This is a genomic window from Acinetobacter sp. YH12063, assembly GCF_013419715.1.
Lineage (GTDB): Bacteria > Pseudomonadota > Gammaproteobacteria > Pseudomonadales > Moraxellaceae > Acinetobacter > Acinetobacter amyesii.
On the sequence record NZ_VOZO01000004.1, the window covers coordinates 57,672 to 173,014 of the forward strand.

103 protein-coding genes, 6 tRNA genes and 1 pseudogene (2 of these 110 cut by a window edge) are annotated in these 115,343 nt (G+C 39.7%); 63 read left to right on the forward strand and 47 right to left on the reverse strand.

Annotated elements, in window-relative coordinates:
* The 3 genes in view from FTU12_RS05605 to FTU12_RS05615 are tightly spaced (at most 21 nt apart) and all read right to left on the reverse strand, a layout consistent with a single transcriptional unit that may run on beyond the window.
* A protein-coding gene (locus tag FTU12_RS05605) for an ABC transporter permease (RefSeq protein ID WP_180113937.1) crosses the window boundary here: on the reverse strand, window positions 1–870 show its 5' portion. The gene continues 261 nt to the left of window position 1, outside the view; only the first 870 of its 1,131 coding nucleotides appear in the window; the start codon lies at window positions 868–870; its stop codon lies off the left edge, out of view.
* Entirely contained in the window at window positions 870–2,033 is a 1,164-nt protein-coding gene (locus FTU12_RS05610; protein WP_180113938.1) for an HlyD family secretion protein, read from the reverse strand. The genes FTU12_RS05605 and FTU12_RS05610 overlap by 1 nt, the downstream gene beginning before the upstream one ends.
* A gap of 21 nt (window positions 2,034–2,054) precedes the next feature.
* Window positions 2,055–3,539, reverse strand: a complete 1,485-nt coding sequence (locus FTU12_RS05615) for a TolC family protein (RefSeq protein WP_180113939.1) — start codon at window positions 3,537–3,539, stop codon at window positions 2,055–2,057.
* A 347-nt stretch (window positions 3,540–3,886) separates the two neighbouring features.
* Between FTU12_RS05615 and serC the strand changes: the two genes are divergently transcribed.
* Window positions 3,887–4,966 carry a 3-phosphoserine/phosphohydroxythreonine transaminase gene (serC, locus tag FTU12_RS05620; protein ID WP_180113940.1) on the forward strand — a complete coding sequence of 360 codons (1,080 nt, stop codon included), beginning with the start codon at window positions 3,887–3,889 and terminating at the stop codon, window positions 4,964–4,966.
* 605 nt (window positions 4,967–5,571) lie between these two features.
* Here the strand turns inward: serC and nudC are convergent.
* From nudC to dnaQ, 3 genes are all read right to left on the reverse strand, one after another.
* Entirely contained in the window at window positions 5,572–6,345 is a 774-nt protein-coding gene (gene nudC / locus FTU12_RS05625; RefSeq protein WP_180026822.1) for an NAD(+) diphosphatase, read from the reverse strand.
* On the reverse strand, window positions 6,345–7,991 hold the full coding sequence (locus FTU12_RS05630) for a chemotaxis protein (RefSeq protein ID WP_180108782.1): 1,647 nt from the start codon (window positions 7,989–7,991) through the stop codon (window positions 6,345–6,347). The genes nudC and FTU12_RS05630 overlap by 1 nt, the downstream gene beginning before the upstream one ends.
* Window positions 7,992–8,119: 128 nt before the next feature.
* Window positions 8,120–9,523, reverse strand: coding sequence for a DNA polymerase III subunit epsilon (dnaQ, locus tag FTU12_RS05635; protein ID WP_180113941.1), 1,404 nt, complete (start codon window positions 9,521–9,523; stop codon window positions 8,120–8,122).
* A 206-nt stretch (window positions 9,524–9,729) separates the two neighbouring features.
* Between dnaQ and FTU12_RS05640 the strand changes: the two genes are divergently transcribed.
* The 7 genes from FTU12_RS05640 (at window position 9,730) to FTU12_RS05670 (ending at window position 20,656) form a co-directional block, all read left to right on the forward strand.
* Window positions 9,730–13,056 carry a LysM peptidoglycan-binding domain-containing protein gene (locus FTU12_RS05640; protein WP_180113942.1) on the forward strand — a complete coding sequence of 1,109 codons (3,327 nt, stop codon included), beginning with the start codon at window positions 9,730–9,732 and terminating at the stop codon, window positions 13,054–13,056.
* Between the two features lie 26 nt (window positions 13,057–13,082).
* On the forward strand, window positions 13,083–14,921 hold the full coding sequence (locus tag FTU12_RS05645) for an extracellular solute-binding protein (RefSeq protein WP_180113943.1): 1,839 nt from the start codon (window positions 13,083–13,085) through the stop codon (window positions 14,919–14,921).
* Window positions 14,922–14,954: 33 nt separating this feature from the next.
* Window positions 14,955–16,022, forward strand: a complete 1,068-nt coding sequence (locus FTU12_RS05650; RefSeq protein ID WP_180020769.1) for a microcin C ABC transporter permease YejB — start codon at window positions 14,955–14,957, stop codon at window positions 16,020–16,022.
* The gene (locus tag FTU12_RS05655; protein WP_180113944.1) at window positions 16,022–17,035 is read left to right on the forward strand and encodes an ABC transporter permease; all 1,014 of its coding nucleotides are present in this window, start codon (window positions 16,022–16,024) and stop codon (window positions 17,033–17,035) included. The genes FTU12_RS05650 and FTU12_RS05655 overlap by 1 nt, the downstream gene beginning before the upstream one ends.
* The gene (locus FTU12_RS05660; protein ID WP_180113976.1) at window positions 17,010–18,611 is read left to right on the forward strand and encodes an ABC transporter ATP-binding protein; all 1,602 of its coding nucleotides are present in this window, start codon (window positions 17,010–17,012) and stop codon (window positions 18,609–18,611) included. Before FTU12_RS05655 ends, FTU12_RS05660 begins: the two co-directional genes overlap by 26 nt.
* A gap of 112 nt (window positions 18,612–18,723) precedes the next feature.
* Window positions 18,724–19,968, forward strand: coding sequence for an NADH:flavin oxidoreductase/NADH oxidase family protein (locus FTU12_RS05665; RefSeq protein WP_180113945.1), 1,245 nt, complete (start codon window positions 18,724–18,726; stop codon window positions 19,966–19,968).
* A gap of 88 nt (window positions 19,969–20,056) precedes the next feature.
* Window positions 20,057–20,656 carry a YiiX family permuted papain-like enzyme gene (locus FTU12_RS05670; protein ID WP_180113946.1) on the forward strand — a complete coding sequence of 200 codons (600 nt, stop codon included), beginning with the start codon at window positions 20,057–20,059 and terminating at the stop codon, window positions 20,654–20,656.
* Between the two features lie 66 nt (window positions 20,657–20,722).
* Here FTU12_RS05670 and FTU12_RS05675 read toward each other — a convergent pair.
* From FTU12_RS05675 to FTU12_RS05700, 6 genes are all read right to left on the reverse strand, one after another.
* Window positions 20,723–20,798, reverse strand: a tRNA-Glu gene (locus FTU12_RS05675).
* Between the two features lie 58 nt (window positions 20,799–20,856).
* Window positions 20,857–20,932, reverse strand: a tRNA-Glu gene (locus FTU12_RS05680).
* Between the two features lie 24 nt (window positions 20,933–20,956).
* Window positions 20,957–21,032: transfer RNA gene (locus FTU12_RS05685), tRNA-Glu, on the reverse strand.
* A 132-nt stretch (window positions 21,033–21,164) separates the two neighbouring features.
* The gene (locus tag FTU12_RS05690) at window positions 21,165–22,070 is read right to left on the reverse strand and encodes an alpha/beta fold hydrolase (protein WP_111885776.1); all 906 of its coding nucleotides are present in this window, start codon (window positions 22,068–22,070) and stop codon (window positions 21,165–21,167) included.
* Between the two features lie 109 nt (window positions 22,071–22,179).
* Complete coding sequence (locus tag FTU12_RS05695) at window positions 22,180–23,598, reverse strand: amino acid permease (RefSeq protein ID WP_078189154.1); 1,419 nt, start codon at window positions 23,596–23,598, stop codon at window positions 22,180–22,182.
* A gap of 123 nt (window positions 23,599–23,721) precedes the next feature.
* Window positions 23,722–23,797, reverse strand: a tRNA-Glu gene (locus FTU12_RS05700).
* 106 nt (window positions 23,798–23,903) lie between these two features.
* On the opposite strand from FTU12_RS05700, the gene FTU12_RS05705 reads away from it, so the two are divergent.
* On the forward strand, window positions 23,904–24,596 hold the full coding sequence (locus FTU12_RS05705) for a hypothetical protein (RefSeq protein ID WP_180113947.1): 693 nt from the start codon (window positions 23,904–23,906) through the stop codon (window positions 24,594–24,596).
* Between the two features lie 156 nt (window positions 24,597–24,752).
* Here the strand turns inward: FTU12_RS05705 and FTU12_RS05710 are convergent, their stop codons facing one another.
* The 8 genes from FTU12_RS05710 to pyrC form a co-directional block, all read right to left on the reverse strand.
* Complete coding sequence (locus tag FTU12_RS05710) at window positions 24,753–26,180, reverse strand: amino acid permease (RefSeq protein WP_078192919.1); 1,428 nt, start codon at window positions 26,178–26,180, stop codon at window positions 24,753–24,755.
* 128 nt (window positions 26,181–26,308) lie between these two features.
* On the reverse strand, window positions 26,309–26,461 hold the full coding sequence (locus FTU12_RS05715) for a hypothetical protein (RefSeq protein ID WP_180036011.1): 153 nt from the start codon (window positions 26,459–26,461) through the stop codon (window positions 26,309–26,311).
* A 65-nt stretch (window positions 26,462–26,526) separates the two neighbouring features.
* Window positions 26,527–27,294 (reverse strand): hypothetical protein, encoded by a 768-nt coding sequence (locus FTU12_RS05720; RefSeq protein ID WP_180113948.1) that lies wholly within the window; start codon window positions 27,292–27,294, stop codon window positions 26,527–26,529.
* Window positions 27,291–28,127 (reverse strand): hypothetical protein, encoded by an 837-nt coding sequence (locus tag FTU12_RS05725; RefSeq protein WP_180113949.1) that lies wholly within the window; start codon window positions 28,125–28,127, stop codon window positions 27,291–27,293. The genes FTU12_RS05720 and FTU12_RS05725 overlap by 4 nt, the downstream gene beginning before the upstream one ends.
* Before the next feature lie 56 nt (window positions 28,128–28,183).
* The gene (locus tag FTU12_RS05730; protein ID WP_180113950.1) at window positions 28,184–30,727 is read right to left on the reverse strand and encodes a TonB-dependent siderophore receptor; all 2,544 of its coding nucleotides are present in this window, start codon (window positions 30,725–30,727) and stop codon (window positions 28,184–28,186) included.
* A gap of 201 nt (window positions 30,728–30,928) precedes the next feature.
* Window positions 30,929–31,004: transfer RNA gene (locus tag FTU12_RS05735), tRNA-Glu, on the reverse strand.
* Window positions 31,005–31,024: 20 nt separating this feature from the next.
* Entirely contained in the window at window positions 31,025–31,684 is a 660-nt protein-coding gene (gene rnt, locus FTU12_RS05740; protein WP_078192915.1) for a ribonuclease T, read from the reverse strand.
* Window positions 31,669–32,703 carry a dihydroorotase gene (gene pyrC / locus FTU12_RS05745; protein WP_111885770.1) on the reverse strand — a complete coding sequence of 345 codons (1,035 nt, stop codon included), beginning with the start codon at window positions 32,701–32,703 and terminating at the stop codon, window positions 31,669–31,671. The genes rnt and pyrC overlap by 16 nt, the downstream gene beginning before the upstream one ends.
* Window positions 32,704–32,854: 151 nt before the next feature.
* Here pyrC and FTU12_RS05750 point away from each other — a divergent pair, with 151 nt between their 5' ends.
* Window positions 32,855–34,111: a diguanylate cyclase gene (locus FTU12_RS05750; protein WP_180113951.1), complete on the forward strand. Its 1,257-nt coding sequence runs from the start codon at window positions 32,855–32,857 to the stop codon at window positions 34,109–34,111.
* Between the two features lie 82 nt (window positions 34,112–34,193).
* Here FTU12_RS05750 and argG read toward each other — a convergent pair whose 3' ends face one another.
* Window positions 34,194–35,537, reverse strand: coding sequence for an argininosuccinate synthase (argG, locus tag FTU12_RS05755; protein ID WP_078192912.1), 1,344 nt, complete (start codon window positions 35,535–35,537; stop codon window positions 34,194–34,196).
* A gap of 618 nt (window positions 35,538–36,155) precedes the next feature.
* Between argG and lldP the strand changes: the two genes are divergently transcribed.
* The 7 genes from lldP (at window position 36,156) to FTU12_RS05790 (ending at window position 45,078) form a co-directional block, all read left to right on the forward strand.
* Window positions 36,156–37,823: an L-lactate permease gene (lldP, locus tag FTU12_RS05760; RefSeq protein WP_180059893.1), complete on the forward strand. Its 1,668-nt coding sequence runs from the start codon at window positions 36,156–36,158 to the stop codon at window positions 37,821–37,823.
* 32 nt (window positions 37,824–37,855) lie between these two features.
* Window positions 37,856–38,599, forward strand: coding sequence for a transcriptional regulator LldR (gene lldR / locus FTU12_RS05765; protein ID WP_180004196.1), 744 nt, complete (start codon window positions 37,856–37,858; stop codon window positions 38,597–38,599).
* Between the two features lie 2 nt (window positions 38,600–38,601).
* Complete coding sequence (gene lldD, locus FTU12_RS05770) at window positions 38,602–39,756, forward strand: FMN-dependent L-lactate dehydrogenase LldD (RefSeq protein WP_180113952.1); 1,155 nt, start codon at window positions 38,602–38,604, stop codon at window positions 39,754–39,756.
* 319 nt (window positions 39,757–40,075) lie between these two features.
* Window positions 40,076–41,767 carry a D-lactate dehydrogenase gene (gene dld, locus FTU12_RS05775; protein ID WP_180113977.1) on the forward strand — a complete coding sequence of 564 codons (1,692 nt, stop codon included), beginning with the start codon at window positions 40,076–40,078 and terminating at the stop codon, window positions 41,765–41,767.
* A gap of 182 nt (window positions 41,768–41,949) precedes the next feature.
* On the forward strand, window positions 41,950–43,986 hold the full coding sequence (locus tag FTU12_RS05780; protein WP_180113953.1) for an NADPH-dependent 2,4-dienoyl-CoA reductase: 2,037 nt from the start codon (window positions 41,950–41,952) through the stop codon (window positions 43,984–43,986).
* 87 nt (window positions 43,987–44,073) lie between these two features.
* A tRNA-Ser gene (locus tag FTU12_RS05785) sits at window positions 44,074–44,163 on the forward strand.
* A gap of 702 nt (window positions 44,164–44,865) precedes the next feature.
* On the forward strand, window positions 44,866–45,078 hold the full coding sequence (locus FTU12_RS05790) for a hypothetical protein (protein WP_111885766.1): 213 nt from the start codon (window positions 44,866–44,868) through the stop codon (window positions 45,076–45,078).
* A 60-nt stretch (window positions 45,079–45,138) separates the two neighbouring features.
* Here the strand turns inward: FTU12_RS05790 and FTU12_RS05795 are convergent, their stop codons facing one another.
* From FTU12_RS05795 to FTU12_RS05815, 5 genes are all read right to left on the reverse strand, one after another.
* The gene (locus FTU12_RS05795) at window positions 45,139–45,432 is read right to left on the reverse strand and encodes a hypothetical protein (RefSeq protein ID WP_078192906.1); all 294 of its coding nucleotides are present in this window, start codon (window positions 45,430–45,432) and stop codon (window positions 45,139–45,141) included.
* Window positions 45,433–45,598: 166 nt separating this feature from the next.
* A complete protein-coding gene (locus FTU12_RS05800; RefSeq protein ID WP_180113954.1) occupies window positions 45,599–45,955 on the reverse strand; it encodes a hypothetical protein in 357 nt (118 codons plus the stop codon).
* Window positions 45,956–46,172: 217 nt separating this feature from the next.
* On the reverse strand, window positions 46,173–46,919 hold the full coding sequence (locus tag FTU12_RS05805) for a hypothetical protein (protein ID WP_180113955.1): 747 nt from the start codon (window positions 46,917–46,919) through the stop codon (window positions 46,173–46,175).
* A gap of 88 nt (window positions 46,920–47,007) precedes the next feature.
* Window positions 47,008–47,706, reverse strand: a complete 699-nt coding sequence (locus FTU12_RS05810; RefSeq protein ID WP_180004204.1) for a 3'-5' exonuclease — start codon at window positions 47,704–47,706, stop codon at window positions 47,008–47,010.
* An 89-nt stretch (window positions 47,707–47,795) separates the two neighbouring features.
* Window positions 47,796–48,125, reverse strand: coding sequence for a hypothetical protein (locus FTU12_RS05815; protein WP_180113956.1), 330 nt, complete (start codon window positions 48,123–48,125; stop codon window positions 47,796–47,798).
* A 206-nt stretch (window positions 48,126–48,331) separates the two neighbouring features.
* On the opposite strand from FTU12_RS05815, the gene FTU12_RS05820 reads away from it, so the two are divergent.
* The 5 genes from FTU12_RS05820 to FTU12_RS05840 all read left to right on the forward strand — a co-directional run bounded on the left by FTU12_RS05820 (window position 48,332) and on the right by FTU12_RS05840 (window position 53,563).
* Entirely contained in the window at window positions 48,332–49,555 is a 1,224-nt protein-coding gene (locus tag FTU12_RS05820; protein ID WP_180063698.1) for an alpha/beta fold hydrolase, read from the forward strand.
* Between the two features lie 156 nt (window positions 49,556–49,711).
* Window positions 49,712–50,965 (forward strand): serine hydroxymethyltransferase, encoded by a 1,254-nt coding sequence (glyA, locus tag FTU12_RS05825; RefSeq protein WP_111885761.1) that lies wholly within the window; start codon window positions 49,712–49,714, stop codon window positions 50,963–50,965.
* Between the two features lie 161 nt (window positions 50,966–51,126).
* Complete coding sequence (rnk, locus tag FTU12_RS05830; RefSeq protein ID WP_078192900.1) at window positions 51,127–51,531, forward strand: nucleoside diphosphate kinase regulator; 405 nt, start codon at window positions 51,127–51,129, stop codon at window positions 51,529–51,531.
* Between the two features lie 247 nt (window positions 51,532–51,778).
* Window positions 51,779–52,741, forward strand: coding sequence for a TauD/TfdA family dioxygenase (locus FTU12_RS05835; protein WP_180009479.1), 963 nt, complete (start codon window positions 51,779–51,781; stop codon window positions 52,739–52,741).
* A gap of 117 nt (window positions 52,742–52,858) precedes the next feature.
* Window positions 52,859–53,563, forward strand: coding sequence for a Crp/Fnr family transcriptional regulator (locus tag FTU12_RS05840; protein WP_180113957.1), 705 nt, complete (start codon window positions 52,859–52,861; stop codon window positions 53,561–53,563).
* 60 nt (window positions 53,564–53,623) lie between these two features.
* On the opposite strand, the gene FTU12_RS05845 is transcribed toward FTU12_RS05840, so the two are convergent.
* Window positions 53,624–54,112, reverse strand: a complete 489-nt coding sequence (locus FTU12_RS05845; RefSeq protein ID WP_078189122.1) for a TIGR00645 family protein — start codon at window positions 54,110–54,112, stop codon at window positions 53,624–53,626.
* A 327-nt stretch (window positions 54,113–54,439) separates the two neighbouring features.
* Between FTU12_RS05845 and FTU12_RS05850 the strand changes: the two genes are divergently transcribed.
* From FTU12_RS05850 to FTU12_RS05860, 3 genes are read left to right on the forward strand one after another with little or no spacing between them, the layout of a single operon-like run.
* Complete coding sequence (locus FTU12_RS05850; RefSeq protein ID WP_078189121.1) at window positions 54,440–55,231, forward strand: tellurium resistance protein; 792 nt, start codon at window positions 54,440–54,442, stop codon at window positions 55,229–55,231.
* Between the two features lie 16 nt (window positions 55,232–55,247).
* On the forward strand, window positions 55,248–56,378 hold the full coding sequence (locus FTU12_RS05855; RefSeq protein WP_180009477.1) for a toxic anion resistance protein: 1,131 nt from the start codon (window positions 55,248–55,250) through the stop codon (window positions 56,376–56,378).
* A gap of 41 nt (window positions 56,379–56,419) precedes the next feature.
* Complete coding sequence (locus tag FTU12_RS05860) at window positions 56,420–57,340, forward strand: hypothetical protein (protein WP_180113978.1); 921 nt, start codon at window positions 56,420–56,422, stop codon at window positions 57,338–57,340.
* A gap of 85 nt (window positions 57,341–57,425) precedes the next feature.
* Here the strand turns inward: FTU12_RS05860 and FTU12_RS05865 are convergent, their stop codons facing one another.
* A complete protein-coding gene (locus FTU12_RS05865) occupies window positions 57,426–58,034 on the reverse strand; it encodes a DsbA family protein (RefSeq protein WP_180113958.1) in 609 nt (202 codons plus the stop codon).
* A 394-nt stretch (window positions 58,035–58,428) separates the two neighbouring features.
* Between FTU12_RS05865 and ahpF the strand changes: the two genes are divergently transcribed.
* Entirely contained in the window at window positions 58,429–59,994 is a 1,566-nt protein-coding gene (gene ahpF, locus FTU12_RS05870; RefSeq protein WP_180009476.1) for an alkyl hydroperoxide reductase subunit F, read from the forward strand.
* Window positions 59,995–60,280: 286 nt separating this feature from the next.
* Here ahpF and FTU12_RS05875 read toward each other — a convergent pair whose 3' ends face one another.
* The 3 genes from FTU12_RS05875 to FTU12_RS05885 form a co-directional block, all read right to left on the reverse strand.
* Window positions 60,281–60,535 (reverse strand): YfhL family 4Fe-4S dicluster ferredoxin, encoded by a 255-nt coding sequence (locus FTU12_RS05875; protein WP_180009475.1) that lies wholly within the window; start codon window positions 60,533–60,535, stop codon window positions 60,281–60,283.
* A gap of 9 nt (window positions 60,536–60,544) precedes the next feature.
* Window positions 60,545–61,939, reverse strand: a complete 1,395-nt coding sequence (gene yegQ / locus FTU12_RS05880; protein WP_180042289.1) for a tRNA 5-hydroxyuridine modification protein YegQ — start codon at window positions 61,937–61,939, stop codon at window positions 60,545–60,547.
* A gap of 80 nt (window positions 61,940–62,019) precedes the next feature.
* The gene (locus tag FTU12_RS05885; protein ID WP_168379319.1) at window positions 62,020–62,436 is read right to left on the reverse strand and encodes a Cd(II)/Pb(II)-responsive transcriptional regulator; all 417 of its coding nucleotides are present in this window, start codon (window positions 62,434–62,436) and stop codon (window positions 62,020–62,022) included.
* Between the two features lie 76 nt (window positions 62,437–62,512).
* Between FTU12_RS05885 and FTU12_RS05890 the strand changes: the two genes are divergently transcribed.
* The 7 genes from FTU12_RS05890 (at window position 62,513) to FTU12_RS05920 (ending at window position 69,483) form a co-directional block, all read left to right on the forward strand.
* On the forward strand, window positions 62,513–63,148 hold the full coding sequence (locus tag FTU12_RS05890) for a cation transporter (RefSeq protein WP_180009473.1): 636 nt from the start codon (window positions 62,513–62,515) through the stop codon (window positions 63,146–63,148).
* A gap of 302 nt (window positions 63,149–63,450) precedes the next feature.
* Entirely contained in the window at window positions 63,451–64,014 is a 564-nt protein-coding gene (locus FTU12_RS05895) for a TetR/AcrR family transcriptional regulator (protein WP_168379321.1), read from the forward strand.
* A 689-nt stretch (window positions 64,015–64,703) separates the two neighbouring features.
* Entirely contained in the window at window positions 64,704–67,325 is a 2,622-nt protein-coding gene (locus tag FTU12_RS05900; protein WP_180113959.1) for a type VI secretion system Vgr family protein, read from the forward strand.
* A 1-nt stretch (window position 67,326) separates the two neighbouring features.
* Window positions 67,327–67,833 carry a DUF4123 domain-containing protein gene (locus FTU12_RS05905; RefSeq protein ID WP_111885353.1) on the forward strand — a complete coding sequence of 169 codons (507 nt, stop codon included), beginning with the start codon at window positions 67,327–67,329 and terminating at the stop codon, window positions 67,831–67,833.
* Window position 67,834: 1 nt separating this feature from the next.
* Complete coding sequence (locus FTU12_RS05910; protein ID WP_111885352.1) at window positions 67,835–68,260, forward strand: hypothetical protein; 426 nt, start codon at window positions 67,835–67,837, stop codon at window positions 68,258–68,260.
* Window positions 68,251–68,973, forward strand: a complete 723-nt coding sequence (locus FTU12_RS05915) for a hypothetical protein (protein ID WP_180056089.1) — start codon at window positions 68,251–68,253, stop codon at window positions 68,971–68,973. The genes FTU12_RS05910 and FTU12_RS05915 overlap by 10 nt, the downstream gene beginning before the upstream one ends.
* 3 nt (window positions 68,974–68,976) lie before the next feature.
* Window positions 68,977–69,483, forward strand: a complete 507-nt coding sequence (locus tag FTU12_RS05920; RefSeq protein WP_111885350.1) for a hypothetical protein — start codon at window positions 68,977–68,979, stop codon at window positions 69,481–69,483.
* A 131-nt stretch (window positions 69,484–69,614) separates the two neighbouring features.
* On the opposite strand, the pseudogene FTU12_RS05925 reads toward FTU12_RS05920, so the two are convergent.
* Window positions 69,615–70,779, reverse strand: a pseudogene (locus FTU12_RS05925) (IS3 family transposase).
* A gap of 155 nt (window positions 70,780–70,934) precedes the next feature.
* Here FTU12_RS05925 and FTU12_RS05930 point away from each other — a divergent pair.
* From FTU12_RS05930 to FTU12_RS05955, 7 genes are all read left to right on the forward strand, one after another.
* The gene (locus tag FTU12_RS05930; RefSeq protein ID WP_180113960.1) at window positions 70,935–71,915 is read left to right on the forward strand and encodes a PoNe immunity protein domain-containing protein; all 981 of its coding nucleotides are present in this window, start codon (window positions 70,935–70,937) and stop codon (window positions 71,913–71,915) included.
* Window positions 71,916–71,953: 38 nt separating this feature from the next.
* The gene (locus tag FTU12_RS05935) at window positions 71,954–72,934 is read left to right on the forward strand and encodes a PoNe immunity protein domain-containing protein (protein WP_180010880.1); all 981 of its coding nucleotides are present in this window, start codon (window positions 71,954–71,956) and stop codon (window positions 72,932–72,934) included.
* A gap of 67 nt (window positions 72,935–73,001) precedes the next feature.
* Window positions 73,002–74,270 carry a type VI immunity family protein gene (locus tag FTU12_RS05940; protein WP_180113961.1) on the forward strand — a complete coding sequence of 423 codons (1,269 nt, stop codon included), beginning with the start codon at window positions 73,002–73,004 and terminating at the stop codon, window positions 74,268–74,270.
* Between the two features lie 4 nt (window positions 74,271–74,274).
* Window positions 74,275–74,517: a transposase family protein gene (locus tag FTU12_RS16645; protein ID WP_218952797.1), complete on the forward strand. Its 243-nt coding sequence runs from the start codon at window positions 74,275–74,277 to the stop codon at window positions 74,515–74,517.
* A 28-nt stretch (window positions 74,518–74,545) separates the two neighbouring features.
* Window positions 74,546–74,773: a transposase gene (locus tag FTU12_RS16350; RefSeq protein WP_257245643.1), complete on the forward strand. Its 228-nt coding sequence runs from the start codon at window positions 74,546–74,548 to the stop codon at window positions 74,771–74,773.
* 153 nt (window positions 74,774–74,926) lie between these two features.
* Entirely contained in the window at window positions 74,927–75,178 is a 252-nt protein-coding gene (locus FTU12_RS05950) for a hypothetical protein (protein ID WP_180010878.1), read from the forward strand.
* A 19-nt stretch (window positions 75,179–75,197) separates the two neighbouring features.
* The gene (locus tag FTU12_RS05955) at window positions 75,198–75,380 is read left to right on the forward strand and encodes a hypothetical protein (RefSeq protein ID WP_180005252.1); all 183 of its coding nucleotides are present in this window, start codon (window positions 75,198–75,200) and stop codon (window positions 75,378–75,380) included.
* Window positions 75,381–75,462: 82 nt separating this feature from the next.
* Here the strand turns inward: FTU12_RS05955 and FTU12_RS05960 are convergent, their stop codons facing one another.
* On the reverse strand, window positions 75,463–76,242 hold the full coding sequence (locus FTU12_RS05960; RefSeq protein ID WP_078189109.1) for a ferredoxin--NADP reductase: 780 nt from the start codon (window positions 76,240–76,242) through the stop codon (window positions 75,463–75,465).
* Between the two features lie 106 nt (window positions 76,243–76,348).
* On the opposite strand from FTU12_RS05960, the gene tsaA reads away from it, so the two are divergent.
* The gene (tsaA, locus tag FTU12_RS05965; RefSeq protein ID WP_180113962.1) at window positions 76,349–77,056 is read left to right on the forward strand and encodes a tRNA (N6-threonylcarbamoyladenosine(37)-N6)-methyltransferase TrmO; all 708 of its coding nucleotides are present in this window, start codon (window positions 76,349–76,351) and stop codon (window positions 77,054–77,056) included.
* 42 nt (window positions 77,057–77,098) lie between these two features.
* Here the strand turns inward: tsaA and FTU12_RS05970 are convergent, their stop codons facing one another.
* The gene (locus FTU12_RS05970) at window positions 77,099–78,070 is read right to left on the reverse strand and encodes a hypothetical protein (protein ID WP_180113963.1); all 972 of its coding nucleotides are present in this window, start codon (window positions 78,068–78,070) and stop codon (window positions 77,099–77,101) included.
* 186 nt (window positions 78,071–78,256) lie between these two features.
* On the opposite strand from FTU12_RS05970, the gene FTU12_RS05975 reads away from it, so the two are divergent.
* The 4 genes from FTU12_RS05975 to FTU12_RS05990 all read left to right on the forward strand — a co-directional run bounded on the left by FTU12_RS05975 (window position 78,257) and on the right by FTU12_RS05990 (window position 82,605).
* On the forward strand, window positions 78,257–80,014 hold the full coding sequence (locus FTU12_RS05975; protein ID WP_180027311.1) for a GspE/PulE family protein: 1,758 nt from the start codon (window positions 78,257–78,259) through the stop codon (window positions 80,012–80,014).
* Window positions 80,015–80,118: 104 nt separating this feature from the next.
* Complete coding sequence (locus FTU12_RS05980; protein WP_180009492.1) at window positions 80,119–80,481, forward strand: NirD/YgiW/YdeI family stress tolerance protein; 363 nt, start codon at window positions 80,119–80,121, stop codon at window positions 80,479–80,481.
* A 131-nt stretch (window positions 80,482–80,612) separates the two neighbouring features.
* The gene (locus tag FTU12_RS05985; RefSeq protein WP_180009491.1) at window positions 80,613–81,281 is read left to right on the forward strand and encodes a response regulator transcription factor; all 669 of its coding nucleotides are present in this window, start codon (window positions 80,613–80,615) and stop codon (window positions 81,279–81,281) included.
* A gap of 4 nt (window positions 81,282–81,285) precedes the next feature.
* The gene (locus FTU12_RS05990) at window positions 81,286–82,605 is read left to right on the forward strand and encodes a HAMP domain-containing sensor histidine kinase (protein WP_180009490.1); all 1,320 of its coding nucleotides are present in this window, start codon (window positions 81,286–81,288) and stop codon (window positions 82,603–82,605) included.
* 197 nt (window positions 82,606–82,802) lie between these two features.
* Here the strand turns inward: FTU12_RS05990 and hemP are convergent, their stop codons facing one another.
* On the reverse strand, window positions 82,803–82,973 hold the full coding sequence (gene hemP / locus FTU12_RS05995) for a hemin uptake protein HemP (protein ID WP_078189103.1): 171 nt from the start codon (window positions 82,971–82,973) through the stop codon (window positions 82,803–82,805).
* 147 nt (window positions 82,974–83,120) lie between these two features.
* Between hemP and FTU12_RS06000 the strand changes: the two genes are divergently transcribed.
* Window positions 83,121–84,020 carry an NUDIX domain-containing protein gene (locus FTU12_RS06000; protein ID WP_180009489.1) on the forward strand — a complete coding sequence of 300 codons (900 nt, stop codon included), beginning with the start codon at window positions 83,121–83,123 and terminating at the stop codon, window positions 84,018–84,020.
* 141 nt (window positions 84,021–84,161) lie between these two features.
* On the opposite strand, the gene FTU12_RS06005 is transcribed toward FTU12_RS06000, so the two are convergent.
* Window positions 84,162–84,779: a tetratricopeptide repeat protein gene (locus tag FTU12_RS06005; RefSeq protein WP_257220948.1), complete on the reverse strand. Its 618-nt coding sequence runs from the start codon at window positions 84,777–84,779 to the stop codon at window positions 84,162–84,164.
* Complete coding sequence (mrcB, locus tag FTU12_RS06010; RefSeq protein WP_168379334.1) at window positions 84,721–87,114, reverse strand: penicillin-binding protein 1B; 2,394 nt, start codon at window positions 87,112–87,114, stop codon at window positions 84,721–84,723. Before mrcB ends, FTU12_RS06005 begins: the two co-directional genes overlap by 59 nt.
* A gap of 152 nt (window positions 87,115–87,266) precedes the next feature.
* On the opposite strand from mrcB, the gene FTU12_RS06015 reads away from it, so the two are divergent.
* Window positions 87,267–88,205 (forward strand): NAD(+) kinase, encoded by a 939-nt coding sequence (locus FTU12_RS06015; protein WP_078189100.1) that lies wholly within the window; start codon window positions 87,267–87,269, stop codon window positions 88,203–88,205.
* A gap of 2 nt (window positions 88,206–88,207) precedes the next feature.
* The gene (locus tag FTU12_RS06020) at window positions 88,208–88,474 is read left to right on the forward strand and encodes a YeaC family protein (protein ID WP_078189099.1); all 267 of its coding nucleotides are present in this window, start codon (window positions 88,208–88,210) and stop codon (window positions 88,472–88,474) included.
* Between the two features lie 91 nt (window positions 88,475–88,565).
* Here FTU12_RS06020 and FTU12_RS06025 read toward each other — a convergent pair whose 3' ends face one another.
* Window positions 88,566–89,564, reverse strand: coding sequence for a glycosyl transferase family protein (locus FTU12_RS06025; RefSeq protein WP_180009488.1), 999 nt, complete (start codon window positions 89,562–89,564; stop codon window positions 88,566–88,568).
* Window positions 89,565–89,972: 408 nt separating this feature from the next.
* Between FTU12_RS06025 and FTU12_RS06030 the strand changes: the two genes are divergently transcribed.
* Complete coding sequence (locus FTU12_RS06030; protein WP_180005246.1) at window positions 89,973–91,319, forward strand: dicarboxylate/amino acid:cation symporter; 1,347 nt, start codon at window positions 89,973–89,975, stop codon at window positions 91,317–91,319.
* Between the two features lie 171 nt (window positions 91,320–91,490).
* Window positions 91,491–92,633, forward strand: a complete 1,143-nt coding sequence (locus tag FTU12_RS06035; RefSeq protein WP_180020843.1) for an acyl-CoA dehydrogenase family protein — start codon at window positions 91,491–91,493, stop codon at window positions 92,631–92,633.
* 145 nt (window positions 92,634–92,778) lie between these two features.
* Here the strand turns inward: FTU12_RS06035 and FTU12_RS06040 are convergent, their stop codons facing one another.
* Window positions 92,779–93,309 (reverse strand): DJ-1/PfpI family protein, encoded by a 531-nt coding sequence (locus FTU12_RS06040; protein WP_078189095.1) that lies wholly within the window; start codon window positions 93,307–93,309, stop codon window positions 92,779–92,781.
* Window positions 93,310–93,881: 572 nt separating this feature from the next.
* On the opposite strand from FTU12_RS06040, the gene pheA reads away from it, so the two are divergent.
* The 4 genes from pheA (at window position 93,882) to FTU12_RS06060 (ending at window position 98,889) form a co-directional block, all read left to right on the forward strand.
* Window positions 93,882–94,991, forward strand: a complete 1,110-nt coding sequence (pheA, locus tag FTU12_RS06045; protein ID WP_180027224.1) for a prephenate dehydratase — start codon at window positions 93,882–93,884, stop codon at window positions 94,989–94,991.
* 69 nt (window positions 94,992–95,060) lie between these two features.
* Window positions 95,061–96,152 (forward strand): histidinol-phosphate transaminase, encoded by a 1,092-nt coding sequence (gene hisC, locus FTU12_RS06050; RefSeq protein WP_180010858.1) that lies wholly within the window; start codon window positions 95,061–95,063, stop codon window positions 96,150–96,152.
* Window positions 96,153–96,155: 3 nt separating this feature from the next.
* Window positions 96,156–98,405, forward strand: coding sequence for a bifunctional prephenate dehydrogenase/3-phosphoshikimate 1-carboxyvinyltransferase (locus FTU12_RS06055; protein WP_180095076.1), 2,250 nt, complete (start codon window positions 96,156–96,158; stop codon window positions 98,403–98,405).
* 112 nt (window positions 98,406–98,517) lie between these two features.
* On the forward strand, window positions 98,518–98,889 hold the full coding sequence (locus tag FTU12_RS06060; RefSeq protein WP_180010854.1) for a hypothetical protein: 372 nt from the start codon (window positions 98,518–98,520) through the stop codon (window positions 98,887–98,889).
* An 84-nt stretch (window positions 98,890–98,973) separates the two neighbouring features.
* Here FTU12_RS06060 and FTU12_RS06065 read toward each other — a convergent pair whose 3' ends face one another.
* Together FTU12_RS06065 and FTU12_RS06070 are read right to left on the reverse strand one after the other, a co-directional pair.
* Entirely contained in the window at window positions 98,974–99,498 is a 525-nt protein-coding gene (locus FTU12_RS06065) for a hypothetical protein (RefSeq protein ID WP_180027222.1), read from the reverse strand.
* A gap of 282 nt (window positions 99,499–99,780) precedes the next feature.
* Window positions 99,781–100,407 (reverse strand): alpha/beta hydrolase, encoded by a 627-nt coding sequence (locus tag FTU12_RS06070; RefSeq protein WP_180113964.1) that lies wholly within the window; start codon window positions 100,405–100,407, stop codon window positions 99,781–99,783.
* 125 nt (window positions 100,408–100,532) lie between these two features.
* Here FTU12_RS06070 and yaaA point away from each other — a divergent pair, with 125 nt between their 5' ends.
* The 4 genes from yaaA (at window position 100,533) to FTU12_RS06090 (ending at window position 105,094) form a co-directional block, all read left to right on the forward strand.
* Entirely contained in the window at window positions 100,533–101,315 is a 783-nt protein-coding gene (yaaA, locus tag FTU12_RS06075) for a peroxide stress protein YaaA (protein ID WP_180113965.1), read from the forward strand.
* Between the two features lie 957 nt (window positions 101,316–102,272).
* Complete coding sequence (locus FTU12_RS06080) at window positions 102,273–103,595, forward strand: NCS2 family permease (protein WP_180113966.1); 1,323 nt, start codon at window positions 102,273–102,275, stop codon at window positions 103,593–103,595.
* A gap of 66 nt (window positions 103,596–103,661) precedes the next feature.
* Window positions 103,662–104,663, forward strand: a complete 1,002-nt coding sequence (locus tag FTU12_RS06085; RefSeq protein ID WP_180113967.1) for an adenosine deaminase — start codon at window positions 103,662–103,664, stop codon at window positions 104,661–104,663.
* A gap of 56 nt (window positions 104,664–104,719) precedes the next feature.
* Window positions 104,720–105,094 carry a hypothetical protein gene (locus FTU12_RS06090; RefSeq protein WP_180074068.1) on the forward strand — a complete coding sequence of 125 codons (375 nt, stop codon included), beginning with the start codon at window positions 104,720–104,722 and terminating at the stop codon, window positions 105,092–105,094.
* A gap of 49 nt (window positions 105,095–105,143) precedes the next feature.
* On the opposite strand, the gene FTU12_RS06095 is transcribed toward FTU12_RS06090, so the two are convergent.
* Window positions 105,144–105,701: a cytochrome b gene (locus FTU12_RS06095; protein WP_180009411.1), complete on the reverse strand. Its 558-nt coding sequence runs from the start codon at window positions 105,699–105,701 to the stop codon at window positions 105,144–105,146.
* 212 nt (window positions 105,702–105,913) lie between these two features.
* On the opposite strand from FTU12_RS06095, the gene FTU12_RS06100 reads away from it, so the two are divergent.
* Together FTU12_RS06100 and rnhB are read left to right on the forward strand one after the other, a co-directional pair.
* Window positions 105,914–106,300, forward strand: a complete 387-nt coding sequence (locus FTU12_RS06100) for a hypothetical protein (protein ID WP_168379346.1) — start codon at window positions 105,914–105,916, stop codon at window positions 106,298–106,300.
* A gap of 93 nt (window positions 106,301–106,393) precedes the next feature.
* On the forward strand, window positions 106,394–106,963 hold the full coding sequence (gene rnhB / locus FTU12_RS06105; protein WP_180074067.1) for a ribonuclease HII: 570 nt from the start codon (window positions 106,394–106,396) through the stop codon (window positions 106,961–106,963).
* A 92-nt stretch (window positions 106,964–107,055) separates the two neighbouring features.
* Here rnhB and csrA read toward each other — a convergent pair whose 3' ends face one another.
* The 3 genes from csrA to alaS form a co-directional block, all read right to left on the reverse strand.
* Window positions 107,056–107,310 (reverse strand): carbon storage regulator CsrA, encoded by a 255-nt coding sequence (gene csrA / locus FTU12_RS06110; RefSeq protein WP_078189080.1) that lies wholly within the window; start codon window positions 107,308–107,310, stop codon window positions 107,056–107,058.
* Window positions 107,311–107,558: 248 nt separating this feature from the next.
* Entirely contained in the window at window positions 107,559–108,839 is a 1,281-nt protein-coding gene (locus tag FTU12_RS06115; RefSeq protein WP_078194395.1) for an aspartate kinase, read from the reverse strand.
* A gap of 346 nt (window positions 108,840–109,185) precedes the next feature.
* Window positions 109,186–111,879: an alanine--tRNA ligase gene (gene alaS / locus FTU12_RS06120; protein ID WP_180088504.1), complete on the reverse strand. Its 2,694-nt coding sequence runs from the start codon at window positions 111,877–111,879 to the stop codon at window positions 109,186–109,188.
* A 574-nt stretch (window positions 111,880–112,453) separates the two neighbouring features.
* Here alaS and FTU12_RS06125 point away from each other — a divergent pair.
* Window positions 112,454–113,482, forward strand: coding sequence for a type I glyceraldehyde-3-phosphate dehydrogenase (locus FTU12_RS06125; RefSeq protein ID WP_180009414.1), 1,029 nt, complete (start codon window positions 112,454–112,456; stop codon window positions 113,480–113,482).
* A gap of 200 nt (window positions 113,483–113,682) precedes the next feature.
* A complete protein-coding gene (locus tag FTU12_RS06130; protein WP_078189224.1) occupies window positions 113,683–113,985 on the forward strand; it encodes a hypothetical protein in 303 nt (100 codons plus the stop codon).
* 163 nt (window positions 113,986–114,148) lie between these two features.
* On the opposite strand, the gene FTU12_RS06135 is transcribed toward FTU12_RS06130, so the two are convergent.
* Together FTU12_RS06135 and FTU12_RS06140 are read right to left on the reverse strand one after the other, a co-directional pair.
* Entirely contained in the window at window positions 114,149–114,448 is a 300-nt protein-coding gene (locus FTU12_RS06135) for an AzlD family protein (protein ID WP_180012238.1), read from the reverse strand.
* A complete protein-coding gene (locus FTU12_RS06140; RefSeq protein ID WP_180113968.1) occupies window positions 114,445–115,191 on the reverse strand; it encodes an AzlC family ABC transporter permease in 747 nt (248 codons plus the stop codon). The genes FTU12_RS06135 and FTU12_RS06140 overlap by 4 nt, the downstream gene beginning before the upstream one ends.
* A gap of 142 nt (window positions 115,192–115,333) precedes the next feature.
* On the opposite strand from FTU12_RS06140, the gene FTU12_RS06145 reads away from it, so the two are divergent.
* Window positions 115,334–115,343 carry the 5' end (the start) of an Lrp/AsnC family transcriptional regulator gene (locus FTU12_RS06145; RefSeq protein WP_078189073.1) on the forward strand. The gene runs 446 nt beyond the window's last position, so only the first 10 of its 456 coding nucleotides appear in the window; the start codon lies at window positions 115,334–115,336; the stop codon falls past the right edge of the window.

Below are 115,343 nucleotides of genomic sequence, written 5' to 3' on the forward strand. Positions count from 1 at the left end.
ACCAAAGGACTTGGTGAGATCACGTGTCGCCAAAACTACGGTAGAGCTGATAAAGGCATAGGCTGTATAAAAAAACAATTGCCCGAGCAAAATGAGCAATAATGAACCCTGAACAAACCACCCTCGAAACACGATTAGCCACAACATCCACGCCCATGTCCAAGCGGTAAAAATGAAAACATAACTAAGATTTTTAGCGATTAAAGCTTGAAAGACAGAAGTCGGTTTCACCCATTGATTTACAGTGCCATATTTGATTTCTTGACCGACCGAAAATGCGACGCAGCAACACAGTAATAAATGCAGAATCGCAGGAATCATGTACGGCTCTAAATAGAACTCATAATTTAAACCTGGATTATATAAGGGCGAAATTTTGACATTGGGTGTCGGTGCATCGAGGTAGGGAATTGTATTTTCTAAATACTGATGACCACTAAAATCGGCCATGGCTTGCAATGTACTTAGCAGCATGGCTGATGAAATACTATTGCCGACACTAAAATAGCTTTGGTTATAGGCAATGCTGACTTCTGCATCTTTTGCTTGAACCAGTCGTTGCTCTGCACCAGCAGGAATATGAATATAGCCCCAAATTTGAGTCTGATTTAAAAGCTTTTCAGCATCATCCATACTGGGTGTAATGGTGGCTACTTTTAAGGTATGGTTCAGCTGCGCAAAATGAGTAATGTTACGGCTTAAACTGCTTTGATCTTGGTCTATGATCGCGATGGGTAAATGATCTGGTTTGCCTTGAGCAAACATATTGGTAAAGAGCAAAATCACAAGGGCAGGGGCAAGTGTGACCATACACAAGTCCCATTTATGCTGCATCAAATAGCGAAACTCACGCAGAATGCCCCTAAACATTATTTACGCTCTTCAATTTTAAACAAAACGCTCATACCCACTTTTAAGTCAGCAATCGGCTGAGCGGGTTTCAGTTGGACTTTAAAACTACGAATGTCATAGCCGCCCGTTTGCCGCGTGGTTTTAATCGTTGCAAATTCACCTTCGGCTTCGATGTGATCAATTTTAAACTCGGCAGATTTGTTTAGCGCCGGTATAAATCCTTGCATGGTCTTGAGTTGATACACTTGAGCATACTGGTCTTCACGGACATTTAAGCTAATCCATAAGCTATCATCTTGAATCAGGCTTACAACGGGCACACCCATCGCAACTAATTCTGAAACTTTGCCATAGGTTTTTGAAATGGTGCCATTGGACGGTGCAAACAATTTGGTTTCAGCCTCAAGTGCATTTGCTTCGGCCAACGCGGCTTGCGCAATCTTGACTTGGGCATCTGCCGAGCTTTGTTGTTGCGGTGTACTGCCACGTTTTGCACGCGCATATTGTTGATAAGACGCTTCTGTCATTTGCGCAGCAGACACTGCGGCAGCTTGCATTTCATCACGGCGTTGTCGTGAAATCACACCTTCTTTATAGAGGTTTTGACCACGTTGGTAGGTGGTTTGCGCCAATTGTTGCTGTGCTTTTAGACTTTGCCAATTGGCATATAAACTATCAATATTTTCTTGTTGAGAGCCACGTTCAGCTGTGGATTGCAGTGCTTGCGCAGATTGGAGAGCAGCTAAAGCCTGTTGTTTCTTTGCATCGACTTCGGGGCTGGTTAAACGAACCAGTGCTTGACCTGCTTGTACTTTTTCACCGTCATGCACATATATTTCTTCGATACGACTGGGTACTTTGGTACTAATGTGGATGGTTTCTGCCTCTACTCGACCTTGTAATTCAACCTGTTTAGGCTGATAACTTTTCCATAGACCAAATGCGATCAATGCCAGAAGCAGAACTAAGACAATGCCAATCACGAGCTTGATCAAAGCAGATTTATTGCGACTTTGCACTGAGCTTTTTTTCGTCTCTGCATCGGTATTAGTCGCCACTTTTTCTTGAGTATCGTCAGCAGTATTTGCTGTAGACGAAACGTTTGAACTCGAGACATTGGATTGGGATGTTTCAGCTTTCGCGGAGGCATCTTCTTGGTGATCAGTCGGTTCCTGATTCATATGGTTTCCCCTCGGCTAAGCTTAGCGAATATAGTCGGTGTGTGATTGATTGATATAGCTTTGGAACTGGTCAATGCTCCCGTGACTTTGTAGCAGTGTTGCGAGTGACATCACGTATTTATAAGCATTAAGCGCCATTTCACTTTGTAGCCCGTTCAATGCATTTTGTGCATCAATGACTTGTGTGGCCGTACCCATATCTTCCTTAAATGAAAGCTGTTGAATTCTTAAATTTTCTTGAGCAGCTTTTAGGTTTTGCTGTAACAACAGGTGACTTTGCTGAGCGCTGGTGACTTCATTAAATGAGCTATAAATCAGGCTTTCAATTTCTTGTTTGGTACGCTCAGTCATTAACTCAGATGCATAGCGTTGAAGTTCAGCAGCTTGTACGGATTTGTTTTTATCAATACCTGAAAATAAGTTGTAGCGAGCGGCAACACCAACGATCCAGTTTTGTTTATCGTCAAGACTATATTCACCAAAGGCAAAGACGTTGGGTTTTTTTGCTGCGCTTTGGGCTTTCACATTAGCACCAGCCAATTGACTGTCCAATTGCATTTTACGCACCAAACTAGACTGATCCTGATAACTTTTTAGTAAGGCGGTTATATTTTGATTGTGTTGCTGATTGATAAATAATGGCGTTGTAAGATCAGTAATTTGGCTGCTTTGCATTAAGTTGTTTAACTTAAATAAGCTAGAGCGGAGATTCGCTTCAGTATTTTGAAAAGTTCTGAGTGCATTATTCTTCGCCACTTCAAATTGCATACGCTGGCCTTTGCTAATAAAACCCTGTTGTTCCATTTTGAGCGCATTGGCATAGTGTTGTTGCATCGCATTTAAATTGAAGCGGCTGCTTTCGACTAATTTTTTTTGTAATTGAGCATTGAAGTAGGCTTGGATTAATTCAAAACGTTGCACATCTTGTTGTTGTTCACTGCTTATCGCGCTGCGTTTGGCTTGAATATTGGCAATTTCCTTGGCGCTAGACGTTAACCCACCGGTATACAGCGGCATCATTACGGAAACGGTAGGGCGGATCACTTGATCATCTAAGACCACTTGGGAAGAATCTGGAATTAATTCGACACCATCACGGATTGGCTGTTGCAGACTGTTTAATGGGTCTGCCAAATCACTCGGTAAGCTTTCATCAATTTTATTATTAATGCCATTACTCAGCGTTTGTTCTAAGTTGTTTTTTAAGGCGCCGAGAGGAATATCGAGTTCATTATGAAAGGCATAGGCACGGACGTTTAAATCCACACGAGGTAAACCAAGGCCTTTAATGGCCTGAGCTTGAAGTTCGGCAGATTGTTGTAGCGCTTGGTTGGCCTGAGTACTATACGAGCTGGTGAGTAGACTTTGTTCTGCTTGGCTATAACTGATACTTTGCGCAAGTACGGTGGGGCTAAAAAAGCCACTGAAACAACCAAGGCCAAGCAGCAATCCTGAACGAAATGTATGTTTAATTTTTATAGAATAATCTGTTCGAGGTAAAGGCATAAAAACACACTCACAGCTGGGATGGGTTCATTATAGTCATTGTGATGAAGTTGGGTAAATTCACTAAGTTGTTGTATTGTTTCATATACATATGTAAATAAATTTTATCTTTGCAGCGCACGTCATTTTCGCACATCAAGACCTTAAATTAGCATCAATTCAAGGGATAAAAAATATCAGTAAATCTAATAATTTGAATTAATAAGAATTAATTTTGATCTTTATTGAAAATTTGACTTCAAATGTCAGACAGCATTGGAATATTTTCAGCTTTAACTACTGCAAGCACGCGTCAGATATGGTTAAATGCCATCATTTTATTGTGTTTCACTTTGAAAGGAAAACTCATGCGCGCGTACAACTTCTGTGCTGGTCCTGCTGCATTACCCACTGCCGTTTTAGAAAAAGCTCAAGCTGAAATGCTTGACTGGCAAGGCAAAGGCCTTTCGATCATGGAAATGAGCCACCGTAGTAAAGACTATGTCGCTGTGGCAGAGAAAGCAGAAGCTGATCTTCGTAAGCTGATGAATATTCCAGACAACTATAAAGTGTTATTCCTTCAAGGTGGCGCATCACTTCAATTCTCTGCGATCCCATTAAACCTATTGGGTAAAAAAAGCAAAGCAGACTATATCCACACTGGTATTTGGTCTGAAAAAGCGTTGAAAGAAGCACAGCGTTATGGCGACATTAATGTTGTTGAAGCGGGTACCACCATTGACGGTAAACTTGCGATTACTGATCAAAGCACTTGGAACTTATCTGATGATGCGGCTTATGTGCATTATGCAGATAATGAAACTATTGGTGGTCTTCAGTTTGCCAACATTCCTGAAACGGACAAACCATTGGTTGCCGATTTTTCATCGAGCATTTTATCTGCACCATTAGACGTATCTAAGTTCGGTTTAATCTATGCAGGTGCTCAGAAAAATATTGGTCCTGCTGGTTTAACTTTGGTGATTATTCGTGATGATTTATTGGATCAAGCGAAAGCAGATATTCCAAGTATCTTGAAATATTCAGCTCAAGCGAAAAATGGTTCAATGGTGAATACACCTTCAACTTATGCATGGTACTTATCTGGCCTCGTTTTTGAATGGTTACTTGAGCAGGGCGGTGTAGACGCAATTTATAAAGCGAATATGGCAAAAGCTGAATTACTTTATGGTTATATTGATTCAAGCGATTTCTATGCAAATCCAATTGCAAAAGAATTCCGTTCAATCATGAACGTACCATTTACTTTGGCGAATCCAGAATTGGAAAAACAATTCTTGAAAGAAGCTGAAGAAAACCACTTGCTGAATTTAGCTGGTCACCGTTCAGTGGGTGGTATGCGTGCAAGTATTTATAATGCTGTTCCGCTAGAAGGCGTTCAAGCACTGGTTAACTTTATGGATGACTTTGCAAAACGCAACGCATAATCCTAAAGGCATAAAAAAACCGGCAAATGCCGGTTTTTTTATTGAATAGATTAAAAAATAAAAGTATGTAACACGTATGCACAAATCAGCATACCTAACATAAAAAATAAGCAGGACATTGGCTCGATTTGATATCGAGATTCCATGTGATGGTCAACTTGCGATAAGTTTTCTTCTTGCACGACTTTCATAGATATTCTTTCCGATCTATTTATCGTTAATTACTATTTCTTAAACGCATTTTTAACATAATTATTTGATTAAATAAAGTACTATCTGCCATAAACTTACTAAACTATTTAGTTTATTTAAAAATAAGCAACCGAATTGCTAAATTTAGTTTCATAAATTTCCTATCTTATTTATTTATATTAGATTTTTATATTTTATCTTTTGCAGATGGATTTATTTAGCAGCATTATTTTGAATTTAATATTGTGGATAAGTTATTTTAATTTGAATTTAAAAATAGAATAAATCGACTGGCTTGTGGATAAAAAATATTCAATCATTTAAATATTCAGCGAATACACATGATTAGCGAGAAGTAAAAAAACCACACTGAGGCGGCTTTTTTTATTTCTAAGTTCCTCAAAAGCAGTAGCTTATAACCATGCCTGGGTATCATCTGCAACAGCAGAACCATGAATGACATGCATAATCATCGAATGGGCGATACTGCCTTTGAAAGGAATTTCAGGTAATGCATCAAATTTAAAGAAAGCTGCATCACTGATTTCTTCTTCTTGTAATTGAAGTTCACCAGCAGCATATTCTGCTTTAAAGGCGATCATTAAATTACTTGGGAAGGGCCAAGGTTGGCTGGCTAAGTATTGAATATTTTTGACCTTTAAACCCACTTCTTCTTCAGTTTCACGACGAACCGCTTCTTCTAAAGTTTCACCGACTTCAACAAAACCCGCGATCAGTCCATACATGGCACGGACATTTTTTGCATTTTTTGCCAATAAGATTTCATCTTCACCACGGGTAATGACGGTAATGACACAAGGATTGACACGAGGGTATTGGTGATAACCGCAAGTGGGACAAACCATGGCGTATTCTGTGGCATGGACTTGAGTTGCTGTGCCGCAGTGGCTACAAAATTTATGATTACGACGCCATTCTAAGAGTTGAATAGCACGGCTGGCTTGTTCAAATTGTTGAACATTCCACAATTGTAGAAGCTGGCGAATAGGGATGAGTTGTAAGCCATCAGGAATAGGCTCATTTTCAAGTAGGTCACGGGCAATCACTCGATCACCCGTGCCAATATTTAAATCACTTGCGAGTTGCTCAACTTCGGGAAGTTGAAAGTTTTCATCGACCAGCAATTGCTGTTGTTTAAAGATATAGGCAAGTGATAATTTAGACATTAGGCCGCTGCTGATTTCAGTTTTTCGCTACTGTCCAATGCTACCTTAAACATGCCCTGTAAAACAGGTTGTTTGTTCTTTAAATTGTCAATCAACATATCTGCGCTTGCCAATGAATCTAATGCTTGATTCACTTCATTTGCTTCAATGGCTGTTGACGATTCAACTCGTTTCAAAATGAATTGAGCTGTTGAGTTCAGTGCATTTTGAGCCGCATCTGCATTGAGGAACAACATTGCACCACCAATTTCGCGGAATTGAGTTGCAGTCGCTTCAAGTTGTGTCAAATCTTGGTTTTGTAAATACTGAACCAAAGATTGGCTAGCAGCATCAATTAAAACCTTGGTCTCATTTAACAGAGCAGCGTGTGCTTCATCTAAACGGTCGAGTGAAATATTCATATTATTCACACGAAGTTGTAAGCGGCTAGAAGTGTGATGACGCTCAAGCACACCAATCGAGTTCATGGCAGACAAGATATTGTTCATCAACTGCTGGGCAAAGCTTTCATCTTGTAAAATCTCAGCATTACCTAATGACGCAGCTTGACGCGACAGGTCGTTATACGCTTCATTTAGGTTCAAGACTTTGAAAATATTTGCCAATTCGTTCAATTTCGCTTGAAGTTCTTGGGTTTTTTCAGGCGTCATATTTTGATAGTTAAATTCAATATCATTACGAATTTGCGTCATTTCAGTCGTAACCAATTCACCAATGGTATGCATGGTTTCGAAGTCAGGACCATATAAATGACGACTGAAAACTTGCAATTGGGTGTCGGTAAGAAGGTCTTCACCGATATTTAACTTGCCACGAATATGATGAGAAATGTCATCTTCTTGGCTAATGCTTAGACTTAAGACATTGGCTAAATCAGAAATGGATGCTTTAAAGCGCTCAGTTCCTGCAAAATATTGAGCCATATTGCGTTCAATGCTTACCAAGGTACGTAAACGAGCATCGGTAATTAAGATTTGATCAATTTGATTAAATGCAACAAAAACCAAGTTCCAGTATTGTTTGCTTGGATGTTTATCTGAAAGACCTGCTAAATACGCACCGACCAATTTAATCGCTTGCAGATCCAGCTCAGTTTCTTCTTGTTTAATCAATTTATTCAACGCCAACTTATACAGACGGTGAACGTATTTTGATTTTTCAAGTGCAGGCGCTTGAGGTAGGTCAAAGTCAGGAGTAATACAATCGAGTAGGGACTCAATGTGTTGGCCTTCCGACGTTAAAGGTTTACCTAAAGACAGTTCTAGACGATTCAGACTGTCGAGTAGGAACTGTGGGATTTTAACTTCACGTAAGCAGATAAATTCAATATAGCGTTTCAGCATGGTTGTGCCTTCGCTCAGTGCGATGACATCTTGAGTGTTAATTTGCGCAGGATTCCCCATGATCTTGCGCATTAACTCTGCTGAATATTGAGCGATTTTTGCCAAACTTGGCATATCAACTAAAGCTAATACTTGAGCACATTGTTCAAATTGAATCAGTGCATCATCAATCCCGAAAGGTAAAGTTTGATCTTCAACTAAGGTGCTGACTGCTGATTCGACTAACTTGATTGAGTTATCAACCTCATTTTTTATTATCAGCAAAGCCGTTGGATCAAAATGGATAGAGGTTTGGTAAGACATGTATCTGCACCTTTCCTAGATGTTTTATCTTGTTTATTAACCGCCCCTTAAGGCGGTCCATGTTTATGGTTTTACTATAGCGTATGTAAGAATTGTTTATATACAAAAAGTAACACGAAATTTAGATTTTATTTCGCAAAAAGGCAAGGTGTACCATGTTTTTCTTCAAATTGTTTGACCCATGTCTCATGGGCTTCAAGTTCATCGGCTGAAGGTAAAATCACTGGTAATTCTATTTCAACAGCGGCGCGGGTTTGCGAACCATCTTCATTTTGCGAGTGGGTCAGGGCATCGATATCAAAGGATACCTGACCACCCGTCATTGCTAAGTATACGTCAGACAGAATTTCCGCATCGAGTAAGGCACCATGGAAGGTACGGTCACGTTGTGGAATTTCGTAACGACGCACTAATGCATCGAGTGAGTTTTTCTGGCCTGGATGCTTGGCTTTGGCCATAGCCAAGGTATCGGTGACTTCGCAAACTTCAGATAAGGCCACAAAACCGGCACGTTTGAACTCCATATCAAGGAAGTTCATATCGAAGGTTGCGTTATGCGCAATGATTTCTGCGCCTTTTAGATAGTCAAATAAGACATCAGCAATTTCAGCATACAGTGGTTTGTCTTTTAGAAAGTCATCACTGATTCCGTGAATATTTTCAGATTCACCGACAGGTTTTTGCGGGTTGATATAAATATGAATTGAGCTACCGGTCAGTTTGCGGTTAATCATTTCCACCGCACCGACTTCAATAATACGGTCGCCATCTTGGAAATAGAAACCTGTGGTTTCCGTATCTAAAATTAATTGTCGTGGGCCAGATACATCGACGGTTGCTGGTGTAATGACAATCATTGGATGGATTTCAGCAGCTTGCTTAGACTGTGTAGAAGCACCTGCACTCAACATTGAAGCAGTGTCAGTTGCTTGTTGTTCTATCGCAATGTCATCAATCTGCTCTGCGTCAATAGCTGTCTCAGCAGAGATTTCTTCTGCTTCATCCTCGCTATCAGCAAATTCAAGTCCAAACGGATCGTTTAATAGCCAATCGGGTTCAGCTTTTTTTTTAGGTGCTTCAGCTGTAGTTGATGCCGCTTGTTTGATGCGTTCGAGGGTTTTTTCTGCGCCTAGATTGGCCAATTGATCGGCCATCTCATTTCCGGGATGGCCTGCATGCCCTTTAATCCAGTTCCATTCAATTTCCCGACCCTGACAAGTTGCATCCAGTAATTTCCACAGATCTGGATTTTTAACATCTTTCCAGTTTTTCTTTTTCCAACCATGAATCCACTCGGTAATGCCTTGTTTGACATAGTTGGAGTCTGTCCAAATGATCAGTTTTGCATCGGACGGACAATGTTGAATGCCTTCAATTGCGGCAGTCAATTCCATACGGTTATTGGTGGTTTCAGCTTCGCCGCCGCAGAGTTTTTCTTCTCCAGTTTCACGGATGATATACGCCCCCCAACCCCCTAAGCCAGGGTTGCCTTTACATGCACCATCAACATAAAGCGTGATTGTTTGAGACATAAATCAAATCCGGAGAAAAACGAGCATTCAGAACCGTATATTGTATAACGCAAATGACAGGGAGAAATCCATTTCTGGCGATTTTTTTAATTTCTTGTAACATTTATACTGAAATAGCGTTAAATTAACGCCTTGTGTCTGTGTCCTGCTTCACTACAATGGCATATCTAAAAAATAAATTTTATATGAGTTGTCTGGATTTTTTTATGTATAAATCAACTGCGACTGTCTGGCAGCCTACGTTACCACAAATTTTTAAATTTACAGTCTTGGGTTCTGCGCTCGCAGCTCTTGGTCTGACGGGCTGTTCTTCATCGCAAACGACTAAGCAGAACTCAGCAAGTAAACAAGTTGGCTCAAACTTTCTCGATGCCAATAGTTTAGATTCACTCGAAGATTTACTTTCTGCAACAGACATGCGTGCCGTAGAAGGCGATCGCCTTTTAGTACTTAAGCATGGTGATGTATGGAAGCGTATGACTGTGGGTTTCAAAATGGATTTGAACCACTGGGATACGCGAATTGAAGCGCAGCGTGGTTGGTTTATTTCACGTCAACCATATATTGATCGTTTAAGTGCGCGCGCGTCCCGTTATTTATATCACACGGTTAAAGAAGCAGAACGTCGTGGTTTGCCGACGGAGTTGGCGTTATTACCAGTGATTGAAAGTTCTTATGACCCAGCAGCAACCTCAAGTGCAGCCGCAGCGGGCTTATGGCAATTTATTCCAAGTACTGGACGTATTTACGGCTTAAAACAAACCTCAATGTATGATGGTCGTCGTGACGTAGTGGAATCAACGCGTGCAGCTTATGAGTTTTTAGGTGCGCTACATAACCAGTTCGGTTCGTGGGAATTGGCTTTGGCTGCATATAATGCAGGGCCGGGCCGCATTCAACAGGCGATTAACCGTAACCGTGCGGCAGGTTTGCCAACGGATTATTGGTCACTAAAACTGCCCCAAGAAACCATGAACTATGTCCCACGTTTCTTGGCTGTTGCTCAAATTATTAAAAATCCAAGTGCTTATGGCGTAAGTTTACCGCCAATTGCCAACCGTCCACACTTTCGTGAAGTGGCTGTAGGGCCTGCAAATTTAAATGAAATTGCATCTATTACCGGTTTAAGCCGTGCAGAACTCTATGCACTAAACCCTGGTCATCGTGGCGATGTGATTGATAGCAGCAGCCCAATGCGGATTTTAATTCCTGCGGATGTGAGTCCATCAGTCGATGCACGTTTGAAAAAATTACAATCAGGTAGTTCATCAGGTTATTGGGCAAGTAATTCAACTTATAACTTACCGAAAAATAATGTTGAAATTACGCCGTCACGTGTCACTCCGCCAGATTTAAACAGTAAAACCATTCAGCCTGCAAAAGTGACACCGCCTACGCTGACCACTCAGCCGACAGTGACAGCTTCTGCCAAACCACCTGTAGTTGCTGCAACGGTAACGCCAAGTATTCCATCAGGAACGAAAGGCAAAACGCCAATGGGATCATCTGCTTTAGCTGCCTTTGCATCGAATAGTGATATTCCAAGTGCGCCGCGTATTCCAGTCGCTGTAACACCTTCGACTCCTGTGAAAACCGTGTCTGTCGAGCCACCACTCAGCGCAAATGAGCGTGAGCAAATCATGGCGGCTATTAAAGCTGAAGGTGAGACCAAAACAATAGATGAGGTATTAAAACCAGTAGCGACTAAAGCAGAACAAGAAGAAGTCGTTCAGGAAATTAAAGCTATTGCGCCGAAGGGCACTGAAATTGTCGATCCTTACGATGGTAAGATTAAGTTAACTGCGATTCAGACCAGTCAGTCGATTGCAGATCAACAAGGTAAAGAACTGACGAAAGGGTTCTCTTACCCGAAAAGCGTGGCTGAAAATACAGGTGCAGATTCCGAAGAAGCCAAACGCAACCAAGGTAAAAATGTCATTCGTACAGATTCTGAAATTGTAGTTGTACCACCTAAAGGTAAACGCAGTACTTATACAGTTTTGGCGGGCGACACATTAGCGTTGATCGCGATGAAAAATGGCGTGAATTGGCGTGATATTGCAGCTTGGAACCAAATTTCGCCAGATTCGACCTTGTATGTCGGTACGACCATCTATTTATATGATGCGAAACCGATTGTGCAAAATAATGAAGAATCGAAAGCTAAGCCTATTGCAGATAGCTATGTGGTGAAAGCAAATGACAGTCTTACAGCTGTTGCGAGTCAATTTGGTTTAAGTACGAAGCAACTCGCCGATTACAATGGTTTAACCACCACGAGTGGTTTATATGTTGGACAGAAATTATCCTTAAAAGAAACGCCAGCATCTAAAGCAAAATTGGAAGCTGACAAGAAAGCAGCTCAAGTTGTCGAAAAATCTGCAAAAGTTCAAACCAAATCCTACACGGTAAAACGTGGTGAATATCTAAAACTCATTGCAGATCGTTATGCGCTGTCAAATCAAGAGTTGGCAGATTTAACAACTGGTTTAACGGCTGGCAGTAGCTTGATGGTGGGACAAAAAATTAATGTGCCATTACAAGCTGTAGCAGAAGTTGAGAAGCTCGAAAGCAAAGTCGTGAATCGCATTGAAAATGTCAAAGTTGATCCTGCGTATAAAGTTGAAAGCTATAAAGTGCAGCGTGGTGATACCCTTTACAGTATTGCGACGCGGTCAAAAATCAGTTTGTCAGAATTGGCGAGTCTAAATGATATGTCGGTAAATAGTGGGCTGATGGCTGGGCAAAGCATTAAAGTTCCTGCAAGTTCAACTGTTCCGGATACATATGTGGTGCAGTCTGGCGATACACTGACAGGCATTGCTAGTCGCTATGATTTAGGCATGGACTATGTCGCAAATTTAAATGGTATAGAGCGTAGTTCTGGTCTACGCGTTGGGCAGAAATTAAAATTAACAGGTGATGTCGCACCGGTTAAAGTAGAAACTAAAGTTGAGCCGGCCAAAATTGAAAGCAAAACCAATACACGAACGAATTCCGTTGATGCGACCGATATTCATGTGGTGAAATCAGGTGAAACATTGGGTGTGATTGCGAAGAAATATCATCTTCAATTACGTTATTTAGCTGAATTAAATGGCCTAAATACCAATAGTGCGATTCGTGTAGGGCAGCGTTTAAAAGTAGATGGTGAACTACCTGCTGATGTAGCTAGTAAAGCAACTGAAACCAAAAAAACGGAAGCTAAATCCTCTACGAGCAATGTGAAACCAACAAATACTGAAAGCTATACTGTGAAATCAGGCGAGTCTTTAAATTCGATTGCTAGTCGGACAGGTTTAACTGTGGCAGCATTGGCTGAATTAAATAACTTGAATCCGCGTGCTGGGCTTCGTGTCGGTCAAAATTTACAAGTCCCTAAAACTATCAGTGAATACCGTATTAAACGCGGCGATACATTGATTGGTTTAGCAAGCCGTTATGGACTTGATACATCAAAACTTGCTGAAATGAATGATATACAACCGTCTGCTCAGTTACGTATTGGTGAAGTCATTAAAGTACCAAACTGAGTCCAAACATTAAGGAGTTAAGTTGAATGTATTCTGCTTCAACTTCGCGTTACGTGTTTGGTGTGACTTTGAGCATACTTTCAACAGGGGCGTGGGCTGCGTTGCAGACCACGCCTTTTCTTGCCATACATAGTAGCCCTCAATATCATCAATTACAGGCAATGCCCTATGCCAATCCTCTTGCCAATAAAGGGGGATATATCACGACCTCGAGTATTGGGAGTTTTGATAATTTAAACAGCATGAATGGAAAAGGGCGTTCTGTTGAAGGTATCAATTATCTTTTTGATAGCTTGATGAGTTCATCTTTAGATGAACCGGGTGTGATGTATCCATTGCTTGCCGAAAAGGTGACATTTGACCCGAAAAAAACTAATTTTGTTATTTTTCATTTAAACCCAAAAGCACGGTTTAGTGATGGTTCTGAACTCACTGCTGAAGACGTTAAATTTAGTTTTGATACCTTTCAAACTAAATCAAATCCCGGTCTACAAATGTACTTAGCGGATTTGGACAAAACAGATGTTTTATCTAAATATCAGGTGAGGATGAGTTTTAAATCTGGACACAACACTGATATGCCCATGATTTTGGCGCAAATGCCGATTTATTCCAAAAAAGATTGGGCAAAAAAAGATTTTACTCAAATTACATTGCAGCCCATATTAGGCTCAGGCCCTTACACAATTGAGACGATCGATGCAGGTAGGAGTATTCGCTACAAGCGCAATCCTGAGTATTGGGGGCAGAACTTAGCTGTTAATCGTGGTCGATATAATTTTAACCATCTGAAATATGTATATTATCGCAGCCCAGACATAGCCTTTGAAGGCTTTAAAGCAGGTCAATTTACGTTATATGAGGAAAAGACCGCACGTAATTGGGTGGGGGCTTACAATTTTCCTGCTTTTAAAGACGGTAAAATTGTCAAATATCGCTTTAAACATGAACGACCGATTCCCACAAAAAGTCTCGTATTTAATACCCGTCGTGCGCCATTTAGTGATATTCGTTTTCGACAAGCGTTAACCTATGCTTATGATTTTGAATGGCAAAATAAAGCATTATTTTATGGGCAGTATCAGCGTTTGCAGAGTTATTTTAGTAATAGTGTGCTAGAAGCGAAGGGGAAACCCTCTATCCAAGAGTTGGATATTTTAAAACCGATGTTATCGCAACTTGATCCTATTCAAAGACAGGGGGTCTTATCCAATTGGCAATATCCCGTTTCTGATGGCAGTGGATTTAATCGAAAAAATCTGCTGCATGCACGCCAACTGTTATTGAATGCGGGTTATCTTTATCAAGACGGCCGATTGGTGGATGCAAAATCTCGGCCTGTGAAATTCGAAATCTTGATTCAGCAACAAGATTTGCAGCGAACCTTAATGCCATTTATACGAAATTTGAAACGTTTAGGTATTCAGGTGCTATTGCGACAAGTAGATGGACCGCAATACACCGAGCGGATGCGAAATATTGACTTTGATATGATCGTGGATGAAATGCCTCAATCGCTCACTCCAGCGGGTGAGCAAGCTCAACTTTGGGGCAGTCAAGCAGCTGACCAAGTGGGTAATTATAATTACGCAGGGATTAAAAATCCTGTAATAGATCAGCTCATTCAACAGGTGATCAATGCTCCAAATCGGGAAGAATTGATTATTCGTACGCGTGTTTTAGACCGCCTGCTTAGAGCAGGTTATTATCAAATCCCAATGTTTGGGCAAAGTGAAAACTGGTTTGCCTATTGGCATATGTATAAGCAACCTTATGTCAAACCTAAACTTTCTGCAGGGATTGACTATTGGTGGAGTGATGCAGCTCAAGCCAAGCAAATAACACAATATCTACGGCAGCAATAAATACACCTGAATGACAAGGAATGTGAAAGCAACATGGGCACATATATTTTAAAAAGATTGCTCCTGATTATTCCAACATTGTTTTTCATTTTACTGATTAACTTTGTCGTGATTCAGATTGCGCCGGGAGGACCTGTTGAGCAAGCTATACAGCAAGCAGAATCCTTTCAAGGCATGGGAAACACGGGTGGTGGTGAAACTGCGACGACAGGCAGTAAATACCAAGGTGCTAAAGGCCTCAGTGAAGAAATGGTGGCAAAAATCGAAGCGCAATATGGTTTCGATAAGCCATTATTCGAACGCTTTTGGCTGATGTTAAAGGGCTATGTGACGCTAGATTTTGGTACCAGTTTTTTTAAAGATAAGCCTGTGACCGAGCTACTTTGGGAAAAGCTGCCTGTATCCTTATCCCTTGGTTTATGGAGTACCTTGCTGATCTATATGGTGTCTATTCCATTAGGTATTAAAAAAGCCCGTCAACATGGTTTGTTATTTGATAAAAGCACGTCTATTTTATTGGCTATAGGTTACGCCATTCCTGCTTTCGCCTTCGCCATTTTACTCATTGTCTTTTTTGCAGGTGGTTCATATTTTCAGTGGTTCCCTCTACAAGGTTTAGTTTCAGAGAATTTTACTGAGTTAAGTGTGTTTGGCAAAATTGCAGATTATTTTTGGCATATGGCGTTGCCTTTGTTTGCTATGGTAATTGGTGGTTTTGCAGGCTTAACTTATCTGACCAAATACTCTTTTATGGAAGAACTGAATAAGCAATATGTTCTTGCTGCTCGTTCTAAAGGTTTGACCGAATCACGTGTGCTGTATGGGCATGTATTTCGTAATGCAATGCTCATTGTCATTGCTGGTCTACCAGAAGCCTTGATTGGCATCTTCTTTGTGGGAAATCTATTTATTGAAATTATTTTCAATCTAGATGGGCTGGGGTTATTAGGATTTGAAGCCATCGTGCAGCGTGATTATCCAGTGATTTTTGGCACCTTGTTTATTTTTACCTTGATGGGGCTGATCTTAAGATTAATCAGTGATGTCATGTATCAAATGATTGATCCACGAATTAATTTTGATTCGCAGGGGGCAAAATAATGTCTCCGATCATGCAAGCGCGAATTCAACGTTTTAAAGAAAATAAATTAGGCTTTACATGCTTTATCAGCTTTGCCTTGATTTTTATGTTGTCACTAGCTGTCGAGTTTATTGCCAATGATAAACCGCTCTTGGTTAAATACGATGATTCTTTATATGTACCCGTACTAAAAAGTTATCCAGAAACCACTTTCGGTGGGGTGTTTGAAACTGAGGCAGATTATAAAGATCCAGTCGTTCAGCAACTGATTGAAGAGAAAGGCTGGGCTGTGTGGCCACTGATTAAATTTTCCTATCAAACACCGAATTTAGAGTTGGCTGTGCCCGTACCATCTGCACCGACTGCACAAAATTGGCTCGGTACAGATGACCAAGGGCGTGATGTGCTCGCGCGTATTTTATATGGATTACGTGTGTCGCTCCTGTTTGGTTTTGCATTAACCTTTGCTTCAGCCATATTGGGCATCATGGTTGGGGCGATACAGGGCTATTATGGTGGCTGGGTAGATCTGATTGGTCAACGGATTTTAGAAGTCTGGGGCGGACTCCCGATGCTATTCATGGTGATGATTTTGGTCAGCATGTTTACGCCGAGTGTGTATTGGCTCTTTGTTATTATGCTGTTGTTTGGCTGGCCCACTTTAGTCGGCTTGGTTCGTGCAGAGTTTTTAAGGGCTCGTAATTTTGATTATGTCCGTGCAGCACGGAGTCTTGGCGTTACAGATAGCACCATTATGTTTCGGCATATCTTACCAAATGCGATGAGTTCCAGTCTTTCACAGCTACCTTTCATGCTCACGGCAAATATTACAGCACTGACAGCCTTAGATTTCCTAGGTTATGGCTTACCGCCTGATGCCGCGTCCTTAGGTGAGTTATTGCTTCAAGGGAAAAACAATCTGAATGCACCATGGCTTGCCTTATCGGGGTTCTTTACATTAGCGATCGTGCTGTCTTTATTGATTTACATTGGGGAGGCGACACGTGATGCATTCGATCCTAGACGTCAATAATCATCAAGTTAATGTACCTCCCATCGTGTTAGCGGTGGAACATTTAAATATTTCACATGCAGCACAGGTCTTGGTTGAAGAGCTGAATTTTAAATTGCATGCAGGTGAAACGATAGCCATTGTTGGAGAAAGCGGCTCAGGTAAATCGATTAGCAGCCTAGCTATACTCGGTTTGTTGTCGAGTGATCTGCAGGTTACAGGCAGCGTCAGCCTGAATGGACAGAATATTCTTGGACTCAGCCCTGAACAGCATCGAAACATTCGTGGACAGAAAATTGCCATGATTTTTCAAGAGCCGATGACGGCCTTAAATCCCTTGCATCGGGTGGAAAAGATTGTTGGTGAGTCACTATTGTTACAAGGTTGGTCGAAGGCAAAAACTCGGCAGCGGGTTATAGAATTATTAAATGATGTGGGTATTCCAGATGCTGAAGATAAGTTAAGGCGCTATCCACATGAATTATCAGGCGGGCAGCGGCAACGTGTCATGATTGCCATGGCATTGGCCTTAGATCCTGATATTTTAATCGCTGATGAGCCAACCACGGCTTTAGATGTCACTTTGCAAGCGCAAATCTTAAATTTATTAAAGTCGCTACAACAGCAGCGTAATATGGCCATGATTTTAATTAGCCATGACCTGAATTTGGTCAAGCGCTATGCCGAACATGTGATTGTGATGAATCGTGGACAAGTGGTGGAACAAGGAGATGTTCAGGAAATTTTTGAGCAACCGAAGCAGGCGTATACCCAAAATCTGTTAGACCATGATTTTGGTGTAGCAATACAGGTTTCACAAACGCAGACACTTTTAAAATTACACAAATTAGGAGTGAAGTTCCCAGTCAAACAAGGCTTATTGAACCGCATCAAAGATTATGTCGTTGCGGTAGAGGCTTTGGATTTAACAGTGGCTGAAGGTGAGTCGATCGGTATTGTTGGAGAGAGTGGTTCTGGGAAAAGCTCCCTAGCATTGGCTATTGCTCGGCTCATAGAAAGTGATGGCGAAATTATGTTAAATCAACACGCCATCCATCAACTTTCAGAAAAACAGCTCAGACCTTTACGTCGTGAATTTCAAATTGTCTTTCAAGATCCATTCAGTAGTTTAAATCCACGGCTAAATGTAGAGCAAACCATTGGCGAAGGTTTGGCCTTACAGCATTTATCTGCAAATGAAATTGTACAGCGTATAGATGAAGCTTTGCAGAAAGTCGAATTAGCCAGCTCATTTAAGCAGCGTTATCCACATGAGTTATCCGGTGGGCAACGGCAGAGAGTCGCCTTAGCACGTGCGTTGGTATTACGTCCTAAATTATTGATACTCGATGAACCCACATCGGCACTAGATCGGACGACACAAAAAGCCATCGTGAAGCTACTACGGCGTTTGCAGCAAGAATTTAATATGAGTTATTTATTTATCAGTCATGATTTACACGTGGTCAAAGCCCTGTGTCAAAAAGTGTTGGTACTGCGACATGCCAAAGTCATGGAGTTTCAAGACACTGCAGATCTATTTGCACGACCACAAACGGACTATACCCGTAAATTAATTGCAGCCAGCCAATACTAAAATCAAAGCTATGGATATTTTGACATGTGTCATTGTCAAAATATCCTTGACCTTTAGAAAATAATAATTAGAGTAAATACTCAGGACTTATTATTTCATTTTGGACATTGCCATGAGCCATTTAGCTGAAAGCTTTAAAATTCGTAATACCACATTTAAAAATCGCATCATTAAAGGTGCAATGAGCGAAGCATTGGCCAATACCGCAGGCCAACCCAATCACTTACATTTTGGGTTATATGAAGCTTGGGCGAAGGGTGGTTTAGGCTGTGCCATTACGGGTAATGTCATGGTGGATTTTTGTGCTAAAAATGAGCCTGGGGTTGTTGTCGCTGAAACAGAGCGTGATTTAGCACAGTTAACACAGTGGGCTGAGCTAGGCAAGAAGCACGGCATGGTGCAATTGGTTCAACTTTCACATCCTGGCCGCCAATGTCCTAAAGGTTTAAATAAAGAAACGGTTGCACCATCTGCTGTGCCATTTAGTCCAATGTTAGCTACAACGTTTGGAACACCGCGCGAACTTCGTGAAGATGAAATTTTAGATATCATTCAGCGTTTTGCACGTGCCGCACACATTTGTGAAAAGGCAGGCTTCGAAGGCGTGCAATTGCATGGTGCGCATGGTTATTTAATTAGTCAGTTCTTGTCGCCACTGACCAATAAACGTCAAGATCAGTGGGGCGGTTCAAATGAAAACCGCATGCGCTTTTTGCTTGAAATCTATAAGGCAGTTCGTGCAGCGACGACAGATGATTTTATTATTTCGGTCAAACTCAACTCTGCTGATTTCCAACGTGGCGGAATTAGCGAAACAGATGTGATTGAGGTCTTTAAAGCTATAGATGCCGCAGGGATTGATATGATTGAAATCTCGGGCGGTTCCTATGAAGCGCCAGCGATGGCGGGTGCTAAAGAAGAAAAACGTAAAGCCAGTACCATTGCTCGTGAAGCTTATTTCCTCGATTTTGCGGACAATATCCGTAAAGAAGTGAAATGCGCGTTAATGGTTACCGGCGGGTTTAGAACCGTCCAAGGCATGAATGCTGCACTAGACAGTGGAGCTTGTGATTTTATTGGTATTGCACGTCCTTTCGCTGTTGAAGTCGATTTGGCTGATCGTTTATTGGCGGGTCAGGATGTTCGTTATGGTGTGGACAAAATTAAAACTGGCATACCGATGATTGATAAAATGGCGATTATGGAAATTATTTGGTATGCCGCTCAGTTTAAATCGATTGGTGAAGGAAAACAGCCAAATCCTAAACTTTCACCGTTAAAAGTGTTTTTTAAATATCTCAAAGGCAATTTAACCGCGGTCATTAAAGGGCAAGTCAATTCACGTAAGTCGGCTTAGTCAATCATTGAATTATTAGAATAAGGGCAATCGGCATACATCCATGTTATGGTTGCCTTCATTCATATCAATATTACTTACAATAAAAATGTCTAAAATTTTAATATTAATAGTCATTCTTTCGGGGCTCAGTTCTGCTCTCTATGCCCAGTCTACATTTCAGACGGGGGATATCATTTTTCATATCTCAAAGTCACAACAAAGTTTAAGCATTCAAAAGGCGACACATTCGCCTTATAGTCACATGGGCATGATCGTAAATAAAAATAACCAAACTTGGGTGCTTGAAGCTATTCAACCTGTGCAATATACCGCTTTAAATCAATGGATCGCGCGTGGGGAGAATGCTCACTATGTGGTGAAAAGGCTCAAACAACCCTTAAATGTGCCGCAGAAAACGAAGCTAGTACAAAATGCAGAAAAGTACTTGGGCAAACCCTATGATATTTATTTTGAATGGGATGACCGTGCAATTTACTGTTCTGAAATTGTTTGGAAAGCTTATCAGCATGCTTTAGGTATCGAACTTTCTCCATTACAAAAACTGAAACAATTTGATTTAAAACAATATGAAGTGCAGCGTCTAATGCGGCAGCGCTATGGTCAAAATATTCCGCTAAATGAGCAGGTGATTGCCCCTAAGGCCATTTATGATTCAAAACTTTTAAAAGAAATATTTAGAAATTAAGGCAATAAAAAAGCCCAAGTCGCAATGCTTGAGCTTTTTAATGAGTGGTTAAAACCAACTCGAATATGGCGTCCCTACGGGGATTCGAACCCCGGTTACCGCCGTGAAAGGGCGATGTCCTAGGCCTCTAGACGATAGGGACAGTACAGAAAGCAAATTTTAAAACCGTTTATTTCAGTCTAAGTTTTTAGACTAAATAATGGCGTCCCTACGGGGATTCGAACCCCGGTTACCGCCGTGAAAGGGCGATGTCCTAGGCCTCTAGACGATAGGGACTTAATAAAATGTACTTCTGAAAATTGGCGTCCCTACGGGGATTCGAACCCCGGTTACCGCCGTGAAAGGGCGATGTCCTAGGCCTCTAGACGATAGGGACGTTTCAGAGGTGGGCGTATATTAGGGTGAAAATCGGGGGGTGTCAAACGCTTTTCTATAAATAAATTCAGTTTTTGTTGTTGAGTGCATAAAATTAAAACAATTTGCTAAAAATGTTTGAAAAATACATTATTTATGTCGGTTTTTTCAACACTTGTAAGATTGTAGCAATAACTTCTGGATGCGTTAAATATCCAGCAATATCGTGTGGGTGTTCAATCGATGTCTGAATTTGCTGGTTGATAATGGCGGGTTGAAAATCAAATGGTGCCTGACTCAGTGGAAAAGCGCTGAGAAAATCATCATGTGAATAAAAGTTTAACCAATCGCCTGAAATTGCATCAGGTCGCTGTAAAGGCTGAGGTAAGTGGGCTTGGATGACACGAAAAGCCAAAGGTGAGCCCAAGGTGATAAAGCGCTGTATGTTGAGTTCAGGATGTAACAGTAAAAAATGATACGCAATCACGCTACCTAGCGAATGTGCAATCAACAGGGTGGGTTTCGTTTGATGTAATTGCTCATGCAGACGAGTATGAACTGCCTGAATAAAGTGTGGATTGGATAAATAGAGATAAGTTTCGACCAAAAATTTATGCAAAAGTGTGGCATGTAATTTGGGGAAATAATTCATTAAAACTGCAAAATCGCGTAGCGCAAGATCTTTGCCGAGTGCGGTGATCGATTTGAATGACTGGCTCAATCCAATAGCATCATTGAGGGTGATGTCAGGTAGATTATTTTGTACAGCATGATGCTCAAGTACTTTTGGTGATTTTTCTGGGAGTTCAGTACGATGGATAAACGGAAAATGTGGCCACGTTTGAGGCGTCAAGGTGCTGGCTTGAAGCATATTCTGCAAATGATAACGCGTGAGTAAATCTCCATAAAAAGGCATGCGCATATGGTGCTGTATATATGATAAAAAAGTCTCTTGATGGCTTTGCTTTAAGCCTTGAGACAACAGTGCAAGCCAATGCTGTTCGAGCGAACGTGCAGTTTGTTGCTGTTGATTCATGCCATGGATAAAGATGATCTGCATATTGCACCTCATCGACGGATCAGTTTTTATTCTACTTTTATTAAAATATAGCCATAAAAAAAGAGCAACCGAAGTTACTCTTTTATCGTGTTTGGCATGACAACACAGATCAATCTTTGTTGTGATACAAGGTGTAGTAGCTGATATAACACGCCACAATGAAGATCATACAGCAGATAAAGCCAGTTAACATTTCTGGGTCAAATACCATACTAATACAAGTAATCAGACAGAATACAAAACCGAGTATCGGCACGATTGGGAAGAGTGGTGCAGCAAAAGCTAAATCTTTTGCAGTTTTGCCTTCTTTATACCACTGACGACGGAAGTTGAATTGGCTTAAACAAATACTCATCCACACCACCACCATGGTAAATGCCGCAACACCTAACAAGTTTTTGAAGATGGTTTCTGGTGCAAATTGCTCAGAAAGTAAGCCTGGCATACCACCGATCATGGTCACAATCACCGCAACATAAGGAATACCACGTGAGTTCACTTTAGAGAACACCGCAGGTAATTGCTTACTATAGGACAATGACCACATCATTCGAGATGCAGCAAATAAACCTGAGTTTGCAGCAGAAAGTAGGGCTGTGATAATCACAAAGCGGATGATGTCTTCTGCATAAGGAATACCAATGTGCTGGAATACCGTTACGAAAGGTGAACTACTTACACCTTCGGCAGATAAGCCGGCTTCTTGGTGTGGCAATAATGCAGTAATAACAACAATGGTACCCACAAAGAAAATCAACAAGCGGAAAATCGCCGTATTAATGGCTTTAGGTACATTTTTCGCTGGATCTTTGGTTTCACCCGCAGCAACACCAATCAGCTCAGTACCTGAGAATGCAAAGTTAACAATCAACATTGTAGCGAAAATTGGGAACAAACCTTCAGGGAACCAGCCTTGTGCAGTGAGGTTGCTAAACAGCGGTGCAGCTTCATAGCCTCGATAGCCTAGAACACCAAAAATGGCCAATAGACCTAAAATAATAAAGGCTACAACGGTAATCACTTTGACTAAGGCTAGCCAAAATTCAGATTCAGCAAACCATTTGGTTGAAATCATATTCAAGCAGAATACAAAAGCACCAAAGATTAAGGTCCACATCCACATAGAACTGTCTGGGAACCATTCCTGCATTAAAAGTGCAGCAGCAGTAAATTCAGTTCCTAGCGTTACTGACCATGTCAGCCAATAGAGCCAAGTGATGGTATAACCCGTACCAGGTCCGATATAGCGTTTAGCATAAGCGCCAAATGAACCAGATTCTGGCATATGTACAGCGAGCTCGCCTAAGCAAAGCATCACCATATAGGCGATAATACCGCCTAAAAAATACGAAATAATGGCACCTACAGGCCCCGTTTGTGCAATGACTTCACCCGAACCAAGAAATAAACCAGTACCGATTGCGCCGCCAAGCGAAATCATCACCAGATGTCGAGTACTCATAGCGCGTTTTAACGGCGCAGAATTGCCCTGATGCGAAGCATCATTCGGAGAATGTGATGACTGCATAGAGAAAAAGGAGAATCAAATAATGAAGCGAGTAATTGTAGAGAAGAATGCAATGATGATGCAATCAATTAATATAAATTATAGATAAATAAACTTTAAGTTTGTCAGAGCTGACAGAAGAATTGGCGTCCCTACGGGGATTCGAACCCCGGTTACCGCCGTGAAAGGGCGATGTCCTAGGCCTCTAGACGATAGGGACGTTTTGAGGTGGGTGTATAGTACATAGCCCATCTATATTTGTCAAAATAGAGTTTCATTGTTATATTCTAAATGTATATAAATGAAACAAAAACAGAATTTTTTTAATGAAAAATAATTTTAATGAGTTTATTTCTGAAATTTTATTTGAAATCAATCAATTTAATGTGGGCAAAGTCCATGAAAGATTCTATATAGTTTTATTGAATTATTTGCATTGGTTTGAAGTTTATACAAATAATTTTTCTTCGTATATTAGTAAATCAGAGTTTGAAAGAATTATTGATGAACTTTTATTTAGGGATTTAGATGGGGAAAGTAGAATTACGTATAATCACCTCAAATCTTTAGATGATTCTCATTATTTTTTAGATATCCAGAGCTTTTTTAAATTATATCTAATCTTAAAGGTTCGAAGATATCAGTTGTCTAGTGATGATGTAGAACTTGAAAAATTAGAAAAAAAATTGGATGTATGTTTTGAGCCAATGTTGTGGAGTAAAGACAAACAAGATTTATTGGTTATTAATCGTGATTTTCCTGAATTTAAAAAACAGATGAATTTAAGTCGGGTGCTTTTGCCACTTTCATTAATAGTTTTTAACTTTACTTTTGTTGAATTAATATCTAATACAAGTTTGAGAGTATCTATCCAAATATTTCTAGCAATAGTAGCTGCGTGTCTTTTAGCTAATGTTTCTAAAGGGGCAAAATCCGAAAAGGACTCATTGGAGTTGAAAGTATGGGATTATATCTTGGTGTTGAGCGAGGATAAAAACTCATTGACGAAAAGCAGTTGAACGATTTCCTTAAATTATAATTTGTACAGTGGTTTTTGTGGATTAAACTGCTCCCACAAATCATTTTTGAATTTATATGGAAACCCTAATTTTTCTCTCATAGGGAAGAGAAATAGTTTCATAAAAAAAGGTGGCTAATGAGCCACCTTAACTATTTTATTTATCGTGATATAACCAATAATAACCTGCATAACATGCTGCCATAAAGATCAGGCAGCCAATAAAGCCTGAAAGCATTTCAGGATCTGCAGCCATACTTAAACCTGTTGCGGTACAGCAGACAAAGCCAAGAATTGGAACCAGCGGGAACCATGGTGTACGGAATTTAAGTTCTGACACGCTATGACCTTGTTTCAGCCATTGGCGACGGAAGTTAAATTGACTCCAGCAAATACTCATCCACACGATCACCATGGTGAAGGCGGCAACCCCCATCAAGTTTTTGAAGATGACATCTGCGCCAAATTGTTCTGACAATAGGCCTGGTAAACCACCGATCATAGTGACCAATACAGCAATATAAGGCACACCAGTTTTGCTTAATTTGCCGAAAGCACGTGGTAATTGTTTTTGTGCGGACAGCGCCCACATCATACGTGATGCAGCATATAAACCAGAGTTAGCTGTAGACAGTAAAGCCGTAATAATGACGAAACGAATTAAGTCTTCTGCATAGGGAATGCCCATCAGGTTAAATACGGAAACGAAAGGGCTACTGCTTAAGCCGCCATGTCCGCCGACATTTAAACCTGCATCGGTATAGGTCAACAGTGAACTGATGACGATAATAGTGCCGACAAAGAAAATGATTAAGCGCCATACCGCAGCATGAATGGCTTTAGGCACATTCTTTTCAGGGTTTTCAGTTTCACCTGCAGCGATACCAATCATCTCCGTACCATTAAAGGCAAAGTTCACGATCAATAGCGTGGCAAACAGAGGGAACAAACCATTTGGCAGCCAACCATGTTCTGTCAAATTGTGGAACATTGGAGCTGATTCATAGCCTTGGAAAGGTACGAAACCAAAGATGCAGGCAAAACCAAGGATGATGAAAATCAACACTGTTGCAACTTTCACCATTGATAACCAAAATTCTGACTCTGCAAACGCACGTGTAGAACTTAGATTAGAGATCAGTACGCCAGCTGCAAAGATCAGTGTCCATAACCAAATAGAGGTTTGTGGAAACCATTCCTGCATCAAAATAGCCGCCGCAGTAAATTCTGTACCTAAGGTGGCAGACCAGCCCAACCAGTACATCCAAGACACCATATAACCGGTACCCGGGCCAATATAATTTGTCGCAAAAGCACCAAAAGAGCCAGAAACAGGTAAATGTACGGCAAGCTCACCCAAACAGAGCATAACCATGTAGGCGATTAGTCCGCCAATAATGTAGGCAAGTACAGCGCCCAAAGGCCCAGCTTGTGAAATAACTTCACCTGAACCCATAAACAAACCAGTACCAATTGCACCACCAAGTGAGAGCATCACAAGGTGTCGAGTCGTCATCGCACGTTTAAGCGATGGACTTTTACCTTCAGCAGACGAGTGTTGCGAAGGTTCAGAGGGAGATTGCATAGTGAAAAGAAAATTGAATGAAAGGTATATTTTATGATTGAATGCAGTGAAATGATTGATAAATCGAATTTTTCTTATAATGTAATAATACTGATCTAAAATTTAAATCTTTAGCACTGACCATTGGATTAATGGTCAGGAGTTTGATACTCAGCTTCAGAAGTTGCAGGTACTTGAGTTTGTTCAGCTACAGGGGCTTTGGTGTCATCGCGGCTCACAATATACAGATAGAGTGCAGATGGAAATAAGATGGCTAAAACCAAGAGCAACTTTTTAAACATAGGGTGTTCTTACATCAAAATAGATCAAGCTGAAGTATAAACAAAACCAGTCAGGCTGTAATTAATTAAAGTTTACGGTTTTTCTGTTCTAGATTGGACAGGATGACTTGGTAAATGTCGGGGTAGTGTTGTTTAAAGTTCCGTTGTTGCATGATCGTGATGGTTGAAGCATTTGGCTCAACACCCAGTTTTAAAATTTTTTGGGTTAAAGCGAGTTGTGGGGAGCGACCATCAAAATGTGTATTCAGTAAGTTACCATCGGTATATTTTACTGTGAGTCCGATATTCAGGAGATAATCAAAAACATCAGGCAAACCAAAACCGGCAGCTTTGTAGAGTAAATTATATGTTTCTGCACGATAGCCACGGCCGTATGTTTGATGTGTTTTTAATAATCCTAATGCATTATAAAATTCTAACTTGGCAATAATTTCTTGTTCATTAATAGAACCATCGCCATTTTTTAAAGTCCTATTGATGGTGTTAAAAGTCACATCGTTTGAGCTGGGTTTGCAATCAGCAGCAATCAGTCGCTTGATATCTTGAAGTGGAAGTACAAGATGCGCTGTGTCACACATTTTTTTAACTTCTTTATTTTTCATTTTACTGCTTTGAATATTTTTATTTTCAAATTCCTGCACTATGGCTGACCAACCATATATGTTTATAAATTTATAATAACGAGATGCATCATTTGTCATCCCTTTGATCTTTTTAAAGTCGTGAATGTTTTTCACTGATGGTGCATTGGTGGCGAGATTTTGTGGCACTGGAGCATTTGCAAAGCAATGCATACTCATTAGCAGGCAGCTGGTAATAACGATGTTTTTCATGGTTTATGTGCTTTTAATAAATTGTAAACGTTAGGATATTTGGTGGAAAAGTCATTCTGTTCCATTTGTTTATAAACGTTACTATTGGGCTCGATTCCTGCATTCAGTAGTTTTTGAACCAAACTCACAGAAGGGTTACGGCCTTTGATATTGTCTAAAATTAAATTACCATCCACGCCCGTGTAATCGACTCCAATACTCAGCAAATAATCAGAAACGTCTTCTAGTCCCCAGTCAATTGCTTTGGATTGCAAAGAGCTTTTTTCTTCATACGGGCCAAATTTATACGTAACGTGTGTTTGTAAAACGTTTTCCGCCTTGTAGAGCTTTAATTTTTCAATGATTTCGTTTTGATCTATTTTGCCTTCTGCATTGGTTAATGCGCCATTAATAATCATGGAGGATGAACGGCCATTGAGTGGTTTGCAATTTGCTTTAAATAAGCGTTTGGTTTGATCGGCAGTACTTAGACTCAGTGTAATTTCGCAAAGTTTTTCTTTTTCTTCTTTAGGCATTTTGCTTTTTAGGATGGTTCCATTTTCAAAATCACGAACGACAGATTCCCAACCGTAGCGGAGCGCATGTGTATAATATGCAGATGCTTCTGCACTCAATTTTTTAGGTTTTTTATTTTGTAGCTGAGCTTCACTTTTATTTGTATCAGAATAGGTCGCGCTTTGATCTACATTTGAAACATTTTGATTTTCAGCTACTGTGAAATTTTTAGCAGTGTCTAGATTATTTAACTTTAGGGGAGCTGTAGGGCGTAATATATAGACAAAGATACCTATAAAGAATATACAAAATGTGATGAGAAGTATTATTTTTTTCACTTTGTGTCTCTGTAAAATAAAACAAGAGCACTTGTGGCGCTCTTGAATAATGAATATTAAAATTTAAACGTGATGTCCGCAATGAACTGTCGTCCTATTTCGGAATAGAGTTTGCTACCACTCACATACAGATTATTACGGTTAGTAATATTATTTATTGTTAGTCCTAATATAGCTGAATAATCTTTCGAGATTTTCCAATCATAGGTGGTACGCATATCCCAACTAAAACGAGGTTTCACATCTTGAAGGGTATAAGTATCAATTTTTACACCATCATGAATCACTTTGTCCGCACTGCTGGCAGTCAGCACTTGCTTATAGGTATCTTTATAGCTAAAGAAGTTAGAAATTTTTACAGGAACTGCATTAAAGCCAATATCCCAAGTGAAACGTGCTGTGATGGGCTGATTATAATTTGATGCAGGCTTATCGCCAAAATGCATAATTTTTCCATCATAAGAAATTAACTTATATAAGTCTTCCTCAGTTAGATTCTCTGTGTAATCAGGGGTGCTGCGGTAAGAGTCAGTGTAATTCACTGCTAAACCTAAATTATGCTGTGTACCCAAGAATTCTAACGGTTCAAGTGTCTCGAGTTCAAAGGTTACGGTGTCATTCTCGCCGTAACCGCTGTTTCCATATTCATAAGAAAAGTTAAACCCATTGTGGGGAATAGAGGTTTTATTTCTCGAAATTTCATCTTTATATTGGCGATTGACCCATTTTAAAGCGAAATAAGCATTTTTGAATTCGCTACTAAGACCAATCACAAACTCATCTGCATAAGGTGTTTTTAGGTTTTTTTTACGTGTATCTTGCGAACCTGAGCTTTCGGATTCAATCCATTGTGAATTTTGATCTGCGCGAGTTACTTCAAAATTTAAATCAGATAAGGACTGTCTTAAATCAGTCATATACGTCGGAGCGCTATAATAGCGGTTCCAACCTGAAACTAAGGTTAAAGTATCATTACTGAAAGGTTTGTAACTAATATTGGTACGCGGTGCAAAATTCAGGTGATTATTTGATTCATCATAATCTGCACGAAGTCCTAAACGTGCTCTTATATTATTCCAGCGAATATCATCTTCTACATAAATTGAAGCTTGTTGATATTTTTTATTAAATTCACCGGCACGATATAAACTTCCTTTTTTGAAATATTGTCCTTGGAACACTGTAGGAACTTTATTGTTTATAAAAGGAGCAGTTGTATTTTCATCACAAAGTGGGTCATTGATTTGACATTGTCCGCCTTCGAGGTCATACAGGTTTTTAGCATTGCCTGAAGTAACGCCGTAGAAAGTAGAGAAGTCTTTGGTACGTTCCCATTGAACATCATCATAATGGTAAGCAAAACCGGTACTGATTTGATGCTGTGTGCCTGCCAGTTTAAAAGTGTTAAAAACACTATCGATTTCATAATTGACAGTCGATTGTTTTAAATCAATGTCTGCTGAAGATGCGGCTTCCCAAACTTTTTCAGTGTTGTTCCAGTCTTTACTGCCTGCGGCATACAGCCAATTAATACCAATATCTGCTTCATTAACACGTGAATTATCAATGTTTTGATAATTTAATTTTTGGTTTAATTTACCCCATTGGTAGACCTTAGCTATTTCAGCAAAGATCAATGCCGATTCATTGTTGGTTGTACTGTATGAATTACGACGTTTCTCAGCATAGCTATTATTTTCTAAATCGCCCAAGCTAAAGCCGAGTTTGATCGATGTATCAGAATTGGTATTTGCAAAAAGTGTTGCACCAATGTTGGTGTTTAATTTCTTTTGTTTAATGATGTCAGGTGAGGGCAAACCACTGTATACAGGCAGTTCTGAGCTTCTTTGAGAAGCATATAGATTTATGCCATAAACTTCTGAGAGTTTACTGTATACATTGGCACTGATGCCTTGACGGGTATATTCCTTTTGGTTTGATTGTGTTGAATCACCTTCGAAAAGTGCTTTGTCAGCATCGGTTTTGACATGATAACGATTCCAATCACTTTCGGTATAGTCATAAGTCACGCTGCCATGAACTTGACCAATTTCAGTATTTGGTGCACAAGTTTCAGCATTAACTACACCACCTGTAAATTCGCCGTATGCTGCAGAAACATTACTATCGATCAATTCTAATTTACAAATTAAATCGGTATTTAGGGCAATCCCTTGTGAGCCACCATCAAGCTTGCCTGAATAGGAGTTGCCGCTTGCCAGAGGGTCAAGGTTATTGGTGGTATTGACGCCGTTAATTACAAATTTATTTCGGTAAGATTGCGCGCCATTAATAGAAATCTCGGATGGTCGTAGCTCAGCCTGTGAATCTGCAGAACGTTGTTCACGGCTAAACTGCACATTTGGATTAACTTTTAAAAAGTCTGTGATATTTTTTGAGCTATTCGGCGTTTTTTCTAAATCTTCTTTGGTGTAGACGGTTTTACCTACTTCTTGCTTGGCTTTGACTTCAACCTCAATAGGTGTCATCGACACCGTATTGGTTTTGATTTCTTCGGAGATCTGGCTTTCATTTGCATACGTTTGAGATGCTAAAGCAGTCAAAATTGCGATATTAAGGGGAGAATAGGCAAAGCGCATGGCTGTCAACAATTATGCAGATAAAAACGATAGCGATTATCATTAACTTTACAAGAATAATCAATAGAAATGAGAATTATTTGCAATAAGTGATTTTTTAATACACAACAAATTCAATGAAAATTTTGAATAATCAGGAGAGATGGTGATGTGTATTCAATAGACTTGAATATTCAGCTTGGAGAAAGTCTGAATAAGAATTGGCGTCCCTACGGGGATTCGAACCCCGGTTACCGCCGTGAAAGGGCGATGTCCTAGGCCTCTAGACGATAGGGACGTTTAGAAGATGGCGGTATCTTATTGATCCGCCATCATAGTGTCAAGTAGGTGAGGGCCGAGTTTGTTCAAAATATAGCAGAACAGTTCAGCGGTCTTCTGAGTATCGTAAAGTGCAGAGTGTGCTTCTTTACCATCAAACTCAATACCTGCTTGAATACATGATTTTGCCAGCACAGTTTGTCCAAACATTACAGCGCTCAAAGTCACTGTATCGAATACGGAAAAACTATGGAAAGGATTTTGATTTTTTGTCCCTGTACGTGCAATAGCTGCCTGTACAAACCCTAAATCAAAATGGGCATTGTGACCAACTAAAACAGCATGAGTGCAGTTTTGTTGACGACGTACTTCATTCACTGACTTAAAAATACGTTTTAATGCTGATTTTTCATCTTCAGCCATGGCCATACGCATCGGATTAAATGGATCTACACCAATAAAATCCAGTGAACGACGGTCAAGGTTGGCACCTTCAAATGGATTGATATGTGCATGGTGGGCTTCACCCGGTACAAAATTACCTTCTGCATCATACACAATAGGAATAGCTGCAATTTCCAGTAAGGCATCGGTCTGTGAATTAAAACCTGCTGTTTCGACATCGACAACAACAGGTAGGAATCCACGGAAACGTTGACCAATGACTGGTCGAGTTTCATCTGTCACACTTTTCTCCATTGGATGGTCTTACCCGCATACAACGGAATAATTTTTTCGCCATCCAAATAGTCTAAACTTTCAGGGATCACTTGATCTTCTTTTACCAAAGTAATGGTATTGGTATTTCGAGGGAGTCCGTAGAAGTCTGCACCAAAGTGGCTTGCAAAACCTTCTAAACGGTCGATTTTACCGACTTGATCAAATGCTTGAGCGTATAGCTCAATTGCTGTTGGTGCACTATAACATCCTGCACAGCCACATGCATTTTCTTTAGCATTTTTTGAGTGCGGCGCACTGTCTGTACCTAAGAAAAATTTAGGGTTCGCACTGGTCGCGACTTCAAGCAAAGTTTGCTGATGGGTTTGACGTTTTAAAATCGGTAGACAATAGAAATGCGGTTTAATGCCACCCACCAACATGTCATTACGGTTAAACAATAAATGTTGCGGTGTGATTGTCGCAGCGACATTACGGTCTTGTTCTAATACAAAATGCGCAGCTTCACTAGTAGTGATGTGTTCTAGCACCAATTTTAATTTAGGGAACTGTTTTAACAGTGGAGAAAGCACTTCATCAAGGAAACGTTTTTCACGGTCAAAAATATCGACATGGTTATGGGTCACTTCACCATGTAACAGTAATGGCACTTGGTGTTCTTCGAGTTGCTCAATCACACCATAGACTTTACTAATATCGCTGACACCACTGTCCGAGTTCGTAGTTGCACCCGCTGGATAGAGCTTGATGGCATTAACATGCTCAGATTCTTTAATTTTTTTAACTTCACTCGCCGGGGTGTTGTCTGTGAAATAAAGCACCATACGCGGGTCAAAGTGAACGCCTTCAGGAACATGTGCCATGATACGTTCACGGTATGCATTTGCTTCTTCAACGGTTTTTACCGGTGGTACGGTGTTTGGCATACAAATCGCGCGAGAGAATTGTTGTGCTAAATCAGGAACTGTACGCTTTAGGGCTAGACCGTCACGTAAATGTGCATGCCAATCATCTGGCTGAAGAAGAGTAATCGTGTTCACAGCGATTCCAAGCTTGGAAATAAAACAAATGATAATGCAAATAATGTGAAAATGGTAACGAGATTTCTGTACAAATGACTGAACAGATATAAATAAAGAATAAAACTGTGGTATTTTTAAATGACTAAAAGAATTAGATAAATGCTTGGAAATGGAATACAAGTATAACCTTGCAAAGTTGCAATACGATAAAGAAAAAATAGAGGAACTGATTACACGGCAAACTCGTCGTGTAGGGGAAATGTTTCCTAAAAAACTGGAAACCCAATTTTGGACTTTAAACCTCGATCGTGCGCAAACCAACATACGTCATTTTTTCTGGATGGGGGTGTTGATCTACTTTGTGCTTACCATGCTAATCATTCCCGGCGATTACTGGATTATTGATCAACAGCATTTTGTGCATGATTTTATTCATTGTTTGCTTGGACAGCTCAATGGTGCGCTGTGTCTTTTGACTTTATATGCCTTTGCTCGTTACGAGCGTCTGAAGCCTTATTTTTCACATGCTAGTATGTTTGTGGTGTTCTGGGCAGTTATTTCAATGTCTTGGCTCACCATGACCGTGTATACCGAAGCACTTAAACATCAGGCCATGATGATCCTTTGTATGATTTACATCTTGAGCTATATTTTGACTGGGGTGAAACCGGTCCAAATGTTGATGTCTGGCTTGTTGGCTGCTGTGGTCACCATGTTGATGCTTTTTTCGTTAGAAGTGAAATTTGATGTAATGGTGTTGGGGCGTGTACTGATTGGAAGCTGTGTATTGGGTTTTGCAATCAGTAAGATGCTCTGTGCGCGTGAAAGGATGATTTTTTTGAATATGCTGCGCGCGGATATTAGTGAAAAAATCCATCGTATTCATACCACAGAGCTTTTACATTTAAGTCAGCATGATGAATTAACCAAGATTTCAAACCGACGTACTTTTGATGAAATGCTTGATACATTTTATGAGCAATCTCGACGTAATAACACCTCGCTTGCTGTGCTATTTATCGATGTTGATCATTTTAAAAACTATAACGATTTCTACGGTCATCAAAAAGGCGATGATGTAATTTCAACCATTGCCAAAACCATTAAAAATGCCATTCGACATATGGACTTCGTAGCGCGATATGGTGGTGAAGAATTTGTGGTTTTATTGCCTGAAACCGATGCGCATGGTGCTTATGCAGTTGCCTCAAATATTTATAAAGCAATCGATCGTTTAGAAATTCCACATGCCAAATCACAGGTTTCAAATCACGTCACTATTAGTTTGGGTATTACGGTATATCGTGCTGAAAATATGACGAAGGATGAACTGTTAAATATTGCCGATCAGGCGTTGTATCGTGCGAAACAATTAGGCCGGAATCAAATTTACTATCAGTCGATTCGTTCAGCACATGTGGCTTAATGTTTAATAAAATTGAGAACTTCTCTGAAATCGGCAATAAAAAACCGCGCAAAATGCGCGGTTTTTTATGACTCAACAAATCTTATTTGTTTTTGTCTTTTAATTGAGGCACTGCAGAACCTGTACCTACTGCAAGTAAGCCAGAGTTTGTGTAGATACCTAATTTAGCGCGAGTATCTGTGATATCCAAGTTACGCATAGTCAATTGACCGATACGGTCAGCAGGGCTAAACATAGAGTCACCTTTCTCCATAGTTAAACGCTCAGCTTCATAAGTGAGGTTAGGAGATTCAGTGTTTAGAATAGTGTAGTCATTACCACGACGAAGTTCTAAAGTCACAGTACCAGTGATTGCTTTAGCAACCCAACGCTGCGCAGTTTCACGAAGCATTAATGATTGAGAATCGAACCAACGACCTTGGTAAAGAAGACGACCTAAACGCAGACCGTTAATACGGTATTGTTCGATGGTGTCTTCGTTATGAATACCAGTCACAAGACGCTCATAAGCAATATGAAGAAGCGCCATACCCGGAGCTTCGTAAATACCACGAGATTTTGCTTCAATGATACGGTTTTCGATTTGGTCAGACATACCTAGACCATGACGACCACCGATACGGTTGGCTTCAAGAATGAACTCAACTGGGTTTTCGATGCGTTTGCCATTTAATGCAACAGGGAAGCCTTCTTCGAAAGTTACAGAAACTTCTTCAGCTTTAACTTCTACGTCATCTTTCCAGAAAGCAACGCCCATGATTGGGTCTACGATTTTGATACCCGCATTAAGGTATTCAAGATCTTTTGCTTCGTGAGTCGCACCTAACATGTTTGAGTCAGTTGAGTACGCTTTCTCTTTTGACATTTTATAGTCAAAACCGTTGTCGATTAGGAACTGTGACATTTCTGCACGGCCACCTAATTCGTCAATAAAGGTTTGGTCTAACCACGGTTTGTAAATTTTAAGTGCTGGGTTAGTCAATAGACCATAACGGTAGAAACGTTCAATGTCGTTACCTTTATAAGTCGAACCGTCACCCCAGATGTTTACGTCATCTTCTTTCATTGCGGTTACAAGCATCGTACCTGTAACTGCACGACCAAGAGGAGTCGTGTTGAAATAAGGCATACCACCAGTTGAAATGTGGAAAGCGCCACATTGAATAGCCGCAATACCTTCTAATGCAAGTTGTAAACGACAATCAACTAAGCGAGCTTTAACTGCGCCATACGCTTCCGCTTTTTTTGGAATCGCATCGTAGTCGTCTTCATCAGGTTGACCTAAGTTTGCTGTGTAAGCATAAGGTTCTGCACCTTTTTGTTTCATCCACAAAAGCGCAGCTGAAGTATCTAGACCACCAGAGAAGGCAATACCAACTTTTTTGCCAACTGGGACATTCTGCAAGATAGTTGCATTATCAGTCATTGTTAATCCTAACGATATAAATATAGGCACCGAGAATGGGTGGCCTGAAAGAATACATATATGTGCATGATTGTAGCACTTTTCTGCGGGGTTTTTCTAAAAAATCATGAGATACAAGCGATGAGGTGGAAAAAAATGATCGTTGAAATCTATTGTTGAATACTTCATCTAGTTTTTGCAGGCGGAAAATGCATTTTCTGAATGGAATAGGATGCAAATATAAAGAAATCTATTAGATTTAAATAAATGGTCATACCAATATTGAGTTAATTTGGTTTTTATGCTTTTCATTGAAATGAGACTGAGGTCAAACAAAGCGTGGTTATTAGACTAAAGTATATTTCATAAAATACATTCATAAATAATAACTACAAAACAATTATTTAAAAGTTGATATGGAGGTTTTTAAACGGAAAAATAATGTTTTTGTATTTTATATTGGTCATACCAAAAATAAGAAAAGCTTGAATGATTGAGTTGAAATAATTAAAAATTGCGGAGTATTTCAGCAATAGTATGAGTTTTTATGTTTTTAATATTTATATTGGTCATACCAATGTAAAAAGACCACATGCTGATATTGCTCAATAATTAAATCTTAGTAAGCATTTCAAGGAGATGACAATGCTTCAATGGCAGCAAATATATGACCCAATGGGGAATATATGGATATCAAGTTTAATTGCGCTCATTCCGATTATCTTTTTTTTCTTGGCGCTTGCTGTATTTCGTTTAAAAGGCAGTGTGGCAGGTACGATGACCGTTGTACTGGCACTGTTGGTGTCTTTATTTGCCTATGACATGCCTGCGCTTATGGCATTGGCTTCGATGGTCTACGGTTTTTTCTATGGTTTATGGCCGATCGCATGGATCATTATTGGTGCGGTGTTCCTGTATAAAATCTCAGTCAAAACAGGGCAGTTTGACATCATCCGTTCTTCGATACTTTCCATTACTGAAGATCAACGTTTACAGATGCTATTAGTCGGCTTTGCTTTCGGTACTTTCCTAGAAGGTGCTGCGGGCTTTGGTGCTCCTGTGGCGATTACCGCAGCACTATTGGTAGGTTTAGGCTTTAAACCTTTATATGCGGCAGGTCTTTGTCTGATCGTCAATACTGCGCCAGTGGCTTTTGGTGCGATGGGTATTCCAATTATCGTTGCTGGACAAGTGTCTGGTGTAGATACGATGGAAATCAGTCAGATGGTTGGTCGACAGCTGCCATTTATGGTGCCGATTGTACTGTTTTGGATTATGGCGATTATGGATGGCTGGCGCGGTGTGAAGGAAACTTGGCCTGCGGTTGTGGTTGGGGCGAGTAGCTTTGCGATTGCACAGTACCTAACCTCGAACTTTGTCGGTCCTGAATTACCCGATATTACTGCGGCGATTGCCTCTTTAGTGTCATTAACGATTTTATTTAAATATTGGCAGCCTAAACATATTTTCCGCTTTGCAGATCAAGATGCGACGATGAGTGAAGATGTGGCTGCACAAAAACAGCAAAAATATAGCTTGGGTCAAATTGCAAAAGCGTGGTCGCCATTTGCGATCTTAACGGTGATGGTCACGATCTGGAGTATTAAACCGTTTAAGGATTTATTTACCAAAGACGGTGCTTTACATGATTTGGTTATTTCGATCAAAGTGCCATTCTTACACCAATTGGTTCAAAAGATGCCGCCAGTCGTACCTGAAATGAAGGACTACGATGCCATCTATAAATTTGATTGGTTTTCGGCAACAGGTACGGCAATTGTCATTGCTGCGATCATTACCATTATTTTCTTAAAAATGAAGCCGAAAGACGCGATTGTGACCTTTGGTGAAACCATTAATGAATTAAAAATTCCAATTTATTCGATTGGGATGGTGTTGTCTTTTGCTTTTATCGCCAACTATTCAGGTATGTCTTCGACCTTGGCTTTGGCCCTTGCACATACAGGTCAAGCCTTTACCTTCTTCTCGCCATTTTTAGGATGGCTTGGTGTATTCCTCACGGGTTCAGATACGTCAGCCAATGCGCTATTTGCAGCATTGCAGGCGACTACTGCACAACAAATCGGTGTGCCAGAAGTATTACTCGTTGCTGCTAATACCAGTGGCGGTGTGACAGGGAAAATGATTTCACCACAGTCAATTGCAATTGCATGTGCGGCAGTCGGGTTGGTAGGTAAAGAGTCGGATTTATTCCGTTTTACCGTAAAACACAGTATAACGTTCACAATCATGATGGGGATTTTAATCACCCTACAAGCTTATGTGTTCCCTTGGATGATTCCATAACACGAATTGTGTAACAACGTTAAGGAAAGCAGATGAAAGTCTCTGATAAAACTGTTCAAAGTCTTCGTGTATTGATTGAACAAAGCAATATGCAAGTTGGAGATCGTCTGCCTGCTGAACGGAAATTGTGTGAACAACTTGGCGTCTCACGCACCTCTTTACGCGAAGCGATTTCTCAATTGACCAGCATGGGCGTGTTGGTCAGTAAAGTCGGTGCAGGGACTTTTTTAAAGCAATTACCTGCGACTTGGTCGAGTTATCAAATTGTGCAGCCCATCAGCAGTTTGATTAGTGAAGACCCTGCCTACCGTTTTGATGTGCAAGAGGCGCGCATTATTTTGGAAGGTGGTACCGCATGGTATGCGGCACAACGTGCTACAGCAGAGGACTTGGCACATATCCGACATTATTATGATCAGATCAATCATTTTCAGGCTTTAGGCAATGACGATGAAGCAGCGCGTGCAGATGCCAAATTTCATTTAGCAATTGCTGAAGCTTCACACAATTTAGTGTTGATTCAGATGATGCGTGGTCTATTTGATCTGTTGCAATTTAATGTTGTTTTAGGTCGTCGAAAAGTTTATAGCGAAGCACACCGATTTGATCAATTGCATGATCAGCACTTTCAAGTCATGAATGCAATTGAACGTCGTGATCCTGAAGCTGCACGTAAAGCAGTCTGTGGACACATTGAGTTTGTAGTACAACAGGTGCGTATGATTGATGAAGAAGAAGCTCGACGTCAGCGTGCCAGTCGATTAAACAGGATATAAGCATGATTATTTCTTCTGCCAATGACTACCGTGAAGCGGCACGTCGTCGTTTACCGCCATTTTTATTTCATTACATCGATGGCGGGGCGTATGCCGAATATACCTTAAAGCGTAATGTAGAAGATTTATCAAAAATAGCGTTGCGTCAACGTGTGCTGAATGACATGTCACAGCTGAGTCTAGAAACCCAACTGTTTAATGAAACCTTATCGATGCCTGTGGCTCTATCACCTGTGGGTTTAACCGGGATGTATGCACGCCGCGGCGAAGTTCAAGCAGCAGTAGCCGCAGATAAAAAGGGCATTCCATTTACGCTGTCTACCGTTTCAGTATGTCCTATTGAAGAGGTGTCGCCAGCGATTCAGCGTCCCATGTGGTTTCAGTTATATGTGCTACGTGACCGTGGCTTTATGAAAAATGCCTTAGAACGTGCCAAAGCTGCAGGCTGTTCAACTTTAGTGTTTACCGTGGATATGCCTGTTCCGGGCGCGCGTTACCGTGATGCGCACTCAGGGATGAGCGGGCCAAATGCAGCCATGCGCCGTTATATGCAGTCGTGTTTCCACCCACACTGGGCGTGGAATGTGGGGTTGTTAGGTCGTCCACATGACTTGGGGAATATTTCTAAATACTTGGGTAAACCAACAGGTTTGGAAGATTATATCGGCTGGTTGGGCAATAACTTTGACCCATCAATTTCATGGAAAGACCTTGAGTGGATTCGTGAATTTTGGGATGGCCCGATGGTGATTAAAGGCATTCTTGACCCTGAGGATGCCAAAGATGCAGTGCGTTTCGGTGCAGATGGGATTGTGGTTTCAAACCATGGTGGTCGTCAGCTCGATGGTGTTTTATCTTCGGCACGTGCGCTTCCGCCAATTGCCGATGCAGTCAAGGGCGATATTAAAATCCTCGCAGATTCAGGTGTTCGTAATGGTCTAGATGTTGTGCGTATGCTGGCATTGGGTGCGGACACCTGTATGCTCGGTCGTGCCTTTGTTTATGCACTCGGTGCAGCAGGCGGTGAAGGTGTTTCAAATCTTTTAGAATTGATTGATAAAGAAATGCGTGTTGCGATGACCTTAACTGGTGCAAAAACCATTGCGGATATTACATCTGATTGTTTGGTGAAGTTAGAGAAAGAGTTGGCCGGGTGATTTTTTGAATAGATCTCTTGGGAAAGTTATTCGTCATCAAAAAAATTAGCAATGAAAGTTCCCTCTCTTTGTAGGAGTGGGTTAGGGAGAGGTATTTATTGAATAATTACCCTCATCCTCTTGCGTAGCATTGCTACTCATCCCAAAGGGAGAAGGGATATTCATTATAGATTTTAATAACAATGACTAAAAACTTTTGATATGTGCAAATAAACCTACGTTGTTTAAAATTATTTAAATCAATATTTTTTCCTTGCATAACAATGCTATTCCTCTTTAGCGAGGAGAGAAAATATTGAAAATGGAAAATTCTACGAGCATGCAAACTCAATCATCACAAACCATTCAAAACCTCATCAACATCGTCGGTAAGCAACACGTTTTAACTGAAGATAAAGACACACGTTTATACCGCCAAGGTCGCCGTTACGGTGCAGGAAAAGTCTTAGCTGTGGTTACACCGGGCTCATTACTTGAGCAATGGCATGTGTTGCAAGCAGCTGTGGATGCAAATTGTATTGTGATTATGCAAGCCGCCAATACCGGTTTGACAGGTGGTTCAACGCCTTTTGGCGATGACTATGACCGTCCTGTGGTGCTGATGAGTACTCGCCGTTTGGTTGGCATTCAGGTGATTAATGACGGTCAGCAAGTCATTTGCCTACCGGGGGCAACATTAGACAAGCTTGAAAAAGATTTGGTGCCATTTAATCGTGAACCTCATTCGGTGATTGGTTCTTCGTGTATTGGGGCATCGGTTTTGGGCGGCGTGTGCAATAACTCAGGTGGTGCTTTGGTGCGCCGTGGTCCTGCCTATACAGAGCTTGCACTGTATGCACAAGTCAATTCATCAGGTGAATTGGAGCTGGTCAATCATTTAGGTGTCCATCTTGGCAATACGCCTGAAGAAATCCTCACAGCGCTCGAAAATAAAAATTATCAAATCAACGACATTGTGAATAATTCAAGTTGCTGTGCGTCAGATCAACGCTATTCACATGACGTTAAACAAGTTGATGAAAATACGCCTGCACGTTTTAATGCCGATCCAAGCCGTTTATTTGAAGCTTCAGGTTCAGCAGGTAAGGTCTGCGTCTTTGCCGTGCGTTTAGATACTTTTGAAAAGATTCCAAGTCAGGTGTTTTATGTGGGAACCAATTCACAAGATGATTTAACAGAAATTCGTCGTTTTCTACTAAAAGATCTTGCACGCCTCCCGATTGCAGGTGAGTACATTCATCGCGTGGCATACGATATTGGGGCTGAATACGGTAAAGATTCTTTTGTATTTATCGAAAAATTTGGCACCGCAAAAGTTCCTGCTGCTTTTGCCATGAAAGATAAAGTCGATGGCTATTTAGAAAAACTGGGTTTGCAAGGTTTATCGGATAAAGTTTTACAACTCGTCACTAAATTTATGCCGAATCATCTGCCAAAACGTATGAATGAGTTTCGTGATTTATATGAACATCATTTGATGATTCGTATTGAAAATCAGGATGTTGATCAAGTTGATCAGTATTTGAAAAGGTATTTTTTAGATAGAACGTCAGGCAATTATTTTAAATGTACGGATGAAGAAGGACGCAAGGCATTTTTACATCGTTTTGCGGTGGCGGGTGCTGCCATTCGATATCGTGATACGCATCGTTCAGAAGTGGAAGACATTGTTGCATTGGATATTGCATTACGTCGCAATGATCGTGAATGGGTGGAAACTTTGCCGAACGACATGGATGAGCAAATTATCCATAAACTCTATTATGGACATTTTCTTTGTCATGTTTTTCATCAAGATTATATTGTGAAAAAAGGGGTAGATCCTTTGGCAATGGAACATGCAATGTGGCATTTACTCGATGACCGTGGCGCTGAATATCCTGCAGAACACAATGTTGGGCATTTGTATGTGGCGAAACCTGCATTAAAAAATCATTATCAAAAGCTGGATCCGACTAATAGCTTTAATGTCGGGATTGGACAAACCAGCAAGCTGAAACATTGGAAATAATGCTTTTAAAAACAACATGCCGTGATGTGAAACTTCACGGCTTTTTTTATGGTTCGAGGATTTATATATCAGGAGGTATTGACCATAAAGGCGAAGAATATTTTCTAAATTGTCATCCCAAAATATAAAAAAACCGCTAAAGTGTTATGCAACAAGTTGCAAAGCCAAAATAAGGATTCAGCATGACAACGACTAGCTATGCAAATATTTTAAAGCCTTTACATTTGGGTTTTACCACGATTAAAAACCGTGTCGTGATGGGGTCCATGCATAGTGGGCTGGAAGATCGTTTTTATAATTATCCTAAGCTTGCGGCTTATTTTGGTGAGCGTGCGAAAGGGGGTGTCGGCCTGATTATTACAGGCGGTATTTCGCCAAACCGCCAAGGTTGGCTGTTACCTGCTGGCGGAACCATGAATACTTTAGGTGATATTGCTCCACATCGATTGGTGACCCATGCAGTACATAAGCATGGTGCCAAAATTTTAATGCAAATTTTGCATGCTGGGCGTTATGGCTATCAGCCTTTTGCAGTGTCAGCAAGTCCGATTAAATCTCCGATTTCACCTTTTAAACCACGTCAATTAACGGACAAACAAATTCTTTCAACCATTGATGATTATGTCAAAACGGCAAGTCTTGCACATAAGGCCGGCTATGATGGTGTTGAAATTATGGGTTCAGAAGGCTACTTGTTGAATCAGTTTTTAAGCCGTCATGTCAACCAACGGACAGACCGTTGGGGCGGTGAAATTGAAAATCGTATGCGCCTTGCGGTTGATATTGTGAAATCAATACGTGCTGAAGTGGGTGAGAAATTTATTATCTGCTTCCGTTTGTCATTGCTTGATTTGGTTCATGATGGGAACACTATGGCAGAAGTCATTACTGTTGCTAAAGCATTGGAAGCAGCGGGTGTGACGTTATTGAACACGGGTATTGGTTGGCATGAAGCACGTATTCCGACAATTGTGACCTCAGTGCCTCGCGCAGCGTTTGTGGACTATACCGCTGAAGTCAAAAAACATGTTGCGATCCCTGTCATTGCGTCCAACCGTATCAATATGCCAGATACTGCTGAAGAAATTTTAGCTTCAGGCAAGGCGGATATGGTGCAGATGGCACGTCCATTCTTGGCAGATCCATTTTGGGTAAATAAAACGGCGACCAACCGTGTTGATGAAATTAATACCTGTATTGCCTGTAACCAAGCCTGTTTAGATCATACTTTTAAAAATCAGCGTGCGACGTGTTTGGTCAACCCACGAGCGGCATATGAAACTGAATTGGTTTATTTAAAAACTAAAAAACCGAAGCGTATTGCAGTCGTCGGTGGTGGCGTGGCAGGCATGTCTGCTGCAACGGTTGCAGCAAGCCGAGGCCATGCGGTGACACTATTTGAAGCTGGTGCAGAGGTGGGTGGTCAATTTAATTTGGCGAAAGTCGTTCCCGGCAAAGAAGAATTTCACGAAACGATTCGCTACTTTAAAGTTCAAATCGAAAAAACGGGTGTCGATCTGCGTTTAAACACGCGTGTAAACCGTGAACAACTTGAACGTGAAGGGTTTGAGGAAGTTGTCATTGCAACAGGTGTGGTACCTCGCAGCTTAAAAATTGAAGGGAGTGATGCACCAAATGTCTTGTCTTATGCAGAAGTGCTGAAAGGCGCAGCTGTGGGGAATAAAGTTGCTGTGATTGGTGCAGGCGGCATTGGCTTTGATGTATCTGAATTTTTACTCAAACCGCCACATCAGCCACAACCAATGCCTTTAGCGGATTGGCAGCGAGAGTGGGGTGTCGATCCAAATCCGAACTACGTAACAGAAGGCGGTATGCAGGCTGCTGAGATCGAACCTCCTGTTCGAGAAATTTATTTATTACAACGTAAAACAACTGTACTTGGTGCAGGGTTGGGTAAAACATCTGGTTGGGTACACCGTGCACAATTAAAGAAAAATGCGGTTCGTATGCTGCGTGGTGTTCAATACAAAGCCATTAGTGATGAAGGGCTTTGGGTTGAACATGCAGGGCATGATCAATTATTACGTGTAGATACGATCGTCGTTTGTGCGGGTCAGGAATCGGTGAAGCATTTGATGCCAGAACAGGGTGAGAAAACCCTTGCCAATTACCATATTATTGGTGGCGCAAAACTAGCAGCAGAGTTAGATGCGAAACGCGCAATACGTGAAGGTGCGGAGCTTGCGGCTAAACTTTAAGGATTTGGCGAAACAATATTCATTTGAAAGGTTTAGTTGTAATTTTTACTTGTCAGATGAATAAAACCTCCGTATTATGGCGCACATGGAAGCGTGGCAGAGCGGTTTAATGCACCGGTCTTGAAAACCGACGAGGGCGCGAGTCCTCCGTGAGTTCGAATCTCACCGCTTCCGCCAAATTCAAAAAAGCCCCTGTAGTGATACAGGGGCTTTTTTTTTGTCTTAGATTTTAATTTGAGACGGCAATCTTATTCATTAGTATTTTTAAGCAATGCTAAAAATGGATATCACACTTAAAATTCAAGTCAGAAATTAATACAAGGGTTGTCAAAGGTAGAATTAAAAGTAAGAGAAAAGAATGTTTATAGATTGATAGTGTAGAATTTATTTTTAATGGCCTATTTATTTAAATCTTTCACAAGCATTGGGCAGAGCTATGATCGCTTATTTTGAAAAAATATCAATTGTATTTTATTTGATCAAATGTTTAGAAGTGTCACGCCCCCTTGGCAAGGGGTAAAAAAGTGCTATATTTAAATCACGGTAGGTCATAAAACGACGCTACCAATAAGTTGGACGGATCAATGACAGCTCGTTGAGTTTCGTAATATTTTAGTCTTAAGATATTGCAGACAAGAAATCAGCACTAGCCTTCCAACATAGAGCCCGCAGCAATGCGGGCTTTTTAATGTCTTTCAAAATGTGAAAATATAGTGTTTTTGTCAAACAATAATTAAATAGTCAACTTATGTTATTGATATATATTTACTAAAGTAAAATAAGTTTACATTGCCATGAAATCTAACATTTACAAAGCAGGTTGTTGCGTAAAGGTGTGATATAAACAATTCAATTATTAAAACAAGTAGAGACGTCACTATGACACAGATGATCGATATTAAAGTGAAGGACCAATTTAGTCAGGTTTATGAAGCACAAGCTTTGGTGCGTAATCCTTCAGAAGAAGATTCAAGAGGGCTGTTTCATCGCATTGAACATATCATTATTGCAGGTGAAATCATCCTACCCAGTATCGAACTACTTTTTGAAAGTCAAAAATCGGACAGTATTTACAAGCTTTTAGAAGCTTAAATTGAATGAATAAAAAAAACTCACCTTATGGTGAGTTTTTTTTATTTTAGAGTTAAAAATTTAAGTTGTTTGATCTACTTTAAATTGATTCAAAATATAAGAGAGTAACTGATATCGCGTCATCGGATTGCTAGAAGACAGTTCAACGTCTTGTTTACGCACTTGAATTTCTTGAGTTAAAACTCCAGCTTGAAAACGTTGCACGATCATATGATCTTTTGATACATCATGGTCGGTCAGCACTAGTTTTGGTCCAAGGTGCAGATGTCCAATCGCATCTAGACATTGTTCAAGGCTGCTATATAGGTTGAAAAGGATGAGTGCCTGATCATTAGAATAATTGGCTAAATTCATTTTTATTATCCATGGTCAAAAATTATTGAGCAGGAATAGTGTATATGAATTGAGCAACAATAATCTGTATGGATTATTTTTCATTTAATGTCTATCTAGCTAACTTTGGTTAAATCATTGAGACAGCTTAAATCTTTATGAAAAATAAGTTGGAATTCGCTTTAAATTAAAGCGGCTTGAATAGCAATGGGACATCATAACGGGCAAATTCTTCAATGATAGTGTTTAAAACCATTTGAGCTTGAGGTTCCGCTGCTGTAAAGGTGAGTTCTTGGTTCGTTTGGCTGTTGAAGCACTCGACTTGTTCTATACGCCAAATTGTTTCAAGGGCTGTATTTTGAATGACCACCCGTCGAGGTTGTAATTCATCACTAATTCTTCGTGGCATGACATAGGTAATGGCCAATTGAACATCGGGCAATTCGTCTTGTGAGGTTAAGAATGTAAACACCCAATTGCCAATTTTGCTGAGTTGCATTGGATTATCGAAAGAATCAAATTCTAAACAAAATTGTTGTGACATTGACATGCTCAAACGCTGGGAGGTCGGTTTAATTCTTGCGATTTTTTACTGTTGATTGACATTAGGGGAAGGTCGTATAAAACAGCAGTTAAAACCTTAAAAGAAATAAGTGAATCAATAAAGTTAATAAAATTCAATTTCTTATATTGATATGCTTGAAAAATAACTCACCTCATTAAGTTGTTTTTTGAATGAGAAGTGAGGAAAAGTCTCTAAGTTAAACCAGTTGTTGCAGATTTTTTAGACTGTAATTAATTTGCTGTAATGCATGTTGTAAGAGTTTAGGTTGAATATTGGATTCATTTAGACAGGTGATCCATTGCATTTGACAGGCTTTTAAGTCTGCAATATCCGTGGCCTGTTGAATATTAAGCATTAATTTTTTTGCCATAAGCCCACAATAGCGCTGTAAGTAACTGCACATAAAACTCTGTAACTCATCAAAATCATGCTCGATGAAATCAACGGTTTTTTCCGGTAATACAGGGTCGTTCGTTGTCGTAGTTTCAGGTGTGGCTTGTGGGAGTTGATGGGGTGTAGAGCCCATTGCATCCATTGAGAGGGAGTTAGTTATTTCGTGCTGTGACTGAGTCTGAGGAACTTCCATTGTAGGCATTGAAAGTTCATTAAAAGTCACATGTTCTTGCGCTGTGAGCTCGGATGGAGGGCTAAAGGTATTGAGATCGGAGGTTTTGCTAGGCGCTATTTTAGGAGTATTAAAAGCAAAAAAATCGGAGTTTTGAAGGCGTTGAAGATCATGTGCTGTAATTGGCTGAATCAGCCCAAGTTCCATTAGTTGCTCGAGCAATGTCGCTTCAGCGATCCGCTGCTGATAATGCACTGGCATTTGGTTAAAGTCATCACTACCAATTAAGAGTAGCAGACGACGTTGTCTTGCATTTAATGCGAGCTGTCGGTCTTTTAAAGTTTGAAAACCCAGCTCAGTTTTTTGATAGTTGAACATGCCTTAATTCCATAGCTCAAAAGAATTAAGGCAATCCTATGCAGTAATAATGACAGTAATATTAAGAAAATATTAAATAATCAATGATTTATAAAGTAATGACAGCAGAATTTTCTAAAGCTTTACGTAGGTACGGGTCTAAGTCATCTTGACGTAATAGCCATTGCACATAGTCCGCAGGTAATTCAGCAATTGCAGTACCACGGTGTTTACCAAAATTAATACTGCGTGGAATGCGAGCATCTTCCGAAGCTTCGTATAATTCTTCGATGCTGTTGATTTTTAAGTGATGGACGATATGCATCAAAATATTGGCAGTTAAAATGATATCCATATCTGCGCGGTGAGCTTTACGGATCATTTCACGGGCTTTTTCACTGCCTTTGGTGATCATATATATCAAGGCAGAAATATTATGCGCTTCTGCATCAGGCCAAACACGACGAGCAAGGGCAAGGGTACAAATGGCTTTGATTTTTGAACTATCTACACCGCATTTTTCGAGCGCTCGAATATCGTAGTCGATATTATGCCCAATGATATATGTCGTCTCTGATGGGAGTTCAAAACTGCTGTAGTGGGGCTGACCTTCAAGATCTGATTCTAAAATATGATGTACAGCCATTGCTGCAAAAGAAATTGCTTCATCACAACGATAAAGTTGATCAAAAATTTTAGATTTATCTAGGGTAATTTTGGCATCTGCCACCTGAATTGGAGCATAGGCAATCTCGATGGGTTGTCCATTTAGTGTATGGGTTTCTGTGTCGAGAATGATGGCTTGCATGTCCAGTTCCAGCATGTTGAATAATGTTTATGAATGTACATTATCACATCCACACTGACAAACCCATGCTGTGATTATTTGTAGGAATATTATGAAGATGGCTGCGCAGTGTTTAAATAATCTGCTTTTATCGCATCTGCCGAAATAAAACCTTTACAGCGGGATAAAGCTAAACCATCTTCTAAATCGACTTGTTTTAAAGGCTTTTGTCCATCTGGATATCCAAAAATGTCGCTAAGTGGATTAAGCACTAGAGTATGTTCACGATCAATGGCATGGTGGTTTTTCGGCTTTACTTTTGTGCATATGTTTGTGTAGTTGGCAGGGGGTACAGCATTTTTGTTGATTTTACATTTTGCTTTAACCTCCGAAAAATAGCCCAATCTGTATCCAATGATCAGAAATATAAGTTCAGCCATTTTTCTGAGATCGGGGTGGCTGATTTATTTGAATGCTGTTAATCCATATCGAGCTAAAACAAAGTTTTAGTTCTATATTAATTTGATAAATTAAAATAAGAGTAGTTGCTTAAAAATTAGGCTTGAACAAAAGTTTGTTCCATGTATTTAATGATTCATATTCAATGAAAAATTGACTTTAAAACAACAAACAAAAGGATCATGGAATGAAAATGCTGCGTTTAACGGTTTTAGTCAGCAGTGCGCTATTTTTAGCAGCCTGCGGTAATGATAGTAATGACCAACAATTTAGTAATCCTGAAACAAACGCTGATCTCAATCAGATCAAAAATCCGGTGGTAACTACAACAGCCTATAGTCAAGACAATATGCCTGCTGTGAGTGCAGACAGCCGATTGATGACCTATAAAATGCTAGGAGTAGATGGCAAAGTTGTTCAAGCCACAGCCTTAGTCTTTACCCCAAAAACAGTTGCTCCGGCAGGTGGTTGGAAAATTGTGGCTTGGGCACATGGAACGACCGGTGTGGCTGATAAATGCGCTCCGAGCCGACAAGGTTTGCAAGGCACTGAATATTTATTGCAAATGTTATTGGCAAAGGGTTATGTCGTTGTGGCACCCGATTATGAAGGATTAGGGGAACCTAGTGGACGTGAAAACCATCCTTATCTGAATCTAAAAAGTGAAGCCTTTTCGATTACCGATGCCGTTGTCGCTGCTCGAAGTTATTTAACCAGCCAAGGTAAAACGGTGTCGAAGGATTGGGTGTCAATCGGGCATTCTCAAGGTGGTCAAGCCGTATTAGGTGCAGCTGAATTCGCATCGCGTGCTGACTTAAATTATAAGGGAACGATTGCCATAGCACCTGCAAATAATCTTGCGCTCATTCTTGACGCAGGCGAGAAGTTAGCCAAAGACAAACCTGCAACCGTGCAAAGTATGATTTATGCGCCTTTAGACAGTTTTACTGCGCAGATCATTGCGGGTATGCAAGGGCATAAAAACAGTGTGGATTATTCAAAAGTATTTAGTGGACATCTGGCTGCGATTGCACCTCAGGCTGAAACAGTGTGTTCAGGCGAGTTAACCAAGTTAATTCAAGATGACATGCTCAGTTATGCGAGTCAGAACACGACTTTGGATAACTATGGTCGAACTCAGCCTGATTTCTTAACTTTAAAGCCAATCCAAAACTTTATGAGTGAAGGTTCACAGCCTTTAACGACAGCGGTGAAAACGCCGATCATCATTTATCAAGGTAAAGCCGATCAGACCATTCCAGCAGATGCGACTAAATTTATGATTAGCCTTGCTAAGCCGGGAACATCGATTGACTATCGTGAGCAAGCGACAGCAGATCATATTAGTATTTATACCGATAATCTGGCAAATTTTGTGCAAGATGTAGAGACTCTCATGCCAAATCAATAAGTTGATTTGACTTAAATAGTGCTCGTGCAGATTCAACACGGGCATTATTTATTTAAAAACAGCACAAACTTCCCTCTCTCATTTCTAAAACTTCATGCTACAATACGCGCCAATCTTAGCACGGCTTAAAAGCCCTAATTTAATAGGACCTCGCTAATGTTTGCCAACACCTCTATTGCTCAATTTGACCCTGAATTAGCTCAAGCGATCTCGAATGAAGATGCTCGCCAAGAAGCGCACATTGAGTTAATCGCTTCAGAAAACTACTGTTCACCTGCAGTAATGGAAGCTCAAGGTTCAAAACTTACTAACAAATATGCAGAAGGCTACCCTGGTAAACGCTACTACGGCGGTTGCGAGTATGTAGACGTGATCGAACAATTGGCCATTGACCGTGCTAAAGAATTGTTTGGTGCTGATTATGCAAACGTTCAACCACACGCTGGCTCACAAGCAAACTCTGCAGTTTACCTTGCGCTACTTAACCCAGGCGATACAGTTTTAGGTATGAGCTTGGCTCACGGTGGTCACTTGACTCACGGTGCTAAAGTTAGTTTCTCTGGTAAAACTTACAACGCAATTCAATACGGTTTGAACCCAGAAACTGGCGAAATCGACTATGAAGAAGTTGAACGTTTAGCTGAAGAACACAAGCCAAAAATGATCGTGGCTGGTTTCTCTGCGTATAGCCAAGTTGTTGATTGGCAGCGTTTCCGTGATATCGCGGACAAAGTTGGCGCTTACTTATTCGTAGATATGGCTCACGTAGCTGGTCTAGTTGCTGCTGGTGTTTACCCAAGCCCAGTACAAATTGCTGACGTAACTACAACGACTACACATAAAACACTTCGTGGTCCACGTTCTGGTTTAATTCTTGCGAAAGCAAATGAAGAAATCGAGAAAAAATTACAATCAGCTGTATTCCCTGGTAATCAAGGTGGTCCTTTAGTTCACGCTGTAGCGGCTAAAGCGATCTGCTTCAAAGAAGCAATGGCGCCTGAATATAAAGCTTACCAACAACAAGTTGTTAAGAATGCGCAAGCAATGGCTGAAGTTCTAATCGAACGTGGTTATGATGTTGTTTCTGGCGGTACTAAGAACCATTTGTTCTTATTATCTTTAATTAAACAAGACATTACTGGTAAAGATGCCGATGCTTGGTTAGGTGCTGCTCACATTACTGTGAACAAAAACTCAGTACCAAACGATCCACGTTCTCCATTCGTGACTTCTGGTATCCGTATCGGTACTCCTGCTGTAACAACACGTGGTTTTGGTGAAGCTGAAGTACGTGACCTTGCAGGCTGGATCGCTGACGTTCTAGACAGCAAAGGTGACGAAGCTGTGATTGCTGCAGTGAAAGAAAAAGTTGCTGCTGTTTGCGCTAAATTCCCAGTTTACGCAAAATAAAACAGACTTGAGAAAAGCCCCCTCAAGGGGGCTTTTTTTATGTCATCAGAAAAATTCAAAAGTTATCTAAACATTTATATTTCTGATATAACGGAATAAGAGATAACAAAAAATTTGCCCATCGCTATAGATCTGTTGGCAAGGTCGCAAAGGAACTTTATATGAAAAAACCCAATATTATTCTTTCAGAACAAGATTTACATCGCTTAGAAACCATGTTGGAGCATCAGTCTAAGTTGACGCCGACGATGGAGCATTTGGAAGATGAGATGGCGCGCGCTGAAGTGGTTGCTCCACAAGATGTCCCTGCCAATGTGGTGAGTATGAATGCCAAAGTTCTCATTAACATTGCACCTGCGACAGAAGCAACCGAAATTACACTGGTCTATCCACATGATTTTCGTGGCGATAAAGGTCAAGTCAATGTTTTGGCTCCAGTGGGCGCTGCCATTTTAGGTTTGGCTGAAGGGCAGGAAATAGAATGGCCGCAGCCTGATGGTCATACCATGAAAGTCAAAATCATTAAAGTGCTCTATCAACCTGAGCGTGAAGGGAATTATCTATAATTCCGCTGTGATATACAGATAAAATCCGCACACAAAGCCATCGATACCGATGGCTTTTTTATTTTTTCTTTATTGCATTTTTAGATATGAAATGTGTAAATGTTGTTAAGCAGATTTCATTACAACCATAGCAGTTTAACTTGGGAAAACTGTCAAATAATTGACAGAGTCATGGGCACGAAGTCGGCACACTTTATTTCAACAACACCATCGTTGCTTAATAATTTGAAGAATAAGGTAGAGCCCTATGACACAATTAGAATCGAATCATTACAATCCAGACTATCAATATCAGCATATTGAAGTAAAACCTGTAACCGGTCGTATTGGTGCCGAAATTTCTGGCATTCAGTTGTCTGGAAGTTTAGACAAAAGCGTGGTCGATGAATTTAATCATGCACTATTAAAATATAAAGTTGTATTTGTGCGTGGGCAGCAAGATCTCACCGATTTAGAACAAGAAGCCTTTGCACGACTTTTAGGAAATCCGTTGAATCACCCAAGTGTGCCACTCAAAGATGGTACAGCACATACGTTGTCAATTGACTCACGTGGTGGGCGCGCAGATTCATGGCATACCGATATTACATTTTTACCCAATTATCCCAAAGCCACAATTTTAAGAAATGTAGTTGCACCTGAACATGGTGGCGATACAGTTTGGGCCAATACCGTGACCGCTTATGAAGATTTAAGTCCGGAGCTGCAAAAACTGGCGGAACAATTACGCGCGGTGCATAGTAATAGTTATGACTATGCGACTCCCAAAGGTCAGTACAATGAAGAAGGTCGCCATTTATTCCGTACCGCGGTAGAAGTGGAAACCGAGCATCCATTGGTGCGTGTACATCCTGAAACAGGTGAAAAAAGTTTGGTTTTAGGTCACTTCTTTAAACGCTTCAGTGGATATAGTCCGGCACAGTCACGTCGTTTATTTAAACTGTTTCAAGAGCAAATCGTGCAATGGGAAAATATTGTGCGTTGGCGCTGGGCGGTTGGTGATGTTGCCATTTGGGACAATCGTGCAACGCAGCATCGTGCCATCAATGACTATGGTGATGAGTTACGTATCGCCTCACGTGTCACTATCGAGGGTGATGTACCTGTCGATGTAAATGGTCAGCCGAGTACTGTACTGAAAAATATTCAAAACACCGATATTTCAAACTTGCGTTCAGAAGCAGGCCGTATTTATGAGAAAGCATCTTAAGTATGAGAGCGTCATTTAAAACAGCATAAAAACAGATAAATAATGCGAAAAACAATGGTTTTACATTTTTAAGCACTTGCCTAAGATCAATGAGATCTTAGGCATTTTTTTATAGACGTGAGCGATCAAAAGAACACCGCCCAACAGCATTTGTTGCAAATTTTACGTAATGAAGACATCTTTCAGGGCTTTAGCGATCAGACTTTAGAACAGCTTGTGCAACAGGTGAAATATTCACGGTTTCATGCGCAGCAGCACATCTTAAAACAACAACAAATCGTGCAAGATATTTATATTTTGCTTTCAGGTACGCTACAAATTGGTTGGTTGCAAAATAATGGTGAATTGATTGTCAATGATTATATTCGTCGCCAGTCGGTATTTAATTTTGTCGCACTCTTACAACAAAAGCCTTTGAATTATGATTATTTTGCTGCGACACACGTCGAGGTGGCAATCATTTCTGGAACAAGGTTTTTAGCAGTTTTACAGCGTGATCCGAAGGCGCTTTGGAATGTCGTGCAATCTCTCAGTCGACGCATGTATTTGATGTTTGAGCATAATCGTTATTTGCTAACGGCAACGCTAGAGCAGCGTATCGCAAGACATTTGATTCGACTCTATGAGCAATATGGATGTCGGCAGGAAATTCCTTTGAGACTCAGTCAGCAGGAATTTGCAGAGTCTTTTAATATTTCACGCCAAACGTTGAATAAACATCTGCAGCAATTTGTCCAAACACAAGTGATCGCGTGGAATTATGGACAAATCGTGATATTGGATCTTGAGCGTTTAAGGCAAATGAGTGAACTAGATGAATAACTAGATTTAAAATTTGACGAGAAGCCATGATCGCAAATGGCTTCATTAACCTTATCTAGATTAGTGCTTACTGATTTTATCCAAATAACCCATCATAAAAGCAGAAAAAACAAAGGTTAAATGCATGATGATGTACCACATGATTTTGTCATTGGGGATGTTTTTCGCATCCATAAAAATACGTAATAAATGAATCGAAGAAATTGCCACGATTGATGCTGCAACTTTGAGTTTTAATGAATTGGCATCCATGGTGCCGAGCCAGTTCAAGCGATTGGTCGATTCATTAATTTTTAATTGCGAAACAAAGTTTTCATAGCCTGAAAACATCACCATCACAATCAGTCCACCCACCATAGTCATATCGACCAAAGAGAGGATGACTAAAATCAGGTCAGCTTCTGAATATTCTAAAATATGCGGAAGGACATGAATGACTTCTTGGAAAAATTTAATCGCGAGCAGTAGCAGTGCAAAGGATAAACCAAAGTACACGGGAGCCAGAATCCAACGTGCTGCATACATTGTGTTATGGAAAAAACGTTCCATTTAAGCCTCTAAAATTATTGATCTAATATTTGGTTCTAAAGTATATGGATTAAATTTTACGATAATTTTGATAATAATTCATGTAGAGTCAGTTGTTTAATTTAAATCTAGATTGAATCTTTGGGTATCTTAAGCTTGAATTCATCTGTGTAGGTCATCATATCCATTCATATGATGCTGTATGGCTGCTTTGGCGGATCTATAGGCAACGGTTGAATTTGATGGCGAAATTTGACTGATGAAATAGATGTATTTTTTGCAAAATACTACAAGACTTTTATGGCAAAACTTGTAGTATAAAAATGATTTTATTGAGTTTAATTGGCTATGTCACAAATTGATGTATTGGTGCCGTTAAAGGATATTACGGTAGATCGGGCGGAAGTGCTTTCGATTAAGCGGAATGACCTTGTGCCATTACTGACCGATCAATATCGTCTAAATCATTATGCTGATCAATTAATTCAAGCACAGTCGGTGCTGCTAGACGGTGTTGACCCTCAGTTGACGAAACAACTTAGTCAAACCATTGAGCAGTTGATTCAAGCCTTAGCCAATTCAAAAAAATATTTAAAAACACGCAAATTTAATGCCCTGCAAAAATGGTTAGGCATCGATTTGGAATATGGTTCAGGACAAGTTGAATATTATAAAAATCTAGATCAATTGCTTGATCGGGCAAATCATCTGAGCCAAAAACTACAGTTAGAAATTCAAAAGTCCCAAGCACGTTTTAATCAACTACAAGGCTTACGTGAGCAAATGGCACGCTATATCGTCGCGGCTGAAGAGTTTTTGCTGGAATACCCACAGTTTGTGAAAAATCAGCATCCACTCGATAACTTTGCAGAGCGCTTATCAAAAAAGGTGAATACGTTGCAAACCTTACAAGCCAGTAATGATATTGCAATTACACAAATGCAGCTTTCTCAGCAGCTTTCTTTTGGATTATTAGATCGATATAAGGAAGCTCAGCAGGTGTTGATTCCAGCATGGCAATATCATGTGAAACAAAGTCGTCAAAGTAACTCGACAAGTTCATTGGAAAAGCTTGATAATAGCCGTGAAAATTTGATTAAAACTTTAAAAAAATCATTAGAGAATTCCTCTAAGTCTTAGAAATATAAGGTGAGTTATGACCGATTTAGATGCCAAAAATTTACCCGTTGAAGTAAGCAAAGAATTGACTGAAGAAAAGTTTCAGCAACTCAATTTGCAGGAAATTGGCTTACAAACTTCGGATTTTCACGAAGTCGAAGCTGCACGTAAGGAATTGGCAGATTTAAGTCATAATAGTGTTGCTGAATATGGTAAAAACATTGCCACCAAGACGTCGACCTATACCGATGAATTATTAAATTTGGTGCAAAATAAAGATCTAGATGCGACAGGTCAAAAGCTCAATCAGGTGGTACAAGTCGCACAGCAATTGAATACCACGAGCATTTTAAATAAATCTAAAAGCTCAGGATTTTTTGGTGGTTTACTCAGCAAATTTAAAGGTGCCAAGCAAAGTTTTGATCAGCACTTTAATACCACCAAAGAGCAAATTGATGCTTTGGTTAAAGAAATTGAAACTTCGCAAAATGGCTTAAAAGCGCGTGTAAATACCTTAGATAAAATGTTTGAAGGCGTACAAGACGAATATAAACAATTAGGGGTGTATATCGCCGCAGGTAAGTTGAAAGAGCAAGAAATTCAACAGGAAATTGCAAGCTTAACCACTCAAGTTCAAGATCAAACCACTACGCAAAAAATCTATGACCTCAATCATTTGGCAAATAATCTTGAAAAACGTGTGAGTGATTTACAGATCTTGCAACAGTCTGCGATGCAGACCTTGCCGATGATTCGTATTATTCAATCCAACAATTTGATGTTGGTTGATAAATTTTATGCTATTAAAAATATCACCTTACCGGCTTGGAAAAACCAAATTAGCTTGGCGATTTCATTGCAAGAACAAAAGAACAGCGTGCAATTGGCAAATAGCATTGATGATGCGACCAATGACCTGTTAAAACGCAATGCAGATTTGTTGCATCAAAACTCTGTCGATACAGCGAAAGCCAATCAGCGTTCAGTGATTGATATTGACACACTTGAACATGTGCAAAATACCCTCATTAAAACCGTTAATGATGTGATTCAAATTCAGAAAGAAGGTGTACAAAAGCGTGAAGAAGCGACGACACGTATTCGTGCCTTACAAAATAATTTGAATCATTTAGTAATTGAATCGAGTGGTTCAAACCCTTCTTCATAAACGGTGAGGGAGGTGAAAATATAATCTGAAGGAGTATGTCTTTGCCTCCCATTGATGAATATTCGCTAAATCCGCAGCAACTGGAAACAGGGCTTCAAACCATTAAGAAGCGTCAACGTAATTTAACGTTATTGACCTTAACCAGTGTTTCTGTGCTGATCGTTTCGGCTGTGATGCTGTTTATTCAGCATGATATGGTCTATAGCTTTTTTGGCCTAAGTTCTAGCGTACAGCAACTGCATATCCCTGTTAGTGCAGGTGATTTGGCATATCAACTCGGTGAGTCCTCCGACTATTTTTCAAATTTTTTATCCTTTATTGGTTGGTTATTTCTCAAACTTATCGTTTCATTTATTGGCGCATTTTTCTTGGTTGGATTTCTAAAGAAATTTCAATTTTTTAGAATTCGATTCCAATCTTTTGTATTGAAATTTGTCGGCTGGATTTTATCGTTTATCGTGCTTTGGTCAGGCTTAACTTATGTGCAATATGACCTTAATCATGATGACCGTGCAGCAGATCAAAAATTGGTACATTATGAAAAAAATATTCAAGAAAGCCAGCTGGCTTTCGAGATGGAAGATGCACAATTGGCAAAACCCGTGCAAGCCTATTTACTTGCACAAGCTGCTTTGATGCATAAGCCTGTAGATCGTGCGACAGCAATTCCTTTGGTGCAATCCTTAATCAATGCCGAGCAACAAAATCCAGCAAAATTCCGTGAATACGGTTTTCAGCCTGAACAGCTCTGGGCAATGCAAAATCAGCTATTTGATAAAACCATGACACCGATGGCGCAAAGCGTGGAAAAACAAGTTCAGCAAGCCAATGTAGTAGAAGTTGTTGTACGTTGGGTGTTGATCGCCGTGATGGTACTCACGCTGGTTTTGAGCTTAATTTTGTATCTACTATCTCAGCATTTCAAATCACGGATTAATCGAATTGAGCAGGGACTTCATTAACAGGCCTATTTTCTTTTTAGATCATTGCATTGCTCAGAATAAAAATCCCCATCACATTGTATGGGGATTTTTGATCTTGGGTAGATTAACTTGCGCGATGAAACAGTTGTCGAAGTTCCTGTGTAGAAAAAGTCTGATCATTCACTTCGCCATCCACAAGGTAAAAAGGAATGGGGTGCTGTCCCTTTGATTTTACATATTGTGTAATTTCATGCTGACGGTCTGCAATATCTTTATGTTGAATTGAGCGCAGTACTTTTGAGCCATCTAAACCAATGCCTTCAATGATGCTTTTTAAAACCTGAATATCAGCAATATTTTGACCGTGTGCAAATAATGCATGGAATAGGGCTTGAGTCAGGGCATATTGATCCAGAATATTGTCCAAGGCCAAAATACCTTGATGAGCCAGTTGACTGTTTGGCATACGTTTCATGTACTCAATATTGACAATCACGTCTTCGCTATAAGCGGCGAACTTCGTCATTTCGAGTTTTCGCTTTGCTGCACTCGCACCATACTTATCGGTTAAATACTGCAGCACATCTAAGCCTTGTTCAGGAATTTCTGGAACGCGTTGAATCGGTAATAGCTCTACACGGGTTGCTGTATGTTCATTCCAGTTTTGTTTTAACTTTTGAAATGCGACATAACTCATGGGATAAACAATATCAAAGACAAATTCAATTTTCATTATTCTGCTCACTATTGATTTTATACATGTAGATCGATGGCTCTTTAAAGCAGTCAAATCATCTGATATTTCATTTGATTTAAAGCCGACTTGCTGAAATGAAACTTAAAGCTTTATAAAGGTTTTGTAATTGATCAGGTCGTGCGTATGTCTTGCATAGGCTTGGTGTAATTTCAATAAAAAAGAAAAAAATGAGGGATTTATCACGATATATATGTACGAAATAAATCATTTTAATGTTAATATAGGCCCATATATTTATGATTTAGAAAGAAATTTAATCATTTAATTTGTAAAACCGATTAATTTTATAAAAACAAACCGTTTCACCTATTTAATGGTTTGTTCTATCATTCTCTCATCAAATAAATTTACTCCTCTGGAGACGTTAGCAATGTTAGATCAAAATACTTCTGCTCAATTAAAAACCTTACTTGAACGCCTTGAAGGCCCGATTGAAATCGTCGCGACTTTAAACGGCACGGACAAATCAGACAAAATTAAAGAATTGGTGACCGAAGTTGCCGCTTTATCTGATTTAGTGACTGCACGTTTTGACGGTAACAACAGCCGTGCGCCAAGCTTTGGTATTGCAAAAGCAGGTGAAACACCACGTGTATTCTTCGCAGGTCTACCGATGGGCCACGAATTCACTTCTTTGATTTTGGCATTGTTACAAACCTCTGGTTATGCACCGAAAGTTTCTGACGAAGTACTGAATACCATTAAAGGTTTAGGTCTTAAAACTGACTTTGATGTGTTCGTATCACTCAGCTGCCATAACTGTCCTGACGTGGTTCAAGCCTTGAACCTAATTGCGATCTATAACCCAGGTACAACTGCAACCATGATTGATGGTGCATTCTTCCAAGACGAAGTCGAAGAACGCAAAATCATGGCTGTACCAATGGTATTCCAAGACGGTGAGCACATTGGTCAAGGTCGTATGACCTTGGAAGAAATCATTGCTAAATTAGACACCAACTCTGCCGCAAAAGATGCTGAAAAGTTAAATGCCAAAGAAGCCTTTGATGTTCTTGTGATTGGTGGCGGCCCTGCGGGGAATACTTCTGCAATCTATGCAGCACGTAAAGGCATTAAAACAGGTATCGTGGCTGAACGCATGGGCGGTCAGGTCATGGATACGATGGACATTGAAAATTTCACGTCGATTCAAAAGACTCAAGGTCCTAAGTTTGCTGCTGAAATGGAAGCACATGTACGTGAGTACGGTGTGGACATTATGAACTTGCAACGTGTATCTGACATCAAAGGTGCTGACCAAACAGCCAATGGCTTGGTTGAAGTGACTTTAGAGAATGGTGCAAAACTTGAATCTAAAACAGTGATTCTTTCAACAGGTGCACGCTGGAGAGAGATGAATGTTCCAGGTGAGCAAGAATACCGTACTCGTGGTGTAGCTTACTGCCCACACTGTGACGGTCCATTGTTCAAAGGCAAACGTGTTGCAGTGATCGGTGGTGGTAACTCTGGTGTTGAAGCAGCGATCGACCTTGCAGGTATTGTTGAACATGTAACGCTTGTTGAGTTTGATACCAAGCTTCGTGCTGACCAAGTGCTTCAAGACAAGTTAAACAGCTTGCCGAATACCACTGTGATCATGAATGCATTGTCTACAGAAGTAGTTGGTGATGGTTCACAAGTGACTGCACTGAACTACAAAGACCGTGCAACAGATGAAATCAAAACGATTGAATTGGCAGGTATCTTCGTACAAATCGGTTTGTTACCAAATACTGATTTCTTAAAAGAAACAGCGGTTGAACTTTCAAACCGTGGTGAGATCGTAATTAACGAGCGTAACGAAACCAATGTGAAAGGTGTATTTGCTGCAGGTGACTGTACAACAGTACCGTACAAACAAATCATCATTGCAACAGGTGAAGGCGCGAAAGCTTCATTGTCTGCTTTTGATTACATCATCCGTTCGGGTCAATAAAAGAAAGGCCAGTGTGTTTCGAGAAACACGCTGGCCGCGCTGAATGTTGTCATTTGAATATTATTTTTCTTAATATTCTCGTTTTACAGGAACTTTGGATGCTAACACCGGAGTTCCTTTTTTTGTCTGCAAAATTAGGATTCAAAAATGTCCCCACACATTTTGAATCCTATTCGTTGCCCAGCTATTTTTGTTTTACAACCTTATTTTTATACTTTCCCCAAGGTTGTTTCTCTATAAAATATAAAGCGGAGTAAGCAATTAATATACCAATCACATCACGAATTTAAGATTTAAATAAATTCAAGCCTTTAAACTTCTCCATTAACTGCTCATCTGTCTCCACATGTTCAGGATGAGGCACAATGCACTCAATCGGACAAACTGAAACACAAGTTTGGTGCGCATAGAAACCGACACATTCAGTACAACGTGCGACATCGATTTCATAAATCTTTGAGCCTTCATAAATGGCATCATTGGGACATTCAGGTAGACACATGTCACAATTGATGCATTTATCTGTAATCAACAAAGCCATAAAGTGAACTCAAGCCTGATAAGCTAAAGATGAAGCCGAAATATCCACTGTCGAATTGGGTAAGTTACGAATCAGTAAGGCATAGCGCATATCGACATCGGCAGGCACAGGAATATCCACGATATGACCTGAACCTTTGGCATCGTCAATTAGATTACCTTTTTTATCTTTCATTTCAGTTAAAACGAAGGTGATGTTGCCTGAAGTGGTCATCAGTTCTAAAGAATCACCTACAACAAAACGGTTTTTCACTTCGATTTTAAGAGAGTCACCATTGCGTTCTAAGACTTCACCTACAAACTGTTGATGATCAAAACGTGAAGAGCCGGTTTCATAGTTTTGATATTCACTATGTACATGGCGGCGTAAAAAACCTTCGGTATAACCACGGTTCGCAAGACCTTCAAGCTGAGACATGAGAGCAGGGTCAAATGGTTTACCAGAAAGGGCATCATCGATGGCTTTACGATAAATTTGAGCGGTACGCGCACAGTAGAAGTAAGACTTGGTACGGCCTTCAATTTTTAAAGAATGAATGCCCATTTTGGTTAAACGGTCAACATGCTGTACAGCACGCAAGTCTTTCGAGTTCATGAAATAAGTGCCATGTTCATCTTCTTCGGCAGCAAACATGTCTTCTTCATTGCGTTGTAATAAAACCGGCTCGCCGAATTGGTGTTGTTCTAGGGCGTGTTGCTCATCGGCATTTTTATTATTGCAGCATGATGATTCTTTAATTTGTGTGACTGGAATAACATCACCAGTTTCATCTTCAACTGCATCGTGAATTTTATAATCCCATCGGCATGCATTGGTACATGCACCTTGGTTTGCATCACGTTTATTCATATAGCCAGAAAGTAAGCAACGACCGGAGTAAGCCATACATAATGCACCATGTACGAAAACTTCAATTTCCATATCAGGTACATTGTGTTTAATTTCTTCAATTTCTTCGATTGATAATTCACGTGACAGAATGACACGTGTCAGTCCCATATTTTTCCAAAATTTAACCGTTGCCCAGTTCACCGCATTGGCTTGGACAGACAAATGAATGGACACTTCTGGAAAATGTTCACGCACCATCATGATTAGACCAGGGTCAGACATGATCAGTGCATCAGGATTCATGGCAACCACAGGTTCAAGGTCACGGATGAAATTTTTCAGTTTTGAGTTATGCGGTTGGATGTTTACCACCACATAAAACTTTTTCCCTAAGGCATGAGCTTCTTCAATGCCAATTTTTAAATTGTCATGGTCGAAAGCATTATTGCGCACACGTAAGCTATATCGCGGCTGACCTGCATACACGGCATCTGCGCCATAAGCAAAAGCGTAGCGCATATTTTTTAAAGAGCCAGCAGGTGAGAGGAGTTCGGTTACGTGTTGAATCGTCATGTCAATAAAGGCATAAAAAATTTATGGCTTTATTGTAGTGATCTAAAAAAAGGATTCAACCAAGTATTTTAGTTGGGTTTTCAAGATATTCCGTTTTCCAAATGTTTTAAAATTTGGCAATCATTAATTTGACTGGTTTCATTACAGCTAGCACGGAGCTTACTTAACTGTATTTTAAAATTTTCTAATTCTTTAATTTTTTCAGAAACTTGACGAATGTGATTGTCAATTAATTCATTCACAGCATGACAGCTTTGCGTAGGGGATTGCTCAAGTTCAAGCAGGGTTTGAATCTCGGTGAGAGAAATATCGAGGTTTCGACAGCGCTTAATAAAAACCAAACGTTTGTACATTTCTTCATCATAATAGCGATAATTGTTGTCTGCGCGGAAGCTAGGTTTCAGCAGTTTTTTCTTTTCATAAAAGCGAATACTGTCAATGCTTACCCCAGATTTGGTGGACAATTCTTTAATCAAATAATGTTTTTGTACGTTCATGCTTGACCTTGGAGTGAGTCCATAGTTTTGAATAAGAGTAATACAAATCCATTGATTTTAAAATTGGAGCACATTTATGGCATGTACATGTAGTCATGAGCCAGCACCAAACAAACCCAACAGTAAATTTCGTATCGCACTTTGGATTGCCTTAATCATTAACGCCATGATGTTTTTGGTGGAGCTGATTGGTGGGGCTTATGCACATTCTTCTGCGCTTTGGGCGGACTCGCTGGATTTCTTTGGTGATGCTGTAAATTATGGGGTTTCATTAGCCGTGCTTGGCGCCAGTTTATATTGGCGTGCAACAGTTGCCTTGGTGAAAGGTTTTGTCATGGCAGCGTTTGGGATCGTTGTGATTGCCAAAGTGCTCTATGCCTATGCCAATGGGATCGCTCCTGAACCAATCACCATGGGTGTGATTGGTATTCTGGCCTTAGTCGCTAATGTCATCTGTGCATACGTCTTATATGCCTTCCGTGAAGGTGACTCCAATATGCAATCCGTTTGGCTATGTAGCCGTAATGATGCGATTGGTAATGTCGCAGTGATCTTAGCTGCAGTCGGGGTGTTTGGTACAGGCAGTCTATGGCCAGATTTGATCGTGGCCGCAATCATGGCGATCTTAGGTTTAACGGGTGGTTATCAGGTGATTCGAAAAGCACTGCAAGAGCGTAAGCAAAAAGATATTCTGAGTACCCCTTGCTCTTAAAATACTTACTCTTAAATCCACCGTTAATGGCATTCATTTTATCCATGTTTTTAACGCAGATGAATAGTCGTTAAATCGCTAGTTGAAATTAAAATAGCCGTCAGTTTTATACGAAATTTTCCTGACTGCTAATTCGATAAATCATCTGAAATCAGACTGTATTTAATAGGGTGCTGAGGTTTTATCTACAGACTCCAATTAAGTTATGCTTTACAATAGCGCGCGAAAATCATGTTTAAAAATTAGGTTTTCTACCTTGAAAGCTTTATGTTTAGGCCCCATTGGTGCATCAGGTAAATTAAATGTCGAAAAAGCAAGACATCATTAACGTTGCGCTCCAACTCTTCAATTCTTATAGCTATAACTCGATTGGTATAGATCGAATTATTGGGGAATCGGGCGTTGCTAAAATGACGTTTTATAAATATTTCCCCTCTAAAGCCAAATTAATTGAAGAATGTCTCGTGATTCGAAATCTTAATTTACAGGAATCACTTGAAGCTGCTATTGCAGAATGTGATCCAGAAGACCATCTTTCGCATATTAAAACCATTTTTGCTTGGTACGATGCTTGGTTTCATACTGCAGATTTCAATGGTTGTATGTTTCAAAAAGCAGTAGAAGAAATATCTAAAGTTTATCCTTCGTCATTACAACCTGCGATCGATTATAAAGATTGGCTCAAATCAAAACTAAGTACTGCCTTACAAAATCTGGGCATTCAGCAAACTGAACAACTAGCTGCATTTCTGAGTAGTATTTTGGATGGCATGACCATCCAAGCCCAAATTGACCCCAACCAAGTGCATTTAGCAGATTATTGGAAGCGAGTTGAAACCTTAATTCGTTTGGAATTGGCTGCTTAAAAATTTGTTTGTAGGCATTTAGGTTTTAAATCTAGCGACGACTTATTTGTATTGATTAACAATCAATTTTTTCACATGACTTAAGATTCTAAGAAAATAAAAAGCGCGATTATTTGGGGTAATCGCGCTTTGCTGACAATTGTGCGTTCAAATCATTCACTTTGTTAGCTTAAGTCAATGATTTGATTTTCGAACGTTTTATACGTTTTCTCTCATTTATATTTTTACCCTCTGAATGCTAAATTCATTCGGTTTTTGCAGCAAAATAGACAGACTTGTCTGTTTTTTTGAATTATAGGGGATCTTAGGTGAATTACAAGACAGGAAAGAAAGGTTTGTGTGTTTTTTAATCTAGCTTAAGTTTAAATTAATCCACTATTTTTAAAGATAATATTAAAAAATTGATCATTAAGCTCGATGTTAATTAGACGATAAAACTATTTTTACAGTTGCGTGCATGACGCTGTTCGTTGGGTGCAAGTACATGGTCTAAGACCATTTGGTGAATATTTTATATGCAAGAAGTAATTAGTGAGTGGATTCTCCGCTTTTTATTTTTAAGTGAATTTTTGAATCGTGGATTTTACATAACGAAACATCTTCTATGGTTTTAAGCATTAAGTTTATTGATGAATTTGACTAAACTAGCAGCAAAATTATTTCCATGATTACAATTTAGAATTTTTATTATGTTAGGCAAAATATTTGCTGTATTAGAACAATTGGGTCTATCCGCCCAAAAACGTGCCATTCATGTGCAATTTTCCAACCCTGCGTTGAATGAAGAGCTTTTTATTCAACGTATTGATGGGGAGCATATCTTAAACCAAGGCGTACAAGCGACTTTGATTTGCCTATCCACCAATGCACTTATTCCACTAAAACAATTTATTGGCGCACAGGTTGCCGTTGATCAAGTGACCGATCAGGGCGAACTCTTCCGTACCGCCGGTATTATTACCGAAGCCACCCAAGGCCAGAGTGACGGTTCACTCACGCTGTATAAACTCACTTTAGAAGATGCAACATCGCTGTGGCATAAACGCAGGAACAGCCGTGTGTTTATGAACAAATCTGTTCGCGATGTCAGTGAAACTCTCTTTAAAGAATGGCAAAGCAAAAGTCCGCTTTTTGCTGCCAGTCTAACGCTAGATCTAAGCGGTTTAGGCCAAAACTATGACGTTCGACCTTTCATCATGCAGTCGAATGAAAGCGATTATGACTTTTTAACCCGACTTTGGCGCAGTGAAGGCATTAATTGGCTCATCGATGAAGCACAGTTGAAAGTGCCGCATTCCTCAGCGCCAATTGAAAAACAAAAACTCCGCCTGATTGATGACAATAGCCAATATCAAGCACTCAGCCGTCGTAGTATCCGCTTTCATCGCTCTAGTGCCACAGAAAAACAAGACAGCATCACCAGCTTGATCGGTGAACGTAGCATTCAACCGACTGCGGTCCATGTACAGCGCTGGCAAGCCGATGGACTGAGCCAAGAAGAAGGCGCAGGCTCAGTTCAAAGCAAACATCAGCATAGCCAAAGCCAAGACAATGCCAGTTTAAGTTTGGAACAAGCATGGCATATCAGCCCTGCATGGATGCAAGATTTAAAAGGTGAAGACCAAGCTACGGCTTCATCTAACAGCCAGATTGAAAAATTGAATCAAAACCTAACGCGCTATCACGAGCTACAATCGAAAAAATTCAATGCACAATCGACCGTGCGTGATACCCAAGTGGGTTATTGGTTTGAATTGAATGAACACCCAGAAATCGATCAACACAGTGGTGCAGACAAACAATTTTTAATCACAGAAAAAAAATTCTATAACCAAAATAACTTACCTAAAGACCTCTCTGAACAAGTCAATCAACTGATTGAACAAAGTCAGTGGAACATTAAACCCATCCATGAACAGGCCGAGCGTCAGGCCAATCAGCTCACATTACAACGCCGCAATATTGCGACGGTTCCTGAATATAACCTACTCGAACACCGTCCAAGCACCCATCCGCAACGGGCTAAAGTTGTCGGGCCAAGTGGTGAAGAAATACATGTCGATGAATGGGGACGAATCAAAGTTCGTTTCTTATTTACCCGTGGAGATGACCACAGCCATGATGGCGGTGCAGGCAGTAATGACAATGATACGGACTCTGCATGGGTAGATGTGCTTACCCCATGGGCAGGCGAAGGCTATGGTGCACGTTTCTTACCGCGCATTAATGAAATCGTGGTCATCGATTTCTTTGACGGTAATATCGACCGACCATTTGTGGTGGGGCGCATACATGAAGCACAGCGCAGTCCGACCCAATTTGATAGTAAAGGTAAACTGCCAGACACCAAAAAACTGGCTGGGATTAAAAGTAAGGAAGTCCAAGGTGAGGGCTTTGGACAACTGTGCTTTGATGACACCACAGGACAAATTTCGACACAATTACAAAGTACCCATGGTGCTACCCAGCTCAACCTAGGGAACCTCAGTCATCCCAAAGAAACCTCAGAAAGTGAGGGACGAGGGGAAGGCTTTGAACTGAGAACCGACCAATGGGGTGCTATTCGAGCTGGTAAGGGATTATTGATTAGTTCTGCGAGTCAAGAAAACGCCAAAGATATACAATTAAATATAAAAGAGTTGTTAACGCAATTAAATGAATCTATAGAAAAACTCAAAAGTTTAGAAAAAAATGCTCGAGTAAGTAAGGCTTTCCAAGATGAAAACTATCAAATTAGTAATGATTTGATTGCTCAAGTAGAAAATAGTCTAGAAAAGTTTGAGCATCCTAATATTCTGCTTAGTACTCCTCAGGATTTTGTTTCTGTAAGTCAAAAAAACCAAACTCATGTTGCTAAAGAAAATATAAAAATTATATCGGGTCAACAGTTAGATATAAATTCAAATGGTGAGTTTACTGCTCATGCTGCGAAGGGATTAAGCTTTTATACTCAAGAAAAAGGTATAAATATTGTAGCGGCTCAAGGTGAAATTAAAGTTCATGCGCAAAATGATCAAATTGATCTAGCATCTCTCAAGGATTTTAAGATCATGAGTACTGAGAATTCCATTACGATTGCAGCCAAAAAAGAAATTATGCTGACTTGTGGTGGGGGGTACATAAAAATAAAGACTGACGGTTCTATTGATATTAATAGTCCTGGGCTCGTTGAGGTTAGGTCTGCTCAAGCACAATTTGTCAAAGGTACACGTCATAATTTCCAGCTTCCTAATATTTCTACGAAAATATGTATTCCCTGTTTAATTGATGCCGCTCGAAAAGGTTTACCGTTTGTGTATAGGGAAATATAGGATGGACATATTACAGTTATCAAAGAAAATTAGTGGTGAAGAATCTAAATATAATTTCTTCCTGTTGATTGATGCAGCTAAAAATTATACTTATATGCGCCATTGGCTTACTTTAAACTATGATAGAAATATCAAATATATAGGTAATTTATTCGATGGAACTGTTGATGATTCTACACCATTAGAATTTTCCCCTTTATTGTTGAATTTAAATAAACTAAATAATCAAAAATTTATTAATGAACTTGTTATAGAAGAAAATTTAGGAATGTTTTCGATATTGAAAACAAATCTATCGAACCAAGAATTGATCAAACATTTTCAGCCATTCTTACAAGCAGAATTACCATCCGGCGAATTAGCATTGTTCAGATTTTATGATCCTTCAGTTATCAAATCATTAAATCGACTATTAGATAAAAAAAATTTAGATATTCTGTTAGAACCTATTGATGGTTGGTGGTATCAAGAAGTATCTGGTGATTTCAAGTTATTGGAGAGGATTTAGAATGGTTATCGAATTTACTAAAGAACAGCTTGAGGAATTTTCTGCAGATCGTGAAGAAAGTCTAGCCTTGTGGAACTGGAATCGGCTAAAAAACACTTATAGCGAACTGGCGATAAAGTATTTTAATAATAATGAAGATAGTGGGCTAAAATTCCTGATTACTGCCCAAACAAAAATTCGAAAATATCTGGTAGGAATGGAAAATCATGCTGACTATGACAAATGGAGAGCGGCTTATGGAGAACTATGTTTTATTTTGAATAAAAATAATTTAGATGATGATCCATGGAATCGCAGTTTATTAATAAATAGATTATTTCCACCATTTCTTGCAATTGATATCTTAGCTGGAGTTTTACAAAGCTCTTTAAATTCTTCAGATAGTCAAAAATTCTATGAAGCATTGGAGAAAAAATCGTGGCAATAGCGGCTGATGCAGCAGATATTTTTGGTGGTTGGGGGACAACTGCTGAAAAAGCTGCTGAAAGAGCAGGAACTGCAGCTAAAGTAGGAGCAAGAGCAAATCCTATAGGCGTAATATTAACTGGAATATTCACTCCATCCCCATTAGGAGATGGAACAATTACAGGCATGCTCAATCAAAGAATTGATCTGGCTGAAGAGGATATCGATAATAGTCGTTCGGGTATAACTCAAGAGCAAAAAGATCAAGCATTGGCAGCAAGTAAAGCGAAATCTAAGGAACTTGAGAGATCTTGTAATAGTTCTAATAAGGAGTGTAAGAACGAACAGCATAGTGGTCGTATACAGGCGCAGAATGCAAATAGAATGATTGTGACTGCAACTGAAGCAGGTAGCGTTTGGACAAATCACCCTTTTCCACCGCCTCTAGTACTATGTAAGCAATATGCACTTTCCATGCGTATTGCCATGCTAAAATTAGAAGGTCATAGCAAACCAGATACTAAAATAAAAAGTCCAGTTGATTATCACAAAGGTGCAACTCAAGCCTATAAAGCAATGATCGCTTGGATGGAAGCGAAGACACCATATGGAGTTTCTGTAGGTAAACATTCTTTTAGTTTTGCAGGTCGTCATTTTACTGGTGTTATTCCACCAGATTTTGATGCTAGAAGAATGGATATAGATATTTTGAAGGGCGAAATATTAAAAGGTTAAATAATGACGAATATAGAAAAGATAGTTAATTTTTTTAAGGATCACCCAAAATTTCCATTTTTACAGTGGGATAGAGAATATGACGATTATTGTAGTATGTATCTTTGTTTAAAGAATATTTTAGAAGCATACATACCAAAAGAGCAGATTACAGCTTGGTCTGCTGCAAATGAATACTCTGATTTCAGAAGAAATCCAGATGGAGAGGTATATTATCCTTTGACAATTATTAATGATGCTATCGAAATAGTAATTCACTTAGGAATTTTAAAAGAAAATAAAGATGGTTTAGTCGATGTGAATTCATCAATTCAAATTAGTAGAGATGACAGATGGGGGGATCGTTGGGAAAATAATGCACCTGAAGATGAATGGTATAATGAAGTGGCGATTATGCTTGATCTGAACAATGCTGAGTCATTAAGAAAGACAGATTTTATCTTAAAGACAATTGTTCAAAAAAAACAAACTTATCATGATTTATTAAAGTTGAAAGATGGAACTCTATAAAAAATTAAATTAATTTTTAGTTTTGAAATATATCTTTAAATTATCGATAAGTTTCTTTTTAATAATTAGGCTATCTAGATTCAAGAGTTTGATGTGTGCTGAAATCACAGGACACTTCCACTTGGGAGATTCTAGGCAGCCAACTCGTAAAAGTCCTCTGTCATTTGATTTGGTGTCTTAAAACTCAGTCCTTTCTGGATTCTCTTCTGATTATAAAATAGCTCTATGTATTTTGTAATATCTGCTTTGGCTTCTCCCCTTGTTTTGTAGTTGCGATGGTGAACCAACTCGTTTTTGAGTATTCCTCAAAAGCTCTCAATCGGGGCATTATCGTAACAGTCTCCTTTTTTGCTCATTGAACCTTGAAATCCATATTTTTCAAGCATGTTTCGATATTCATGACTGCAATATTGGTTTCCTCTGTCTGAGTGCACAATTAGCCCATGTGATGGTTTGTGATTGCGAATTGCCATACTCAGCACATTGCAAACTAGTTGCGCTGTCATTCGCTCACTTAAGCTATAACCAACGACCTGTCTAGTACAAAGGTCTTTTAAAGCAGCTAAGTACAACCAACCTTCAGCTGTCCATATTTATGTAATATCACTTGACCATGCAAGATTAGGTTTGGTCATTAAAAACTCTTGTTTGAGTAAATTGTCATAGATCGCTCGATTATGATCACTGTTCGTCGTTCTTTTAAAACACCTATGGCGCTTACAATACAGCTGATTTAGCCTTTTTATACAACGGACTGCATACTCGCTAATTGGGATGCCTTGTGACTGTAAATACCTCGTTAAGCGAATATGACCATAACTTTCTTTAGTTTCTTGATGAGCTATTTTGACTAAGATCGTCTGCTGATTTCTTTGAACAACTCTTTTGCTCATGCCTCGTTTTAACCAGTCATAAAAATTTGAAATTGAAACTTTGAGCAGTCTAGCCATCATCGTTGTTGGATAGGTGTTTTTGTTCTCTTTCATGTAATCGTACCTTACTGATGGTCCTTGGCAAAGTACGCTGCTGCTTTTTTTAGAAATTCTCTTTCCATTTCCGCAGTTTTGAGTTGCTGTTTGAGTTTCTTATTTTCTTCGAGTAGAGCAACGAGATCAGGCGAATATTGTTGTGTGCCTATAATGTTCCAGCTTTTGCTTTGTTGTACCAATTTGAAAGGGTCTGCATTGAAATACCAAGCTGTCGAGCAGTTTCAGAGACATTTCCTTTATTTGATTCAATAGCTTTAATTGCTTCAGCTTTGAATTCCACTGTATAAATCTTTTGTTTTTTGCTCATGGTAAACTCCTAATGAGTATGTGTAGTTTACCAAGTTAAAGTCTCCGTTTTTATCAGCACTCATCAAAAGAACATTCTACTCATAAAGCTACAAGGGTTTGGACTGATAAAGACATTAGTATCGTTGTTAATAATAAATAATTGGAAATTTATTTATGTTGGAATTTAAGTTTAATCGTAGACAACAATTTTTAGATGAAAGTTACTATAAGTCTACGAGGAGTGAACTTGTCAGTGCTATAGAAAGTTTTCTAAGTGAATCAAATAATGATGAAGATATCGAAGCAGGATGGGTCGACTCTTATTCGATAGCATCTAGGTATCAGTTTGATTTGTTTATTTTGGATTATACTGCTGGTAAACCAATTGAATATTTACGTTTAGAATTCGATAAAGTAATTGAATTATTCAAGGTACTTTCTATAAAACAAAGAGCCTATTATAAAGATAATAATTTTAGTGTTTTTGATATTGAAATTTTAGATGACTATTGTGTATATGTATGGATTATCAGCCTTTGTTATTTATTAAAAAGAACTGACTTACTACCATTGGTAGCTAACTTTGTTGATGGAGAGGATCAAGAAAATGGAGGAAAAGATTGGATTGTAGAGGAATTTTTGGCTTTTAATGACGATAACCGTTTTGATTGTTCAGATGTCCTTTTTTCAAATCCTTATTTTGAGTTATCCAATGCATTTGTGACCCAAGATAATAAAGTTTCATTCAAGCATTTAAACAAATTTTTAAAAAAATGGTATAAAGATTTATCTGGAGCTCCATGGCATGATACCCATAAATCAGAGGGTGGATATTATGGATATTGGGCTTTTGAAGCAGCTTGTGCTGTTATTCTATTAGAAATAGAAAATGATAAAGAATTTCATGAATACCTCTATTATCCTAAAGACTTAATAGAGTTCTATCGTACATTTAAACCTAGTAGTGCTGAAATTGACCTCCTAACTAAATATCAAAAAGTATCAATTCAAGCAGGTAAAAAATGTCCTCAATCAGGTTATTGGTTCAGTGTAGCCAAGGAAAACACTCGTAAATACTTTAAACAAGGGGAAATATTCCCTGATTTTGAAAGTGATTGGGGGGATGTATATTGGCAGTTTGACGGTGAAGAATAAGTGAAAATATGCCCTTCGGGGCAGTTTTTGGGCATAAAATGGATTTAGTTAATATAAAAAGACAACAATTTCTTACACCTCAAATGTATGAAACATTAAAGGCGGAAACTCTGAACACTATTGAAACTTTTAAAGTAAATCCTACAGGTGTTGGTGATTCAATAGAAGAAAGATGGGTATACTCTTATGCTATCGTAGCAGAGGACTATTTAAATCTGCTTATATTGGAATATACAGCTGGCAATAGTTTACCTTTTATTAGAAGCCAAATTGAAATAGTTATTGACTATTATGAGCAATATGGAAGTAAATTAAGAAGTTATCATAAAAATATAAACTTACCAGTTTTTGAATTATTTACTATTGATGGCTATTGTCCATGTATTTGGTTAATCAGTTTGTGTTATTTACTCCACCGAAAGGATTTGCTACCTAGAGTTGCGAAATTAATTGACGGAGAAATGAGAGAAAATGTTGCTCAAGATTGGCTAATTGAAGAGTATTTATCTTTTTCAGATGAAAATAGATATGATTGTTCAACAGTATTAGTACCAAAACCTTACTTATTATTATGTGAAGCCTTTTCAAATCAAGATAATGAAATTTCTTTAGCTTTTGTCCGTAAGTTTTTAAAGAATTGGTACAAAGATTTATCAGGTGCGCCTTGGCATGATACTCATAAATCAGAAGGTGGCTATTATGGATACTGGGCTTTTGAAGCAGCGTGCGCTGTTATTCTGTTAGAGATAGAGAATGATACTGTCTTACATGAATACTTATATTACCCTAAAGATTTGGTTGAATTTTATCACAAATTCAAGCTCAAAACTTCAGTAATAAATTTTCTTGAAAATCATAATAAATTTTCAATTAAAGCTGGGGAAAAATGTCCTCAACAGGGTTATTGGTTTACAGTTGCTAAAGTGAACTCACGTCAATACTTTAACTTGGGAGATGTTTTTCCTGATTTTGAAAGTGATTGGGGCGATGTGTATTGGCAGTTTGATGGTGAAGAGTAATTTATGCCTTCGGGACTTGATAATATTGGATCTCTAAAAAAAGAAGTATTAATTAAAAGAATATTTTATGAGCACAGCACAAGTTTATTTAAATGATGAGGAAATAGAAGAATTAGTTCGAGATATTCCTCTTGATACATCAATAATTTATGGGGAAGAAAAAAAAGAGTTCGGAGTTTGCCCTTATATTACATTTTATATTGATCAAAAAAAAACAAATGCGCAAGAATTTTTGATAAAAGTAATTGATATTTATGAGAAATTTGAATTCGAAATAATTGATAAGCCATTTCATTTAAGATTTCGATGTGATACTGAAGTTTGGAAAAAGGCAATTTCATGGATTAGAAGTCGTGAAGAAATATCAGCTGAAATGGCAAAAATTTATAAAAAATATTTCATTTACTATTTAGGTGCAACATCTGCACAATCTCAAGATCAAAGTCCACGTTGGGCTTTAAGTGCAAAGATTAGAGACTCTAGTGAGCGCTATTCTAGTCTAAAATTAACTTTTGGTGATCAATGGTATAGATCCAATAAAGATATTTGGTACTCATTTGTTCAAAAATGTCTAGAAATGCTTAACCCAATTCAAGCATATAGTGGATATGAAATTGGAAACACAAGTCAATTTGCATTTGTTTCTCCTGAATTTGAAACAGTTGAACGGACTTTCACGGATTATTTTTACGGGCTCGATATTGATCATCCTGGTATGGAGTTTTCTCATGAAAATATGTTTATTGCAGAAGATCGGGATGGTTTAGGTGGCGGTATTCGTACCCCAACATGGTGCTTTTTACTTTCTCCCTACTGGCTAGAGAAACTAGGCTTGAGTGAAGAACAAATTCGTGAAAAACTGGATGATCCACGAATTGAAATTACTAAAATTATAGACCCAGAAGATTCAACAAAATACAGCTTATGGATACGTTTGGGAGAGCTTTCACTTTATCCAGTTGAAGAAGGTGTTCCTGATTTATTGGTGATGGCAAATGAACTAATTAAACCGATACGTTGTGATAACTTAAAACTGACCACTTTAGATGCATGGTCAGATGATCCAAATCCACGTTTTGATGCGGTCAGTTCAAAGCAATGGATTGCACGATTTGATGAAGACAGCACTTGGCCTGAATTAAAACGAGTGAAAGTTGAAGTTCAAGAACCAGAAAGAATAGATATTGTTATTGCCGGTAGCCCATGTCCTCACGCAGGATATTGGTATACTTTTGCTAAAGAAAACTCACGTCAATATTTTAAACAAGGTGATATATTCCCTGATTTTGAAAGTGATTGGGGTGATGTGTACTGGCAGTTTGATGGTGAAGAATAAATGGATGTCCTTAGACGCTTGTTCATTTAAGCATGCCACAGAAATTCCAATCCAAAGGTCTAAAAAACAGAAGAAAAGCTATAGTGGCAAGAAAAAGAAATACACCTTTAAAGTACAAGCCATCATTCATTATAAAACTCAGAGAATTCTGAGTTTATGCGCTGATCGAGGTTCAGTACATGATTTTGAGCTCTTTAAACGCAACTTTAATCAGATTCCTATAGGGGGCTTTTATCCTCGCAGATAAGGGTTATCAGAGAATTTATGTTGTATATGTGAATAGTCTGTTGCTATCAAAAGCTAAACGTCACTGTAAGTTAGATCCTGAACTTAAAATTTATAACCAAGAGATCAATAAAAGAAGAATTGGGATTGAGCACATATTTGGTTGCCTTAAAACCTTTAAAATTTTGGCTGAGCGTTATCGAAATAGAGATAAAAGACTGGGATTACGATTCAATTTAATTGCTGGGGTTTACAATATGGAGTTGGATAAAAAATGATTTATGCAAGAGGTCTAATATATTTTTAAATTCACATAATATTTATTTCTTTACAAATAAAAACATTTTGATAGAATTTAAATTAAGTATAAGTAATGTAAGTAATTTCTAAAAATAAACTGGATATTTTAGAGATTTTTAGCAGAGGGTGTAGTGAAAATAATTAAATTTTTAGTCGTAGGTGCTGTGTTGTTAATTACTGGGTGTAGCTCGAAAGTTGTGACCTATGATGCAACTGGTCAGGTGATTGGATCATGTAAAGCAACACGTGGTTTACTTTCGACTGCCAGTGCCCATTGTGGTGGCTCAGGCAATGCGATTGGTGTGAATTACAATACAGTGGATGCCAAGACTGGACTATTACCAGTACCACCAAGTCAAAATCAGATTAATTTAGCACCGTAAATAATAGAGGGGAAATATTGTGAAATTATCAGCACTTATTGCATTAGTAGCAACGGTTGTACTGACGGGTTGTGCATCGACGGTTACTACATTTGACTCACATGGTCGTATGATCGGTTCATGTAAGGCGGAAAGAGGTTTTATTATTGGGGGGGGCGCAGGTTGTTCAGGTTCTGCAAACCAAGAAGGCCGTGGACGTTAATTTTTTCGTGATGATAGCAATAAAAAACCGAGCTAAATAGCTCGGTTTTTTGATCCAATATTATTGGAAATAATAAGAAATCTTATTTTTCAACGAATGCACGTTCGATCACGTAGTCGCCTAGAACGCCCATCTTAGGAGATTCTTTCAGGCCGTGCTGGTCAAGCAGGGCAGCAACGTCGTCTAGGAATGCAGGTGAACCGCAAAGCATTGCGCGGTCAGTTTCAGGGTTGAAACGTGGAAGACCAATTTTTTCGAAAAGTTGACCAGATTCAATGGCAGTAGTTACACGGCCCTGAGTATGGAATTCTTCACGAGTTACCGTAGGGTAGTAAACCAATTTTTCTTTCGCGCCTAATTCACCAAAGAATTCGTGGTTAGGAATTTCATCTAAGATTAAATCTTGATAAGCCAATTCCGAAATGAAACGTGTACCATGTACAACGATGATTTTTTCAAAACGTTCGTAAGTTTCAGGGTCACGAATTACAGAAAGGAACGGTGCAAGACCTGTACCTGAAGAAAGTAGGTATAAGTTTTTACCAGGGTTTAAGTCATCTAGAACCAACGTACCTGTAGGTTTTTTAGATACTAAAATTTCATCGCCAACTTTTACTTTTTGTAAAATAGACGTTAAAGGACCATCTGGAACTTTAATAGAGAAAAACTCTAATTCTTCTTCATAGTTTGCGCTTGCAATAGAATAAGCGCGCATTAAAGGCTTACCATTTACTTCAAGGCCGATCATCACAAATTGACCGTTTTTAAAACGTAACGCAGTATCGCGAGTGGTTTTAAAAGAGAATAAAGTGTCATTCCAATGGTGGACGTGAGTAATCTTTTCGACGTTAAAAGCAGCCATTAAAGGTCTCAATAAAATTATCAAATTAGAACAGCTTACTATTCTAATCTAAAATCATTCTCGATAAACTGAATATATTTAATTGAACTTATCAGAAAAAGTGATTATGTCTGAGCTTAAAATGCCAATTATCGGGTATATGAAATCTCCCTACCGAGAAAAATTTGGTATTCCACGTCAGCCGAATTTGGTGCAAGTCGAATCTTATATTGAAATGGTGGAACCTTATAACGATTTATTGGCTTTCGAAGGGATTGATGATTTTAGTCATCTTTGGCTGATTTGGCAGTTTCATGAAAATAAAAATGCAGATTCGACAAAATTTCGTCCGCAAGTTCGTCCTCCGCGTTTAGGTGGTAATCAAAAAATCGGGGTATTTGCGACACGAAGTATGTACCGACCGTCACCTATGGGCTTGTCGGTTGTGCAGCTCAAAGGGGTGAAAAAAGTCGGAAAATCGGTACGTGTCTATGTTGTCGGTAGTGATTTGTTGGATGGAACACCAATTTTAGATATCAAACCCTATATTCAATATTCAGATGCAGTTATGGATGCGCAAAGCGGTTATGCGCAGGATGAGCCAGAAAGAAAATCTGTGATTTGGTCAGAGCACGCTGAGCAACAAAAACAGGTATTTTTGAATAATGGCAATTTAACCGAACAATTAACAGCAGAACTGGAACAAGTATTGAGTTTAGATCCACGTCCTGCTTATCAGCATGATGATGAGCGTGTGTATGGCATGTTATTTGGTGGATTGAATGTAAAATTTCAGGTCTGTGATCTACAAATTCTGATTATTGATATATCTTAATAAAAAAGGAGCTTTTAGCTCCTTTTTTATTAAATGTGTAAATTATTTATTTGCCGCAAAACTTTGTTTGATCGCGTTAAGAGCAACATCGTTATACATGCTGCAAGAGTTCTCAGCTAATTGTTTAAACTCTAAAAATTGAGTTTTTTGAGTAGGATTAGTTGAAGTATTTATCCAATTATCAATAACCTTAATTAAATCCTGCATATTGTATTCCACTCCTTTAGGAGATAGGTAAGCGTCATAAAAACGATTTTTATATTGAGCTACGCCATATTCACTCTCATCATCAGCTACGGTATAGGCTACAGTATCTTTCATGATGTATTTTTTCGCAGTAATATCTGTACTAAGATCAGCCCACCAGTCAGCTAAAAAACTTTGACTATCACTATCTGAGGAATCTGTTAAATCTAAATACTGTTCACTATTTGATACTTTATTTAATTGTAAACAGCGAGAACCAGCGGGAAACTTAATATTTGAAATAGCTGTTAAGTATTTGAGAGCATCGTTAGAAATATAGTTGCTTGAATCAGTAATATTATTTTTTATGATCCAATAATTATAGGCATCAACTTGAGATGCTAGGATTTCACCTTCAAGATTGAAGGACTTCATTGTTGTCGTAATTTTTAGACCTGATGAATTAATAGAGGAATGAGGACTTAGCGTCCACACATTATTTGCAATGGATATATTGCCATTCAGATAGCCATACGAACTGTGTAGAGATCCTTCATCATACAAGCCATTCGCTGTGACCATAAATGAATCGCTACTTTCTGAAGTATATAGTTTACCATTATCGATAGTTGCAGTATCACTTTCGTATGACAGCACATCACTTTCACTGTCGAGTTCAAAAGTTGACCACTGTTGGAAAGCAGCATTTGGTACTGGTGGATTTTCGCTGGAGTCATTATTAGAGGTTGAGTTTCCACCGCCACCGCCGCAGGCAGTTAAGCTAAGAATAGTCATGGTACAAATTGCTAATATTTTTATTTTCATCATAAATCTTCTTATATCGTTGTTATAAAGCCCTGAGAGGCAAATTTATTATAGCTTAAATTTATGAATGTTTTCATTAATAACAAAAATAGTATGCTTTCAGAAAATCTATGTGCAAAACACAAATGACACAAGCGTGCCTTTAGAATTTTTTGCTATAGTGGTTTTATGTTTGGGGAACATAGAACAATGACTTTTAATTTTGAAATTGACACTTCTTGGTGTTTAGACCAATTACAAAAAGATGGACGTATTACTGAACGGGACAAAATACTGATTCAAACCACGCACCGTCAGCGTGAGCAGTTGAAATGGCATCCTCTACAATGGATTGCCAATTTTAATTTAGTCGATCAGAGTCATCCGCAGTCTACCTTAACATTGAATAGACTTTGCCAATGGTTGGCAGAAAAGTCTGGAGTACCGTTTTATATTATCGATCCTCTAAAAGCTGATGTGCCTGCTTTGACAGCCATTATGTCTCAGGAATTTGCAGTACGAAATCGCATTTTAGCGGTGGAATTACAAAATGAGCATGTGCTGATTGCAACGGATCAACCTTATAAAAATGAATGGATTGCCAATTTAGAGAGAACAGTTTTACCACGGAAGATTCAGCGTGTATTACTCAGTCCAGATCAACTACAGCGTTATTTGGTTGAATATTACCAAGTGAGTCGCGCAGTCAGTAATTCGCAAAAATCATCGAGTTATGACCGTGAAAATAAAGGCGTTGAAGCACTATTACAATTAGGTGATACACAAAATCCAGATGCCAATGATCAGCATATTGTGAAGCTTGTGGATTGGGTCTTACAGTTTGCCTTTGAACAAGGTGCAAGTGATATTCACCTCGAGCCGCGTAAAGATACAGGAAAGGTGCGTTTTCGTATCGATGGCGTATTGCATACCATCTACAACATGCCCGCAAATACCCTGACAGCCGTGGTCTCGCGAATTAAGATCTTAGGTCGGATGAATGTGGCTGAAAAACGTAAACCGCAAGATGGACGTTTAAAAACCCGTACACCCAAAGGCCAAGAAACAGAGCTACGTTTATCGACGCTGCCAACAGCCTTTGGTGAAAAGTTAGTCATGCGTATTTTTGACCCTGAAGTCTTGGTACGTAGTTTCCAACAGCTCGGTTTTGAAGGGCGTCTGTTGGATGATTGGAAAGCATTAACCAGTCATAGTCACGGTATTATTTTAGTGACCGGTCCGACGGGTTCGGGTAAAACCACCACGCTTTATTCATCGCTCAAGCAATTGGCAACTGAAGAAGTGAATGTCTGTACGATTGAAGACCCGATTGAGATGTTAGAGCCGAGCTTTAACCAAATGCAGGTGAATACAGGGATTGATTTAGGCTTTGCTGATGGTGTACGGGCTTTAATGCGTCAAGACCCTGACATTATCATGGTCGGGGAGATCCGAGATCATGATACGGCAAATATGGCAATCCAAGCTGCATTAACAGGTCATTTGGTGCTTTCAACTTTACATACCAATGATGCACCATCGAGTTTGACGCGATTACATGATCTGGGGATTCAGCCTTTTTTAACGGCAGCGACCATTTTAGGGGTTTTGGCACAACGTTTGGTTCGTCAACTCTGTCCACATTGTAAGCGTGAGACTTTTATCAATGAACAAGAGTGGAAACATTTGACCTTTGAATATGCGATACAAATGCCTGATTTTGTCTACGAGGCGGTGGGCTGTGATGAATGTCGTCAAACGGGTTATAAAGGCCGTGTGGGGATTTATGAATTTATGCCACTCAGTATTGAAACCAAACAATTGATTGGTGCCAATGCAGATCTAACCCAATTACGTACACAGGCACGTAAAGAACATGTCGAGCCATTACGAATTGCAGGTGCGCGTAAAGTACTTGCAGGGGTGACGACTTTAGAGGAAGTTCTGCGTGTCGTACCGCTCAACTAATGGTTCGATCAAATAAATAAAAACGTCTTTGCAGCTTAAGATTCGACTCATCTTGCTTTGTTTAAATAGCGCTATCGAAATAGACAAAGTAAGAGAGACCGAAGATGACAACATTCACTCAATTGGTATGTGGTTTAGCATTTGCAGGTGTGGCATCAGTGGCAGTTGCGAATACAGTAGTCAATCAGGCTGCAGTTGCACCGATGAAAACCACATCGGTGAAACATGCCTTAGGCTTAAAAGATGATAGTAAAGTTCAATTGAAAGGTTATGTTGTGAAATCGATGGGCGATGAAAAATATCAGTTCCGCGATAGCACAGGCAGCATTACAGTGGATATTGATGATGAACTTTGGCAAGGCAAAGCGATTTCAGCTAAAACACCGGTAACGCTCATTGGAGAAATCGACATTGATTACAAACCGACGAAACGCGTTGAAGTTGATGTCGATCAAGTAAAATTTTAATTTAGCCTGTTATTCATTTCAGTGCTGCTCCATAAAAAACCACGGCTTGCTGTGGTTTTTTTATGATATGAGTAGATATGAGCAAAAGTTCGATACACTGAAGTCGGAACCATAGAAATAGGGTAGGTAAGATGCGAATTTTATTGGCAGAAGATGATGCATCCCAAGCAGACAGTATAAAAACATGGCTTGAAATGGATGGCTATAGTGTCGATTGGGTTGATCGCGGCGATCACGCTATTTTGGCTTTAGAACAACATCAATATGATTGCATACTTTTAGATCGTGGCTTACCAAAAGTAACTGGTGATGAAATTTTAAAACGTATCGTACAGTTGCATCCGCTTACACCAGTTTTATTCATTACTGCTCGGGACAGTATTGCAGATCGTGTAGAAGGTTTAGATCTGGGTGCTCATGATTATTTGGTAAAACCCTTTAGCTTGGAAGAGTTGTCAGCAAGGGTACGTGCCCAATTACGCTTGCATCATCAACAGCGTGATAATTCTCTGACTTTCGGGGATTTAAGTTTAGATGTACAAGCCAAAACGCTGCGTAAAAATGCGGAATTGATTACGCTGACATCGCGTGAATATCAAATCTTGCATAAGATGATGTTAAATCCTGAGCATATTATGACGCGTAGCCAACTCGAAGAATCACTCTATGCTTGGGGGGATGAAGTTGAAAGTAATGCGATCGAAGTTTTTATTTACCAATTGCGTAAGAAGATTGGCAGTGATTACATCAAAACCTTAAGAGGTTTGGGTTATCGCATGAATCTTCCACAACAAAGTTAAGTCTATGAGTGATAAAAAAAGCATTTCCTTACAGTCGCAACTGATTAAAACCTCACTGCTCAGTGCAATTTGGGCGGGAGCAATCTCCCTGTGTCTGATGTTGGGATTTGGTCTTTATCACATCATGAGTGTACATGATGCCCTGATGGACGAAGTGGCTGACATGCTCACTGCTACTGATCTCACGCTGAAGCAAGACGAACAAATAGATGAGCTGAGTGAAGAGTTTGATATGCAATATCAACTCATGCAAGGGTCGCAAGTCTTAACCACATCGGAACAACACACAGCATTTGAACATCAGCCCAATTTAAAACAAGGGTTGCATTATCAATGGAGAGAAGGCGCGCTTTGGCGTAGCTATGCACTTCAGGACGATGGATTAAGCGTACAAATCATTCAACCGATGAAAACACGGCTCAGAGAAACGCTGCAAAGCGTACTAGGCTATGCAGGGATTCTGTTGATTGTCTGGTTGATCCAATGGCTATTACTGCATATTTTGATTAAACGTCAATTGAAAGTTTTACAGCTTTTTTCAAAACAAATCGCTGAAAAAAATGTAGATGACTTACAAGCCATTGTCTTACCTGAACCTGTATTACAAGAACTAGAGCCGATCCAAACACAGCTGAATTTTTTATTAAGTCGATTAGATCAAGCCTTAGAGGCGGAACAACGCTTTACATCCGATGCTTCACATGAATTACGCTCACCGCTGTCTGCGATTCAAATGCGACTTCAGGTATTAAAACGAAAATATCCCGACATTCAGCAGGATTTATTGAGCATACAGCACGATGTTAATCGAGGAACGCGCGTGTTGGAAAATCTACTGATTTTGGCACGGCTCGACCCGACGCAATCGGAGCAATTAGATAAAAAACAAGAAGACTTAGAACAGCTGAGTTTACAAGTCTTTGACGCTTTACAGCCTTTTATTGAAGAAAAACAGATCGAATTGAAGCTACAGACCCAGTCTGTACAGTTTGCTATGAACCCAGAGTTGATGTTTAGCTGTCTACGCAATTTAGTCGATAACGCAATTCGCTATAGTCCTGAGCAAGGACAGGTAAAGATTGATTTAACGGTAACAGCACAGCAGGCGGTTTGGACGATTGAAAATCAAGGTGCGGGACTGACAGTCGCAGAATTGCAACGCATTGGCGAGCGATTTTACCGTGTATTGGGAACGAAGACGCAAGGTTCAGGTTTAGGTATTTCAATTGCCCAAAAAATTGTACAGTTACATCAAGGCCATTTAAATGTGGATGCATCTGAACTTGGTGGCTTAAAGGTACAACTCACTTTTCCAATCCGTTAAAAACACGATTTGCTCTAAGGAATTTAGCGAAAGAGTGTTGTGAGAGGAAGATGAGTGTTGCGATTTAAATTAAGTTTGAGTAGCTATAAAACTTAATTTAACTAAGTACAAAACTTAAAAAAGCAGTAAGCGAATGGCTTACTGCTTGTGTCCACGATTATTTTTATTGCGCTGATAATTATTATTTTTATCAGAAATTATTTGGTCAAAATAAGGCGATTATTTCGTGTTAAACGTAGTCGATATTCTTCACCTGCATGCATAATGCGAATTTCACGTCCTAAAGCAAAAAGGTTGTTTGAATGTAGCATTGGCAGTGAGTGGTGTGCTTCATTGCTACGAGTAAAAAGGCTAAATGGTGCGTTCATTCCGTCGACTCCGTGGTGTATTTCTGAATGGTTTAAATGATAATCATTATCGAATAGGCCTGTCAACGATAATTTTAGGATTTTATAAAAAAGATAAATTTGCTTACACTTGGATATCAATTGGAACAGAGCAGAGAGCAGGGAACTATGTCGAAACCGCAAATCGATGTCGCCATTGCGATTTTATTGCATCAAGACAAAGTACTGGTGGGTTGGCGTGAAGCAAAACAACATCAGGGCAATAAACATGAGTTTCCGGGCGGTAAAGTCGAGCAGGGTGAAAGTCCTGAACAGGCTTGTCGTCGTGAAATTTTTGAAGAGGTTGGAATTGGTTTACATGACTGGCATGCTTTTGATTTTATTCAACATGAATATGATGATGTCATTGTGAAATTACATTTATTTCATGCCACCGTCCCGCATGCGTTGCTGAATGAAATCCAAAAGCCATGGGCCTGGTATTCGCGTCAACAACTCATGAGTTTGAATTTTCCAAAGGCCAATCAAGCTATTTTGCAGCGTTTATATTGGCAGCAACAGATCAAAATCACCGCCGATTTACCAACACTTGAAACGCTTAAAGAGACGCTGTTGTATTATTGGCGAGTCGATGCCAGCGCAGAAAATGCAGAGGCATTAAATCAATTACCTACCGTGATTTTAAAACAACTGATAATTAATGAAGATCTATGGTCATTACTCTCTACAGAGGTGCAAGCACATATTTCGGCTTTACATCTTAAGCAGCACCAATTGCTGAAAAAAAATAAAGGTGATTTACAGCTTGGGAAGCGCTATATCGCAGCTTGTCATGATCAAGTTTCTGCGCTGCATGCGCAAAAAATTGGCTGTGAGGCTATTTTTATGAGCCCAGTTCTGGCGACACAAAGTCATCCAGAGGCGCAAGGTATGGGATGGGCGCATTTTTCTGAGATTGCACGAGGCATAGAAATCCCTGTTTTTGCTTTAGGTGGCATGCGTCCTGAATTATTGTCTATTTCACAGCAACATCATGCTTATGGGGTGGCAGGTATTCGCAGTTTTTAAATTAAAGTGTGTATTGAATTAAATTTGTATTTAAAGTCGATATTTTAGACTTAAAGTAACTATTGGAAATAAGCTTACTTTTAGTATGTTTTAAATAAAAAAGCCTGATCTCAATTAAGATCAAGCTTTTTTACGGGGTGCTTAAAGAGCTTTAATTGCTTGTTGTGCTTTTTGAATGGTGCTGCTTTTCTTTTGCATTTGACCAGCTTTTAAAACAACATTCCAAAGCTGTTGTTTCATCGGCTTGGTTTGAGCATAGCTTAATCCACGCAGTGCCAACGATTCTGCATTCGCAGGTTGATTTTTTCGATTGGCGATCATTGCCAAATATAAAAAAGTTTCCGCAGATTGTGGTGCCAAACGCTGTGCTTGAGTTGCAGCACTTTCAGCTTCATTCCATTTTCCATTGGCATAAGCGGTTTGCGTAGTTTGCATCAATTTTTTGAATGCAGGTAAGTCACGACCATCATCAAACTTTTGAATTTGGGTTTTCTGCTCAGGAATAACGATGCGTTGACGTTTAATTTCTGGATGGTCATATGGCGTAATAATGACCCCAGAAGAGTCATGGATATCTGCCTTTTTTTCAGGTGGAGCAGGCGGCTTTTGCTCAGGTTCGACTATGGTTTGGCAACCAGCCAAAATGATCGTCAAAACGCTCAGAATACTGAACGTTTTTAAAACTTTAATGTTTTGCAATTTAATTTGTATACTCTCCACTTGAGATGATGCGAGGTTGATCAGATGAACCCTGATCATTATCGACATCACTTTCACGAATGTAGTCACCTAAACTATCATTTTGTTCCTGAGTTGGCTGCGTCTCTTCAGTATCAACTGTGTAAGGTTCTACTTCATATTGTGTCGAACCACATGCCGTCGCTTGATTTGGAATAGAGTTGCGCGACAGAGGAATATACATCGCACCTGTACAATGCTGTGCAGATAAATTACCTGAATAACGGTCTAACCAATGCCACTGTACGCTGTCTGGTTGACGTAAATTAACTGGCTTTTGACGTAACTGCTTCATGACATTGGTCCAAACCGGAAGTGCTCCTGACGAACCAGTTAAGCCTGTAACTTTGTTGTTGTCTAAACCTAACCAAACCACACTTAAATAATTACCTGAATAACCTGCAAACCATGAGTCACGCGTATCATTGGTTGTCCCTGATTTACCTGCAAGTTTGAGTGAAGCTGGTAATGATGCATAAGCAGAACGGCCTGTCCCTGAACTCATGACTTGTTGTAAACCATAGTTCAAGATAAAGGCTGCATCAGGTGCAATAGTCGGTTGTACCGTTAAGCTATAACGATCTAATAAACGACCATTGGCATCGACCACTGAACGAATAGCTTTCACTGGATATTTGAAGCCACCGGTTGCAAAGTTGCCATACACACTCATCACTTCCATCGGTGACATATCGATAGCACCAAGGTAAATCGAAGGGTAGCTTGGAATATTAGAAGTCACACCAAACTTTTTCAGATGGTTAATAAAAGTCGACATACCGAACTCTTGACCTAAGCGTACCGCAGAGAGGTTATAAGAGTTTGATAGGGCATCGACCATTGGTACGACACCATGTGCACCACCACTATAGTTTTTCGGTGTCCAAGCTTTGCCATCACTTTGAATGCTGATAGGACTGTCTTCGATTTGACTCGCCCAGTTATAACGGTTTGATTCTATCGCACTGAGGTAAATCACAGGTTTTAGCAATGAACCGACTTGACGTTTAGCATCCATTGTACGGTTAAAGCCAGTAAAGTCCTGCGTTGAACCGACTGCTGAAACCAATTCACCATTTTCAGGATGAGACACCAGTACCGCGCCTTGTAATTCTTTCAAGCGTGCTGGATTGGCATTACTTAAACGTGCCACAGATTCTTTAAATGCAGTTTGTACACGAGTTTGAGCAATCGGGTCCATCGCGGTGAAAATACGCAGACCTTGATTGGTCAAATCGCTTTCTTGGTATTCGGTACGCAGTTGACGACGCACGATATCCATATAGTCAGGGAAGCGAGAAGGGCCCAATGTTGGTTTAGTAATGACATTTAATGGACGCGCTGACTCAGTTTCATATTGTTCCTGAGTTAAATAGCCCATCACTACCATATTGTTTAACACAATATTACGGCGTTTAATCGCACCTTCAGGGTTTTTCCACGGATTAAATAGGGTCGGGCCTTGTACCAAACCGACTAAATAAGCCTGCTGAGCAATATTTAGTTCACGTAGGGGTAAACCAAAATAGAATTGTGAGGCTAAACCATAACCATTGATGGAATAGTTACCGTTTTGACCTAAGTTCACTTCGTTTAAATAAGCTTCAAGAATTTCATCTTTGTCATAGTGAAGTTCAATCAGCATGGCCATTAAGGCTTCGTTGGCCTTACGCTTAATGGTTCTCTCAGGCGATAAATAAAAATTTTTCACCAATTGCTGAGTGAGGGTCGAACCACCTTGACGTTTACCACCTGTGACATTACTCACAATGGCACGTGCTGTACCACGAATCGAAATACCATGATGCTGATAGAAATTACGGTCTTCGGTAGCAATTAAAGCTTGGATTAAAGGCTTAGGCACTTTATCAAGTTTAATCAGCACACGGTCTTCATTGTGCTGAGGATAAATACCACCAATTAACATCGGCTCTAAGCGGGCAATACCACTGCTTGAAGGCTTGGTTGCACTCACTTCAGTGATTTGATCTTCACCAAAGGTCACTTTAAGGACTTGTTCAGGGTCGACACTATCACCAAAGTCAAAACCACGCGTATGGATATAGGTTACATTGCCAGAAGTAACGTAACTCCCTGTTTTCGCATAGCTATCTTGAGCGTTATAACCCAAAAGTTTCAGTTCTTGGTTGAGGTCTGCTTGGCTCACAGGCGCATTAGTATAAATTTCTAAAGGACGAGCAAATACCTTGGCTGGAATGTCCCAACGTTGACCTTCGAATTTATCCCGTACAATATTATCTAGACGAATAAGATAAATGCTGAACACGAGAAATCCGCCGATAATCAACAGCGAAAAAATCAGTGCAATTATGCCTATGCCACGTTCAGACTTCATAAATAGTGATAAGACCCTGAGAAATTTTGCTAATCATGCGAAGCTTTTCAGTATTTTGCAATATTTAAACTGTTATATGTATGCAAAATATTGGAAGCTACTTCACTAAAGTCGAAACTTTAAAGTTTTTTTAAATCATTTCTGTTAGTGATATGATACCAATGAGGCGAAGCGGAGCAAAAGCGCAGGTGCAAATTTCACATAAATCATTTCGAAACATTGGGTTGATTGGTCGTCCAGACAAATCATCAGTGATCGAAACCCTATGTTTGATCCACGATCATATTTTGAGTTTGGGATTACATCCTGTATTTGATACGCAAACAGCGCAGCTGGTTCCCTATAATAATACTCAGACGGTCAGCCGTAATTTATTGGGAGAAGTCGTCGATTTGGTGATCGTAGTCGGCGGTGATGGTTCATTGCTTCATGCTGCACGTGCCTTGGTGAAATATAATACCCCTGTGATTGGGGTGAACCGTGGTCGTTTGGGCTTCCTGACCGATATCAAACCAACAGAAGTGATTTTTAAGTTAGATCAAGTGCTGAAAGGTGAGTTTCAGTTGGATCGACGTTTCTTGCTGGAAATGGAAATTCGCTCGAAAGGTGAGTCGATTTACGATGCTGTGGCTTTAAATGATATTGTGCTGCATTCAGGTAAATCGGTACATATGATCGACTTTGAACTGAATATTGATGGGCAATATGTATACCGCCAACACAGTGATGGTTTAATTGTTTCGACACCAACTGGCTCTACAGCTTATGCATTATCTGGTGGTGGTCCGATTGTCCACCCAAGTATGGATGCGATTGCCTTAGTGCCAATGCATCCTCATACTTTGTCGTCACGTCCGATTGTCGTGGGCGGACAAAGTGAAATTAAAATTTTGATTCGTGAAAACCGTGTTTTACCAATGGTCAGTGCCGATGGTCAACACAGTGTATCATTGGGTGTAGGCGATAGTTTACATATCCGCAAACATCCATTTAAGCTCAACTTATTACATCCACCTGGTTATGACTTCTATATGGCATGTCGTACCAAGCTAGGCTGGAACCAAGATTTTGACTCATTAAAGCAGGATTAATTATGAATATTGAACAGATGCTTGCCGTACTCGATCCTGAAATTGTTGGTCGATTAAAAACGGCAATTGAAATTGGTAAATGGCCAAATGGCGTAGCGCTGACTCAAGAACAACGTCAAATTTGTATGCAAGCGGTGTATGCATGGGAAATTAAACATTTGCCAGAAGATGAGCGTAGCGGTTATATCGACCGTGGGACCAAAGAAGAAGATGAGCATTGCGACTCGCATGTGGAAGAACCTGAGTTCAAGCCGATTCGTTTCGTTTAATCCGTTTTCTTTCTGATTGAAAAAGCCAGCTTAATGCTGGCTTTTTTATTGGCTGATGCATGCCTAAATTTGTTGCTTCATATCTGCTTATTTAAGCGTGACGATTTGCCCACATGGTTTTGGCAGTTTGCATCGCTTCATCAAAACTTGCGACGGCACCCATGGTATACAGTGCAATTCCCATGGTTTCGATGACTGCGATTTCACCATATTCATGTACCTGTTGACCGTCCCAAACGGCTTTAAAGACGGCCAAATCGAGTTCTTCTTCGACGGGACTGCGGTTGTCCGTAAGTTTAGGCAATTCATGTTCATACATTTCACCATCCTTGATGCCACAAATTAAGGTTTTTGCATCGGGGTTACGTTCGAATTCACCACCTTCACCCTTAATGACAGCACTATTTTGATAACCCAATTGGAATGCCGCACGTTGGTGTGATCCACGATAGGCTGGGTGGAAAATCGCTTGCATGGTGGCTTTGGCATTAAACGGATTTATTAGGCGGGCAAGGGTGTGAATTGGGGAACGCAAACCCATCACATTGCGCAGTGAAATTAGATCACTGAGTATTGGCGAAATGACGTCGAGCGGAATATAAGCAAAATGACGTTGTATAAGCTGCTGTTCCACATCTGTATCATTTTGGCAAATAGGAAAACCCAAATACTCTAATACTTGTTCTGTATAAAGGCGGTTAATGGTATGACCTGAAGCGCCATGCATTACGACATTGTAGCCGTGTTTTGCCAGCGTTAATGCGGCCAATAAAAACCAAGGATAATGTTTGCGTTTACCTGCATAAGATGACCAATCTAAATCGACATCAAGCTTTTTAAACTTGAGCTGATCACGTGTGGCTTGGACAAAGCCTGTCAGTTCATCGACAGATTCTTCTTTTACACGCAATAACATCAAGAAAGCGCCCAATTGAACGTCTAAAACCTCATCTTTTAAGATCATGCTGAACGCTTGGTAGGCTTCATCATAAGTGAGAGAACGTGCGCCATTTTTACCTTTACCCACGATACGGACAAATTGCGCAAAAGGATGTTCAAAATCTTTGTAAATATTTCGTTTATTGTTCATGCAAATACTGGGCTTAAAATTAGGACTTAAGGATAGTTTACTTCTATAGTTGGTATTTTTCAGCCTGATAACAGGTTTAAAAAAGGATGTCTTTAGACTATCGTCTAATGATCTCGGTCTATTATTTAACCGAAATTAACATTTGTGGCAGAACAAGCCCTTAAAAAACAGGTAAAATTTAACCTACTTTAGTATGTGTTTCATCTCCTGATCAATGCGCTGATTTTATATCAGGTCCTGATGTGATTATTTAATCACCATACATATTTCGTTTTTCTGTATTTGGCTAAGTCAAATACCTTTGGTGCTCTTTTGTCGAAGACAAAGGGGTTTTGGGCTGTTTATTTTTTGAAAATAGACAAAAACTGAATATTTCTTTGAAGCAGAAATATATCGTGAAGTAATGTCATGGCTAAAAAACCAATTTATAAGTCACTATATTTTCAAGTGATCGTTGCCATTATTGCGGGTGTTTTGGTGGGGCATTTCTCACCAAGTGGCACGCAAATTATCAATGGTACCGAGCAATACGTAAAAGGCTGGGGTGAATTGTTCTATCCACTAGGACAAGGTTTCATCAAGCTGATTAAAATGATTATTGCACCTGTGATCTTCTGTACCGTGGTAAGTGGTATTGCAGGTATGGAAAGCATGAAATCTGTGGGTAAGACAGGTGGGGTCGCTTTACTATACTTCGAAATCGTTTCGACCATCGCACTCATTATCGGTCTTGCAGTGATTAATATTGCAAAACCTGGTGTAGGCATGAACGTAGATCCAGCATCTTTAGATACTGCAGGTATTTCTAAATATGTTGAATCTGGTGCAGCACAATCTACCCAAGAATTTTTTATGAATATCATCCCAAACACCGTTGTTGGTGCGTTTGCTGAGGGTGAGATTCTTCAAGTTCTATTATTTGCCTTATTATTTGGTTTTGCATTGCATAAACTTGGTGATGCAGGTAAGCCTGTATTGAAGTTTATTGATCAAATTGCACATGTATTCTTTAACATTGTAAACATGATCATGAAGCTTGCGCCAATTGGTGCCTTCGGTGCGATGGCTTATACCATTGGTAAATATGGTATCGGTAGTTTGGCGCAATTGGGTCAGTTGATCATCTGCTTCTATATTACCTGTTTGCTGTTTATTTTCCTTGTACTTGGCTCAATTGCACGTATTTGCGGTTTCAGTATCCTCAAAATGATTCGTATGATTCGCGAAGAACTCTTGATCGTACTAGGTACGTCATCTTCAGAATCTGTACTGCCACGTATGTTGAAAAAACTCGAACTTGCAGGTGCAGAAAAATCTGTAGTGGGTCTGGTTATTCCAACAGGCTATTCATTTAACCTAGATGGTACGTCTATTTACCTGACTATGGCGGCGATCTTTATTGCACAAGCGACCAATACGCCGCTTGATATTTCGCATCAGATCACGTTGTTGTTGGTACTACTCATCTCATCTAAGGGTGCTGCGGGTGTGACGGGTTCAGGCTTTATTGTAATGGCTGCAACACTTTCTGCTGTGGGTCATATTCCTGTTGCCGGTTTGGCATTGATTCTTGGTATTGACCGTTTTATGTCAGAAGCACGTGCATTAACCAACCTTGTCGGTAACTCATTGGCAACGATTGTGGTTGCGAAATGGGTGGGTCAATTAGACAAAGAAAAACTGGATTTTGCTTTGGCAAACCCTGAAGAAATTGACCGTCAGATGCAAGAAGAAGGCAATGCACATCATGCCTAAGGCAGATGCTGTGATGTAAAAGATGTCATTTAAAAAGGAAGCTTCGGCTTCCTTTTTTAATGCAGGACTAAAGCCAAATTTGAACGCTTTAGTTTTTGGGCATGACGGCCGTTCTAAACTGCAATAGGATGGAGTTCAACAAAACAACAAACTTAACCAAGGAAGAAACACATGCTGGCTTATGATGCAGACTTAGAATTATTTCGAGATAACTTTCGCCGTTTTATGGCAGAGCATGTCGCACCACATTATGAGCAATGGGAACGTGAAGGCATTATGCCGCGATCAGTATGGAATGCCTTGGGTGAAAATGGCTTTTTATGTGTCGATGTGCCTGAAGAATATGGCGGCTATGGCGTCCCAACGCATTATTCACTGATGTTAGTTGAAGAATCTGCTCGCGCAGGTTTTAGTGCATTATCGACAGGTATTTCATGCCATTCTGAAATTGCAGCGCCTTATATTTTGCACATTGGTTCAGAAGAACAAAAACAATATTGGTTACCGAAAATGGTCACAGGTGAGGTGGTCGGTGCTATTGGTATGACAGAGCCGGGAGCAGGTTCGGACTTGCAGTCTATGCGCAGTAGTGCAATTTTGCAGGGTGATCATTATCTGCTCAATGGCTCGAAAACTTTTATTTCAAATGGTCAACATGCAGACCTTGTGGTATTGGCTGCGAAAACTGATCCACAAGCACGTGCCAAAGGTGTGTCATTACTTTTAGTCGATACACATTTGGATGGATTTAAGAAAGGTACCAACCTCGACAAAATTGGTCTGCATGCGCAAGACACTTCAGAGTTGTTTTATGACAACGTCAAAGTGCCAAAAGAGCAACTTTTGGGTCAAGCTGGACAAGGCTTTGCTTACTTGATGCAAGAGTTACCGCGTGAACGTACCGCAATTGCCTCGACTGCAATTGGTGCGATTCGCGGTTCCATTGATGTGGCAACGCAGTATGTTAAAGAGCGACAAGCGTTCGGACAGGCGATCGGACAGTTCCAAAATACTCGTTTTGTCTTGGCACAGGCTAAGATTGACGAATTGGCTACAGCGGCATTTTATAATCAAAATGTTGAACTTTATATGCAAGGCAAACTTGATGTTGAAACTGCAGCAGCACTCAAGAGCTTTTCTACCGATATGCAAATGAAAGTGGCCCATAATCTACTTCAATTATTTGGTGGCTATGGTTATATGACCGAATATCCAATTTCACGTTTCTTTGTCGATGCACGTATTCAGCAAATCTACGGTGGCACCAATGAAATTATGAAAGAAATCGTGGCACGAAGTATTTTAGGTCGATAAACAATTTATCAGGCTGAAATTAAAATAGCGAAGTGAAGACTTCGCTATTTTTTTTAGGATGTATTTCTATAGAGACGATGTATTTCTATAGATTTGCTTATTTGAATTAGATTGTGTGTTTAATTTTGCGTGAATATTTTGAAACCTATGATAATGACGGTTGCCCCAAAACTTGCAAACAGACTTCAATAAATTCAGGTGTATCTAAAGTACTGCGAGACGATATATATAGGTTATTATCATTCACAACCGATTGATCCGACACCACCACACCTGCGTTTAACAAAGCGGATTTAAGTGTTTCAGATTGGGCGAAATGGCGACCTTGTATGACACCAGCTTCTAGTAACAACTGTGGACCATGGCAACTGCTCAAGATCGGCTTTTGGCTATCTGCAAAATTACGTACAAAATAGATAAAACGGTCATCTAAAGCGAGTTTCTCTGGGGAATAACCGCCGGGAATAAATAAGGCATCAAAATCATGCACAGAGGCATCGTCGATACTTTGGTCAATGGTGATCTGGGAACGGCGTTTAATGCCGTAAACGATTTTTCCAACCTGATCTTCGATATTGATAATGCTGTGCCGAGCGGCTCGAAAGGCCTCCACAGGCTCAAGATACTCAATATCTTCAAAATCGTAGGTCACTAACACTGCAATTTTCTTGTGCATACTTGTACCTATGGGGCTGTTATTTTTTTTCTGATATTTAGACTACAAAGCAATGATAAGAATTACCTGTGTCTTTTGTAATAAATGCGTCAATGACTATAAACACTAGATGAAAGTGCCTATTAAGTCACTGAAAAAACGATCAATGACCAAGTGTTTATATAGATCATCTTTAAGTTTCAAATTATTTCTATGCCATGAAAACCAAGTTTTGAAATTTTTATTTTGCTTCAAGTATTGAGAGCAAAATTTAAAACTGAAATGACCAATGAAACAAATTGATTGATGGGCTTATACAAGGAGATGGATCTGAGGCAAATTTGGAGGAAAAGAGAAGGTCTATTTATTGTGCTGCTCAAGATGAATGATCAATAAAGCCGTCAAAAGGTAAGATTTGCCTTAATTATGGCTTGACCTATCAGTTTGGCTGTTTTGGCTCTTAAGTTAAGCTGATGAAGCTTTAATCAACTGTCTGTTTTTAAGGCTGAAACCATCAAAGTCGTATTGCGCAACATTTGAAAGCTAACTATTGTTATACTGTTTGCAAAATTTTTTTGAAGGGCGACATAGCAATGATCAACGATGATCAAAACACTCCGACTTCTCTGGACTTAGCTCAAATTCGTGAAGATATCGACTCTGTTGATATGCAGATTCAACAACTTATCAATCGTCGTGCGAAACTAGCTGAGGCAGTTGCAAAAGCAAAATTTGCTGCTGAAGAGAATCCATTGTTTTATCGTCCTGAACGTGAAGCACAAGTTTTACGTAAAGTTATGGATCGTAACGAAGGCCCATTGTCTGATGTGACAATGGCACGTTTATTCCGTGAGATCATGTCGGCTTGTTTAGCCCTTGAAGCACCGCAAAGTATTGCGTTCTTAGGTCCAGTTGGGACATATACACATTCGGCGGTGTTGAAACACTTTGGTCAAGACGCTGTTGTTCGCCCTCTTCCAACGATTGATGAAGTATTCCGCGAAGTAGAAGCAGGCAGTGCGCACTATGGTCTTGTGCCTGTAGAGAACTCATCTGAAGGTGTAGTGAACCACACCCTAGATTGCTTCAAATCTTCACATCTGAATGTTATTGGTGAAGTGGAGCTGCGTATTCATCACCAGTTCCTAGTGTCTGAAAACACACGTAAAGACAGCATTAAACAAATTTATGCTCATCAACAAACTTTGGCGCAATGCCGTGGTTGGTTAGATGCTCATTATCCAGGTGTAGAACGTGTTGCACTCAGTTCAAATGCAGAAGCTGCACGCCGTATTCGCAATGAATGGCACTCAGCAGCAATTGCTTCTGAAGTCGCTGCGAACATTTACAACCTTGAAATTTTGCATAGCAATATTGAAGACAATCCTGAAAATACTACTCGTTTCTTGGTGATTGGTCGTGAGAAAGTGCCACCATCTGGCAATGATAAAACTTCATTGTTGATTTCTGCGCATGACCGTGCGGGGGCCTTACTTGAAATTCTTGCACCGTTTGCCAAGCATAATATTAGCTTAACAAGTATCGAAACACGTCCTGCATTACCAGAAAAATGGGCTTATGTATTCTTTGTGGACTTGGAAGGTCATGTTGAGCAAGAAAACGTGAAAGCGGCAATTGAAGAAATTCGTCCGTTAGTAAAAGAAATTCGTGTATTGGGTTCATATCCGATTGCTGTTCTTTAAGATCACAACTGTGATCAATTCCATCAGGAGTTGATCACCTTCATCATTTGAAAAAACTGGAAGTGTAAAATGACGTTTGTCCCAGCCAATGAAGGCATTGCAAAGCTAAAGCCTTACCAACCAGGTAAACCAATTAGTGAACTTGAGCGTGAGTTGGGTATTACAGATATCGTAAAACTCGCATCAAATGAAAACCCATTGGGTTGTTCTGACAAAGTGAAAGAAGCGGTTGCTGCTGAACTTGCAGAAATTGGTCGATATCCGGATGGTGGCGGTTTTATTTTGAAAGACCAAGTTGAAAAACAATTTGGTATTGCACATGACCGTATTACGTTGGGTAATGGTTCAAACGATCTTCTAGAAATTTTTGCTCGTGCTTTTGTTTCAGAGCAAGACTCTGTGGTGTATAGCCAACACGCATTTGCTGTGTATGGTCTGGTTACTCAAGCGATTAATGCTGAAGCGATTGAAGTGCCTGCAAAAGGTTTTTCACATGACCTAGATGCAATGGCTGCGGCAATCAAAGACAATACTAAATTGATTTTTATTGCGAACCCAAATAATCCAACAGGTACATGGTTTGAAGAAGCTGAATTTGAAGCGTTCATGCAAAAAGTACCTGCAAATGTGATCGTGGTTTTAGATGAAGCCTATGTGGAATATTTCCCAGAAAACTTCAACAGCTTGAAATTCTTAGATCAATACGCAAACTTAATCGTTAGCCGTACCATGTCAAAATGCTATGGCTTGGCTGCGTTACGTGTTGGTTTTGCCTTGGCTTCAGTTGAAGTGACGGATTTCCTCAATCGTATTCGTCAACCATTTAACGTCAACCATTTAGCAATGGTTGCTGCAGTTGCTGCACTTAAAGATGAAGCGTTCATTGAAAAATCACGCGTAGTGAACAAAGCGGGTATGGCTCAACTTGAGTCAGGCTTTGATGCTTTAGGTTTAGCGTATGTACCTTCACGTGCCAACTTCATTTTAGTAAATGTAAAAGCAGATCCTGCACAGACTTTCAATGCTTTATTAAAAGAAGGTGTGATTGTTCGTCCAGTTGGTATCCCTGAGCATTTACGTGTATCAATTGGGACTGAAGCTGAAAATGCTAAATTCTTAGCGGCATTGGCTAAAGTTTTGGGCTTAGAGGTTAAAGCTTAAGTCATGTCTGTGCCACTATTTGAAAAAGTTGCTTTTATTGGGCTTGGACTGATTGGCTCAAGCCTAGCTCGTGTCATGATTGCTGAAGGATTGGCTAAGGAAATTGTGGCGTCTACGCGTTCACAAAAAACTTTAGAAGATGCAAAAGCTTTAGGGCTTATTCAGCAGGGTTATAGCGATCCTGCTGAAGCGGTCAAAGGTGCAGATCTCGTTGTCTTGGCTTTGCCTGTACGTGCGACACAAAAAGTCCTTGAAGCGATCAAGCCTTATCTATCCGAACAGACGATTATTACCGATGTTGGAAGTACCAAAGGCAATGTCGTTGATGCAGCGAAAGCAGTCTATGGTGAGCAATTACCTGCTGGTTTTGTACCAGGGCATCCGATTGCTGGGGCTGAACTGACAGGTGTGCATGCCGGTAAAGTGGATTTATTTGCTAATCACAAAGTGATTTTGACACCTTTACCTAGCAGTGCAGATTGGGCTGTAGAGAAACTGATTCAATTGTGGCAAGCTGCTAAAGCGGAAGTGATTTGCATGGATGTGGAAAAACACGATGAAGTGTTGGCCCATACCAGTCATCTTCCGCATTTGATGGCATTTAACTTGGTTGAGCAACTCGCGAACCGAGAAGACAATTTAGATATTTTCCGTTATGCCGCTGGCGGTTTTCGTGATTTCTCACGCATTGCTGCAAGCGACCCACATATGTGGCATGACATCTTTTTTGCCAATAAAAAGGCAATTTTAAATGCGGTGGATGGCTTTGAAAAACAATTGGCTATTCTTCGCAAACTGATTGAAGATGAAAACTCACAAGCGTTGATGGGACTGTTGGGACATGCACAAGCGGCACGTCAACATTTCAATCACATGCTCGCAAAGAAACCACTGATGGAGAAAAATAAAGTGACGACACAGCAATTCAAAATTTTACCGGGTCCAAAGCAATTCCAAGGTAAATTTACTGTGCCAGGTGATAAATCTGTGTCGCATCGCTCTATCATGTTTGGTGCTATTGCAGAAGGTACAACGCACGTCACTGGTTTCCTTGAAGGTGAAGATGCCTTGGCAACCCTCCAAGCATTCCGCGATATGGGTGTAAGTATTGAAGGCCCTAAAAATGGTGAAGTCACCATTCATGGTGTAGGCATGCATGGTTTAAAAGCACCGGCAGGCGCTTTGTATATGGGTAACTCAGGCACTTCAATGCGTTTGCTTTCAGGCATGTTGTCGGCACAGAAGTTTGATTCGGTGATGACGGGTGATGCGTCATTATCAAAACGTCCAATGGAACGTATTGCCAAACCATTACGTGAAATGGGTGCGCAAATTCAAACTACAGGTGAGCGTGGTACGCCGCCCGTGTCTATTTCCGGAAGTCAAAACCTGAAAGGTATTCACTACGACTTACCAATGGCATCTGCACAAGTAAAATCCGGTATTTTGTTGGCTGGTCTTTGGGCGGAAGGTGAAACTGTTGTCACTGAGCCGGAACCAACACGTGACCATTCAGAGCGTATGCTTCGTGCATTTGGTTATGACGTGAAAACAGAAGGCAACCGCATTTCACTTCAAGGTGGCGGCAAGTTAGTCGGTACAGACATTCAAGTACCCTCTGACATTTCATCTGCAGCATTCTTTATGGTGGGTGCAGCGATTACCGAAGGTTCAGATGTCACACTCGAAGCGGTCGGCATTAATCCAACCCGTACAGGTGTGATCGAAATTTTAAAACAGATGGGCGCTGACCTGACTGTTGAAAATGAACGTATCGCTGGCGGTGAGCCGATTGCAGATATTCGTATTCGTGGTTCACGTACACTCAAAGGCATTCATATGCCAGAAGATCAAGTGCCATTGGCGATTGATGAATTCCCAGCGTTATTTATTGCAGCGGCATGTGCAGAAGGTCAAACCATTTTGACCGGTGCAGCTGAACTTCGAGTGAAAGAGTCGGATCGTATTCAAGTGATGGCAGATGGCCTAAAAATTATGGGTATCGATTGTACGCCAACCGAGGACGGCATTATCATTGAAGGTCAAGGCAAAGCGGGTGAGTGGGGTGCAATCTTCACAGGTGGTCAAATCGAATCACATCATGACCACCGTATTGCAATGAGCTTCTCAATGGCAGGTTTACGTACTTCGGGTGAAATTAATATCGTGGGTACAGAAACTGTTGCGACCAGCTTCCCGACATTTACAGAGCTAGCGACTCAAGCCGGTTTAACGATTGCGGTAAGTGAATAAATAATTCACTAAATTTGTATATTTATTCAACAACAGCCAAGCAAATGCTTGGCTGTTTGGTTTTAATTGCTTATGCTAAAACTATACAACAAGAATGTCTTTGGATAGATACATGAGAAAACTACAATTCACCGCCCATAGCGATTCAAATCGAGTTGAAAGCAGTGCTGATACGCAAACTCAAGTGGCTGAGTTTTTAGCAAGTAAGCTTGAGAAATATGGCTTTCAAACGTTATCGCAAAGTGGTGATCAGATTGCAGTCAGTGTCGATCAACATGAATTGCCACTTTCAGTGACATGTCAGGGGCAGGATGAATCAGGTCGTCTAGTCTGTGAAATTACCTCTTATCCAGATGAAGACCAAGATTGGTTAGATCGTATTACTGAGCAAAGTTTGTTGAATCAATTGGCTCAAGCGGTCGAAAACAGTTTAAAAGAAGAAGACTCGTATAGTGAGTTTCAATGGAAACAAATGACGAAATGAACTGAAAAATTGAATTAAAAATCATCTATAAAAAAGCAGCATAGTGCTGCTTTTTTATTTTTTAACGGAATGTATCGAACAACGTTATAGACATTCAATATTGATAGGATTAATAGTTCGATTGCTCTTTTTCACATAGTCACACATTTTTTCTGACTCTTGTTCATTGAGTCCCCAAAACACGATCACACCACGTTGATCAGTCAATTTACTATCGCTTAAATAAATATAATGGGTGTCATGATAGTTTTTATCGAGCATATCTTTATATTTTTGATCGGTAAAAGATGAACAAGACGAAATTTCAGCTTCTTTACACACCGAGTCACTTGAACAGCGTTGCTTAAAGGTTGAAATCATATTCATGGTGTCAGTGCTGTTGAGTTGGGCTTCACACACTTGGCTGTTGGGAAAGTCATAGACCATCTTTAAGCTAAAATCACGACCATTGACATTCATCTTGTATGACGCAGTCAAATAGGCTTTGGGACCATCATTGGTTGCAACCGTAGATGCAGGCAAATTCGTTGTTGTGGAGGGCGTTGAATTAAAATAATAAACCAAAGCTGCAATGCCTAGACTTAAAATCACAGCAACAATAAATTTCATTTTTCCCTCTAAATTTTATCTTAATTTTTTGGGGTATTATTTCTGTAGTTAGTCATTTAAACAAGTAAATTATTGGTTTTTCGATAAAAAATTGAGGCGTAATCAAAATTAAACGAGCGTCGGCTTAGGTCATTACATGTTGAATAGATAATGATCACCAATGCATTTAAATGATGGATAAATCGAAAAGTGATATAGGTGAATTTATCTGGAATATTTGTTGAATTAAGCAGTCAATAGGCAAAAAAAATGAGCCAGATAAGCTGACTCATTTTTTGTTTTCTAGACTAAAAAGCGTGAAATCGCGATACGAAGCTGTTTTAGATAACCCGTAAAAAAGTGGTTTGCACCGGGTAAAACCGTGATTAAATGGCGCTGCGGTTTGGCCCATTGAATTAGGTCAGATAATAGTGTGACATTATCTTCTTCACCGTGAATAAATAAAATATCACCCTTAATATGCGGCGTCACATAGTGACGTACACCTGCAACTGTTGTAGTTGGTAGTCCGCATAAAATAGTCTGTACAGGCTGTAATTCTACAGGCAATAGGGCATAGCATTTAGTCATGACATTTGCACCAAAACTAAAACCGCCTGCATAAAATGGTAGGTTTGGATGTAGGTTACGCGCAAATTCAATAACTTGCATGGTGTCTTTGGTTTCACCATTGCCTTCGTCATGTATTCCTGCACTTTGGCCAGAACCACGGAAACTTGGGCGATAGACAACATAGCCACGTTCTAAGAACATTTGCGCTAAAAGCACAGGTACTTTGTGCTGTGGTGTGCCACCTTGCAATGGGTGAGGGTGTGTAACTACCGCGAATCCTTTCACTTCACCCTGTGGATAATCAACAAAAATTTCAAGCTGACCAACAGGCCCTTGAATGAACAGTTGTTCTGACATAATGACTAAAATGTGAAAGCGGGAGAGTCGCATAGTTTACAGATTATGTTTATCAAAAACACAGATTGGATTTGAAAATACTCTACTGTTATAGTTTGTTTAATTAAAAATTAATCAGGATGTTTATGCTCGCTTTAATTTCTCCAGCAAAAACTTTAGATTACGAAACCCCTTTACCGACTGAAAAATTCACTCAACCACGGCTATTAGATCATTCTGAAGAATTAATCTCAGTCGCACGTAAATTGTCGGTAAGTGAAATTTCAAGCTTGATGAGTGTCAGTGAGAAAATTGCGACTTTAAATGTTGAGCGCTTCCGAGATTGGCAGCCTGATTTTGATTTTGCCAATGCACGCCAAGCAATCTTTGCCTTTAAAGGTGATGTATATACCGGTTTAGATGCTTATCAACTTGCAAACACAGACCTTGAATATGCACAAACCCATTTGCGTATGCTCTCGGGTCTCTATGGTTTATTGCGTCCGCTTGATTTAATGATGCCATATCGTTTAGAGATGGGGACCAAGTTGCAAAACCCACGTGGACATAACTTGTACGAGTTTTGGGATAATACAATCACCAATCTCATCAATGACGATTTGGAAAAAGCCGGCTCTGAACTTTTGGTCAACATCGCTTCAGATGAATACTATAAGTCGGTCAAAGAATCAAAAATTAAAGCCGAAATCATCAAACCTGTTTTTCTGGATCAAAAGAACGGCAAATATAAAGTCATCAGCTTCTATGCCAAAAAAGCACGTGGCCTAATGGCGCGTTATTTGTTGGAAAATAAAATTGAACGTATTGAAGATATCAAGTCGTTCAATACCGATGGTTATTATTTCGATGCAGAGAGTAGCTTAAAGGGCGAATTGGTCTTTAAGCGAGACGAACAACAAGCCGCTTAATTTCGAAATTGAAAAACTTAGACCGAAAAGAATATGAATAGCCGCTGCTTAGAACTCAGCGGCTTTTTTTATCTTCTTCATTCGAGATGTAATGGTGGGTCTGTGAAATTGATCGTGCTTTAAATTTCGCAGGTGAAATGATCTATGATTTGAGGCTTTTTGCGGAAAAGGCTTCGAAAAAACATTCAGTTATTATCTTGTCTATCAGTCTAAAATATATTACAAAGTTAACATTGATCGAACAAATAGCTTATTAAATGACTTAATAAGATATAAAATTGTGAAATACATCACTTTTTTGTTTAAGTTTTTTGTTATTATAGCTAAATATTTAAACATGAATAAAATTTTGTTATGAAAAAAATACTGATACCAATTTTTATACTCAGCATTGTGTTTTTAGGGTTTAGTGTTTATAAGAATGCAGAGTTAAAGCGACAGCAAGAAATTAATCAGGTGTTCAATGATGATTTGAGCGCATCACCTTATATGCGCTAAAAAAAATCAATCTTGCTGCTTTTGCATTGAGCTCAAGCATGGTCTTGAAGTGTTCGTTTAAATATTGATATTTTATTTTTATATATAATAATTTGAAACTTTATAAAGAAAACAATGTCTTAAATTTACTAAATTGAAAAGCGATGAAAATGTGGAAACATTAAAAAATCAATGTGTTATAATTTGCCGAAATTAATTTGATCAGTATTTATTGATATTAAATACGAATTAAATGACATAAATAGAGGAGCTGCATAGGTTTATGCAGCTTTTTTGTTTGCAAATTTCAACATTTGTACCGTGTTGTATGTTGTTGAAAATAGGATTTTTTAACGCCTACAATCTGCCTAATTGGCATATTCGTTGCTTAGGCATACACAAAATTAATGATGAATACATCACATGATTAATTTTGTGGAATGCTTATATGCATAAAGTTTACTTCATAGGGGCTAGGTCATGACGACTCCTAATCCATCTTCCGAGAACATGCTTGAACGTCTGTTTAAACTGAGCGAAAACAAAACCAGTTTCAAAACAGAAGTCATTGCAGGTGTAACTACTTTCTTGACAATGTGTTACATCATTATTGTCAATCCAATGATTTTGTCCGAAACGGGTATGGATCATGGCGCTGTTTTTGTCGCAACGTGTCTAGCAGCAGCCATTGGCTGTTTAGTAATGGGTATTGTTGCTAACTATCCAATTGCCCTAGCACCGGGTATGGGCTTAAATGCTTACTTTACCTATTCTGTATGTTTGGGTATGGGCGTGGAATGGCAAACTGCTTTAGCAGCTGTTTTTGTCTCTGGCCTTGTTTTTATCGCTATCAGCATGTTCAAAATCCGTGAAGCGATTGTCAATGCGATTCCAATGTCGCTTAAACTGGCGATCGGCGGCGGTATTGGTTTATTCCTTGCACTGGTTTCTTTGAAAAATGCCGGCATTATTGTTGATAACCCTGCAACACTGGTCAGTCTGGGTGATTTAAAACAGCCGTCTGTCTTGTTGGCTTTACTTGGCTTCTTGATGGTTGTGGTTATGCATCACTTCAAAGTACGTGGTGCAATCATCATCAGTATTTTGGTGATTACTGCAATTTCAACCCTACTGGGCTTCAACGAATTTAAAGGTGTTGTAGGTGCTATTCCTTCAATCGCTCCAACATTCATGCAAATGAACTTCGAAGGTCTATTCACAGCAAGTTTGATTGGCGTAATCTTTGTATTCTTCTTGGTTGATTTATTTGACTCTACAGGTACATTGGTCGGTGTATCACACCGTGCAGGCTTATTAAAAGACGGTAAATTACCACGTTTGAAGAAAGCATTATTTGCTGACTCATCTGCAATTGTTGCGGGTGCGGCATTGGGTACGTCTTCGACTACGCCTTATATTGAATCATCAGCAGGTGTTGCTGCCGGTGGTCGTACAGGTTTAACTGCAGTTGTAGTTGCTGTATTGTTTATTTTGGCATTGTTCTTAGCACCACTTGCTCAGTCTGTACCAGGTTTTGCAACTGCGCCAGCATTATTGTTTGTTGGTGTGTTGATGATTCAAGGTATCGTTCATATTGAGTGGGATGATATTACTGAAGCAGTCCCTGCATTCTTAACAATTGTATTTATGCCGTTTACGTATTCAATTGCAGACGGTATTGCAATGGGCTTCATTAGCTATGCATTGGTTAAATTGCTGACAGGTAAAGCGAAAACTGTACCGTATATGGTTTGGATTATTGCTGTACTTTGGGCATTGAAATTTGCTGCATTTGGCGGTTAATACTGTCAAATAGCGAAAGGGTGTAAACTCAGTTTGCACCCTTTTTTATTTTTATGAGGATAAGAGATGGATCAACTTGAGCTGATTCGCGCTTTGCCAAAAGCAGAGCTACATGTGCATATTGAAGGGACATTTGAGCCTGAACTCATGTTTGCAATTGCCCAACGCAACAATATTGCAATCCCTTATCAATCAGTCGAAGAATTAAAAGAAGCGTATAACTTTCATAATTTACAGTCTTTTTTAGACATTTATTATGCAGGTGCAAATGTACTGATTCATGAGCAAGATTTTTATGATTTAGCATGGGCATACTTTGAAAAATGTGCAGAAGATCATGTGGTTCATACCGAAATGTTCTTCGACCCACAAACTCATACAGACCGTGGGGTTGCTTTTGAAACTGTCTTGAATGGTTTACAGCGTGCTTGTGATGATGCCAAAGCAAAACTTGGCATTAGCTCACATCTGATTATGTGCTTCTTGCGTCATTTATCTGAAGACGCAGCATTTGCAACATTAGAACAAGCTTTACCATATAAAGATCAAATTATTGGTGTCGGTTTAGATTCGAGTGAAGTGGGTCATCCACCATCAAAATTCGAACGTGTTTTTGCAAAAGCCCGTGAAGCAGGTTTTCTTATCGTTGCGCATGCAGGGGAAGAAGGTCCAGCAGAATACGTATGGGAAGCCTTGGATTTGCTGAAAGTAAATCGTGTTGACCATGGTGTACGTTCAGAAGAAGATCCTGCTTTGATGCAGCGTTTAATTGCAGAAAAAATGCCATTAACCGTTTGCCCGCTAAGCAATTTAAAGCTCTGCGTGGTCAATGATATGGCTGAGCATAATATTCGCCGTCTATTGCAACAAGGTGTGCATGTCACTGTGAATTCAGATGATCCATCGTACTTTGGTGGTTATATGAATGATAACTTCATTGCGATCACCAAAGCACTTGATCTAAGCAACGCAGAGTTAAAGCAATTGGCAATTAACTCTTTTGAAGCATCATTTATTTCAGATGCTGAAAAACAAGCTTGGATTAAAAAGATTGAAGCGTTGAATTAATAATCAGCGTATAATCTCAGGCAGTGAATATTCACTGCCTTTTTTATGTTTAAATCATGCTTTTCTCTCATTCAAATCGCTCTATATTTGCCTCATCGATTACATTTTTAGCCTCAGTATTGATTTCATCCGCTGCTATTGCAGATAAATCAAGTTTAAGTCAGCGTATGCTAAAGCCCGTGATTGAATATCAATGCTCGCAAGAATTAAATACTTCTAAAATTTGGAAAGGTGCTGCGTTGTTTATGAGTGCTCAACAGAAAAAAGACAATCAAGCTGCGATTTGTCAGTGCGTGAGTGAACATGCCATGGATGATATCGGTGCGAAAGATCTGATGACTGCTGCAGTGAATGAAACTGAAAAGAATAAACTGATTTCTAAAGCGGTTTTGAATAGTATGCGCGGCTGTGCTCAGCAAGTGCTGAATTAAAAGATAATGCTTAAAAAAAGCCACATGATGTGACTTTTTTTTGTCTTTATTAGGGTTTTGGTTGTCGTGTCATGCTTTTGAGCACATGGTCTTTATCAATGAAATGATGTTTCAGCGCTGCCACAATATGACCCACTAAGAGCAAGCCTGCTGCCCAAGAAATCCAAATATGTAGAGGTTTCACGATGGCCAATAATTCAGGATTATCTTGTACCAAGCGTGGTATTTCAAACAAATACAATACAGGGGCAGGGTGACCTGCACTCCAACTAAATAAGCAACCCGTGATCGGTAAAGCCAGTAGTACAAAATACAGTGCTAAATGACCCAAATGTGCCAAGGTTTTCATGCCGGATGACATACTGTCAGGTAATTCAGGTGCGGGGTGGGTATAGCGCCAAAAGATTCGTATCACCACCAAAAAAATAATCGTAGTCGCAATATTTTTATGGAGGGTAATGACTTGTCCTTTAAAGCTGCCATCGACGTCATAACTTAGAAAATTGCCACTATAAAAGCCAATTAACCATGCCACGATGAAAATGATCGCCATCAGCCAATGTAAGACCTGAGCTGTTCGAGTGTAGTATTGTGTGTTATTGCTCATGTTGATTATTTAAGCGTCCAATCTTATGTAGATTCTAATACAGACCACAAAAATATGCGTCGTTTAAAATCGGGACACAGTGTTGTGAATATGCAACACAGGCTTTGATGATTAACTACACAGTTACCGAATTTATTTTAAATAGTCATATCAGATGAAGTGTGATTTGGGGCACAATATGCGCGTTGATGAACATAACAAAGGAAATATTCGTGAAAAAATTAGTTGCTGTTCTAGCGCCTTTAGCGCTTGTTCTTTCTGCATGTGCTGCGACTGGAACAACAGGTACAAGTTCTACAGGTACAACTTCAGCAAACAGCTTGGCAATGATGGCTGTTAAAGTGGGTGTTCAGGCGAAATGCGTGACTGAGTTGAATAACAACAGCTATTGGAAAACAGGTTCAAAATTATTAACAGAAACTCAAAAATCTGAACTGCAAACTGAAGTTTGTTCATGTGTAGGCGAGAAAGCGACAACTAGCGTGACTGCAACGGATTTGGTTGTAGCAGCAATGGATAAAACTTCACAAGCAAATCTTGCGGCTAAAATCGTGACAAATACTTTAAATGCTTGCGTGATCGAAACATTTAAAAACTAAGATTTAGAACATTTTATACGACCCTGACATTGGTTTTGCTGTGAATCAGCAAATCTAAATCAAGGGTCGTATTTTATTTTGAGTGAGAGATATATGAAAATTGCTGGTGCAGATGAAGCGGGTCGCGGTCCATTGGTGGGTTCGGTTGTTGCGGCAGCTGTCATTTTAGATCCAAATAACCCGATTGAAGGTTTAAACGATTCTAAAAAACTTACTGAAAAAAAACGTGAAAAGTTATTTATTGAGATTAAAGAAAAAGCCTTGGCTTGGGCGATTGCTGAAAGTTCTGCACAAGAAATTGATGAGATCAATATTTTGCAAGCATCATTACTTGCAATGCGTCGTGCAGTGGAAAAACTCAATGTACAGCCAGAACACGTGTTGGTCGATGGTAATAAAGTCCCAGCTGGTTTAGCGATGAGCTGTGATGCTATCGTGGGCGGTGATGCGATTCATCCAGAGATTTCGGCTGCGAGTATTTTGGCAAAAGTGACTCGAGACCATGAAATGGTTGAACTAGATGCAAAATATCCACAGTACGGTTTTGCGAAACACAAGGGCTATCCAACCAAAGCGCACTTTGAAGCAATTGCGCAGTATGGGGTGATTGATGAACATCGCCGCAGTTTTGGCCCCGTACGTAAAGTTCTAGAAGGGCAGTAATAAAGCTTAGTTGAACCTCTATAGTAAAAGCATGTTCTAGATAAATTTAAAGCGGCCTAATGAGCCGCTTTATGATTTAAACAACTTAAATCTTAGCGATTATAGTTATTTTGGGAATAATCAGTTTCTTCAAAAGATGGCTGATATTCTTGATCAATGTTTTGGAGATGTTCGTGCATTGCGCGTTCATGTTGAATTCGTTGGTAAATTTCTTCACGATGAACAGATACTTCTTTTGGAGCATTCACGCCAATACGAACCTGATTACCTTTAACACCAAGTACAGTCACGCTAACTTGGTCTCCAATCATTAATGTTTCTCCGACACGACGAGTCAGAATCAGCATGTTTCTCTCCTTGCAAAATGCAAAACCTGCAAATGATCTGTTATGTAAAATTCATAACTTGTAAAAGCAAAAAATTTAGCAGTGCATCTGAAACAATCATTGTGACAGTCGCAAACTGAGTAAATTTTAAAATCCTCAGGTTTAATATAACAGAGCCACTATAAAAAAAACTATAGTGGCTCTGAATTTTTACGATGTTTTTCAAAATCTGTCTAACAATGACAAATTTTGACACACAGCAAGGTTAATTAAGCACGTGCGCTTGATTCACCTGTTTCACGGTCTAGACCGAATGCAGTGTGTAGAGCACGTACAGCAAGCTCTAAGTATTTCTCATCAATAATCACTGAAATTTTGATTTCAGAAGTCGAAATCATCAAAATATTAATGCCTTCTTTTGCAAGAGCAGTAAACATTTTGCTTGCAACACCTGCGTGTGAGCGCATACCAACACCAACAATCGATACTTTTACGATGTCTGCGCGAGTTGCAACTTCACGTGCACCAATTTCTTGAGCAGTCGCTTCAAGAATGGCTTTCGCTTTTGATAATTCACTACGGTTAACTGTAAATGTGAAATCAGTTGTGCCGTCTTCTTCAACGTTTTGGATAATCATATCCACTTCAACATTGGCATCACCAATTGGTGAAAGGATGTTTGAAGCAATACCCGGTTTATCCGGTACACCAAGAATAGTTAATTTAGCTTCATCACGGTTGAACGCGATACCTGAGATGATTGGTTGTTCCATGTTGTCTTCCGCTTCAGTGGTGATTAGTGTCCCGACGTTTTGTTTAAAGTTTTCGTCGAATGCGCCATCATCGTCATTATCAAAACTTGATAATACGCGTAAAGGCACTTGGTATTTACCGGCAAATTCTACAGAGCGAATTTGAAGGACTTTAGAACCAAGTGATGCCATTTCAAGCATTTCTTCAAAAGAAATACGATCAACTTTTTTCGCTTTTGGAGCGACACGAGGGTCAGTGGTGTAAACACCATCAACGTCTGTGTAAATCTGACATTCGTCAGCTTTAAGTGCAGCAGCCAATGCAACACCTGAAGTGTCAGAACCACCACGACCTAGAGTCGTTGTGTTACCTTCAGCATCAAAGCCTTGGAAACCTGCCACAACAATGACACGTCCAGCGTCAAGGTTTGAAGTCAATACATCTGTATCAATCGCTTCAATACGCGCCTTGGTAAATGCGCTGTCGGTTTTAATACCAACTTGACGACCTGTAAGTGATTTAGCTTCAACACCAATAGAGTTAAGTGCCATTGCTAACATAGAAATCGTTACCTGTTCACCCGTAGACACCATTTGGTCTAATTCGCGTGGATCAGGTGTTTCGGTAATGGCTTTCGCTAAAGCAAGTAGACGATTGGTTTCGCCACTCATTGCAGATACAACAACCACAACTTTGTGACCGTGATCATGCCAACGCTTTACACGACGAGCAACATTTAAAATGCGCTCTGGAGTACCCATTGAGGTACCGCCATATTTTTGAACGATTAATGCCATAACTATCCTTACCAAGTAAATAAGTCTAAAGACTTAAAGCACTTACACATATTTTAAGACCGCACTTCGGCGCGATTTTAATATACCACGTAGCTTATGAACTCCAAGGTAGGAGGAGTTCAAATAGATACTTTGTGTCTGCAGGGGATTCACATGAACCCAGCCTTTTAGACTCCATTTTCATCATTTAGCCAGAGGTTGAATATTGGTTTCAACATGATGATTGAGTTTGCGCTTTCACGCATCAACAGTGTTTAAGCAGGATCCAGCATTAAAAAACACACTGCTTAAACCTGTTGATTTGCTCAAAGGAGGTGAGTCACTTTGAGCTATAGGACTTTTGGTCTTATTTTGCAGCTAACCATGCAACGAGGTCAGTCATTACCGCTTCAAGTTTGTCGCTATAAGGCGCACCACCTTGAGCCATATCAGGTTTACCACCACCTTTACCGCCAAGTTCTTGACCAAGGTGTTTGATGATGTCACCTGCTTTTACAGCAGCAGTGTATTCTTTAGCAACCGAAGCAATGAGGCTCACTTTGTCGGCATCAACCGCTGCGATCACGATCACAGCATTGTCTAACTTAGATTTCACACCGTCGTGCAAGTTGCGAAGTGATTTCGCATCTACACCTTGAACCGTGGTGATTAATGTTTTACGGCCACCAATCTCTTGAACTTGACTCAATAACTCAGCGGCTTGGAAGCTTGCCAATTTTTGGTTCAATTGTTCAATTTGTTTTTGCAAGCTAGATGCTGTGTGAGACAAAGCTTCAACTTTTTCTAAAGTTTGATCTTTTTGCGCTTTCAGCAAATCGTTGATTGCATGAATGTCACGATCTGCTTTTTGCGCAGCTTCAACAGCTTCAGTACCCGTAACGGCTTCAATACGACGTACGCCTGCAGCAACACCGCCTTCAGAAGTGATTTTGAATAGACCAATATCACCGGTGCGTTTTACATGAATACCGCCACAAAGTTCGATAGAGAAGTTTTTCTCATCTTTGGTTGTACCCATTGAAAGTACACGTACTTCGTCACCGTATTTCTCACCGAACAACATCATTGCGCCTTTTTCTTTGGCCGCATCGATGTCTAAAAGTTCAGTTGAAACAGCAGTGTTGGCAATCACTTCGGCATTGACAATGCGTTCAATTTCTTGAAGCTGTTCAAATGAAACAGGCTGATCATTGGCAAAGTCAAAACGTAAAAGTTCGCTGGCAACCAATGAGCCTTTTTGCTGTACGTGCGTACCCAAAACTTGGCGCAGCGCTGCATGCAACAGGTGAGTCGCAGAGTGGTTGCGCGATGTTGCTGCACGGATATCTGCTTTAACAATCGCTTCAACCGCTTGAGCCGCTTTTAAGTTACCCATGGTCACGATGCCTTGGTGTACAAATGCGCCGCCTGATTTTTTGGTGTCTTGAACTTCAAAAATACCAGTTTCGTTTTTGAAGATACCTGTATCGCCAACTTGACCGCCACTTTCTGCATAGAACGGAGTTTGGTTTAGAACGATTAGTGCTTCGTCACCTTCAAAAACTTCATCAACTTGTTCGCCGTCTTTGTAGATTGCAACAATTTGACCTTGGCCTTGAGTTGCGTCATAGCCGTCAAATTGAGTCTCGCCTTCAACTTTGACAATTGAGTTGTAGTCGACAGCAAATTTACCAGCATCACGCGCACGTTGACGTTGAGCCGCCATTTCGACTTCGAAACCAGCTTCATCAATCGTTAAATCACGTTCACGTGCAATGTCTGCTGTTAAGTCAGTTGGGAAGCCGTAAGTATCGTAAAGTTTAAATACAGTTTCGCCTGGAATCACTGAACCTTTAAGTTGAGCCAATTCGCCTTCAAGCAATTTCAAACCTTGCTCTAAAGTTTTTGCGAATTGTTCTTCTTCTTTCAAAAGCTGTGCTTCGATACGTGCTTGCTGTGCAGCAAGCTCAGGATAAGCAGCGCCCATCACGTCGATCAGCGGCTGCAACATTTTATGGAAGAATGAACCTGTTGCACCCAATTTGTTACCATGACGTACTGCACGACGGATAATACGGCGAAGTACATAGCCACGGCCTTCGTTAGACGGGTTAACACCGTCTGCAATCAAGAAGCAGCAAGAACGTGCATGGTCAGCCACAACTTTAAGTGAAGCAGGGTATTCAACTGGTTTGTTTTCTGCTTGTGCTTTTGCTTCAAGTTCAGTGGTATCTAAACCAATGATTTCAGCAGCAGCTTTAAGTAGGTTTTGGAATAGGTCAATTTCGTAGTTTGAGTTTACATGCTGTAAAACTGCAGAAATACGCTCAAGGCCCATACCTGTATCTACAGAAGGTGCAGGAAGGGCATGCAGAACACCATCAGCAGTACGGTTGAACTGCATGAATACGTTGTTCCAAATTTCGATGAAACGATCGCCATCTTCTTCAGGAGTGCCCGGTAAGCCGCCCCAAATGTGGTCACCATGGTCAAAGAAGATTTCAGAACATGGACCGCAAGGACCTGTATCGCCCATTGCCCAGAAGTTATCTGAAGCGTATTTTTCGCCTTTGTTGTCACCAATACGGATAATGCGTGAAGCGTCTAGACCAATTTCTTTGTTCCAGATATCAAATGCTTCGTCATCTGTATGGTAAACAGTGGCATATAGTTTATCTTTTGGCAGACCTAACCATTTTTCGTTGGTTAAGAAATCCCAAGCAAATGTGATGGCATCACGTTTGAAGTAGTCACCAAATGAGAAGTTACCCAACATTTCAAAGAATGTGTGGTGACGCGCAGTATAGCCAACGTTGTCTAAGTCGTTGTGTTTACCACCGGCACGGACACATTTTTGTGAAGAAGTTGCACGAACGTAGTCACGTTTTTCAAGACCAAGGAAGCAGTCTTTAAACTGGTTCATACCAGCATTTGTGAACAATAGTGTTGGGTCGTTGGCAGGTACCAGAGAACTCGACGCGACACGTGTATGCCCTTGCGATTCAAAGTAGCTTAAAAAAGCTTCGCGAATTTCAGCTGATGTCATAAAACGAGTACTCACAACCAAGTCTCTCCTAATTTCGATTTGGTAATAGCCTATCAAGCAAGTCTTACAAAATTTTAAAGCTGGCTTGAGATGCTGACATAAAATTTAAAAACGCTAAATTATAACGGAAAAAGGTGTAGTGACCAATGATTTTCGGCTATCTCTATGACTTTTTATATGTTTTAAATTTGGCACCTATATTTTTAGATTTTTAAACCTTTGGAACGCTGAAAGTATTCATTGATTAATCTAGGGAGCGCACTGTTGCTGCGTTTCATTTATATGTCTTGAAAAGTTTTTAATGTTCAAATTCAGCACGTTGATAAATGCTCTACGTGAAGGTGCTTTGCATTTATATTTTTCAGTTCATTGGGAAAATTGCATGTTTGCATCCATTTTATTAAGAGTGATTGAACTTGATCTTGGTGCCGTACATTTTCAGTGAAGCTAATATTTAGATCTATGTTGGCGCTAACGCTTTATAAAAATAAAGCCCAATAAGCATTAAACGAATAAATGATAACGTTTTCATGTTGAAATCCATTAATATATAGATGCTTTATTTTTGTTTTAAAACGAAGGATTGGTCATGCAGCGAGTGGCAATTAATGGATTTGGTCGAATCGGACGCAATGTATTACGCGCTTGGTTTGAAAATCCAAAGGAATTTCACTATGAAATTGTTGCCATAAATGATGTCGCTGATGTGGAAACCATGGTGCATTTGTTTAAATACGACACCACGCATGGTCGTTTTGCAGGCCAAGTCGACATTCTTGAACAAGATGGCGCTATTTTTCTAGAGATCTCTTGTGCCCAAGCACATCTCAAAGTGCAAGTTTTAAATGAAGCACAGCCGAGTCTTTTGCCTTGGCAACACCTGAATGTCGATGTGGTACTCGAATGTACAGGTTTATTTAGATCGCGAGAGGCAGCCACACAGCATATTGGTGCAGGTGCCAAACGTGTGATTATTGGTGCTGCGCCGTTTGACAGTGTTGATGCTGCGATTGTGTATGGTGTTAATCATCATGAAGTCAAAGCGACGGATCAAATTATTTCGAGTGTGTCGTGTACCACGCAGGCTTTGGTGCCTTTAGTCAAAATTATTGATGATGCCTTTGGTATAGACACAGCACTCATGACAGAAATTCATGCTGTGACTGCGGATCAGTCTGTATTGGATCATGCACATCGTGACTTACGTCGTGCGCGAGCTTCAGGTCAAAATATTATTCCAACAACCTCTTCAGCTCTGGGTGCGTTGAAACGGGTCATGCCGAAAATGGAAGATCGAATCGATGGCTATTCGATTCGTGTGCCGACTATCAATGTTGCTGCAATCGATTTAAGTTTTGTGTCTCAATCAGTTATCACCAAGCATGAGTTAAATGCAGTGTTAAGCAAAGCTGCACGTTTTGATTATCATGAAATTATGTCAGTAACCGATGAGCCCTTGGTCTCAAGTGATTTTAATCATTCACCTTATTCATTGATTGTCGATTTGAATCAAACCATGGTGGTAGGAAAGCAAGCAAAAGTTTTCGCATGGTATGACAATGAATGGGGCTATGCGAACCGCTTGCTCGATTTATGTGAAAGTTTTCACTCTTTATAAAAATTCAAACTTATCCAATATAGAAAACATCTACTAGCTTGTAGGTGTTTTTTTATTTTCTAAAATTAGATGAAAAATCATGCGTAATCTCGTTGATGTATCTCGAAAATATTGAAAAACTTTAAAAAATATTCAAGCACAGCCAATTTATTGTTTAAGATGAAAGTCAAAGAAATATATAAAGAGTATTGAGCATGATGTTGATGTTACTTTGGGGATTTATTTTATTATTGGCGCTGGCGGTTATATTTTTAATTTGGCTACAGTTTAATCGTGACGTATCGCAATCTACCGCGCATGAAACCTTGCCACTTGAAGAAAAAGTGGTGCATTTAGAAGCCAACCTGAAAAAGACCTTGGAAATTATGCAAGATCTTGCAAAGAAAATGCATATCCAGCAAGAAGTATTAGATCAAACGACTCACAAATTACAGCAAGTTGAATTGCAAAATGCAGAGTTGGTGAACCTTTTGGCAAAAGTAGTCAAGACAGACCAAAGCTAATCAAAAAAATACAAAAGACTGCCCACACCTCGATATCTGCATGAAGCATGTGATCTCAAGGTATGGGTATTTTTTATCCAATAAGATGATTCCTAATATTCATCATCATTGGGTTTAAATCGTAGTTCTTTCGTTATTCAAAACATGATCGCGTATTACTTAGTTAAATCAAAATTTGTCTTAATACTGCTGCTGAAAGCATGCTAATCACAACGGTAGGCAATAACGAAAAACGTGATGCTGCAAATAGGGTAATAGCCATCGCGATCAAATCAGCAGGATTATCTTTAACAAAATAAGGCGCGATCACTGAGATCAACACACAGCCGGGAACAACTTCCATAATTTGACGTTGTTTGTTGGTGAGGCTACGGTTTTTCAGTAACACATAACCCAAGATACGGGTCAGGTAAGTGGTTAAGGCTATAAATAGAATCGCGATCAGGGTGCTAGTGTGGATCATGCATCATCTCCAATTAGGAAAAATGCAGAAGCAATGCCAGTAACTGCGCCAATCGGAACATACCAGCCCGCAGGGAGATACAAGTAAGCCAAAGATGCGGCAATCAAACTGACCAGCCATGGACGCGCCGCTTTAAAGCCTTTCCACATGCCACGCAGTAAAACAAGAAATACAGCAGGGAAGGCCATATCAAAACCAAGTCGACTAATATCGCCAAGTATCGGCCCGATCATTGCCCCTAGCGTGGTAAAGCCAACCCACATCAAATATAGAGCACAGCATAAGCCTGCATAGAACATCAAACTAAAGGCGCGCTGAATTCCCAAAACATTAGATTTTTTTTGCGCATCGGCCAAACCTACGGCCCAACTTTCATCGCACATAAAAAATAAAGCGGTATAAACCGTACGATTTGGTAGATGTCTTAAATACGGGACAAGGCTCGCCCCCATTAATAGGTGCCGACTATTCACTAAAAACGTAATAAACATCAGCATGAGAATATTAGGGGGATTGGTCCAAACTTCTAAAATGGCAAATTCAGAACCACCAGCAAAGTTAAGACCAGTCAAAAACGGAACTTCTAAACTAGAAAAGCCTTTATGTGTTGCCTGAGCACCCAAAACTAATGCAAAAGGAATAATGCCCAGCAGCATTGGAATAGATGTTTTTAGACCTCGTTTAAACTCAATAGAATGCTGTGAATGGGTGTGATTGAGTGTACTTTGTCTAAACATCAACATGACGTTTTCCATGAAGCGAGATCGAAAGCAATATTTTATGGATATCTGAGCAGCATTTGGCAGCTATTTTATGAAAGATTGCTTTTATTGTGTAATGAAATTGCTAAAATAAAGCTTATTGTGAAATTTAGTGCCTTTATTAATGGATCAGA

What these genes read in the sequence shown, in the direction of transcription:
- FTU12_RS05610 (WP_180113938.1), bottom strand. Translation starts at nt 2,033, where the DNA reads ATGAATCAGGAACCGACTGATCACCAAGAAGATGCCTCCGCGAAAGCT.
- FTU12_RS05615 (WP_180113939.1), bottom strand. Translation starts at nt 3,539, where the DNA reads ATGCCTTTACCTCGAACAGATTATTCTATAAAAATTAAACATACATTT.
- serC (WP_180113940.1), top strand. Translation starts at nt 3,887, where the DNA reads ATGCGCGCGTACAACTTCTGTGCTGGTCCTGCTGCATTACCCACTGCC.
- nudC (WP_180026822.1), bottom strand. Translation starts at nt 6,345, where the DNA reads ATGTCTAAATTATCACTTGCCTATATCTTTAAACAACAGCAATTGCTG.
- FTU12_RS05630 (WP_180108782.1), bottom strand. Translation starts at nt 7,991, where the DNA reads ATGTCTTACCAAACCTCTATCCATTTTGATCCAACGGCTTTGCTGATA.
- dnaQ (WP_180113941.1), bottom strand. Translation starts at nt 9,523, where the DNA reads ATGTCTCAAACAATCACGCTTTATGTTGATGGTGCATGTAAAGGCAAC.
- FTU12_RS05640 (WP_180113942.1), top strand. Translation starts at nt 9,730, where the DNA reads ATGTATAAATCAACTGCGACTGTCTGGCAGCCTACGTTACCACAAATT.
- FTU12_RS05645 (WP_180113943.1), top strand. Translation starts at nt 13,083, where the DNA reads ATGTATTCTGCTTCAACTTCGCGTTACGTGTTTGGTGTGACTTTGAGC.
- FTU12_RS05650 (WP_180020769.1), top strand. Translation starts at nt 14,955, where the DNA reads ATGGGCACATATATTTTAAAAAGATTGCTCCTGATTATTCCAACATTG.
- FTU12_RS05655 (WP_180113944.1), top strand. Translation starts at nt 16,022, where the DNA reads ATGTCTCCGATCATGCAAGCGCGAATTCAACGTTTTAAAGAAAATAAA.
- FTU12_RS05660 (WP_180113976.1), top strand. Translation starts at nt 17,010, where the DNA reads ATGCATTCGATCCTAGACGTCAATAATCATCAAGTTAATGTACCTCCC.
- FTU12_RS05665 (WP_180113945.1), top strand. Translation starts at nt 18,724, where the DNA reads ATGAGCCATTTAGCTGAAAGCTTTAAAATTCGTAATACCACATTTAAA.
- FTU12_RS05670 (WP_180113946.1), top strand. Translation starts at nt 20,057, where the DNA reads ATGTCTAAAATTTTAATATTAATAGTCATTCTTTCGGGGCTCAGTTCT.
- FTU12_RS05690 (WP_111885776.1), bottom strand. Translation starts at nt 22,070, where the DNA reads ATGCAGATCATCTTTATCCATGGCATGAATCAACAGCAACAAACTGCA.
- FTU12_RS05695 (WP_078189154.1), bottom strand. Translation starts at nt 23,598, where the DNA reads ATGCAGTCATCACATTCTCCGAATGATGCTTCGCATCAGGGCAATTCT.
- FTU12_RS05705 (WP_180113947.1), top strand. Translation starts at nt 23,904, where the DNA reads ATGAAAAATAATTTTAATGAGTTTATTTCTGAAATTTTATTTGAAATC.
- FTU12_RS05710 (WP_078192919.1), bottom strand. Translation starts at nt 26,180, where the DNA reads ATGCAATCTCCCTCTGAACCTTCGCAACACTCGTCTGCTGAAGGTAAA.
- FTU12_RS05715 (WP_180036011.1), bottom strand. Translation starts at nt 26,461, where the DNA reads ATGTTTAAAAAGTTGCTCTTGGTTTTAGCCATCTTATTTCCATCTGCA.
- FTU12_RS05720 (WP_180113948.1), bottom strand. Translation starts at nt 27,294, where the DNA reads ATGAAAAACATCGTTATTACCAGCTGCCTGCTAATGAGTATGCATTGC.
- FTU12_RS05730 (WP_180113950.1), bottom strand. Translation starts at nt 30,727, where the DNA reads ATGCGCTTTGCCTATTCTCCCCTTAATATCGCAATTTTGACTGCTTTA.
- rnt (WP_078192915.1), bottom strand. Translation starts at nt 31,684, where the DNA reads ATGGAGAAAAGTGTGACAGATGAAACTCGACCAGTCATTGGTCAACGT.
- FTU12_RS05750 (WP_180113951.1), top strand. Translation starts at nt 32,855, where the DNA reads ATGGAATACAAGTATAACCTTGCAAAGTTGCAATACGATAAAGAAAAA.
- argG (WP_078192912.1), bottom strand. Translation starts at nt 35,537, where the DNA reads ATGACTGATAATGCAACTATCTTGCAGAATGTCCCAGTTGGCAAAAAA.
- lldP (WP_180059893.1), top strand. Translation starts at nt 36,156, where the DNA reads ATGACAATGCTTCAATGGCAGCAAATATATGACCCAATGGGGAATATA.
- lldR (WP_180004196.1), top strand. Translation starts at nt 37,856, where the DNA reads ATGAAAGTCTCTGATAAAACTGTTCAAAGTCTTCGTGTATTGATTGAA.
- lldD (WP_180113952.1), top strand. Translation starts at nt 38,602, where the DNA reads ATGATTATTTCTTCTGCCAATGACTACCGTGAAGCGGCACGTCGTCGT.
- dld (WP_180113977.1), top strand. Translation starts at nt 40,076, where the DNA reads ATGCAAACTCAATCATCACAAACCATTCAAAACCTCATCAACATCGTC.
- FTU12_RS05780 (WP_180113953.1), top strand. Translation starts at nt 41,950, where the DNA reads ATGACAACGACTAGCTATGCAAATATTTTAAAGCCTTTACATTTGGGT.
- FTU12_RS05790 (WP_111885766.1), top strand. Translation starts at nt 44,866, where the DNA reads ATGACACAGATGATCGATATTAAAGTGAAGGACCAATTTAGTCAGGTT.
- FTU12_RS05795 (WP_078192906.1), bottom strand. Translation starts at nt 45,432, where the DNA reads ATGAATTTAGCCAATTATTCTAATGATCAGGCACTCATCCTTTTCAAC.
- FTU12_RS05800 (WP_180113954.1), bottom strand. Translation starts at nt 45,955, where the DNA reads ATGTCACAACAATTTTGTTTAGAATTTGATTCTTTCGATAATCCAATG.
- FTU12_RS05805 (WP_180113955.1), bottom strand. Translation starts at nt 46,919, where the DNA reads ATGTTCAACTATCAAAAAACTGAGCTGGGTTTTCAAACTTTAAAAGAC.
- FTU12_RS05810 (WP_180004204.1), bottom strand. Translation starts at nt 47,706, where the DNA reads ATGCAAGCCATCATTCTCGACACAGAAACCCATACACTAAATGGACAA.
- FTU12_RS05815 (WP_180113956.1), bottom strand. Translation starts at nt 48,125, where the DNA reads ATGGCTGAACTTATATTTCTGATCATTGGATACAGATTGGGCTATTTT.
- FTU12_RS05820 (WP_180063698.1), top strand. Translation starts at nt 48,332, where the DNA reads ATGAAAATGCTGCGTTTAACGGTTTTAGTCAGCAGTGCGCTATTTTTA.
- glyA (WP_111885761.1), top strand. Translation starts at nt 49,712, where the DNA reads ATGTTTGCCAACACCTCTATTGCTCAATTTGACCCTGAATTAGCTCAA.
- rnk (WP_078192900.1), top strand. Translation starts at nt 51,127, where the DNA reads ATGAAAAAACCCAATATTATTCTTTCAGAACAAGATTTACATCGCTTA.
- FTU12_RS05835 (WP_180009479.1), top strand. Translation starts at nt 51,779, where the DNA reads ATGACACAATTAGAATCGAATCATTACAATCCAGACTATCAATATCAG.
- FTU12_RS05845 (WP_078189122.1), bottom strand. Translation starts at nt 54,112, where the DNA reads ATGGAACGTTTTTTCCATAACACAATGTATGCAGCACGTTGGATTCTG.
- FTU12_RS05850 (WP_078189121.1), top strand. Translation starts at nt 54,440, where the DNA reads ATGTCACAAATTGATGTATTGGTGCCGTTAAAGGATATTACGGTAGAT.
- FTU12_RS05855 (WP_180009477.1), top strand. Translation starts at nt 55,248, where the DNA reads ATGACCGATTTAGATGCCAAAAATTTACCCGTTGAAGTAAGCAAAGAA.
- FTU12_RS05865 (WP_180113958.1), bottom strand. Translation starts at nt 58,034, where the DNA reads ATGAAAATTGAATTTGTCTTTGATATTGTTTATCCCATGAGTTATGTC.
- ahpF (WP_180009476.1), top strand. Translation starts at nt 58,429, where the DNA reads ATGTTAGATCAAAATACTTCTGCTCAATTAAAAACCTTACTTGAACGC.
- FTU12_RS05875 (WP_180009475.1), bottom strand. Translation starts at nt 60,535, where the DNA reads ATGGCTTTGTTGATTACAGATAAATGCATCAATTGTGACATGTGTCTA.
- yegQ (WP_180042289.1), bottom strand. Translation starts at nt 61,939, where the DNA reads ATGACGATTCAACACGTAACCGAACTCCTCTCACCTGCTGGCTCTTTA.
- FTU12_RS05885 (WP_168379319.1), bottom strand. Translation starts at nt 62,436, where the DNA reads ATGAACGTACAAAAACATTATTTGATTAAAGAATTGTCCACCAAATCT.
- FTU12_RS05890 (WP_180009473.1), top strand. Translation starts at nt 62,513, where the DNA reads ATGGCATGTACATGTAGTCATGAGCCAGCACCAAACAAACCCAACAGT.
- FTU12_RS05895 (WP_168379321.1), top strand. Translation starts at nt 63,451, where the DNA reads ATGTCGAAAAAGCAAGACATCATTAACGTTGCGCTCCAACTCTTCAAT.
- FTU12_RS05900 (WP_180113959.1), top strand. Translation starts at nt 64,704, where the DNA reads ATGTTAGGCAAAATATTTGCTGTATTAGAACAATTGGGTCTATCCGCC.
- FTU12_RS05905 (WP_111885353.1), top strand. Translation starts at nt 67,327, where the DNA reads ATGGACATATTACAGTTATCAAAGAAAATTAGTGGTGAAGAATCTAAA.
- FTU12_RS05910 (WP_111885352.1), top strand. Translation starts at nt 67,835, where the DNA reads ATGGTTATCGAATTTACTAAAGAACAGCTTGAGGAATTTTCTGCAGAT.
- FTU12_RS05920 (WP_111885350.1), top strand. Translation starts at nt 68,977, where the DNA reads ATGACGAATATAGAAAAGATAGTTAATTTTTTTAAGGATCACCCAAAA.
- FTU12_RS05930 (WP_180113960.1), top strand. Translation starts at nt 70,935, where the DNA reads ATGTTGGAATTTAAGTTTAATCGTAGACAACAATTTTTAGATGAAAGT.
- FTU12_RS05935 (WP_180010880.1), top strand. Translation starts at nt 71,954, where the DNA reads ATGGATTTAGTTAATATAAAAAGACAACAATTTCTTACACCTCAAATG.
- FTU12_RS05940 (WP_180113961.1), top strand. Translation starts at nt 73,002, where the DNA reads ATGAGCACAGCACAAGTTTATTTAAATGATGAGGAAATAGAAGAATTA.
- FTU12_RS16645 (WP_218952797.1), top strand. Translation starts at nt 74,275, where the DNA reads ATGTCCTTAGACGCTTGTTCATTTAAGCATGCCACAGAAATTCCAATC.
- FTU12_RS05960 (WP_078189109.1), bottom strand. Translation starts at nt 76,242, where the DNA reads ATGGCTGCTTTTAACGTCGAAAAGATTACTCACGTCCACCATTGGAAT.
- tsaA (WP_180113962.1), top strand. Translation starts at nt 76,349, where the DNA reads ATGTCTGAGCTTAAAATGCCAATTATCGGGTATATGAAATCTCCCTAC.
- FTU12_RS05970 (WP_180113963.1), bottom strand. Translation starts at nt 78,070, where the DNA reads ATGATGAAAATAAAAATATTAGCAATTTGTACCATGACTATTCTTAGC.
- FTU12_RS05975 (WP_180027311.1), top strand. Translation starts at nt 78,257, where the DNA reads ATGACTTTTAATTTTGAAATTGACACTTCTTGGTGTTTAGACCAATTA.
- FTU12_RS05980 (WP_180009492.1), top strand. Translation starts at nt 80,119, where the DNA reads ATGACAACATTCACTCAATTGGTATGTGGTTTAGCATTTGCAGGTGTG.
- FTU12_RS05985 (WP_180009491.1), top strand. Translation starts at nt 80,613, where the DNA reads ATGCGAATTTTATTGGCAGAAGATGATGCATCCCAAGCAGACAGTATA.
- FTU12_RS05990 (WP_180009490.1), top strand. Translation starts at nt 81,286, where the DNA reads ATGAGTGATAAAAAAAGCATTTCCTTACAGTCGCAACTGATTAAAACC.
- hemP (WP_078189103.1), bottom strand. Translation starts at nt 82,973, where the DNA reads ATGAACGCACCATTTAGCCTTTTTACTCGTAGCAATGAAGCACACCAC.
- FTU12_RS06000 (WP_180009489.1), top strand. Translation starts at nt 83,121, where the DNA reads ATGTCGAAACCGCAAATCGATGTCGCCATTGCGATTTTATTGCATCAA.
- FTU12_RS06005 (WP_257220948.1), bottom strand. Translation starts at nt 84,779, where the DNA reads ATGATCAGGGTTCATCTGATCAACCTCGCATCATCTCAAGTGGAGAGT.
- mrcB (WP_168379334.1), bottom strand. Translation starts at nt 87,114, where the DNA reads ATGAAGTCTGAACGTGGCATAGGCATAATTGCACTGATTTTTTCGCTG.
- FTU12_RS06015 (WP_078189100.1), top strand. Translation starts at nt 87,267, where the DNA reads ATGATACCAATGAGGCGAAGCGGAGCAAAAGCGCAGGTGCAAATTTCA.
- FTU12_RS06020 (WP_078189099.1), top strand. Translation starts at nt 88,208, where the DNA reads ATGAATATTGAACAGATGCTTGCCGTACTCGATCCTGAAATTGTTGGT.
- FTU12_RS06025 (WP_180009488.1), bottom strand. Translation starts at nt 89,564, where the DNA reads ATGAACAATAAACGAAATATTTACAAAGATTTTGAACATCCTTTTGCG.
- FTU12_RS06030 (WP_180005246.1), top strand. Translation starts at nt 89,973, where the DNA reads ATGGCTAAAAAACCAATTTATAAGTCACTATATTTTCAAGTGATCGTT.
- FTU12_RS06035 (WP_180020843.1), top strand. Translation starts at nt 91,491, where the DNA reads ATGCTGGCTTATGATGCAGACTTAGAATTATTTCGAGATAACTTTCGC.
- FTU12_RS06040 (WP_078189095.1), bottom strand. Translation starts at nt 93,309, where the DNA reads ATGCACAAGAAAATTGCAGTGTTAGTGACCTACGATTTTGAAGATATT.
- pheA (WP_180027224.1), top strand. Translation starts at nt 93,882, where the DNA reads ATGATCAACGATGATCAAAACACTCCGACTTCTCTGGACTTAGCTCAA.
- hisC (WP_180010858.1), top strand. Translation starts at nt 95,061, where the DNA reads ATGACGTTTGTCCCAGCCAATGAAGGCATTGCAAAGCTAAAGCCTTAC.
- FTU12_RS06055 (WP_180095076.1), top strand. Translation starts at nt 96,156, where the DNA reads ATGTCTGTGCCACTATTTGAAAAAGTTGCTTTTATTGGGCTTGGACTG.
- FTU12_RS06060 (WP_180010854.1), top strand. Translation starts at nt 98,518, where the DNA reads ATGAGAAAACTACAATTCACCGCCCATAGCGATTCAAATCGAGTTGAA.
- FTU12_RS06065 (WP_180027222.1), bottom strand. Translation starts at nt 99,498, where the DNA reads ATGAAATTTATTGTTGCTGTGATTTTAAGTCTAGGCATTGCAGCTTTG.
- FTU12_RS06070 (WP_180113964.1), bottom strand. Translation starts at nt 100,407, where the DNA reads ATGTCAGAACAACTGTTCATTCAAGGGCCTGTTGGTCAGCTTGAAATT.
- yaaA (WP_180113965.1), top strand. Translation starts at nt 100,533, where the DNA reads ATGCTCGCTTTAATTTCTCCAGCAAAAACTTTAGATTACGAAACCCCT.
- FTU12_RS06080 (WP_180113966.1), top strand. Translation starts at nt 102,273, where the DNA reads ATGACGACTCCTAATCCATCTTCCGAGAACATGCTTGAACGTCTGTTT.
- FTU12_RS06085 (WP_180113967.1), top strand. Translation starts at nt 103,662, where the DNA reads ATGGATCAACTTGAGCTGATTCGCGCTTTGCCAAAAGCAGAGCTACAT.
- FTU12_RS06090 (WP_180074068.1), top strand. Translation starts at nt 104,720, where the DNA reads ATGCTTTTCTCTCATTCAAATCGCTCTATATTTGCCTCATCGATTACA.
- FTU12_RS06095 (WP_180009411.1), bottom strand. Translation starts at nt 105,701, where the DNA reads ATGAGCAATAACACACAATACTACACTCGAACAGCTCAGGTCTTACAT.
- rnhB (WP_180074067.1), top strand. Translation starts at nt 106,394, where the DNA reads ATGAAAATTGCTGGTGCAGATGAAGCGGGTCGCGGTCCATTGGTGGGT.
- csrA (WP_078189080.1), bottom strand. Translation starts at nt 107,310, where the DNA reads ATGCTGATTCTGACTCGTCGTGTCGGAGAAACATTAATGATTGGAGAC.
- FTU12_RS06115 (WP_078194395.1), bottom strand. Translation starts at nt 108,839, where the DNA reads ATGGCATTAATCGTTCAAAAATATGGCGGTACCTCAATGGGTACTCCA.
- FTU12_RS06125 (WP_180009414.1), top strand. Translation starts at nt 112,454, where the DNA reads ATGCAGCGAGTGGCAATTAATGGATTTGGTCGAATCGGACGCAATGTA.
- FTU12_RS06135 (WP_180012238.1), bottom strand. Translation starts at nt 114,448, where the DNA reads ATGATCCACACTAGCACCCTGATCGCGATTCTATTTATAGCCTTAACC.
- FTU12_RS06140 (WP_180113968.1), bottom strand. Translation starts at nt 115,191, where the DNA reads ATGTTGATGTTTAGACAAAGTACACTCAATCACACCCATTCACAGCAT.